The sequence below is a fragment of the uncultured Pseudophaeobacter sp. genome, from assembly GCA_905479575.1.
In the GTDB taxonomy this organism is placed as follows: domain Bacteria; phylum Pseudomonadota; class Alphaproteobacteria; order Rhodobacterales; family Rhodobacteraceae; genus Pseudophaeobacter.
In genome coordinates, this window is sequence record CAJQNB010000014.1 from 1 (window position 1) to 99,324 (window position 99,324).

81 protein-coding genes and 3 pseudogenes are annotated in these 99,324 nt (G+C 58.1%); 51 read left to right on the forward strand and 33 right to left on the reverse strand.

From position 1 onward, the window contains the following. Positions 1-528 precede the first annotated feature (528 nt). Entirely contained in the window at positions 529-702 is a 174-nt protein-coding gene (locus QZ268_RS04730; RefSeq protein WP_295448802.1) for a hypothetical protein, read from the forward strand. A 340-nt stretch (positions 703-1,042) separates the two neighbouring features. On the opposite strand, the gene QZ268_RS04735 is transcribed toward QZ268_RS04730, so the two are convergent. Then, positions 1,043-2,185, reverse strand: coding sequence for a PLP-dependent transferase (locus QZ268_RS04735; protein WP_295448805.1), 1,143 nt, complete (start codon positions 2,183-2,185; stop codon positions 1,043-1,045). 178 nt (positions 2,186-2,363) lie between these two features. Here QZ268_RS04735 and QZ268_RS04740 point away from each other — a divergent pair, with 178 nt between their 5' ends. Beyond that, positions 2,364-2,849, forward strand: a complete 486-nt coding sequence (locus QZ268_RS04740) for a GNAT family N-acetyltransferase (RefSeq protein ID WP_295448808.1) — start codon at positions 2,364-2,366, stop codon at positions 2,847-2,849. Positions 2,850-2,863: 14 nt separating this feature from the next. On the opposite strand, the gene QZ268_RS04745 is transcribed toward QZ268_RS04740, so the two are convergent. The 3 genes from QZ268_RS04745 to QZ268_RS04755 all read right to left on the reverse strand — a co-directional run bounded on the left by QZ268_RS04745 (position 2,864) and on the right by QZ268_RS04755 (position 6,021). Then, positions 2,864-4,072, reverse strand: coding sequence for a pyridoxal phosphate-dependent aminotransferase (locus QZ268_RS04745; RefSeq protein ID WP_295448811.1), 1,209 nt, complete (start codon positions 4,070-4,072; stop codon positions 2,864-2,866). A gap of 154 nt (positions 4,073-4,226) precedes the next feature. Beyond that, entirely contained in the window at positions 4,227-5,123 is an 897-nt protein-coding gene (locus tag QZ268_RS04750; protein WP_295448816.1) for a LysR substrate-binding domain-containing protein, read from the reverse strand. A 1-nt stretch (position 5,124) separates the two neighbouring features. Further along, positions 5,125-6,021, reverse strand: coding sequence for a LysR substrate-binding domain-containing protein (locus tag QZ268_RS04755; protein WP_295448820.1), 897 nt, complete (start codon positions 6,019-6,021; stop codon positions 5,125-5,127). Positions 6,022-6,164: 143 nt separating this feature from the next. Between QZ268_RS04755 and QZ268_RS04760 the strand changes: the two genes are divergently transcribed. Then, positions 6,165-7,667, forward strand: coding sequence for an aldehyde dehydrogenase family protein (locus QZ268_RS04760; RefSeq protein ID WP_295448823.1), 1,503 nt, complete (start codon positions 6,165-6,167; stop codon positions 7,665-7,667). Continuing rightward, entirely contained in the window at positions 7,657-8,931 is a 1,275-nt protein-coding gene (locus QZ268_RS04765) for an FAD-binding oxidoreductase (protein WP_295448826.1), read from the forward strand. The genes QZ268_RS04760 and QZ268_RS04765 overlap by 11 nt, the downstream gene beginning before the upstream one ends. A gap of 77 nt (positions 8,932-9,008) precedes the next feature. Here the strand turns inward: QZ268_RS04765 and QZ268_RS04770 are convergent, their stop codons facing one another. Further along, complete coding sequence (locus tag QZ268_RS04770; protein ID WP_295448829.1) at positions 9,009-10,052, reverse strand: zinc ABC transporter substrate-binding protein; 1,044 nt, start codon at positions 10,050-10,052, stop codon at positions 9,009-9,011. Positions 10,053-10,169: 117 nt separating this feature from the next. Between QZ268_RS04770 and QZ268_RS04775 the strand changes: the two genes are divergently transcribed. From QZ268_RS04775 to QZ268_RS04785, 3 genes are read left to right on the forward strand one after another with little or no spacing between them, the layout of a single operon-like run. Next, positions 10,170-10,658 (forward strand): transcriptional repressor, encoded by a 489-nt coding sequence (locus tag QZ268_RS04775; protein WP_295448833.1) that lies wholly within the window; start codon positions 10,170-10,172, stop codon positions 10,656-10,658. Beyond that, positions 10,649-11,434 (forward strand): metal ABC transporter ATP-binding protein, encoded by a 786-nt coding sequence (locus QZ268_RS04780; RefSeq protein WP_295448836.1) that lies wholly within the window; start codon positions 10,649-10,651, stop codon positions 11,432-11,434. Before QZ268_RS04775 ends, QZ268_RS04780 begins: the two co-directional genes overlap by 10 nt. Further along, complete coding sequence (locus QZ268_RS04785; protein ID WP_295448839.1) at positions 11,431-12,258, forward strand: metal ABC transporter permease; 828 nt, start codon at positions 11,431-11,433, stop codon at positions 12,256-12,258. Before QZ268_RS04780 ends, QZ268_RS04785 begins: the two co-directional genes overlap by 4 nt. A gap of 16 nt (positions 12,259-12,274) precedes the next feature. Here the strand turns inward: QZ268_RS04785 and QZ268_RS04790 are convergent, their stop codons facing one another. Both QZ268_RS04790 and QZ268_RS04795 read right to left on the reverse strand, forming a co-directional pair. Beyond that, the gene (locus QZ268_RS04790) at positions 12,275-14,572 is read right to left on the reverse strand and encodes a response regulator (RefSeq protein WP_295448842.1); all 2,298 of its coding nucleotides are present in this window, start codon (positions 14,570-14,572) and stop codon (positions 12,275-12,277) included. A 17-nt stretch (positions 14,573-14,589) separates the two neighbouring features. Further along, entirely contained in the window at positions 14,590-15,444 is an 855-nt protein-coding gene (locus QZ268_RS04795; RefSeq protein WP_295448845.1) for a PhnD/SsuA/transferrin family substrate-binding protein, read from the reverse strand. A gap of 389 nt (positions 15,445-15,833) precedes the next feature. Here QZ268_RS04795 and QZ268_RS04800 point away from each other — a divergent pair, with 389 nt between their 5' ends. Together QZ268_RS04800 and QZ268_RS04805 are read left to right on the forward strand one after the other, a co-directional pair. Beyond that, complete coding sequence (locus QZ268_RS04800; protein WP_295449037.1) at positions 15,834-19,682, forward strand: PEP/pyruvate-binding domain-containing protein; 3,849 nt, start codon at positions 15,834-15,836, stop codon at positions 19,680-19,682. A gap of 112 nt (positions 19,683-19,794) precedes the next feature. Then, positions 19,795-20,706: a MurR/RpiR family transcriptional regulator gene (locus QZ268_RS04805; RefSeq protein WP_295448848.1), complete on the forward strand. Its 912-nt coding sequence runs from the start codon at positions 19,795-19,797 to the stop codon at positions 20,704-20,706. A gap of 24 nt (positions 20,707-20,730) precedes the next feature. On the opposite strand, the gene QZ268_RS04810 is transcribed toward QZ268_RS04805, so the two are convergent. From QZ268_RS04810 to QZ268_RS04825, 4 genes are all read right to left on the reverse strand, one after another. Next, positions 20,731-21,513 (reverse strand): arginine deiminase family protein, encoded by a 783-nt coding sequence (locus tag QZ268_RS04810; protein WP_295448851.1) that lies wholly within the window; start codon positions 21,511-21,513, stop codon positions 20,731-20,733. A 4-nt stretch (positions 21,514-21,517) separates the two neighbouring features. Beyond that, the gene (locus QZ268_RS04815) at positions 21,518-23,125 is read right to left on the reverse strand and encodes a 5-guanidino-2-oxopentanoate decarboxylase (protein WP_295448854.1); all 1,608 of its coding nucleotides are present in this window, start codon (positions 23,123-23,125) and stop codon (positions 21,518-21,520) included. After that, positions 23,122-24,306, reverse strand: a complete 1,185-nt coding sequence (locus QZ268_RS04820; RefSeq protein ID WP_295448857.1) for a pyridoxal phosphate-dependent aminotransferase — start codon at positions 24,304-24,306, stop codon at positions 23,122-23,124. Before QZ268_RS04820 ends, QZ268_RS04815 begins: the two co-directional genes overlap by 4 nt. 215 nt (positions 24,307-24,521) lie before the next feature. Continuing rightward, complete coding sequence (locus QZ268_RS04825; protein ID WP_295448860.1) at positions 24,522-25,205, reverse strand: DnaA N-terminal domain-containing protein; 684 nt, start codon at positions 25,203-25,205, stop codon at positions 24,522-24,524. Between the two features lie 603 nt (positions 25,206-25,808). On the opposite strand from QZ268_RS04825, the gene QZ268_RS04830 reads away from it, so the two are divergent. Both QZ268_RS04830 and QZ268_RS04835 read left to right on the forward strand, forming a co-directional pair. Then, the gene (locus QZ268_RS04830) at positions 25,809-27,113 is read left to right on the forward strand and encodes an AAA family ATPase (RefSeq protein WP_295448863.1); all 1,305 of its coding nucleotides are present in this window, start codon (positions 25,809-25,811) and stop codon (positions 27,111-27,113) included. After that, entirely contained in the window at positions 27,110-28,243 is a 1,134-nt protein-coding gene (locus QZ268_RS04835) for a ParB N-terminal domain-containing protein (protein WP_295448866.1), read from the forward strand. The genes QZ268_RS04830 and QZ268_RS04835 overlap by 4 nt, the downstream gene beginning before the upstream one ends. 81 nt (positions 28,244-28,324) lie before the next feature. Here QZ268_RS04835 and QZ268_RS04840 read toward each other — a convergent pair whose 3' ends face one another. Continuing rightward, positions 28,325-29,305, reverse strand: coding sequence for an OmpA family protein (locus QZ268_RS04840; RefSeq protein ID WP_349387226.1), 981 nt, complete (start codon positions 29,303-29,305; stop codon positions 28,325-28,327). A gap of 242 nt (positions 29,306-29,547) precedes the next feature. On the opposite strand from QZ268_RS04840, the gene QZ268_RS04845 reads away from it, so the two are divergent. Continuing rightward, positions 29,548-31,056: a caspase family protein gene (locus QZ268_RS04845; protein WP_295448872.1), complete on the forward strand. Its 1,509-nt coding sequence runs from the start codon at positions 29,548-29,550 to the stop codon at positions 31,054-31,056. Between the two features lie 152 nt (positions 31,057-31,208). Here QZ268_RS04845 and QZ268_RS04850 read toward each other — a convergent pair whose 3' ends face one another. The 6 genes from QZ268_RS04850 to QZ268_RS04875 form a co-directional block, all read right to left on the reverse strand. After that, on the reverse strand, positions 31,209-32,537 hold the full coding sequence (locus tag QZ268_RS04850; protein WP_295448875.1) for a DUF4384 domain-containing protein: 1,329 nt from the start codon (positions 32,535-32,537) through the stop codon (positions 31,209-31,211). A gap of 170 nt (positions 32,538-32,707) precedes the next feature. Next, complete coding sequence (locus QZ268_RS04855; RefSeq protein WP_295448879.1) at positions 32,708-33,133, reverse strand: biopolymer transporter ExbD; 426 nt, start codon at positions 33,131-33,133, stop codon at positions 32,708-32,710. Then, on the reverse strand, positions 33,130-33,540 hold the full coding sequence (locus tag QZ268_RS04860) for a biopolymer transporter ExbD (protein ID WP_295448881.1): 411 nt from the start codon (positions 33,538-33,540) through the stop codon (positions 33,130-33,132). Before QZ268_RS04860 ends, QZ268_RS04855 begins: the two co-directional genes overlap by 4 nt. An 18-nt stretch (positions 33,541-33,558) precedes the next feature. Next, positions 33,559-34,176 carry a MotA/TolQ/ExbB proton channel family protein gene (locus tag QZ268_RS04865; protein WP_295448884.1) on the reverse strand — a complete coding sequence of 206 codons (618 nt, stop codon included), beginning with the start codon at positions 34,174-34,176 and terminating at the stop codon, positions 33,559-33,561. Between the two features lie 2 nt (positions 34,177-34,178). Further along, on the reverse strand, positions 34,179-34,622 hold the full coding sequence (locus QZ268_RS04870) for a hypothetical protein (protein WP_295448888.1): 444 nt from the start codon (positions 34,620-34,622) through the stop codon (positions 34,179-34,181). A 126-nt stretch (positions 34,623-34,748) separates the two neighbouring features. Then, positions 34,749-35,597 (reverse strand): hypothetical protein, encoded by an 849-nt coding sequence (locus tag QZ268_RS04875; RefSeq protein WP_295448891.1) that lies wholly within the window; start codon positions 35,595-35,597, stop codon positions 34,749-34,751. Between the two features lie 177 nt (positions 35,598-35,774). Here QZ268_RS04875 and tssA point away from each other — a divergent pair, with 177 nt between their 5' ends. The 22 genes and pseudogenes from tssA to QZ268_RS04985 all read left to right on the forward strand — a co-directional run bounded on the left by tssA (position 35,775) and on the right by QZ268_RS04985 (position 65,273). Continuing rightward, a complete protein-coding gene (gene tssA, locus QZ268_RS04880) occupies positions 35,775-36,821 on the forward strand; it encodes a type VI secretion system protein TssA (protein ID WP_295448894.1) in 1,047 nt (348 codons plus the stop codon). An 86-nt stretch (positions 36,822-36,907) separates the two neighbouring features. Further along, positions 36,908-37,426: a type VI secretion system contractile sheath small subunit gene (gene tssB, locus QZ268_RS04885; protein ID WP_054462145.1), complete on the forward strand. Its 519-nt coding sequence runs from the start codon at positions 36,908-36,910 to the stop codon at positions 37,424-37,426. 11 nt (positions 37,427-37,437) lie between these two features. Then, complete coding sequence (tssC, locus tag QZ268_RS04890; RefSeq protein WP_295448901.1) at positions 37,438-38,934, forward strand: type VI secretion system contractile sheath large subunit; 1,497 nt, start codon at positions 37,438-37,440, stop codon at positions 38,932-38,934. Between the two features lie 55 nt (positions 38,935-38,989). Then, positions 38,990-39,493: a type VI secretion system tube protein Hcp gene (locus tag QZ268_RS04895; protein ID WP_281954509.1), complete on the forward strand. Its 504-nt coding sequence runs from the start codon at positions 38,990-38,992 to the stop codon at positions 39,491-39,493. 84 nt (positions 39,494-39,577) lie between these two features. Further along, positions 39,578-40,381, forward strand: coding sequence for a type VI secretion system accessory protein TagJ (locus QZ268_RS04900; protein ID WP_295448906.1), 804 nt, complete (start codon positions 39,578-39,580; stop codon positions 40,379-40,381). After that, positions 40,374-40,871: a type VI secretion system baseplate subunit TssE gene (tssE, locus tag QZ268_RS04905; RefSeq protein ID WP_295448909.1), complete on the forward strand. Its 498-nt coding sequence runs from the start codon at positions 40,374-40,376 to the stop codon at positions 40,869-40,871. Before QZ268_RS04900 ends, tssE begins: the two co-directional genes overlap by 8 nt. Positions 40,872-40,873: 2 nt before the next feature. Then, a complete protein-coding gene (tssF, locus tag QZ268_RS04910) occupies positions 40,874-42,751 on the forward strand; it encodes a type VI secretion system baseplate subunit TssF (protein WP_295448912.1) in 1,878 nt (625 codons plus the stop codon). Then, positions 42,715-43,752 (forward strand): type VI secretion system baseplate subunit TssG, encoded by a 1,038-nt coding sequence (gene tssG / locus QZ268_RS04915; RefSeq protein ID WP_295448915.1) that lies wholly within the window; start codon positions 42,715-42,717, stop codon positions 43,750-43,752. Before tssF ends, tssG begins: the two co-directional genes overlap by 37 nt. A gap of 25 nt (positions 43,753-43,777) precedes the next feature. Then, positions 43,778-46,501: a type VI secretion system ATPase TssH gene (tssH, locus tag QZ268_RS04920; RefSeq protein ID WP_295448918.1), complete on the forward strand. Its 2,724-nt coding sequence runs from the start codon at positions 43,778-43,780 to the stop codon at positions 46,499-46,501. A gap of 36 nt (positions 46,502-46,537) precedes the next feature. Next, complete coding sequence (locus QZ268_RS04925) at positions 46,538-47,785, forward strand: hypothetical protein (RefSeq protein ID WP_295448921.1); 1,248 nt, start codon at positions 46,538-46,540, stop codon at positions 47,783-47,785. Positions 47,786-47,865: 80 nt separating this feature from the next. Beyond that, the gene (locus QZ268_RS04930; protein ID WP_295448926.1) at positions 47,866-48,723 is read left to right on the forward strand and encodes an ion transporter; all 858 of its coding nucleotides are present in this window, start codon (positions 47,866-47,868) and stop codon (positions 48,721-48,723) included. Further along, positions 48,713-49,186 (forward strand): annotated as a pseudogene (tssB, locus tag QZ268_RS04935) (type VI secretion system contractile sheath small subunit); the annotation flags it as partial. The gene QZ268_RS04930 and the pseudogene tssB (QZ268_RS04935), both read left to right, overlap by 11 nt. Then, entirely contained in the window at positions 49,172-52,714 is a 3,543-nt protein-coding gene (locus QZ268_RS20160) for a type VI secretion system contractile sheath large subunit (RefSeq protein WP_365321437.1), read from the forward strand. The pseudogene tssB (QZ268_RS04935) and the gene QZ268_RS20160, both read left to right, overlap by 15 nt. A gap of 75 nt (positions 52,715-52,789) precedes the next feature. After that, the gene (gene tssI / locus QZ268_RS04945) at positions 52,790-54,901 is read left to right on the forward strand and encodes a type VI secretion system tip protein TssI/VgrG (RefSeq protein ID WP_295448929.1); all 2,112 of its coding nucleotides are present in this window, start codon (positions 52,790-52,792) and stop codon (positions 54,899-54,901) included. 9 nt (positions 54,902-54,910) lie between these two features. Further along, the gene (locus tag QZ268_RS04950) at positions 54,911-55,537 is read left to right on the forward strand and encodes a hypothetical protein (protein ID WP_295448932.1); all 627 of its coding nucleotides are present in this window, start codon (positions 54,911-54,913) and stop codon (positions 55,535-55,537) included. A 1-nt stretch (position 55,538) separates the two neighbouring features. Then, positions 55,539-55,838, forward strand: a complete 300-nt coding sequence (locus QZ268_RS04955) for a PAAR domain-containing protein (RefSeq protein ID WP_295448935.1) — start codon at positions 55,539-55,541, stop codon at positions 55,836-55,838. Between the two features lie 7 nt (positions 55,839-55,845). Beyond that, on the forward strand, positions 55,846-57,408 hold the full coding sequence (gene tagH / locus QZ268_RS04960; RefSeq protein ID WP_295448938.1) for a type VI secretion system-associated FHA domain protein TagH: 1,563 nt from the start codon (positions 55,846-55,848) through the stop codon (positions 57,406-57,408). A gap of 39 nt (positions 57,409-57,447) precedes the next feature. Continuing rightward, entirely contained in the window at positions 57,448-58,788 is a 1,341-nt protein-coding gene (gene tssK / locus QZ268_RS04965; protein ID WP_295448941.1) for a type VI secretion system baseplate subunit TssK, read from the forward strand. Between the two features lie 68 nt (positions 58,789-58,856). Further along, positions 58,857-60,299 carry a type VI secretion system protein TssL, long form gene (gene tssL / locus QZ268_RS04970; RefSeq protein ID WP_295448944.1) on the forward strand — a complete coding sequence of 481 codons (1,443 nt, stop codon included), beginning with the start codon at positions 58,857-58,859 and terminating at the stop codon, positions 60,297-60,299. Beyond that, positions 60,296-63,868, forward strand: coding sequence for a type VI secretion system membrane subunit TssM (gene tssM, locus QZ268_RS04975; protein WP_295448947.1), 3,573 nt, complete (start codon positions 60,296-60,298; stop codon positions 63,866-63,868). Before tssL ends, tssM begins: the two co-directional genes overlap by 4 nt. After that, a complete protein-coding gene (gene tagF, locus QZ268_RS04980; RefSeq protein ID WP_295448950.1) occupies positions 63,868-64,554 on the forward strand; it encodes a type VI secretion system-associated protein TagF in 687 nt (228 codons plus the stop codon). The genes tssM and tagF overlap by 1 nt, the downstream gene beginning before the upstream one ends. Beyond that, complete coding sequence (locus QZ268_RS04985; protein WP_295448953.1) at positions 64,551-65,273, forward strand: protein phosphatase 2C domain-containing protein; 723 nt, start codon at positions 64,551-64,553, stop codon at positions 65,271-65,273. The genes tagF and QZ268_RS04985 overlap by 4 nt, the downstream gene beginning before the upstream one ends. Positions 65,274-65,374: 101 nt before the next feature. Here the strand turns inward: QZ268_RS04985 and QZ268_RS04990 are convergent, their stop codons facing one another. Together QZ268_RS04990 and QZ268_RS04995 are read right to left on the reverse strand one after the other, a co-directional pair. Further along, entirely contained in the window at positions 65,375-67,543 is a 2,169-nt protein-coding gene (locus QZ268_RS04990) for a serine/threonine-protein kinase (protein ID WP_295448956.1), read from the reverse strand. A gap of 125 nt (positions 67,544-67,668) precedes the next feature. Then, positions 67,669-68,250, reverse strand: coding sequence for an OmpA family protein (locus QZ268_RS04995; protein ID WP_295448959.1), 582 nt, complete (start codon positions 68,248-68,250; stop codon positions 67,669-67,671). A gap of 174 nt (positions 68,251-68,424) precedes the next feature. Between QZ268_RS04995 and QZ268_RS05000 the strand changes: the two genes are divergently transcribed. Continuing rightward, positions 68,425-69,264: a M15 family metallopeptidase gene (locus QZ268_RS05000; RefSeq protein WP_295448962.1), complete on the forward strand. Its 840-nt coding sequence runs from the start codon at positions 68,425-68,427 to the stop codon at positions 69,262-69,264. Positions 69,265-69,302: 38 nt separating this feature from the next. On the opposite strand, the gene QZ268_RS05005 is transcribed toward QZ268_RS05000, so the two are convergent. The 9 genes from QZ268_RS05005 to QZ268_RS05045 all read right to left on the reverse strand — a co-directional run bounded on the left by QZ268_RS05005 (position 69,303) and on the right by QZ268_RS05045 (position 76,501). After that, on the reverse strand, positions 69,303-69,701 hold the full coding sequence (locus QZ268_RS05005) for a hypothetical protein (RefSeq protein ID WP_295448965.1): 399 nt from the start codon (positions 69,699-69,701) through the stop codon (positions 69,303-69,305). 249 nt (positions 69,702-69,950) lie between these two features. Then, on the reverse strand, positions 69,951-71,450 hold the full coding sequence (locus QZ268_RS05010) for a caspase family protein (protein ID WP_295448969.1): 1,500 nt from the start codon (positions 71,448-71,450) through the stop codon (positions 69,951-69,953). Positions 71,451-71,589: 139 nt separating this feature from the next. Continuing rightward, positions 71,590-71,916, reverse strand: a complete 327-nt coding sequence (locus QZ268_RS05015; protein WP_295448971.1) for a hypothetical protein — start codon at positions 71,914-71,916, stop codon at positions 71,590-71,592. Positions 71,917-71,918: 2 nt separating this feature from the next. After that, positions 71,919-72,305: a response regulator gene (locus QZ268_RS05020; RefSeq protein ID WP_039965623.1), complete on the reverse strand. Its 387-nt coding sequence runs from the start codon at positions 72,303-72,305 to the stop codon at positions 71,919-71,921. A gap of 32 nt (positions 72,306-72,337) precedes the next feature. After that, positions 72,338-73,204 (reverse strand): protein-glutamate O-methyltransferase, encoded by an 867-nt coding sequence (locus QZ268_RS05025; RefSeq protein WP_295448976.1) that lies wholly within the window; start codon positions 73,202-73,204, stop codon positions 72,338-72,340. Next, entirely contained in the window at positions 73,204-73,683 is a 480-nt protein-coding gene (locus QZ268_RS05030) for a chemotaxis protein CheW (RefSeq protein WP_281954533.1), read from the reverse strand. Before QZ268_RS05030 ends, QZ268_RS05025 begins: the two co-directional genes overlap by 1 nt. Further along, a complete protein-coding gene (locus tag QZ268_RS05035; RefSeq protein ID WP_295448981.1) occupies positions 73,673-75,841 on the reverse strand; it encodes a chemotaxis protein CheA in 2,169 nt (722 codons plus the stop codon). Before QZ268_RS05035 ends, QZ268_RS05030 begins: the two co-directional genes overlap by 11 nt. A 1-nt stretch (position 75,842) precedes the next feature. Then, positions 75,843-76,217: a response regulator gene (locus QZ268_RS05040; protein ID WP_009807715.1), complete on the reverse strand. Its 375-nt coding sequence runs from the start codon at positions 76,215-76,217 to the stop codon at positions 75,843-75,845. After that, complete coding sequence (locus tag QZ268_RS05045) at positions 76,214-76,501, reverse strand: STAS domain-containing protein (protein ID WP_295448988.1); 288 nt, start codon at positions 76,499-76,501, stop codon at positions 76,214-76,216. The genes QZ268_RS05040 and QZ268_RS05045 overlap by 4 nt, the downstream gene beginning before the upstream one ends. An 82-nt stretch (positions 76,502-76,583) precedes the next feature. Here QZ268_RS05045 and QZ268_RS05050 point away from each other — a divergent pair, with 82 nt between their 5' ends. The 7 genes from QZ268_RS05050 (at position 76,584) to modC (ending at position 83,745) form a co-directional block, all read left to right on the forward strand. Then, on the forward strand, positions 76,584-76,841 hold the full coding sequence (locus QZ268_RS05050; protein WP_295448991.1) for a hypothetical protein: 258 nt from the start codon (positions 76,584-76,586) through the stop codon (positions 76,839-76,841). Between the two features lie 107 nt (positions 76,842-76,948). Next, positions 76,949-79,312: a methyl-accepting chemotaxis protein gene (locus QZ268_RS05055; RefSeq protein ID WP_295448994.1), complete on the forward strand. Its 2,364-nt coding sequence runs from the start codon at positions 76,949-76,951 to the stop codon at positions 79,310-79,312. A gap of 147 nt (positions 79,313-79,459) precedes the next feature. Continuing rightward, positions 79,460-80,401, forward strand: a complete 942-nt coding sequence (locus QZ268_RS05060; RefSeq protein WP_295449043.1) for a CheB methylesterase domain-containing protein — start codon at positions 79,460-79,462, stop codon at positions 80,399-80,401. A 22-nt stretch (positions 80,402-80,423) separates the two neighbouring features. Then, positions 80,424-80,981, forward strand: coding sequence for a chemotaxis protein CheD (locus QZ268_RS05065; RefSeq protein ID WP_295448997.1), 558 nt, complete (start codon positions 80,424-80,426; stop codon positions 80,979-80,981). A gap of 164 nt (positions 80,982-81,145) precedes the next feature. Then, positions 81,146-81,949 carry a molybdate ABC transporter substrate-binding protein gene (gene modA / locus QZ268_RS05070; RefSeq protein WP_365321430.1) on the forward strand — a complete coding sequence of 268 codons (804 nt, stop codon included), beginning with the start codon at positions 81,146-81,148 and terminating at the stop codon, positions 81,947-81,949. A 6-nt stretch (positions 81,950-81,955) separates the two neighbouring features. Next, positions 81,956-82,648 carry a molybdate ABC transporter permease subunit gene (gene modB, locus QZ268_RS05075; RefSeq protein ID WP_295449000.1) on the forward strand — a complete coding sequence of 231 codons (693 nt, stop codon included), beginning with the start codon at positions 81,956-81,958 and terminating at the stop codon, positions 82,646-82,648. Beyond that, positions 82,648-83,745 carry a molybdenum ABC transporter ATP-binding protein gene (modC, locus tag QZ268_RS05080; protein WP_295449003.1) on the forward strand — a complete coding sequence of 366 codons (1,098 nt, stop codon included), beginning with the start codon at positions 82,648-82,650 and terminating at the stop codon, positions 83,743-83,745. The genes modB and modC overlap by 1 nt, the downstream gene beginning before the upstream one ends. Positions 83,746-83,814: 69 nt before the next feature. On the opposite strand, the gene QZ268_RS05085 is transcribed toward modC, so the two are convergent. From QZ268_RS05085 to QZ268_RS05095, 3 genes are all read right to left on the reverse strand, one after another. Further along, a complete protein-coding gene (locus tag QZ268_RS05085) occupies positions 83,815-84,834 on the reverse strand; it encodes a transporter substrate-binding domain-containing protein (RefSeq protein ID WP_295449006.1) in 1,020 nt (339 codons plus the stop codon). 10 nt (positions 84,835-84,844) lie between these two features. After that, positions 84,845-85,927 (reverse strand): transporter substrate-binding domain-containing protein, encoded by a 1,083-nt coding sequence (locus QZ268_RS05090; RefSeq protein WP_295449009.1) that lies wholly within the window; start codon positions 85,925-85,927, stop codon positions 84,845-84,847. Positions 85,928-86,085: 158 nt separating this feature from the next. Further along, positions 86,086-86,955 (reverse strand): hypothetical protein, encoded by an 870-nt coding sequence (locus QZ268_RS05095; protein ID WP_295449012.1) that lies wholly within the window; start codon positions 86,953-86,955, stop codon positions 86,086-86,088. A 285-nt stretch (positions 86,956-87,240) separates the two neighbouring features. Here QZ268_RS05095 and QZ268_RS05100 point away from each other — a divergent pair. From QZ268_RS05100 to QZ268_RS20165, 7 genes and pseudogenes are all read left to right on the forward strand, one after another. After that, positions 87,241-87,462, forward strand: a pseudogene (locus QZ268_RS05100) (Tn3 family transposase); the annotation flags it as partial. A gap of 364 nt (positions 87,463-87,826) precedes the next feature. Continuing rightward, positions 87,827-88,639: a hypothetical protein gene (locus tag QZ268_RS05105; RefSeq protein WP_295449015.1), complete on the forward strand. Its 813-nt coding sequence runs from the start codon at positions 87,827-87,829 to the stop codon at positions 88,637-88,639. Between the two features lie 283 nt (positions 88,640-88,922). Further along, positions 88,923-90,551: an AMP-binding protein gene (locus tag QZ268_RS05110; protein ID WP_295449053.1), complete on the forward strand. Its 1,629-nt coding sequence runs from the start codon at positions 88,923-88,925 to the stop codon at positions 90,549-90,551. Then, positions 90,551-92,737 (forward strand): cytochrome P450, encoded by a 2,187-nt coding sequence (locus QZ268_RS05115; RefSeq protein WP_295449018.1) that lies wholly within the window; start codon positions 90,551-90,553, stop codon positions 92,735-92,737. Before QZ268_RS05110 ends, QZ268_RS05115 begins: the two co-directional genes overlap by 1 nt. 8 nt (positions 92,738-92,745) lie before the next feature. Beyond that, on the forward strand, positions 92,746-93,003 hold the full coding sequence (locus QZ268_RS05120) for an acyl carrier protein (protein WP_295449021.1): 258 nt from the start codon (positions 92,746-92,748) through the stop codon (positions 93,001-93,003). Continuing rightward, the gene (locus QZ268_RS05125) at positions 93,000-94,688 is read left to right on the forward strand and encodes a carbamoyltransferase C-terminal domain-containing protein (RefSeq protein WP_295449024.1); all 1,689 of its coding nucleotides are present in this window, start codon (positions 93,000-93,002) and stop codon (positions 94,686-94,688) included. Before QZ268_RS05120 ends, QZ268_RS05125 begins: the two co-directional genes overlap by 4 nt. A 117-nt stretch (positions 94,689-94,805) precedes the next feature. Then, positions 94,806-94,943, forward strand: a pseudogene (locus tag QZ268_RS20165) (hypothetical protein); the annotation flags it as partial. A 40-nt stretch (positions 94,944-94,983) separates the two neighbouring features. Here QZ268_RS20165 and QZ268_RS05130 read toward each other — a convergent pair. Further along, the gene (locus tag QZ268_RS05130) at positions 94,984-96,354 is read right to left on the reverse strand and encodes a formimidoylglutamate deiminase (protein ID WP_295449027.1); all 1,371 of its coding nucleotides are present in this window, start codon (positions 96,352-96,354) and stop codon (positions 94,984-94,986) included. Between the two features lie 82 nt (positions 96,355-96,436). Here QZ268_RS05130 and hutI point away from each other — a divergent pair, with 82 nt between their 5' ends. Both hutI and hutH read left to right on the forward strand, forming a co-directional pair. Continuing rightward, on the forward strand, positions 96,437-97,648 hold the full coding sequence (gene hutI, locus QZ268_RS05135; RefSeq protein ID WP_295449030.1) for an imidazolonepropionase: 1,212 nt from the start codon (positions 96,437-96,439) through the stop codon (positions 97,646-97,648). Continuing rightward, positions 97,645-99,210 (forward strand): histidine ammonia-lyase, encoded by a 1,566-nt coding sequence (hutH, locus tag QZ268_RS05140; protein WP_295449034.1) that lies wholly within the window; start codon positions 97,645-97,647, stop codon positions 99,208-99,210. Before hutI ends, hutH begins: the two co-directional genes overlap by 4 nt. Positions 99,211-99,324: the final 114 nt, after the last annotated feature.

The following is a 99,324-nucleotide window of genomic DNA, read 5'->3' on the forward strand; positions in this document are numbered from 1 at the left end:
ATCGGCATTTTGGCTTCAAGCCACTTTGCAAGCTTGCGACGTTCGTCCAGCTTCAGGTGACAGTAGTGGGTTCCCATTCTTCATCCTCCGTGCAACTCTCTGTTTTAGTAAAGAATTTGCACTTCGTTTGTGAATCCACCCGGCGACACACCTTAATCCAATAATCTGGATTATGTTATTTTAATCCGCCAAGATCAACCTCGGCCACGCAGCTTGCAACGTTGACGGCCGTCAAGACTGGAAAATGCGTAAAACCACTGCGCTTTCAAAGCTAAAATTTTCCTAAAACATCCCGAACCCCGACGCCAAAAACCGGGGAAAGCACACCATTTTTCCTGTTAACCAATAGAAAAACATTAATATTTCTGAGCGGAAGTTTAGCCACCTGCAGGGGTAGTAACACTTCGTCAATAACCCTTATCAATTTGAAAAAAAGCACCCGTTTTTCGCCACATCTAGTGCCTGAGCTGCGCATTCCACCTCTCTAGCTCTGACCTCCAACACAGATTTTACTGCGAGGAGTAAGTTATGAGCGAGCGAGCAAAACGCGTGGTTCCATCCGCAAAAACCGGCACCGCAGGCCGCCTCATTGCCGCAAACTATCCGCAGCAGTTGAACGCCTGGTACCTGCGGACGGGTCGTAAGCGGATCAACAGCATCTACAAAATCAAGGGCAGCCAGATGGGCGTCCGGGCCTGCTAAAAGCAGGCCTATTCCGGCGCCGCAGCGGACAATGTCAACGCTGTCTTTGACCCATGCGCTCCAAAGCTCATGGAATTCGGCCCCCAGCCGCGACAAGGGTCGCCCATGGCGGGGGGAGTGAGCATGGCCTCAAAGCACAGCCTGACACCAACGCATCTGGTCGGGGTTGCCGCCCCCCCTATGCCCAACAGCTAAAGGCAGCGCTACAGCGCCCGGTCTATGATCTGACAACCTCGCGGCGAGAATGGCCAAGGTGGTGCACTGCCAGGCCTTTCCTGGATTTATTTGAAACCAGGCCAGGCTTAACAAGCGCCTCATGCCACCGTGCCTGTAGGAGGCCCTACCCCAGCAAGGCCTGATTGAGGTCCGAAATCAAATCATCCACGTCTTCAATCCCGATGGAGATCCGCAGCAGGTTTTCCGGGATACCGGTATGGGGCTCAATGGTGTGGCGATGTTCCACCAGGCTTTCTACCCCACCAAGCGAAGTCGCGCGATGAAACAGGTTCAACCGCCCTGCCACCGCCAGCGCCACCTCGCGACCACCTTTGACCAGAAAAGACATCAGGAACCCATAGCCTCCGGTCATTTGGCGGCTGGCCAGCGCGTGGCCCGGGTGGCTGGGCAAGCCGGGGTAAAGCACATCTTCGACCTCTGGGTGTTGGCTGAGAAACTCCGCGACCGCCATGGCATTGGCGCACATCTTTTCCACTCGCAACGGCAGCGTGCGCATGCTGCGCACCAATAGCCAGGCCTCAAAAGGACCCATTACAGCGCCGGCCTCATTGCGATCCATGCAGATCGCCTCCCAGAGCGGGGTGCGTGCGCGGGTGCTCAGCACCCCGCCCAGCACATCGGAGTGACCATTGATCACCTTGGTGGCGGAATGCATGACGATATCCGCCCCCATCTCCAGTGGCCGGGTCAGCAGCGGGGTCGCAGCGGTGCTGTCCACAACCAGACTGGCGCCAGCACTCTGCGCGCAGGCTTTAGCCGCTTTGATATCGACGGTTTTCAGCCAGGGGTTTGAGGGCGTCTCAATAAACAAGAGCTGCGCCTGCTGCGCCGCGCAGAGCGCCTGCAAAGCCGCCGTATCGCTGGCCTCGACCTCGTGTAGAGTAATATCACGGCGCGCACAGAAATCGCGGATCCATTTGGTGGTGCCCCAATAGATGCCCGACTGCACAATCACCGCACCTCCATTGGGCACCGTGCGAAACACCGCCGCGATGGCTGCCATACCCGATGGAAACAGCTGAGTATCCGCAGCGCCCTCAAGACGGGACAGAATGTCTTCACCAAGCCGCACCGCCTCATTATGGGAACGCAGGTAGACGTTGCCCTCATTGACCAGCTGATAGTCCCGGTCCCGCACAAAGGTGGTGGAGGGCTGCAAAGGCGGCACCACACCACCACTGGCCATGTCAATCGCGCCTGCGGCTTGGGCCGCTATCGTCGCCGGTTTCATGTCATTGCGGTGCATCTCTCTGGCTCCTTGCTTTGGGTGCCCTATCTTTGAAGCCCGCCCTCGCCAAGTTCAATTGCTTTAAGTGCAAAAGACATCACTGCGCCCAAAATTTCGCCGTAGGCGCCGCTTGTGATTTGTGTCCCGCCATGGTCCGATTACTCTGACTTTTTGATCCCCCAAGGACTGCCCGACAATGCCCGTACAAATTCGCCAGGCCCAGCCGCAGGACGCCGCCAGCATTGCCGCGATTGCCAACACATTGATCCGCGACACCTTATTTACCTTTACCACACAGGAGCGTCGGCCCGAAGAAATCGCCACGCGGCTGCAAGAGGACCCCAAGCCGTTCTTACTGGCAGAGCGTGACGGCCGAGCTCTTGGCTTTGCCACCTACGGGGCCTTTCGCTCTGGCCCCGGGTATCGCCACACCCAGGAACACTCAATCCAACTGCTGCCCGAAGCACAGGGACAAGGGCTGGGACGGGCCTTGATGGCCCAACTGGAAGAGGCCGCCCGTGCCAGGGAGGTACATGTGCTGGTGGCTGGCATCAGCAGCGCCAATCCAAAGGCAGTCGGGTTTCACAGTGCCATCGGGTTCACCCGCACAGGTCTTATGCCTCAGGTCGGGCACAAATGGGGCCAATGGCTGGACCTCATTCTGATGCAAAAGCAGCTATAAACCGCCCCGGATTTTCAGCGCAGCTGATCCACCGCCCGCGCCAGTCGCGCCAGGGCCTCGCGCAGCTCTGCGGTGCTGGTGGCGTAGGAAATGCGGAAATAGGGCGACAGCCCAAAGGCCCGCCCCGGCACCATGGCAACATCATGCTGTTCCAGCACATAGGCGCAGAAATCCGCATCCGTTTCCAGAATTTCACCCCCTGGTGTGCGGCGACCCAGAACACCGGCGCAACTGGCAAAGGTGTAAAAGGCGCCTTCAGGGCGAGGGCAGCTGATCCCGTCCAGGGCGTTGAGCCCATCAACCACCAGATCACGGCGGGCCTGAAAGCTGCTGCGCCGCTCTGACAGAATCTGTTGTGAGCCGTTCAGCGCCGCCACTGCTGCCGCCTGGGACACAGACGAGGCACAAGAGGTCGACTGCCCCTGAATCACCGCCATCGCAGCAATCAGCGCAGCGGGGCCGCCCGCATAGCCAATGCGCCAGCCAGTCATGGCATAGGCCTTGGACACTCCGTTGATGGTCAGGCAGCGCGATTTCAATCGCGGCTCAACCGCTGCCGGGGTGGCAAAGTCAAACCCCTCATAGGTGATATGCTCGTACATATCGTCGGCCATGATCCAGACATCCGGATGCTGCAGCAAGATCTGCAGCAGGGGGGCGTAGTCCTTGGCCCCATAGGCCGCGCCAGAGGGGTTCGAGGGCGAGTTGAACAAAACCCAGCGAGTGCGCGGCGTCAGCGCCTGTTGCAACTGCGCCGGGGTCATCCGAAAGCCGGTCTCAGCCTCGCAGGGCACCAGCACCGGTTTGCCACCGGCAAGGGCAATGATATCCACATAAGAAGTCCAGTAAGGGGCTGGAACAATCACCTCATCGCCTGGTTCAAGACTGGCCATAAAGGCGTTGTAGAGCACCTGTTTCGCCCCGGTTGAGACGATGATTTCATCCAGCCCATAATCCAACCCATGATCGCGGCTGAATTTGGCGTTGATCGCCTGTTTCAACGCTGTAGTGCCACCCAGGGCAGTATATTTGGTCTCTCCAGCCCTGATCGCATCAACAGCCGCCTGTTTGATCGCATCCGGGGTGTCAAAATCCGGCTCCCCCGCCCCCAGGACGATCACCGGCCGCCCCTGCTCTTTCAACTCTGCAGCGCGCGCGCCAATTTGCAAAATCTCTGATACCTCGATGGCATCAATACGGCTGGCCTTGCGAAACTCTGACATGGATAGGGTCCTACAGCTGAGAGCACAGGCGTCGGGATCCAACGCCCGGCGCTCAGACCCAAAGCCTAAGCCTCTTCAACGGGCAAAATACTCCCCTTCTTGGACCCAACTCATTCCAAAACCGCATAGATCTGCCCGTTCGGATCCAGAGAAGTTAGGCAAGGTCACCGGTTTTCTGCCGCAGCTGCCGGGTAATCCAGGTCTCGAATTTTTGCACCGCATCCGCCGCGACCCCGTGTGGGCGCACCAGATAGTACCGCTTGTTTGAGCGTAGCCCCGGCCCCGGCAACCGCCGCAGCGCCCCCGAGGCAAGCTCATCAGAGACCATGTCAAAGGGCACGATAGCAGCACCCAGCCCAGCAACGGCAGCGCCGATCACCATAGAATACTGATCAAAATAGCGCCCATCCTGGCGCGGCTTGCCCTGCACCCCGGCCTCAAGAAACCAATCTCCCCAGGCGTCGCTGCGGCTGTCCAGATGAACCAGCGGCACCTCTGGCAGGCTCTCCATGCTGTCCAGCCGATGGCTGGCAAACAACTCTGGCGCCGCAATTGGCACCATCTGCTCGCCAAACAGTTCAACCATACGGGCACCGGGCCAGTTGTCGCCGCCATAGTGGATCGCCAGGTCAAAGGGATCGCGGGCAAAGTCAAAGGGTTCCAGCCGGGTCGACAGGCTCAGCTCGATCTCTGGATGGCGGGCAAAGAAATCCGGCAGGCGCGGAATCAGCCAACGGTTGGCAAAGGTCGGCAACACCGCGATCCGCAGGGCACTGCGCCCTGCCCCCGCGGCCACCGCCTTTTGCACCGAACTGCGCAGCGCCCCAAGATCCTGCGCCAAATCCGCCGCCAGCCCCGCGCCCGCGGCTGTCAGCACCACTCCGCGCCCCACCCGTTGAAACAGGGCAAAGCCAAGGTCGGTTTCCAGCTCTTTCACCTTCTTGCTGACAGCACTTTGGGTCAGACCGATTTCTTCCCCCGCCGCCGTAAAGCTCTGATGGCGGGCAGCGCTGTCAAAGCAGCGCAGATGGGTAAGACTGGGCAGACGCATCTCAGAACTCCTCTGTCGCGATCTGCGCAACCAGCCAATTGCGAAACTGAATAAGCGGGTAATCGTCAGCATGGTCGGGCGGCCAAACCAGAAAATACTCTCCCAGCGAGACCGGCGCACCAGAGATTGCCAGCTGCAACCGGCCCGCCGTGATCTCGCTTTCAGCCAGAAAGGTCGGCAGCAGGGCAATGCCCAGTCCATGCACCGCCGCCTGGGTCATGGCAGAGGACTGGTCAAACAACATGCCCTGCAACCGCTCGGCACTAACCTCATGTAGGGCAAACCACTGCTCCCAGCAATCCGGATGGGTTTCCAGATGCAACAGCGGGTAGCCCAGCAAATCTGCGGGCTCGGAAAGGGGTGCAGACAAAAAATCAGGGGCGCAGACTGGCAGTACATGTTTTGGCATCAGGGGCAGATACTGCACCCCCGGCCAATCGCGGGTGCCATAGTGAATGGCCGCCTGCGCCGTTCCTGCCTCAAAGCTGAAAGGCAGGTTGTGGGTCTGCAAATTGACCGTGATGCCGGGATGCTGAGCCACAAAATCCTTCAGGCGAGGCGCCAGCCAATGCAGCCCAAAGGAGGCCAGAATCGACAGGTTCAAACTGCCGCCATCCGGGTTCGCCCGCAGCTTGATCGAGGCCTGCGCCAACCGGGACAGGATGACACGGGCTTCTTTGGCATAGTTTGCCCCGCCCGGGGTCAACTGCATGCGCATCTGATCCCGCGCAATCAAATCCACCTCCATCTGCTGCTCCAACTGTTTCAGCTGGCGGCTAATTGCACTTTGGGTAAGGTTTAGATCCTCGGCCGCCGCCGAGGCGCTGCCCAGACGGTCCACCGCCTCCAACGCCAGCAGGGACGAGATCGACGGCAAAAAACGGCGCGGCGCTATCATATGATCTTTCCTCATAGCTTTAGGATTTAGTATCATGTGCATTTTCAAGTTTGCCATGTGATTTATAGGAAAATGCCCTGAGCGGCCAGCGCCAAACCCCGCAATTTGCTCATGGCCAGATAGTTTCCTTGAAAGGATGGACCATGCCTCATTCCCAGATCCTCACCGCAGCCGGTTTTAGCAAAGACGCGCTGACCGGCGGTAGTCTCAGTGTCAAAACCCCTGTCGATGGCAGCGAAATCGCCTGTATTGCCACGCACAGCCTGGCCGATGCAGAGGCGCAGATCGCAAAGGCCAAAGCCGCTTTCAAATCCTGGCGGCTTGTCCCCGCTCCCCGTCGCGGCGAGTTGGTGCGTCTGCTTGGTGAAGAGCTGCGCCGGGAGAAGGAAACTCTTGGGCGGCTGGTGACGCTGGAATGCGGCAAGATCTATCAGGAAGGCCTCGGCGAAGTGCAGGAGATGATCGACATTTGCGATTTTGCCGTCGGCCTGTCGCGCCAGCTTTATGGCCTGACCATTGCGTCAGAACGCCCCGGCCATGCCATGCGCGAAAGTTGGCACCCCATGGGCACCTGCGGCGTGATCACCGCTTTCAATTTCCCGGTCGCCCCCTGGTGCTGGAACGCGGCACTGGCGTTGGTCTGCGGCGATCCGGTAATCTGGAAGCCCTCGGAAAAAACGCCCCTGACCGCCCTGGCAGTGCAAAAAATCTGTGATCGGGTCACTGCCGCCTTTGGCGAGGAAGCCCCAGAAGGCCTAATCCAGACCCTGATTGGTGAACGGGATCTGGGCCAGGCCCTGACAGCCTCCAAGGATGTTGCGATCATTTCCGCCACCGGATCGGTGCCCATGGGTAAGGCCGTAGCACAGGACATGTCCCAGCGACTGGGCCGCACCATTCTGGAACTGGGCGGCAATAACGCTATGATCGTTGCCCCCTCGGCGGACCTGGAAATGGCCCTGCGCGCCATTGTGTTTTCTGCGGTTGGAACTGCCGGACAGCGCTGCACCTCGCTGCGCCGCCTGATCGTCCATGCCGATATCTATGACGCGCTGATCCCACGGCTGATCAAGGCCTATGCGGGCCTGCCTATTGGCGACCCGCTGGCAGAGGGCTCTTTGGTGGGTCCGCTGATTGATGACCTGGCCTTGGCGGCGATGGACAAGGCCTTGACCCAGGCCAAGACCGAAGGCGGTGTTGTTCATGGTGGCGGACAGGCCCTGGTTGAGAGCCATGGCGCTGCGGCCTATGCCCATCCGGCCATTGTGGAGATGCCAAGCCAGAGCCAGATCATGCACACCGAAACCTTTGCTCCGATTCTTTATGCGGTGAAGTATGAGGATCTGGATCACGCCATTGAGATGCAAAACGAGGTGCCCCAAGGGCTAAGCTCCTGCATCTTCTCGACGGATCTGCGCGAGAGTGAATATTTCCTCTCGGCAGCCGGGTCTGATTGCGGTATCGCCAATGTTAACATCGGTCCCTCTGGCGCCGAAATCGGTGGCGCTTTTGGCGGTGAAAAGGAAACCGGCGGTGGACGGGAAAGCGGCTCTGATGCCTGGAAGGGCTATATGCGCCGCCAGACCAATACCGTGAACTACTCGCGGGAACTGCCGCTTGCACAGGGAATTAAATTTGACATCTGACCTGACCTCTAGCCTCTGGCACCAGACCTGCCAGGAACACCCCGCCTCCTCGGTTTTGACCGGGGAGGTGACGGCAGATCTGGTGGTGATCGGTGGCGGCTATACTGGCTGTTCCGCTGCCCTGAAGGCCGCAGAAATGGGCGCCTCCGTGCATCTGATCGAGGCAGAGGTCTTTGGCCATGGTGGGTCGGGGCGCAATGTCGGCCTGTGTAACGCCGGGCTCTGGTTGCCGCCGGAAGATATCAATGCCCGCCTTGGCGCAGAGGTTGGCAACCGGCTGTCACAGGCACTGGGGAAGGCGCCGGATCTGGTTTACGGATTGATCGAGCGTCACGGCATCGCCTGCGAACCAGTGCGCAATGGCACCCTGCACTGCGCCCACGCCCCCAGCGGCATGCAGGATCTGCAACGCCGTGCCGACCAGCTGCAGTCCATTGGCGCGCCGGTTCAGCTGCTGGAGGCAAGCCAGGCTCAGGCCCGTGTCGGCAGCAAGGCCGTCCATGGCGCCTTGTTTGACCCCCGTGCCGGCACCATCCAGCCGCTAGGCTTTGTCCGCGGCCTGGCCCGCGCCGCCATCGAAGCTGGCGCGCAACTCCACGACCAAACCCCCGCCACCGCAATCAGCCGTGACAAGGACAGCTGGCAGGTTACCACCCCCACAGGAAGCATCCGCGCCAAACATCTGATCATGGCCACAAATGGCTATGCCCGTGCGATGACCGGTTATGACGCCCCGGCGATTGTGCCTGTGCATTATTTCCAAGGTGCAACAGCGCCGCTCACCGCAGCCCAACAAGAACAAATCCTGCCGGGCCTCGAAGGCTGCTGGGACTCTGCCCTGGTGATGTCCTCGTGGCGGATGGACCAACAGGGGCGTCTGATCATTGGCGCCATGGGCGCACTGGACCATTTTGGCAGCGGTATTCACCAAAGCTGGCTGGCGCGGAAACTGGCCGCTGCATTTCCGACCCTCGCCGGAGCCAAACTGGAAAGCCAGTGGTTTGGCCGCATCGCCATGACCCGCGAATACCTGCCAAAGATTAAAAAGCTGCAGGGGGGCTATGTCAGCTTCGGATATTCGGGGCGCGGAATTGGACCGGGAACGCTGTTTGGTCAGAAAATCGCCGAAGCGCTGATTTCAGGCGATGAAAGCCGCCTGCCATTGCCCGCCACAGCAGACCACAGCCTGCCTTTTGCCGGCCTGCGTGGTGCCTATTACGAAACCGGGGCCACGCTCACGCATCTGGTCAAAGATCGGATCTGAAGCACGCCTGAAACACAAAAGGGCCAGAGTTGCCTCCAGCCCTTTTGAAACGCACCTGTTTGCAGGTCGGTTTGATCTCAGTAACAGTCGGCCATTGCAGCACCCAGCTCTTTCAACAGCGCAGGGTAGAAACCCGCACCATGTTCCAAACCCGTTCCCATCGGATCAATGACCACTGTTTTTGCACCGCTGCCTTCCAGGACAGTTGCCACAAGGTCCGGGTTGAACTGCGGCTCTGAAAAGACACAAGAGACCTGTTTCTGCGCCACAACCTGCTGAATCTCTGCGATCCGGGCCGGACTTGGATCAGAGGCATCACTCAAGGCGATTGCACCAGCGGCCTGGATGTCAAAGCTGTGCTCGAAATACTGATAGGCATCGTGGAACACCACAAAGCCGCCATCGCGGACAGCGCCCAAACTGGCTTTGATCTCTGCCTGGACCTGTTGAATTTCCACCTTTCCCGCCGCAGCATTGGCGGCATAGGTGGCCGCATTTTCCCCATCCAGCGCCGAAAGCTCTGCCGCGATCACATCCAACCACAGTGTCGCGTTTTCGGGGGCGAGCCAGACGTGGGGGTCCAGACCGTCATTATCATGCCCGTGGTGATCTTCTTCATGCGCATGCCCCTCCTCATGCCCCTCATCATGGTCGTGTTCATGATCATGGGCGTGATCGCTCTCGGCGTGTTCCTCATGGGCCTCTGCAGTGTGGCCATGGTCGTCATGGTCGTCATGGGAAACGCCATGATCATGGGCCTCAAAACCCACCCCCTGACGGAATGGCAACGCAAGACCGCCTTTCAGGGTCATAAGCTCCACAACCTGCGCATCCTTGGCCAGCTCTTCAACGGCGCCCTCCAGCCAGGGCGTCAACGCCTCCCCCACCCAAAAGACCAAATCTGCCTGCGACAGGGCCAGGGCTTCGGAGGGACGCATGGAGTGATCATGTGGCGAAGCCCCAACCGGCACCACCAGACTGGGCTCTCCCACCCCCTGCATGACCCGCGCGACCAAACCATGCACAGGAGCAATATCGGTTGCCACCTTAGGCACATCTGCCATGGAAAGACCGGCAAACCCCAAAAGGGCGGCAACAGAAGTCAGGGAGGTTTTTAGCATGGGATCTCTCATGTAATTTTATAACATCTCACGGCTTGTTAAACGTCATATCATAACATATCAAGGGCCAAGTTCATTCACCCTAGACATCAGCCCTGTCAGCGGAGGCCACAGACTATGGAATCCATCGGCTTTGAAGCCCATGATCACACCAGCTGCATTGTCAGCTGCATCGACGCGGTTGATAGCCAGTGCAAAGCACAGGGGCTACAATTTACACCGGTCCGCAAACGAGTCCTGGAAATTCTGCTGCAAGAGCACCGCGCCCTGGGCGCCTATGAAATCCTCGACCGGCTGCGCGAAGAAGGGCTCGGCTCGCAACCTCCCGTCGCCTACCGGGCGTTGGATTTTCTTGTGACCAATGGGTTTGCCCATAAGATTGAACGCCTGAATGCCTTTATTGCCTGCACCCACCCCGGCGAAGACCACGCCCCGGTTTTTATGATTTGTCGGCTGTGTAAATCCGTGGCTGAGGCCCAGACCATTCCAACAAAGGGCCAATTGGGTCAAGCCGCGCGCGATGCTGGGTTTCAGATCGAGCGCACGGTGGTCGAAGCCGAAGGCCTATGCCCCAAATGCCAAAAAGCCGCAGATAAATGCATTTGATTGCACTACAGAATCTCTCCGTCACCTATGGTGGCAACACAGTGCTGTCAAACGTGACCTTTGGCATCGCCGCGGGGGAGATCGTCACTATCGTCGGTCCCAATGGTTCAGGCAAATCGACCCTGTTGCGCAGCGTCATTGGCGCCCAGATGCCCAGCCAAGGTAGCGTGACCCGCAGCCCGGACCTGCGCATTGGCTATGTGCCACAAAAGTTGCATATCGATCCAACCCTGCCAATGACAGTGCGTCGTTTCCTCAGCCTACCCGACAGGGTGTCAGATCAACAGGCTGTCGAGGCCTTGCAACAGGCCGGGGCCGGGCAATTGTCCAGCCGCCAAATGGCCGATCTGTCGGGCGGACAGTTCCAGCGTGTTTTGCTGGCGCGGGCACTGCTGTGCAAACCACAGCTGTTGATTCTGGACGAGGCAACGCAGGGCCTGGACCAACCTGGATCGGCGGCCTTTTACCAACAAATCGAAACCCTGCGCGAAACTCTGGGCTGCGCCATTTTGATGGTCAGCCACGAGCTGCATGTGGTCATGGCGGCCTCGGACCGGGTGATTTGCCTTAATGGTCACATCTGCTGTGAGGGAGAGCCGGAACATGTGGCCTCTGCCCCAGAGTATCGCGCCCTGTTTGGCAGCGGCACCCAGGGCGCGCTGGCGCTGTATCGCCATGAACACAATCACAGCCACGACCACAGTTGCGGCCATGATCACGGCAAAGATGTGGTTCTTTCCCAAACCCCAGATGTTACCGAAGAGGCCCGAGGATGATTCCCCTGTTGGACAGCTTTCTGCTGCGCGCCGCCTTGGCCGGAACCGGCGTTGCCGTTGCCGCTGCCCCTTTGGGCTGCTTTGTGGTCTGGCGCCGCATGGCCTATTTTGGCGATGCCACCGCCCATGCCTCAATTCTGGGCGTGGCACTGGCATTGGGGTTTCAGGTGCCAATCTTTGCCGGAGTGCTGATAATTGCCCTGTTGATGGCCACCGCGGTCTCCAGCCTGAGCGGACGCGGCTTTGCCATGGATACCCTGCTGGGGGTTCTGGCGCATTCCTCGCTGGCCTTTGGGCTGGTGGCGGTCTCCTTTTTGCAGGGGATCCGCATTGATCTGATGGCCTATCTGTTTGGTGATATACTTGCAGTAAGCCGGATGGACCTTGCGGTGATCTGGGGCGGCGCGGCGCTGGTTCTGCTGCTGCTCTGGGCCAGATGGTCTGCCCTGCTGACCGCCACGCTCAGCCCGGATCTGGCCTATGCGGCAGGGATCAACCCCAAGCGCGAACAGCTGGTCCTGACCATTGCTCTGGCCCTGGTTGTCGCCACCGCCATCAAGGTGGTGGGTGTGTTGTTGATTTCAGCCCTGTTGCTGATCCCCGCTGCCGCAGCCCGCCCCTTTGCTGCAACGCCAGAGCGCATGGCCACCATTGCCGTGGGGATCGGTGCTCTCTCGGCCCTTGCCGGTCTGCAGCTGTCCTTTATGCTCGACACCCCCACCGGGCCAACAATTGTCTGCTTTGCCGCAGTGCTTTTTGCCCTGACCAATCTCTTCAGCCTTGTCTACCGCCAACTGCAGGCCACATCAGCCCAGAGCCGCTAGTGCCACCATCAAAGCATCAGTTTTGCCGCAGCCAGAGCTCAGTCGTGGCACCACTGTGCGGTTGGCTCCATTTGTAAATCGCCGCAAGCAGGGCCTGTTTGTTGATTGGCTTGCTGAGGAAATCATCCATGCCTGCGGCCAGGCATTTGTCACGATGAGAATCCAGCGCATTGGCGGTCAGGGCGATGATAGGGCAGCCTGTCCCGCTGGCCTGAGCGGCGCTTTCAATTGCGCGGATTTTTAGCGTCGCCTCGACCCCATCCATCACCGGCATCATCATATCCATAAGAATAATGTCCGGCTGGACCTCCGTGAACAGCTCGACCGCCTCGGCACCGTTTGCAGCAATGGTGATGTCAAACCCCGCGTCCTTGAGCATCCGTGTCACAACCAGCTGATTGGTGCGGTTGTCCTCTGCGATCAGCAGCTTCATACAATCGGTGTTTTGCGGAGCCACCCGACTGGGAGTGCTGAGGCTGGGCGACTGTTTCTCAGGACTAAGCGCCCGCCCAAGCACCTGTTTCAACTGCGCTGCGCGCAGCGGCTTGAGCACGATTTCACAATCCTTCAACCCATCCTCACCGAACCGGCTCATGGCAAGGTCAACCGAAGACAGCATGACAATTGGCAGTGTTGCATAATCAGGAATGGCTCGAATGCGCCGTGCCAAGGCGCGACCGTTCATTCCCGGCATCTGGTAATCCAGGATGGCAAAGTCCAAAGACCCAAAGTCCTGACGCGCATTCGCCAACACCTCCAGGGCCTGCGCTCCGCTACTGGCCTCAAGGCTGTGCACGTCCCAGGTGTTCAGCCGTTCCGTCAGGATCAGCCGGTTCAGCTCCAGATCATCAACAACAAGACCGGTTAGCCCCTTCAGGGTCGGCACAGTCACCGGAACCGCCTCCACCTGATCGGCGAGCGGCAAATCCAGCTGAACCGTAAAGACCGAGCCCTTCCCTTCTGTGGAATCCACCGAGACACCGCCGCCCATCAAATTCACCAGACGCGCTGAAATAGCCAGCCCAAGACCGGTGCCTTCGAAGCTGCGCGTTGCGCCAGTATCCACCTGCTCAAAGGCACTAAAGACCGATTCAAGCCGGTTTTCGGGGATACCAATACCCGTGTCCGTGACGCTGATTGTCAGACCGTAGCCTTTCGGGTTTTTCTCACCGCTCACATCAATATAAACATAGCCCATATCCGTAAACTTCACCGCATTACCAATGATATTGGTAATCACTTGGCGGATGCGACCAACATCGCCCTCGAAAAATTCTGGCAGGTCTGGATCATAGCGCAAAATGATCTCGACCCCCTTGCCTGTGGCCTTGGGCGACAGCAGCGTGACCACATCTTCGATGGCTGTCAGTAGATTAAACGGCACTCGGATCAGTTCGAACTTCCCTGCTTCGATCTTGGAGAAGTTGAGAATGTCATTGATAATTGTCAGCAGCGCAGAGCCGGATTTTGAAATGGTTTCAGCATAGATCTGCTGATCCTCATCCAGGTCAGTTTCCATGATCAGTTCTGCCATGCCAATCACGCCATTCATTGGCGTGCGGATTTCATGGCTCATATTGGCTAAGAACTCCGACTTCGCCTGATTGGCAATATCTGCTTCCTCGCAGGCGCGCTCCAAAGCGAGTTCACGTTCATCGCGCTCAGCGAAGGTGTCTTCCAGAACACCCACCGAAAAGTTGAGCGCCCAGAATTCCCGAGAGGCATACCAAGGTAAGGTTCCGGCCCGCCCACGCGCACCGGCTAAAACATCCGACATCCGCAGGTGAATCGTTTTCAGGGGATTCAGAGCCAGAATACTGATCAACCCCAAAACCAGTGCTGACAGCCCAGCAACCGCAAGGACGGTCCACATGATTGTATATCGGACTCTTTCCTGCACCAAGGCCTGCCCTTCCAGCATCGACCACCGCACGACCATCGTGCCGAACTTGAACCCTTCCATTTCGACCGATTGCTCGTAGGTCACAAATTCTTCCTGTGCGGCGATGCCGCGCCTATTGGCAGTCGCAATCGTAGCACCATCACTGTTCAGGATCTGGATAGACAAAATTTTGGGCGTTCGAACCAGGGCCTCTTGAAGACCGGTCTCCAGGACCGGCACGTCTTCCACAATGATGGACTCGAGCATCAACCCGCTCAGCAGCGAAACCGTTAGCCCGGCCTGTTCATTCAATTGATCACGCAACCGGTTGCCTTCGGTCCGTCTGGCAACAGCTCCCACAACCAGCGCAACCAAAAGAGCGGCCAGCGACAGTGAAATCACAATCTGAAACAGGATACCCGTGCGTTTCATGTCTCTGCTTTTCTAGGCTAAAAGCTACGGCTTTGTTCGATTGCGTCGCGGATAATGTCGTAATCAGAATCCTGGCTGGCCAAAAATCCATTCTTGGCAACACGTCGAAGAATTTCTTCGTTCTGGGCCGCCAACATGACCTGCCGCATCGCTTGCACAATCTTTGGATCTAGCTCCGCAGAGGCCAGCCAGGGCTTTGTCACATTTTCAAAGGACACCAGAACCCGGATCGAAACCCCTTTGGCCACAAGTTTTATATAGGTGCTTTCTTTCAACGCCCCTGCTGCAAATTTCCCGGCCCCCACCGCCTCTCCGACCAGATCATGTCGGCCCAAATAGGCAAAGCTGTGTAAATCGCTGCCTGTGATACCAGCATCCAGTAATTGCGCCTGCGCCAAATACCGACCGATTGTTGACAGCTCATCACCAAAGGCAAAGGTCAGCCCAACCAGTTCATCCAGGGATTCGACCGAACTGTCGCGATGGACCACAATCACCCCCTTGAACCGCTTTTCACCCTTTTTGGATTCCATCGCCACGATACGGATCTGCGGATTGAGTTCCTTGACCCTGACGTAAGACGCCGGACCAAACCGGGCAAAGTCCACTTCACCCTCCGCCAACTGGCGCACACCTTCTTCGTATTCCTTGGCAATCGCCATCTTGATCGTGACCCTTTCCCCCAGTCGTACAGACATCCGGTCCGCCAGAAAGGTCAGGAAAGGGCGGTATTTGCGCACTGTTTCGGTAGGTTTGTCAGCGGCATAGGTTCCAAAAGTAAGCGTTATATCCGCACGCGCATCACAGGCCGCCAAGACCAGCATCCCCAGGGCCAGGATAACGGCATAAATACTGCTATTGGACTGCTGCATGGATGAGCCTCCTGGCCAATTTTGAATCTGTTAACCGCATGGGTCTCTTACCTATCAACCATCAATTGAGTTCATCACGTTAATATCCTCGCATCCTTTTCTAAAAAATTTAGTTGAAACTCTTGGTTGCCGCCAACGGTTAACCGTTCAGCAACACTTTAGGTATCTTTTAATTAAAATCACACAACCCTGAATGCTTCCCTAATAGTCAAATAGGACTCTCAGTGCAAACACCGTCCGTCCCCGCCAATACTCGCAAAACTTGTATTGCACTTCTGTTCACTACACTGCTTTTGAGTGTCCCCATTGCTGCCCAGGCTATTCCCTCGCCGGAGTTGGTCATTGGCTCTGTCACCTCACTGACACAGGTTTTTGCAGTCGGGCTGGCGATGATTTCCGGGACTGGCGTGCTTGTGGCCACCAAGCTGGGGTTCAAGCCACAGACCACACAGCAGCGCTATCCGCTCAGGCTTATTTCCGCACTGCTGTTCTTTGTGGCGATGCTGGCAGCCGCAAACTACTGGCAATTCAAGTCTCACCAGAACGCCGAGCAGGCCCGATTACAAGAAACCCTGCTCCGCCCGGCGCAGTTTGCCGGTACCCAGATCAAAGACGACTCGCTGAAAGAGACCAGCTTCACCAAGCAAGAAGAGAACCCTCTGGCCATCTCCACCGAGCAAGCCGCCGCGCTGCTGGCCGCCGGAGACACCGCATTCTTTGACATTCGCGAAACTGGCGAAAACGCTATGGGCAGCCTGCCCGGTGCGCTTCATATCCGCTTTCCCGATTTCCTGCAGTCCCGGCCGCTTCAGCCCGGTCAACGCGCAGTGGTGTTTTGTCATAACGGCAACCGCAGCTCTGAAACTTGCGCCGAACTGGCAAAACTTGGCATTGACTGCAGCTTTATCGCCGGCGGCATTGAGAAATGGATCGTCGAAGGGCGGCCTTTTAGCGATGCCGAGGTTCAAACCCTCGCCGATCTGCGCGCCATCCCAGAATATAGCAACAAAGACACGCTGCTCAGCACCGCTGACTTCACCACATTGGTAGACACCACAGACCTGCAAATCCTTGATACCCGATATCCCGGTGATTTTGCGGCCGGCCATCTGCCCGGGGCGATCAATATCCCAATCCGCGCCCTCCCAACGGATGAGTTGATGCGCCGCATCACCGCCCTGGAAGACAAACCAACAGTGACTGCGTGCTACGATCGTCGCAGCTGTTTTATGGGGCAGGTTCTGGGGCTTGAACTGACCCAAAACGGCATCGACTACCAAGGTCGCTACACCCTGCCGTGGGAGTATTTTATTGCACCACCGCCAAAACCGCATGTGCAGACCTGGCTGGCGGAGCAAAACCAAACCTATTGGCAACAGGCGGTTTCTGCAGTGGCAGCGGCACTGATCTGGAGCCATGAGCGCAGCCATCTGTTGCTTGGGCTGTTTGCCTTTTCCCTGTTGACCCGTATTCTGATCTTGCCTGTGGCGTTGAAGGCAGAACGTGATCAGATCATCACCCACAACAGCGCCGATGCGCTCGCAAAGCTCAAATCCAAACTGGCCCAGGACCCCGTGCGCAAAGCCCGCGCCCTTCAGGCCTTTTATGCCTCCAAGGGGCTGACCCCCCTGCGCAACTTGACTGCGCTGCTGTTTTTACCCGTGATGATGCTTGGCGTGTCCGCCGCAGGCGAGGCCAGTGGCCTGCACCCTATCCAGGTGCTCTGGATCGCAGATCTCGGCCAGCCGGACCCGCTGTTTGCCTTGCCGCTGCTGTTTTGCGGATTGGCCGCGATTTATCTGGTCTGGGCCGTTGCCAAGACCGCACGGCAAGTCAAGCTTTGGCTGTTCTTGGGCGTTCCCGTCTTGTTTGCCATGGTCTATGGCCTCAGCGCTGCCGCCAATATCTACCTCTGTTTCAGCCTCAGCCTGTTGCTGCTGCAACGCGCCTATGTGACCGGGGTACACAGCACTCTGCAACACCGCATCGCCCTGTGGCACCACCAGCGACAACTTGCGCAATTGCCCGCCGGGGTTATCCCCATGGGCTATACCGAAGAGCTGGCAACAGCAGGCAACAAGGCTCTGCGTCTATCCGTGCTGAAAAACGCTGGCCTGCCAGTCCCCGGCGGTGTTGTGCTGCGCCGCGAAGCCGTTGACGACTTCCAAAAGATGACGCGGCCACAGCAAGACAGCTTTGCCGCGCAGATCTGGCAGCTGGTGGGGGAAAAGCCCTGCGCAGTGCGCAGCAGCGCCAGCAATGAAGACGGCGCCGATCAAAGCTTTGCCGGGGTGTTTGATTCCGAACTGAACGTCACCGGCGCCACCATGCGCGCAGCGCTCAACAGCGTGGTGGCAAGCTTCACATCTGACCGGGCCGCCAGCTATGAAACACAGGGGCCAGAGGACTCCTCAGCCAATATCCTGGTGCAGCACATGGTGCAGGCTGACTACGCCGGCGTCTTGTTCACCCAAGACCCCAGTGCCCCCGGCATGACCATGGTGGAATGGGTGCGGGGCTGCGGTGACGATCTGGTCTCAGGTCGGGTCACACCTGTCTCGCTGCGCTTTGGTCGCTGCAGTGGACTGCCCGCCGCCCCAGATCAGGATCAAACCCTGGATCTGGCCCCCCTCTTGGCCCTCGCACGCCGGGTTGAGGCCGCCTTTGGCTGCCCACAAGATATCGAATGGGCCTATGCGGATGGTCAGTTCCAGATCCTGCAAAGCCGCGATATCACCACTCTGGCCCGTGGCCCCGAGGCGGAACAGACCCGCCTGGCGGAATGGCGCACCATTCTTGACCGCTTTGGCGACGCAGATCCGGATATGGTGATCCTGGAGCAGGATGAAATGTCCGAAGTCCTGCCCCGCCCGACGCCGCTGTCATTCTCCCTTATGGCCAGTCTTTGGGCGCCTGGTGGCAGTGTGGATCACGCCTGCCGCGCCCTGGGCGTGCCCTATGGGCTGCCCGAAGGGCGCGACGGCCATCTCGTCAATCTTTTTGGCAAGACCTATGTGGATGCCAGGTTAAAGCAGGCGATGACGCTGAAACTGACCAAGACCAAAGCGAAACAGCTGCGCCGCCAGGCCCCCCCTCTGGTCGCAGATTTCCGTACCAAGACCATGCCGCGGATCGCGGATCGGCTGGCGATCTGGCAGGCGGTGGACTACGCCGCCCTCCCGCAACACAAGCTGATTGAGACCATTCAAGACCTGCATCACCTCTTTGCCCAGGAAATCTACGTCGAGGCTGAAAAGATCAATATCCTTGCTAGCTTCACCATGGGAGAGGCCAGCGCCGCCACCGCAGGTGACGCCAGTCTGCGCAGATATCTGATGCAGACGGATCTGCCCAACACCCCCTCTGCACTGCTGGCGTCCTGTCACGGCAACCACGAAACCGCCATGGCTCTGATGGGACATCGATCCATCTTTGATTATGAACTCAGCACCCCACGCTACAGCGAGGCCCCTGCCCTGCTCTGGCCGCTGCTGGAAAACCCGATTGAGCAGATCTCCGGCCATACAGCGCTGCCAGCCAACCTGCCACATGACCTGAAAAAGACAATTACGCTGGCGCTGACCTTTCAGGATCTCAAGGAGCAGTCCAAACATGAGGCGCTGCGCATTCTCGCCGAGCTGCGCCGTGCGCTGCTTACCCTGGGCGCGACTTCAGGCCTGGATGATCTGATTTTCCAGTTCACCCTGGACGAGCTGCAGCACAACGATTGGTCGGCCCCAAAAGAGTTGCTGCAATTGGCACAAGCACGCAAGTCCCAGGAAGACACACGCAAAGTCGCGGCTCCAACCCAGGTGCAACTGACACTACGGGATTGCGAAATGCTGTCGCTTGGCGCTCAGGCGCCGCTTACAGAGGGCGCTCTGGCAGGTACCTGCGTTGCCGGACATGGCAGGGTGACAGCTCGCGCCTTCTGGGTCACCGATGAAACAGCCACAGGGCCGGAGGTGTTTGAGGGCTTTAACGACGGCGATATCTTGGTCTGCCGCATGATCAACCCCGCCTGGCTGCCCTATGTGCAGCGCTCTGGCGCGGTGCTCAGCGAGGTTGGCGGCTGGTTGAGCCACATGGCCATTGTCGCCCGCGAAAAGGATATCCTGATGCAGGTTGCCTGCAAGGGGCTGGGTCAGATTGAAACAGGCGTCCAGGTCACCGTCAGCGAAGATGGCAGTATCACCCTGGTAGAGGACGGGCAGAGGAGGCAGGCCGTCTCTGCCTGAGCGGCCAAACAAAGGCCACCACCTGATCTATCACCCAGGGCTGCCCATCACAAAACCGCCAGAACGGTTGTTATGAATTCCACCCAGGGCAATCATATGATCTTAATGCCTTATGGATCCACATCTCGACCCGAAACAGACCGCCCGGCTGATTGTCGCCCTTAAAGATCACATCGGGCAAATGCCTGCCAAACTGGCGCAGGCCGCAAAATACATCATCGACAATCCGGGCAGCTTTGCGCTGGATCCCGTACGTGACACTGCACGCAAGGCCCAGATCAGTGCCAACAGCTTTGTGCGCCTTGCGGACCGGCTGGGGTATGACAGTTTTGATGCCCTGCGTCGCCCCTTCCGAGATGCGCTGATCACCTCTAACGAAGGCCCGGGTGCTGCGGATTGGATTGGCCAGATGGCCGGGCATGGGCCAGCGGCAGCGCTTCAGGCCAGCGCGGTGCAAAGCGAGCTGAACATGGTATCGCGCTCACTACGCCAGATGGGTGCAGACCGCACCCAGGCGATTGTCGAAACCCTACGGAGTGCCAAACAGTGCTACGTGACCGCCAGCCGCGCCAGCTATGCGCTGGCCTATTATTTTCACTACGTGGCGCGCATGGCCCTGCCGGCGATTGATCTGGTGCCACGCCATGTCGGCACCACCCTGGATGATCTGATTGGTCTGGGGCCAGAGGACTGCCTGATTGCCATCACCTTTGCCCCCTATTCAACCAGCACCATCCAGGCCCTGCGTCAGGCCCGCAAGCTCGGCGCCCGCATCGTGCTGATTTCGGACAGCGAGGTCATCGCCCCGGGGGTTGAGGCAGATCACGTTCTGACGGTCACAACCGCCTCCCTGCATCCCTTTGGCGCCTACGGCGGGGCGATGGCGGTGCTTGATTGCCTGCTGACCCATCTGATTGAGGCCGGCGGCGCAGAAGCACGCCACCGGATTGAGGCCTATGAAGCGTTGAGACAGGACAGTGGCGCCTATTGGACAGGGGCCAAGCTGCCTCAGATCCGCAGCTGAACTGCTGCGCAGAACGGGGCTAGATCAGAACCGCAGCGACAGACAGGACATGCCGCCATCCAGTTTCGCACAATCGCTATTGTCGATCTGCACCACTTCAAATCCCGCCTTGTCCAGCATCTCGGCGGTGCGGGGAAATCCTGCCGGGCAGAGCACTAGATTGTTGAACCGAATGGCATTGGCCGCCGCCTCTTCGCCATCGGCCACATCCAAGATCCGATACCCTTCAAAGCAGCCAGAGGCCGACAGCCGTTTGGTTGCCAGAATGGTTTCACCATCCATCAGGGAACAGTCAGTCTTGAAATGCAAAACACCCGGCGGTGTGAAGACTTCGCGCAGAGAATGGCCCCAGTCCGCCACGATCTCAGCCAGCTCGGCGACCCCGGCCGCATCAGTCCGATCCGAGCGCCCAACCAGCACTTCGCGTCCCGTCACCAGGATGTCGCCACCCTCGATGTGGCCCGGCCCGCTGATTTCGCGGACATCCGCGTAGCAGTCCCGCAAAGTTGGCGCCATTTCAGCCACTTCGCCCATACGTGACGGCGCACCCGGGCGCATCAGAACCGCCCCCTGCGGCAAGCAAAGAGCAGTATCCTCAACAAAAACCGCATCTGGAAACGCCTCCAGAGGCTCCAGTTCAATCACCTCAGCGCCAGTGCTTTTGAGCGCCGCCACATACTGCGTGTGCGCTGCCAGCATGCCTGTCAGGCTGGGCGTCCCCATTTCGGTGGCCCGCAGCCCATCAACAATGCTGGCGGCAGGGCGGCGGGTAATCGCACGGGAGAATTCAAAACTCGGGTTCGTCATCAGCTTAATCCTCAGCTGGCGCAAAGACAGGCGCGGTTATTTCAACAATGCAGGGCCCCTGGCCCTGGTTTTTGGTAATGGCAGCAGCGATCTCTGCCGGGTCATCGGCAGCACTGACATGGGGAATTCCAAACGACAGCGCAGTGGCCGCAAAATTTGGCGGCGTCGGATCGCAGCCAATCACCGCAACGCCAACATCCTGCATCGAGGTGGCAATCTCGCGGTAGCCTTGGTTGTTCCAGATCACAAAGGTGATTGGCAGGTTTTCGTCCACCGCCGTCATCACCTCAGGCAGAGAAAACTGCGCCCCGCCATCGCCGACAATACAGATCACCGGCCGCTCCGGTGCCGCAATGGCCGCACCAATGGCCGCAGGGATCCCATAGCCAAGCGCGCCATATCCCGTAGCCGCATTGAACCACCCGCCGGGGTGGTCGTGATCATAAAAGAGGTTTCCGGCATAGATCGGCTGGGTGGAATCCCCCACCATCACACTGCCGGGCAGGGCGTCCCGCATCGCGTTCAAAACCGCAACCTGGGCGCGGTAGTTCGCGCCGATTTCCTGCAGGGCCGCCTGACGTGCCTCGGCTGCTCGCTCTGCTCCGTCTGAACCGGCACATTCAGCAGGCAGGGCCGCCTGTAGTGCCGTGGCAAAGCTGCCAGCCTCTGCCAGGATTGGCAAAACAGCCGGGTGGCGATCCAATTGTTGGTCGCAGATATCCACCCGGATCAACTGCTGCATCTGTGGCCACTGGTCGGTGGCATACATATCGTAATCCGTAGGACCAAATTCCGTCCCCAAGGCCAGTACAACATCCGCGCTCTCGATCAGCGAACGAACCGCGATAAGGCTGGGGCTGGCCGGGACCCCAAGGGCATGGCCAAACATCAGGCCTCGGCCATTTGCGGTTTGCACAACCGGAGCATCCAGACGTTCCGCCAAGGCACATAGGGCCTTCCCTGCCCGTTTGGCGCCACCGCCGACCAGAATGACCGGGTGCTTTGCCTGTGCCAATAGCTGCGCCGCCTGCTGCACCAGGGTATCCGGCACAGGGGCAGGTTCGACGCTGACAGGCGCAGAAAGCTCCGCCACGGCACTGCCCGCGATATCCAACGGGATCTGAATATGGGTCGGGCCGGGTCGACCAGAGGAAAACGGCTCAAAAGCCATGTTTAGGGCCGGATCCAGCGCCTCAGCCTCTGCCACATGGTGCGAGCTCAACGCAACCGTCTGCGCCAGCGCCTGTTGATCTGGCAATTCATGCAGACAGCCCAGGCCCTTGCCCAGGCTTGGCTGCGCATTAACCCCAGAAACCACCAGCATCGGCACCGAATCCGCCCGCGCCTGTGCCATGGGGGTCAGCGTATTGGTCAAGCCCGGCCCGGTGATCACAAAGGCCACGCCGGGCTTGCCGGACACCCGGGCATAGCCATCGGCCATGAACCCTGCGCCTTGTTCGTGGCGCGGCGTCACATGGCGCAGCCCCGAAGCGGCAAGCCCACGATAAAGCTCAACCGTATGCACGCCGGGAATGCCAAAAACGCAAGAGACATCGCGCGCTTTCAAACCATCAACAAGGGCTTCGCCGATGGTTTTTACAGAATCTGTCATGCGACCCCCCTTGTCAGGCTTTGTGTGTGGGATATGAGACGATTCAACGCCGTTTCAAATTCTGCATCCTCGATGGTCAGCGCCACCCGAACCCAGGAGGTCAGGCTGTCACTAAAGGCTGATCCGGGCATCACCGCGACGCCGTTTTCCAGCAGATCCCAGGCATAGGCATCGCCGGTCAGCCCGGTTGCCGCCACATTGATCATGGCAAACATGCCGGCCTCGGGGCGGTGAACCTGCAGCGCAGTTTCGGCCTCTACCCGGTCTGCAAGCAATTGCGCCCGTCGGCTGAATCGTTGACGCATCCCCGAGGAAACAGAAGATCCCTCACGGATCGCCAGTTCCGTCATATCTGCGATAAACGGCTGGTTGCCGAACAGCATGGTCTCGGAATAGGGCAAGAGCGCATCGCAAAATGCCTTGGAGCCAACAGCCCAACCACTGCGGAACCCAGGTGAGGCATGGGATTTTGAGATGGATGAGACCGCGATAACCCGATCGGCGTAGTCAGGCAGCGACAGGGGCGAGACAAACTCGGCGCCGTCAAAAACCAATTGCTCATAGACTTCATCCGAGAGGATCCAAAAATCATGGATGCGCGCCAACTCGCATAGCGCCAACAGATCAGACTGGCGCAAAATGGCACCGGTTGGATTATGCGGACTGGTCAGCAGCAGGGCGCGGGTGCGCGGCGTGATCCGGCTGGCAACATCTGCAGCCTGCATCCGAAATCCGTTTTCCGGCTTTAGCGGCACAGGCACCATTTTTGCACCACTGGCCGCAACCACGCCTTCGTAGGTGGCATACATCGGATCGCCCACCAGAACTTCGTCCCCATGCTGCGCCACGCCCATCATCGCGGCAAACAAGGCGGTCTGGGTGCCCGGGAAACATAAGAAGTTGTCCGGCTCGAACTCCCGCCCACGGCTGTTGCTGTAGCTTTCCGCCAGGGCGCGGCGCAGATTGAGCTCGCCACGGCCATCGGAATACCCGGTCCGGCCAGCCCGCATCGAGGCAATAGAGTGATCCATCAGCTCTGCAGGAACCGGGACATCCGGCTCACCGATGGTCATCTCAATAATATCTGCGCCCGCTGCGATACGATCGCGGGCGGCAAGATGGAGATCCCATTTGGCCCCACCAAGAGAAGCCAATCGTGCAGTAACATCTGTGGTTTTCATGTCTTTCCCGCCCATTCGCGCAGATACATTCGAGTGAAGTCTACCTGACCTGCCCAGTGGCTTAGGTCAGGCAGAGCCCAAGAATCCCCTGCATCCAGTAATTATTCAGTTGTATAATTACTGGATCGCATAATTTCGGCAAGCCCAAAATCATCCTCACGATTTGCGGGAAACAGCCGTCGCCAAAGGTTTGAAAGACTGCGGCCTAGCCAGGATCAGCTCAGCACCACGATATCGGAAATCTGGTCGTCCACATCGCGACAGGCCGCCAGCAGTCTTGGCTTTAGATGGGACAAGACATAGTTGGCGTGAAAGCGACTGGGCGCGATCAAGGTCAGCCGCCCCCCTGCCCTTTCGCTACGGCTAAGCGCATCAATCCAGGCGGTGTAGATGGCCGGGTCCTCTTGGTGCAATACAGCCTTTGCCAAGCTCCATTCATTGCCATCACTTAGATCAGGTGCGGCCGCAATTTGGCCTGTCCGCAAGGGCACAACATTTGTCGGCGGCGCCTCCTGCCCTTTCATGCGGTGCTCAAAGTCAGGGCCAACGTTGGACCAGCTGGTACGGGTATCTTCATAGATGCGGTCCATGTCGAGCCCATGCTCGCTGACCCGACCGCGAACGCCCTGCTTCTTCACAATCAGCCAGCCCATCGCGCGTAGCTTTGCCATCTCCCGTTTTACTGTCCGTTCGTCGACAGTCCAGAGTCTGGCAATTTCGCGTTGGCCAACCGTCAGCTCATTTCTAGACCAATTGTAGCGTGCCGTGATCAAAGTCATAAACCGCAACACAAGCCGTTGCGGTGATTTTGGCTGCGACAAAGCAAACGCACCCAGGGCTGTCAGGATATCATATTTCACTACCGAGGCATGTCGCCCGGCGGGCCGCTTTACCTGCATGGGTCCTTCTGTCCTTCTCGCGTTCCCTAAACCATTTTGAAAATGGCCAGATCAGATTAGCCTTCCCATGAGAAAGTTAAGTTTGATCCGGGGCTGTCTGCCTCATATTATCGGGTTGTCCCGATTTACGTTGCGCCCTTCTGACAGGAACTCAACGCTATTTATTCAATGTAGACGATTTGCGTCCTTGATGTCGATTCTGTCAAGAGCCCAGTTGGCTTGGCCCTGTCCCCAATTCCTTTTTTGAAAGAAAAAATTGGTATCAATGGTATTGGGGGACGCCATGTATGTCCCCTAATGGAGCGAAAATGTCCCCCATTAGGTAGCGGATGCTCTTTTACTGTCACCCTATATTTGGTGCCTCACCCTGCCATTCGCCGGGATGGGGCCAGGAATTTGGCAGGGCGAATCGCGAATCGGTTTCTGGTCTCGTCCCGTTGTTTTCTATGGTCTTTTCCACCCTGTGTCCCCGCGGGGACAGGACGCTCTTTTTCAGAGTAATAGGTTTTGCGTTTTTAGCAAATCCGGCGTAAATGAGTACTGAGGAAAAATTAGCGTCCTGCCTAAAAGGACGAGAGACATAGCAAAAAGCGAGAGGCAGTCATGTTCACTCACGAAGACCTGGCGAAATTACAGGCCCAGTCCTTGAAGATGCAGAGCTGGATCCGGCAGCAGACCTTTTCCCCGGAGATGGAAAAGACCCTGCGGCGGTTCTCCAGTTGGGAGGTGGCTGAGCTGATCTTTAAGGTCAATCAGTCTACCCTGCGCGGGCGTCTGGCCGCAGATCCTTCGCTGCCCCAGGGCCATGTGGAAGAAGACGGGCGTCAGCGTTGGTATTCATTGGAAGAGATCAATGAGCTGCGGCGTCGCATCAAGATCAATCGCAAATCATTGATGCCACCGCGTCCCGAAGGCAAGCGCGCCCTGCGGGTGGCGATTTCCAACTTCAAAGGCGGGGCCGGCAAATCCACTGTGGCTTTGCATTTCGCCCATGCTGCGGCCCTGGATGGCTACCGGGTGCTCTGCGTTGACTTTGATCCACAGGCGACGCTGTCCCATTCCATGGGGCTGAGCGATGTGACCGAGGACTACACAGTCTGGGGCATCATGGCGCGGGATCTTGTGCGCGAGACCGAGCGGATGAATGCCTCGGCGCGCGGGGCCGAATCTGGTGCCGCCCTGCCTGAACGGACCCTGCCGGAAGCGATCACCGGCATGGGGCTGCAGGATCTGCGCATCAATGACTTTATCAAGCCGACCAGCTGGCCGACCATTGATCTGGTACCTAGCTGTGCCAATGCGGCCTTTGTTGAATTTGCCAGCGCTCAGTACCGGCATCTCAATCCTGAGTGGTCCTTCTTTGCTGCGGTGTCACGCTATCTCGATCAGGTCTCGGCGGATGACTACGATATGATCATTTTTGATTGCCCTCCGGCGATTGGTTATCAGTCGATGAATGCGGTCTTTGCTGCCGACATGCTTTATATCCCCTCCGGCCCCGGCTATTGGGAATACGACTCGACCACTTCCTTTATCGGCCAGCTGTCCGAGGCACTGGAGGATCTGTCGGCCTTTAACGGGGTTGTCCCCGCGGGGACATTCACCCTGCCCAAGGCCTTTCTCGACGTGCGCTTTTTGCTGACGCGCTATGAAAGTGGCAACGATTTGCACCGCGCCATGCGCGATGCCTTTATCAAGGTCTTTGACGGGCGCATGGCCGATCACCCGATCGAAATGACCCGGGCGGTTGAACAATCGGGCCGGTTCCTGAGTTCGATCTACGAGATTGATTACCGGGACATGACCCGCGAAACTTGGCGGCGCGCCCGGGCGTCCTTTGATCAGGCCTATGAAGAATTCAAAGGCTATGCCGCCGAAGCCTGGGAGAAGATGGAGGATAGACCATGAGCAAACGCCGCGTTTTTGACATCAACTTTCCTGCGGACCCTGCACCCAAACCCGCTGCGCCCCCCCCTGCCCCAAAGGCGGATGGCGCTCCGGTTTCCGAAAGCCGTCGTGGCCCCATGGCCACCGCGATCTCGGAAAACGCAGAGGCGCTCAAGGCGCGAGCAGTGGCGGAGCAGAATATCCGGGCCGAAAACGACCGCCTGGCGCATGAGTTTGTTCGGCTCAAGGCACTTGGGCTGGTGGTTGATCGCATTCCGCTGGACCAAATCTCCACCAGCAAGCTGGTGCGGGACCGAGCAACCTCGCGTGATCCAGAACTGGAAGAGCTGCAGGCCTCGATCCGCAGTATTGGTCTGTCCAATCCTATCCGGGTCGAAGAAGAGGCCGATGGCAGCTACCAGCTGATCCAGGGCTTTCGTCGTCTCTCCGCCTATCGGGCGCTTTATGCGGAAACCGGCGCGGAGGAATTTGCCGCGATCCCCGCTGGGCTGATTGCCAAGGGCCAGGATCTACAGGGGCTATATCGGCGCATGGTGGATGAAAACCTGGTGCGCCGCGACATCTCTTTTGCGGAAATGGCGCAGCTGGCGCTGTCTTATGCGCAGGATCCTGACACCGGCTGTGACCAGGTAGAAGATGCTGTGAGTCATCTCTATGCCTCGGCCGGGCGGCAGAAACGCAACTACATCCGTCATTTTGCGGAGCTGTTGGACATGATCGGAACGTGTCTGCAGTTTGCCGAAGCGATCCCAAGAGCGTTGGGGCTGGAGCTTAAGAAACGGCTTTTGGAGGAGGAGCCTCTGGCGGAAGAACTGAGGCAGGTTTTGCAAAACACCCCGCGGCCCGACGCGGAGGCAGAGTTGGCGGTGCTGCGCGGGTTCCTATCCGGATCTTTGGGCAGCGCTGAGGCTGGCCGGTCTGCCGGAATGACAGGGGGCCAAGCAAAGACTGGCGTTGCCAAAACCACTTTGCGCTGCGCTGTCCCCTCGGGGACGGTACGCTGTCAGGCGCGGGACGGTCGTATCGAGCTGGCGATGGAACGGGATTTTTCAGTCATTGACCGCTACCGGCTGGAAACCGCTATCGCTGCCTTTTTCGCTGCGTTGGAAGAGGGTGAGATTTCCGACTGATCTGCCGGGTATTGTGTTTAAAGAAAAAGGCTGTCCCCGCGGGGACAGCCTTTTGGTTTTGGGGGCAGCTATTTGAGAAGGTTAGTTGAGAACCTTAAAAGCGATGCGTCGGTTCTTTGCCCGGTTCTGCGCTGTGTCATTGGGGACCAAGGGGCTTGCTTCACCGTAGCCGACGGATTGCAGACGTGCCCGCGCGATGCCCTTATTTGACAGGTATCTGACAACGGAATTTGCGCGCTTTTGGCTGAGCCGGGTATTTGCCGCGGCGCTGCCTTTGTTATCTGTGTGGCCGCCGATCTCAATCAGCAGGTCGGGGCACCGGCTGACAATATCAAACAGGCTGTCCAAAAAGCTGGTGGATTTTTGATCCAGTCGCGACGTTCCCGGCGCGAAATTCACGCTGCGGCTGCGGGACAGAATGTCAAACCGCCCAATACAGGCCTCGCGACTGAAATCGCCAGCGGTCTCCAAAGCTGCGCTGGCCCCGGATGTGGCAGGCACGGCCAGGACTGGTGTGCCAGGTGCCCGACGGTCAAAGGCGAGGTTTAGATTGACAATGCCCAACGGGGTAATGGTGACATTGGCGGCCTCCTGCAGCTTGTCCCGTCCTGCCATCAGGTTAAAATCTTCGAGCTGTAGAATGACGGGATTGAGGGTGGAGATAGTGATCCGATCATTGCTGACCAAAGTTACGGCGACCTCTGATTCGAGCTCTACCTCGGCACCATGTAGCGACAGGGTCACTGGCAAATTGATCACCTTGCGCCGCAGGCTGGGGAGATCCTGCAGTGACAAAGGGTCCAGAACTGCGGTTACTGTGGCTTCGGGGAAACTGAATGTTTCAAAGAACAGGAACCGCATACGAACGTTTCGCAGGTCAATTTGTGTATCGACCGAATCCAGAGCGATAACCAACTGGGCCACCCCCCGTTCGGTGATCTGGCCACTCATGGCGGCAAACTGACTGGTTTCTGCAACCGTGTCCTTTTTGATCGACAGGAAGGTGATGGCCGATGCCTCCTGGTCAAGTTGCCAGCCATGTTCAAATGGATCCGCTGCCAAGGCTGGGTGGGCGAAAAGAGCCAAGAGGACGAAGACTGGGCGAAGAAGCTGGCGTATCATGATAAAATACTCATACTAGAAAGATCAAATGGGACCGCCCGGATGACGGCCAAAGTTTGGGCGGCTTCTCTAGAGTAACAAAAATCCTAGGACAAAAAGCAAGTATTGCGTAGCCTCGGCCAGTAAATACCTCAATTTTGCAAGGTGTCCCCGCGGGGACAGAGTATTGGAGTTTAAGACTAGTGACTGGTTTTTGGGCCAAGTGCCTGTTTCGCATAGTAGTGCTTGTTGCACTTCTGTCAGGGTCTGCGCGCGCCACCACCCCCGGGGGAGGCGCGCGGCTGGCGTTGGTTATTGGCAATGCCTCCTATGGCAGTGTTTCCGCCCTGGATAATCCGGTGAATGATGCCCGCATGATTTCCCAGACACTGGAGGGGCTTGGTTTTACGGTCTCCATGGCGGTGAACATGAGTCAGGTTGAGATGAAGCTGGCGATTGCCCAGTTCGGTCGTGATCTGCGGGCCGCAGGCGCCGATGCCACCGGATTGTTTTATTATGCAGGACATGGGGTACAAAGCTTTGGCAACAATTACCTGTTGCCGGTGGATGTGGCGTTGTCAGATGCAGCGGATCTGGACCTAATGGCGGTTGAAGCGCAAACCGTGCTGCGGCAGATGGCGTCGGCGCGCAATCGAACCAATTTGGTGATCCTCGATGCCTGTCGCAATAATCCTTTTGAAAACGTGCCGGAGCTGAATGAAAGTGGTTTGGCTGAAATGAAGGCGCCAACAGGTACTTTTCTGGCCTATGCGACGGCGCCCGGAGGGGTGGCGCTGGATGGGCAGGGGGCGAACAGTCCCTTTACCCAGGCCTTGGTGGAACAGATTGTGGTGCCGGGCCAGCCGGTGGAACAGGCTTTCAAAGAGGTGCGCCGCGCTGTGCTTGCCCAGAGCGACGGACAGCAGACCCCTTGGGATACCTCCTCTTTGGTGAGTGACTTTGTGTTTGCCGAAGCACCACCAAGCCCGGTCCTGTCAGCGGCAGAAACAGAAGAATTGCAGCTTTGGCGTTCGGTACAAAGTGCCCGCGATCCGGTGCAACTGATGCTGTTCTTACGGGGCTATCCGGAAGGAACCTATACACCGGAGGCGCGCGCGCTGTTGGCAGAGGTCATGGCTGAAGAGCTGTCCGTCGACACCTCTGCGCCAGCGACATCACCAGTGGCGCCGGATGAACAGGAAACAGCCCTGTTCAAAGCGGCGCAGGAAGATGGGTCCCTAGCGGCCTATGAAGCCTATATGCAAAGCTACCCCACGGGGACATACGCTGAAATCGTGACGACCGAAATTGCTGCCTTACAGATGGGACAAGGCAGCGATCCGATCGGCGAGGGCACCGTGGCTGACGCCGGCCCAGCAAGCGCGCAAGCCAGCGCAGAGCCGCGCCACTCGGAGGCAGGGCCCGTGACCTTTGCCAGCCCATTGGTGTCTGAACTGGAACAGATCAGTGGGCGTAGTCTCGCTGAGCTTATTGACCAGACGCCGATGTTTCCGCCAATCGAGGGCCTGCCGGAAAGCTACTGGAAATCACAAAATTGCAGTTCCTGCCATCAATGGACTCGCGAGCGCCTGTGCACCCAGGCCAATACCTATCTAAGCCTGAATATGCAGCGGTCGCTGAGCAAACAACATCCCTTTGGCGGGGTCATGAAGCGGAGCTTGAAGTCCTGGGCGGCGGGTGGTTGTCAATAGCGCGGACCTGCTGGGTAAAGCCGTTTGGGGATCGCTTGCCCGTTCTTGTCTAAGTCGCAAAAAAAGGGGGGGGCTCCCGCCCAAGATCGACAATCACAGATTGCCCAATCTTCGTTGGGCCTGGCAGCATGCCCCAGGCATGCTGCAGAGTCTCACTTGGCTTGAGTTTCGATTAGAAAGTAGACCCATTCTCCTTTAAAATCAATATCTTGATCTCTTTTCTCGGCGACCTTGCGGCGTAGGAAATCAAGATAGGCAGCGGCAGGTTCGCTGAGCGGTCGCAGACCTTCGTAAAGAGGAGAAGAGGCTGCAAATGCAACTGCAATTTCCTGACCATAGGGCGGTCCAACGGTGATTTGCAGGCCGGAGTCTTTGGGGGTTTTGGCACCAACACGCTGGGCACTTTTGGGCTCGGCCAGTTTTAGCGGAATTTGCGCATTGGGGCTGAGATGGATCACATCACCGGCCGCGTCAAAGTAATCGACATAAAGATAGGCCGGGTAGTCTGGCGCGGTCAGGTCAAAGTACAGCTGCTCGCCGCCGGAATAGCTGAGAACACGGGCCTGGGCATCGGCGCCCAGAAGCAGAGGATTGGTGATCTGGTCGGTGCTTTGCGGCAGGCCAACCGTGGAAATACCACTAAGCGCGCCGCACTGTGGACGTGGCAACAGCCGCATCTTGTCGGAGAGCGCAATATCGCGGCCCATCTGTGCCTGCAGAGCTGCCAGCACCGGCTGTCGCAGCCCATCTTCGGGCAAGTGTCCCCGCAGCTCCAGCGTGGCGGTGTCGGGGTCAAAGACCACTTGCAGCCGGGAACAGGGCACCGCACCGAGCAATCCGGCAAGACCATCGCGCAAGTCTGCTGCCTGACTGCCGGGGTCGCCAGGTCTGGTGAAGCTTTGAAAGGCGGCGATAGAGGCCGGGTCTAGATCTTTGGTCCCATCGCCCTGAAAGGCCAGGGCTGCGGTGATTGCTTCTGATTGGGACGGGCTTTCGGCTGCCTGTTGGGGGATGGTGGCGGTCTCGGCCAGAGATTGGCCCTGCGCGTGAGCAGGACTGGCCGGGATGAGGTCTGGCGCTGCCGCTGCGACGGTGTTCGCAGGGGGGGCTTGCGCCTGAGTGGCGGCGAGAGCGGGCTGTTGCGCTGGCACGGGTTGGAGGTCAGCGTCCTGAGCGGCTACGAGAAGCCCCGCTGCAAGGCGCGCCAGTGCTGGCTGGCTGGCAAGTGGACGGGCAGGGGCCGACGGAGCATCGGGGGCTTGTACCGCTGCTGTGACACCGGGGGGGGCGAGGCTGGGCAGCTGATCTCCCTGTGCTGCGGCGGCTGTAACCGGGAGCAGGGCAGGGGCGCTGGCCTGGGCCGTGGTTTCCTGCACTGCACCAGGGGCGAGGCTGTCGCCCTGCGCAGGGACTTGCTTGCCGGGGTCGGGAGTGACGGTTTGTTCCTGTGCCTGACTGCGCGCAACAGTCTGGGATTCCATCGTTAGCGCGCTTTTTGGGCTGGGTTGCTGGACCACGGGATCGGGATCTATGAACGGCATCAGGGCAGCCAGTGCAACAAGATGGACGGCGACAGAGAGCCCAAGCCCCAGGCTCCACAGCCCGGCCCGGGGCTTGAGAGCCGTGAGGGCAGGGGAGGTCGCTGGCGGCTTCACGGGTGTGACCCTGTTTGCGGCGCGCGCTCTGGTGTGACCACCAGTATAACATCCCGGATGCCCAGGGTTTCGGCCTGGCTGACATAGGGCAGAACATGCCGAAGATCCGCGTCGCGGTGGGCATTGATGCGCAGACGCAGGCTGGCATCCCGTGCCAGTTGCTCGGTCAGTGCCGCGGCCAGAGCCGCCGGGGCGATTGTGCTGCCATCCAGGGCCAGATTGCCCTGTTTTGAGATCGCCAGGGTAACGCCGCCTGCGGGCATGTCTCGCCCGGTTTGGGCCTGTGGCGGTGCGACGTCAAAGGGCGCGGTGGCGTCCATGCGTCCAATCAGCATAAAAAACACCAGCAGGAAGAAGACGACGTCGATTAGCGCGATAATTGTCTCTGACTGTGGGGCACGACTGGCGCGTTTCAGCTTCATTGCCGGGCCTCCAGTCGCAACACGCGCATGTTCTGCACCCCGGCCGTGGCGGATTGATCCATTATTGAAATCAGATCCTGGGTGGACGCGGAGTTTGACGGTAGAATGACCAGCTGCGCCTGGGGATCTTTGGCCAGGGCCTGCGCCAAAATTTGGTTCAGCTCCTGCGGCGTCAGGGTGTCGCCGCGCAGACTGGGCCTGCCATCTGCCTGAATGCGGATCATCAAGCGCGTATCAGATGGCTCATTTGGCTGCGCGCGACCTTCAGCAGGGTGCAGGGCCGGGATCATATCCAGATTGAGATAGGTCGAGGTCACCATAAAGAACACCAACAGGATCAACATCACGTCGATCATAGGCACCAGCGAGATCAGGGCCTGAGGCGGGGCGCGGCGTTTGAGAATCATCAGGGGCGTCTCCAGCTGCTAGCGGCCATGATCCGCCAGCATCAACTGCCCCACCGCGCTTTCGATCATCAGCGCGGCCCTGTCGATGCGGGCAGAAAACAACCCGGCTGCGATGGCCGCTGGAATAGCCACGACCAGACCCGCTGCAGTGGTCAGCAGAGCCTGCCAGATCCCCCCGGCCAGTACCGAGGCATTGGCGGCGCCCTGCGCCAGTTCCAATTCCTGAAATGACTGGATCATGCCCAGAACCGTGCCAAGCAGACCCAGCAGCGGGGACACCATGGCAATGAGCTCTAGCAGCCGGATGAGACCGTTCATGCGTTGGACTTCCTCATTGCCGCGGCGCTCTAGCTCAGCGGTCAACAGCGGGCCTTTGAGACCGTTTTGCAGCGCGCCCATCGCATACTGCAGGATCCTGTCGGCAGGGGATTTTCCCTGCTCGATCAGGGCCTGGGCCCCATGTTTATCCCCTGTTTGCCACAGCTCGATCGCGTTCTGACGCTGGTCCTTGCCAGAGGTCACCGGCCAGAGCCGCAGCAGTTTCACCGCGATCAGGGTAATGGAGAGCACCGAAATCACAGCCAGCAAGGCGATCACCGGCCCCCCCGTCGTGAGGTTTTCCAGAATTGCTCCCATGATTATTTCACCAGTTTGGTTGTGGCGCGTGAACCCAGCGTGAGGATCGGGAAGCAATCCATTTGGGCTTCGTTCTGTGGCTGGCAGGAGGTGACGTCATGCAGCAGAATTTCAGAGATATTGCTGCAGGAAGTCTCTGGAATTTCAAATAGTTTCAAGGTTGTGCGCTGGACGGGTAGGGGGGAGGCATCCACCGATAGCAGCCTGTCGATTATGCCGTCGCCATCCAGAATGGCCAGCGACATTTCAAAGCCGGCAAAGCTCTTGCCGGTTTGATTGCGAAAGAGGAAAAAGGCGCGACAGCCACCGCCGTCAATTTCTTCCATCTTGTTCAGCTCGACCAAGAGCGGACCGGTTTCAGCCCGGCTGAGCTGCGGAACCATGACCAGCAGGATAATGGCAAAGCTGCGGCTCATCAGGGAAAGAACAGAAGAGGTGAAGGGCATCGCGGTCTCCGGAGTTGGTAGGAATCACTATTCAAATTGTAGGGTCTTATCTGTGGGTCGGGGCGCAAGCTCCGGGTCACATAACGGTTGGGTTTGCCCATATGACCTGGCCCTGCAAGGGGCGGTTCAGACCAGCGAGGTCAGGGCCTTTTCGATTTTGTCCATGGCATCTCGTGCGCCATTCAGATCACGCTGTTTCAGCAGTCGGGCAGCTTTGTGAATGGCCTGGGTCAGCCGGTCGCGGGCGGGGCCGGGGGCGCGGGCCACATGGGCCTGCAAGCCCTGCGCCCGTTTGACCTGGGCCCCAAGAGAGCGCTGATCAGACTCGCGCTGGCCGCGTTTCAGGGTGGTGTCTTCGTCTTCGCGATCCTTGCCAAGGGCGGCGAGGGCCCGTTCGATCACCAGGATCAGTGTTTCGGCCTCTTGCAGGCGCCCGGCGTTGATGAGGCCAACAGATTTACCCAGAGCACGGTTTAGTTTCAGTTCAAGCGGGCCGGGGGCCAACGCGATTCGCGGCTGAATGCGTTTTAACCTGCGCTTGAGCGGGTCAATTGCTTTTGAATCAATTCCAGGGGCAGAAATATCAATACTATCAGCATTTTGCGCGGCGTCTGCCGTGGCTGATTCTGGCTTGAGACTGTCAAGAATATTGCCGCCATCGTCGTAAAACAAAACATTCACTTTGGGGCGGTTGGATTTGAGAAAACGCTTCAGCTGCATGAGCATTTGCGCAGGCGCCTGCTCGCAGGTCATTTCCATCTGATCGCCCTGTACGACATAGGTTCCCCAGAGCATCGGAGGCTTGCCGCCAGCCTGTTTCAGAGGCGCACGCAGGGACTCTGGTTTGTTGCCTGGCTGGATCATCATCAGGGGGTCTTTGAGCGGATCCAGACAGAAAGCAAAGCTCGTCCGCCGCTTGGCGCCTTCACGCACCATGGCCCTGACTTCATCGCCGGTAACACGGTCTGCACACATGACAACCACTCACAAAAAGGTGCAAAAACAATTGACTTTAAGATGGCGATAAGGCTCACTCTACGTCAAGTTATTGTTTTGATAATGGCTCAGCTGAGGTCGCCGCATACCTGTATCTTCAATATAGGGTGTGGTTTTTCAGACTGCGCTTGACCTGATTATTGGGGGGTCAGCCGTATGGATCTGGCTGTTTTTCTACAGTCCATTGGGGAAGAGTCTCCAAGTGGGGATAACCTCGTCTATGACCCGGCCTTTGCCGAAATGGAACGTGCTGCGCAGCCCCTCACCGACGACAGCGGCGCAGGGACGCCTGCGGACTTTGCCACCGTAGAAGAAAAAGCGCTTGAGGTGCTTGAGCGCAGCCATGAGTTGCGCGCGGCGGTTTTTCTTGCGGAGGCTCTGCTGGCGCGTGGTGAGCTTGTGGGGTTTGCGGATGTCACCAGCTACATGCGCGGCTGTCTTGAGCAGTTCTGGGACACATGCCACCCTGAGCTGGACGAGGACGATGGTGATGCGATCATGCGGATGAACGCAGTGCAGGATTTGTGCGGTAAGCCGGGGGAGATGGCGGGACCTTCGCCAGTCTATAGTGCCTTGCGGCGCGTCTACCTGAGCGACAGCCGCAATTTTGGCCGGTTCTCGCTGCGCGACATTGAAATCGCCGAAGGGCAGATGAGTGCGCCTGAGGATATGGAGACCATTCCGGATCAGGCCAGCATCGGCGCCGCGTTTCAGGACAGCGATGATGACTTTATCGCAGCGCGTTTGGCGGCGGTTGAGCTGGCAGAGGCGAATATCAAGGCGATCTCGGATGTGTTCTCTGAACAGACGCCAGGACAGGGGCCGGAGCTGGATCCGCTGATAAAACAATTGCGCCAGATGGCAAAGCGGCTGCGTGACTATGGTAACTTGGCCGAACCTGCTGAGGATGAGGACAACGACGCAGGCGAAGAGGCTGGCGCGGCAGAGGCGGCCCCTGCGGCCGCAGGGGGGGCACGTGTTGTAGCAGCGCCCGGCGCGATCAATTCGCCAACCGATGTTGCCAATACGCTGGACCGGATCATTGCCTATTACCAGCGGGAAGAACCCTCTAGCCCGCTGCCGCTTTTGTTGGAACGGGCCAAGCGATTGGTGGGGGCGGACTTCCTCACGATTGTGAATGATATGGCGCCGCGTGGGCTGGAGAATGTGCAGCTGATCGGTGGCCTAGAGGACGACGACTAAAGGGGAAACAAGAGGTTTCGGCGACCCGGCTTGATCCGGGAGCGGGGCTTCTTGGGACGTTAGATTACGAGTTGAAGGAGAGCTAGATGGCTGGAAGTTCACAAAAATTTGTTGGCCGCAATCGGGCGCCACGGGTCCAGATCGAATATGATGTGGAACTCTATGGGGCTGAAAAGAAAGTACAGCTGCCCTTTGTCATGGGTGTTCTGGCGGATCTCACCGGGAAATCCGAGGTCGAGCAACCTTCTGTTGCCGACCGCAAGTTTCTCGAAATTGATGTCGACAACTTTGACAAGCGGATGAAATCCATGGCGCCGCGCGCGGCCTTTACCGTGCCCAACACGCTGACCGGCGAGGGCAATATGGCGGTGGATATCACCTTTGAAAGCATGGACGATTTCAAACCGGCAGCAATCGCCGCCAAGGTCGCACCGCTGAAAGAGCTTCTGGATGCACGCACCCAGCTCAGCAACCTGATGACCTATATGGATGGTAAGACCGGAGCCGAGGATCTTATCACCAAGATCATGCAGGATCCGAGCCTGCTGAAAACCCTGGCTGCCCAGCCCAAACCCGGCGGTGACGCTGGTGGTGAGACGGAATAAGGAGGGATAAAATGGCAGACGAAGCACTCCAAACCGAAGCGGCCCCGGCAGAATCAGCTTTTGGCTCCAGCGAATTTGCAAACCTGTTGCACAAGGAATTCCGCCCTAAGTCGGACCAGGCCAAAACCGCTGTTGAAAGCGCGGTCAAAACCCTGGCGGAACAGGCGCTGGCCAATACTGGCCTGATCTCAGATGACGCGCTGCGTTCGATCGAAAGCATCGTGGCGGAGATCGACAAAAAGCTGACCGAACAGGTCAACCTGATCCTGCACAATAAAGAGTTCCAGCAGCTCGAGAGCGCCTGGCGCGGGTTGCACTATCTGGTGAACAACACCGAAACCGATGAGATGCTGAAGATCCGGGTGATTCCGATCACCAAAAAGGAACTGGGCAAGAGCCTGGCCAAATTCAAAGGCACGGCGATGGATCAGTCGCCGATCTTCAAAAAGCTCTATACCGAAGAGTTCAGCCAGTTGGGCGGCGAGCCCTATGGCTCGCTGGTGGCGGATTTCCATTTTGACCACTCGCCGCCGGATATCGAACTGTTGGGCGAAATGTCAAAGATTGCCGCCGCAGCCCATGCGCCCCTGATCACCGGGGCAGAACCCTCGCTGTTTCAGATGGACAGCTGGGCGGAACTGTCGAACCCGCGCGATTTGACCAAGATCTTCCAAACCCCGGAGTATGCCGCTTGGCGATCCCTGCGGGAGAGCGAAGATTCCAAATACGTTGGTCTGGCAATGCCGCGGTTCCTGGGGCGGATGCCCTATGGATCCAAGACAGATCCGGTGGATGAATTTGCCTTTGAGGAAGACACCACAGGTGCAGAGAGCGACAAGTATTCCTGGGTCAATGCCGCCTATGGCATGGCCACGAATATTACCCGCTCGTTCAAATCCTACGGCTGGTGTTCCCGTATTCGCGGGGTCGAAAGTGGCGGCACGCTGGAAGAGCTGCCTTCGCATACCTTCCCCACCACCGATGGCGGAGTGGATCAGAAATGCCCCACGGAGATTGCCATTGACGATCGCCGCGAGGCAGAGCTTGCCAAAAATGGCATGATGCCGCTGTTGCATCGTAAGAACACCGATGTGGCGACATTCATGGGCGCGCAATCGCTGCACAAGCCCACCGAATACGACGACCCGGACGCAACGGCCAACGCTAATCTCGGCGCGCGTTTGCCCTATCTTTTTGCCACCTGCCGGTTTGCCCACTACCTGAAATGTATGGTGCGCGATAAGGTCGGGTCGTTCAAAAGCCGTCAGGACATGGAATCCTGGCTGCAAAACTGGATCAACAATTACGTTGATTTTAATGCCGATATCTCTTCGGAGAATGAAAAGGCGCGCAAACCTCTCGCCGCTGCAGAAGTGGTGGTTGAAGAGGTCGAGGGCAACCCGGGTTATTACAGCTCAAAATTCTTCCTGCGCCCGCACTATCAGCTAGAGGGCCTATCGGTGTCTCTGCGTCTGGTGTCGAAATTGCCCTCGGAAAAAGGAGGCTAAGAACCACTCATGCCTCAAAATTTGTCAATGAGTTAAGTTTTGAAAGGATAGCAAAATGGCTGCTAGCATGTTCGTGGAAATCTCCGATATCGAAGGGGATGCCACAGAAGACAAGCACAAGAAATGGATCGTCATTCAATCGGCGAACTGGAATGTTGAACGCGCTGTTGAGATGACTGATCTTGGGTCGTCTCAGCGGATGCATGCCAACTCGAACTTTGGTAAGGTCGAGCTGACATCGCAAATGGGCAAGGCCTCGAATGAGTTGGCCAAGTCTGTTGCAAACGGGACGGTACGTCCTGAAATCATCATGCATTGGTGTCGCTCAGGTGACGCCCAGGCCGAAGGTCTGCTGGATTATTCCGTTTGGAAAATGAAGGATGTGGTGATCGATAGCTACTCGATCTCGGCAAGCGAAGACGGCATTCCAGAAGAGACCTGGTCGCTGGCCTATGCCGCCATCGAACACACCTACAAATCGACGAACCAAAAGACCGGTAAGTTGGAAAACCCGATTGTTTTCCAATGGAACGTCCAAAGCGGCAAATTCGAATATTGATTTGCACCACCCCGGGCGTGTGGTCACGCCCGGGGTTTCTATTGTTTTTACCTATCACATGTTTGACATGGCGGAGTTTTGACCATGACCCCTGAAGAGCATTTGCGTGCTGGTGATCCGGACCTGGCTCTCGCGGCGCTGCAAGAGCAGGTGCGCGCGGATCCGTCTAATGCAAAACTGCGGATTTTCCTGTTTCAACTGCTCTGCATCCTGGGGGATTGGAAGCGGGCGGTTGCTCAGTTGCGGCTCAGCGCTGAGCTGGACGCAAATGCCACCGTCATGGCGCAGGCCTACCGCGAGGCAATCCTGTGCGAGGTCTACCGCGAAAAGGTTTTTAAGGGTGAAAAAGACCCGCTGATCCTGGGTGAGCCAGAGGCCTGGCTGGCGCAGTTGATCGAGGCACAAAAACAGCTGGCACAGGGCAATGTGGAGCAGGCAACGGCCCTGCGAGAGGCGGCCTATGAGGCGGCACCCACAACCGCCGGGACTGTGAACGGGACCGCGTTTGACTGGATTGCCGATGCGGATATGCGTCTTGGTCCAGTGCTTGAGGTGATCCTCAACGGGCGCTATTTCTGGATCCCCTTTGCGCAGATCCAAAGTCTTGAAATTGATGAACCCTCTGATCTGCGCGATACAGTTTGGATGGCCGGTACATTAACCCTGGCCAATGAGGGCGCGCTGGCGGTGCTGATCCCGACGCGCTATCCGGGCAGCGAAACAGCAGAATCCGGGGTCAAACTGGCCCGGCTGACCAATTGGCAAGACCTGGGCGGCGGCGCCTACATCGGTCTTGGCCAACGGCTTTTGACCATCGGTGAGCAAGACTTTGCGCTGATGGATATTCGGCAGCTCAAGATTGGCGCGCAGGACGGCCCTGATGGCTGACAAGATGCTTGCCGAACGGCTGCAACCCTCGCTTTTGGACCGGCTGACAGACAATGACCCTACCAACCGCAAAGAAACGCGTGACAGCCGGGTCATCGACCTCAACAGGCTGCGGGAGATCATCCAGCGGGATCTGTCGTGGTTGCTCAATACCCAGAACGCGGGCAATCAGATTGATGTAGATCGCTACCCCTTGGCCTCGGCTTCGGTGGTGAATTTTGGGTTGAGCGAAGTCACTGGCGAATTCAGTACGACTGAGAAAGCCGAAAAGATCCGCCGCGCAATTGAACAGGCGGTGACCAATTTTGAACCCCGTATCATCGAAGGCACGGTGGATGTGCAATTGATCGGCGATGTTGATGTGGCGGGCATGACCATCGGGCTGGATATTCGCGCCGACATGTGGGCCCAGCCCCTGCCGTTGGAGCTGTATCTGCGCAGCAAGGTCGATGTGACCACGGGTGAGGTGACGATGGAAAGGGGGCTCTAGCCATGGATACCCGCCTTTTAGGCCACTATGAAAACGAGCTGAACTACCTGCGCGACATGGGGGCTGAATTTGCCGCTGCCTACCCCAAGATCGCGTCGCGTCTGGGGATGGAGGGGGTCGAGGTTCTTGACCCCTATGTGGAACGGCTGCTTGAAGGCGTCGCCTTTTTGTCAGCTCGTGTTCAGCTGGAGCTGGAACTGCAGTATCCGAATTTCACCTCCAACCTGCTGGAGATCATCTATCCGCATTATCTGGCTCCGACGCCATCGATGATGATTGCGCATTTTGAACCGGACCCGACCAACTCTGCCGTCAAAAGTGGTTATTTGATGCCGCGCGGTTCGGTGCTGCGCTCGCGTCTGGATGAGGGCGCGCAGACCCCTTGCGAGTTTCGCACCGCAGCCGATCTGACACTTTGGCCGGTGGAGATTTCCGAGGCGCAGTATATTGACGGGCGCGGTGATCTAGTCGCGGCAGGTGTTGCCACCGGATTTGAGGCGCGCGCCGGTATCCGCCTGCGACTAAAGCGTTCTGATGGGGAACCGCTGCGTGATCTCGACATGGACCGGTTGCAGATCTACTTGGGCAGCGCCGCAGGCAACAGCTGGCCGCTGCTAGAACTGCTGTGCACCCAGGTGCAGGGTATTGTTGCCCGCTCGACTGACCGCCGGGCCGATTGGCATTTGCCGCTGCCTGAGGGCCGTGTTGTACAAAAGGGATTTTCACGCGAGGAGGCGCTTTTGCCGGTGCCGGCGCGGGTGTTTGATGGCTACCGGCTGTTGCAGGAATTCTTTGCAATGCCCGAGCGGTTCCGCTTTGTCGAACTGCAGGGGCTGCGCCCGGCGCTGGAAAAGGCCGAGGGCGACGAGGTGGACCTGTATATCCCGCTGCGCGAAGGCCTGCGCGAGGCGTCTCAGGTGGTGTTGCCCGAGGTTTTTCAGCTCAATTGTATTCCTGCGGTGAACCTGTTTGAAAAACGCTGTGACCGGGTCCGTCTGACGGTGCGCGATACCGAACACCAGGTTGTTCCTAACCGGACTGCGGGTCTGGATTTTGAAATTTATGCGTTGAAAAAGGTGACGGGCATCAGTGGCGAGGGCGCCGATGATGTGGAGTTCCGGCCCTTTTATTCAGCAAATGATTTCACTGCAGCAGGGGAAACCCACCCGGCCTATTACACCTTAAAGCGCCGCATGCGGGAACGATCGGAAAAAGAACGTCTGCGCGGGGTGCGCTCCTCCTATCTGGGGTCCGAAGTCTACCTGACGCTGGTTGATCGCTCGCAAGCGCCCTATGGCGCCGATCTGGAGCAATTGGCAGTTCAGGCGCTGTGCACCAATCGGGATCTGCCGCTGTTGCTGGCAACGGGCAACGAGAACGTCTTTCATCTGCCCGAAGGCGGCCCGGTGAAACAGATCAACCTACCGATTTCGCCTACACGGCCACATCCGTCTTTGGGGCAGGGCGATACCGCCTGGCGGCTGATTTCTCATCTGTGCCTGAACTATGTCTCCATTGCCGACAGCGGTCGGGGCAATGCGGCAGAGGCCCTGCGGGAGCTGGTGGGGCTTTATGCGCCGCTGGGCAATCGGGTGACGGAGAAGCAGCTGGAGGGCATCGTCTCTGTGTCCAGCCGCCCCATCGTGCGACGGATGAGCGACGAAATCCTGTCGACGGCGGTGCGCGGCATGGAAATTTCCATCGGCTTTGACGAGAGCTTTTTTGAGGGCAGCAATATCTATGCGCTGGGGGCCGTGTTGGAGCGGTTTTTCCATGGCTACGCCAGCATCAATACATTTACCGAAACGGTTCTGACGACCGAAAAACGAGGGGAAATCGCCAGATGGCGACCGCAAAAGGGCCTGGGCCGAATGATCTGAGCCTCTTTGACCGGTTGGTCGAAGCCCCTGAGGAACACCATGTTTTTCAGGCTCTCAGGGTATTGGAGGCACATTTTCGAGATCACCCCCGTCTGGGGGAGAGCCGCCGCCCTCGGCAGGATGCATTGCGTTTGGGGCAAGAGGCCGAGCTGGCCTTTCCCCCATCGACGATTGCGAATTTCTCTGCGGCGACCAAAGAGGGGCCGGCGCGGTTGACCAATCGGTTCTTTGGTCTTTTTGGACCCCAGGGCCCTTTGCCGTTGCATCTGACCGAATATGCGCGCGACCGCAAACGCAACCATCGCGACCCAACCATGGTTGCCTTTGCCGATATGCTGACGCACCGGATGATGTCGCTGCTCTATCGGGCCTGGGCTGAGGGCGCGCCGGCGGTGAGTTTTGATCGCGATGAAGACCCTTTGGCGGATCGCGTCGCGGCATTGGCTGGCTATCATGGCAAGGGGCTGCAGCACCGCGATGAGATGCCGGATCTGGCCAAGCTGCATTTCACTGGTATCCTGGGGCAGGGGACCAAGACCCCCGCGGGGTTGGTGGCGATGCTGTCAGATTTCTTTTGTGTACCGGTACATCTGGAAGAGTTCGTCGGCAGTTGGCTGCAGCTGGAACCCGATGATCGCTGGCAGATGGGCCGGGGGCAGGGGGGCTTGGGCCAAAGCACCAGCCTGGGCGAAAAGGTCTGGAGCCGCTCTGCCAAGTTCCGCCTGCGCATCGGCCCGCTAGGGTTGGAAGACTATGAGAGGCTGCTGCCGGGAGGCGCGGCGCTGGACCGTCTGCGCGCGATTGTGCGCAGCTATGTTGGTGATTTTCTGGATTGGGATGTGAACCTGGTTCTGTCCGGCGATGCGGTGCCCCGGTCGAGCCTCGGCGGCGAGACCCGGCTTGGCCATACCAGTTGGATCCGCAGCCGACCGGACCCGGACGCAGACCAGCCGGATGTCGATGATTTGTTTTTATATCCCGGCGTCAGCTCGGGGATTTAAGAGTGCCTATAGGGAGTGAAATACCATGACCGAGATCAGCCGAGTGGCGCTATTCGGGAAGCTCAACAAATTGGGCTATCAAGCTGTAGAAGGGGCAACTGTGTTCTGCAAGATGCGGGGCAACCCCTATGTGGAACTGGTGCATTGGATGCATCAGCTTCTGGCGCAGCAAGACAGCGATCTACATCGTATCATTGAACATTATGATCTCGATTCCGGCAAAATCGCCACCGAAATGACCCGGGCGCTGGACATGTTGCCACGCGGGGCTTCAGCGATATCTGACCTGAGCGACCATTTGATGGACGCGATGGAACGCGGCTGGGTCTGGGGCTCTTTGCTGTATTCGGCAAGCCAGGTGCGCAGCGGTTATCTGCTTTTGGGCATGTTGAAGACACCAGCCCTGCGCAATCTCCTCGCCTCCATGTCGCCGGAACTGGCCCGCATTGGCGCGGATGATCTGGCGGATAATTTTGCCGAAGCCACGGATGGCTCGCCTGAGGCCACGATGTCGGCGCAGGATGGCAGTTCTGTGACCGGTGGCGGTGCCGAACCGGGAGAGTCCTCTGGCGCCATGGCTCCTGGTGCCATGGGCAAGGGCGAGGCGTTGGAACAGTTTTGCACCGATCTGACCGAACAGGCCCGCAATGGTGAGATTGATCCCATCGTCGGGCGCGACGAAGAGATCCGCCAGATTGTCGATATCCTGATGCGCCGCCGCCAGAACAATCCGATTCTGACCGGTGAAGCCGGGGTTGGCAAAACCGCGGTGGTCGAAGGCTTTGCCCTGCGCATTGCCCGCGGGGATGTGCCGCCCGCCCTGCGTAATGTGCGGCTCTTGGTGCTGGACATCGGCCTGCTGCAGGCTGGCGCCTCGATGAAGGGGGAGTTTGAAAACCGCCTGCGTCAGGTGATTGATGAGGTCCAGGCCAGTGCCGAACCTATCGTGATGTTTGTCGATGAAACCCACACACTTGTTGGTGCTGGCGGCGCGGCTGGCACCGGCGATGCGGCCAACCTGCTCAAACCGGCGCTGGCGCGGGGCACCCTGCGTACCATCGGCGCCACCACCTGGGCGGAATACAAGAAATACATCGAAAAAGATCCGGCGCTCACCCGGCGCTTCCAGGTGGTCAAGATCGACGAGCCCTCGGTGCCCAAGGCGATCCTGATGATGCGGGGCATTGCCTCGATGTTGGAGAAACACCACCGGGTACAGGTTCTGGACGAAGGGATCGAGGCGGCTGTCAGCCTGTCGGCGCGCTACATTCCAGCGCGGCAATTGCCAGATAAATCCGTGAGCCTGCTGGACACCGCCTGCGCCCGCGTAGCAGTCAGCCAGCACGCGGTGCCGGCAGAGGTGGACGACAGTCAGCGCCGCATCGAGGCCCTGACCACCGAGCTTGAAATTATCGGTCGCGATGAAACCGCCGGCTATGATGTTGCCGACCGGCGCGAGGCGGTGACGGTGGCAAAAGCCAGCGAGGAGGAGCGGCTGGCCGGGCTCACCATCCGTTGGGACAAGGAAAAAGCAGTGGTCCAGGAGATCCTCGACCTGCGCGCCAAACTCCGGGAGGGAGCCGCGCCCGTAGATGCTGCGGTGGATGCTGGGGAAGAGCTGGCCGAGGGCGCAGTGAACAGCCCGCTGACGGATGATGAGCGTGCGGCGCTGATGCAGCAGCTCAAGGACAAAAACGCTGAGCTGAACGCGCTGCAGGGAGATAGCGCCTTGATCCTGCCGATTGTCGACCACCAGGCCATCGCCAGCGTTGTGGGCGATTGGACCGGTATTCCGGTGGGCCGCATGGTCAAGGATGAAATCGACACAATTCTGCATCTCGAAGAACATCTGGCCAAACGTGTCATCGGCCAGGACCACGCGATGAAGATGATCGCCAAACGCATCCAGACCAGCCGTGCCGGGTTGGATAATCCCAACAAACCCATCGGTGTCTTTATGCTGGCAGGCACCTCGGGTGTTGGTAAAACCGAAACCGCCCTTGCCCTGGCTGAGGTGCTCTATGGCGGGGAACAGAACGTCATCACCATCAATATGTCGGAATACCAGGAGGCCCATACGGTCAGCTCTCTGAAAGGCGCGCCTCCCGGTTATGTCGGCTACGGCGAAGGTGGCGTGCTGACCGAGGCGGTGCGGCGCAAACCCTATTCGGTGGTGCTGCTGGACGAGGTTGAAAAGGCGCACCCGGATGTGCACGAGATCTTTTTTCAGGTCTTTGACAAGGGCGTGATGGAGGATGGCGGGGGCCGGGTGATTGATTTCAAAAACACCCTGATCCTGCTCACCTCCAATGCGGGATCTGACATGATTATGGACATGTGCGCCGACCCGGATTTGATGCCGGCGCCCGAAGGCATCGCCAAGGCGCTGCGGGATCCCCTGCTAAAGATCTTCCCGGCGGCCCTGTTGGGGCGGCTGGTGACAATCCCCTATTTTCCGCTCAGCCCTGATATGATCGGCAAAATCACCAGGCTGCAGCTGGGCCGGATCAAAAAACGGGTGGAAGAGGCACATGGCGTACCGTTCTCCTACACGGATGCTGTTGTCGACAAGATCGTCGACCAATGCCAGGAGCTGGAAAGCGGTGGCCGGATGATTGATGCAATTGTCACCAACTCCATGCTGCCGGATATCTCAAACGAGTTTTTGCGCCGCCTCATGGCGGGAGAGGAGGTGGCCTCGGTCGCCATTGATGTCAAAGATGGGGAGTTCTCATACAGCTTCGATTAAGTGCGGTTTTGAAACGGGGAAGAGGAAGGAGATGAGATGGTCAAACATGTGGTGATGGACATCAAGAACCTGGACATAAAAGTGTCTGGGCTGGAAATGGTAGATCCGCCAAAACTGTCGTTCAAAGTTGTGATCGAGCTGGATAAGAAAATGGAGAAGGGGGCCGACAAAGACCCTCTTTTGCAGCAGGAATTCCAGGCTGCTGCCAGCGACGTGCTGGATCAGACCAAAGAGACAATTGAGAAGAAGTGTAAGATTTTTGACAAGCTCTTTGTCCAGATGGTGAACAAAGGTGCCTCTGAAAAGGAGATGCAGAAACAGCTGAAGGGCCTGAACGACGCCATCAAAAATGACGTCAAAGTTGCCGAAAAAGGCGCTGAACTGGCGGCCGCCAAAGCCTGGAGCGATCTGCAAAAGAAACGCAAGGAATGGTCCAAGTTCAAGATCAAAATTGGCGTCTCGATTGTTGGCACGCTGGCTGGGCTGGCAGTCAGTATCGCGGCCATGGCGACCTCGCCCTTTTCCGGCGGTGCGGGGGCAGCCTTTGCGATTATTGGCTTTATCAAGTCTGGCGTCAGCTTGGCACAGGATGTGGGCAAGCTGGCCATTAACATAGACCAGTCCAAAGCCATTCTGGTCAAGAACCTGGCGGTGGTTGAAAAAGCGGCCTCAAACCCGGCCCTGAACGCCACAAACGAGGCCTCTGCCGCAGTTTTCCAGGAATTTCTGGGCGTGTCGCAACCTTCGGTCAAGACGGTTGAGGACGCGGCGGATACGCTGAAAGCGAAATATGCCCAGATGATCGTCAAGATGCATGACCTCTCCAAGACCCTGGCAAAGATCCTCAAGGAGCAGGATAAACTGAAGAAGGAGTTTTTGACCGAGGTCGGCAACAAGCTGAAAAAGCACCCGGTGAAGGATAAGAAAGCGCAGCTGGTGATGATCAGCAAGGCGCTGGATACTGCTCTGGCCAAAAACTATGCTGCGGTGCAAAGTGCCATTGACAAGATTCAGGCCATGTATGGCGCGGCGCGGAAATGGGCCGACAATATCAAGGATCTGATGAAGCGGGTCAAAGCGCTGACGATCAAGGATCCAAAGGCACTCAAGGTGTTCCGCGAAGCGCTGAAATTTGCAGCCCTCGGGTTGTCGCCAATAGATGGCAATTCCATCGCAACCGGGGTCAAGGATTTGGCGTTGGGGGTTGGCGGCGCAGCAGGCGGTTATGTTTATGACAAACTGACCAGCAAAGCCCTGGATGGCACCGTTTTTGACGCGGCCTAACGGCTGAATATCAACCGCCGGGCGCTTTGATGCCCGGCAAAATACCGATGCAGTATCGCCATGACCAGTGGAGAAAACCCGTGAATGAGAGCGCCCAAACTCAGCTGACCCTACAAGACCGCGCCCGCGATTTTGTTGAGCGCCCGGTGGTGACCAATTCCATTCTTGGAATTATCATTTTCAACGCGGTGACCCTGGGATTGAGCACGTCGGATACCGTTACCCAACATGTCGGCGGCTTACTGAGCGCGGTGGACAAACTGGTCCTCACGGTCTTTGTCGCCGAATTGGCGCTCAAATTGTTTGCCTATCGGATCAAGTTCTTTTCTTCCGCCTGGAACATTTTTGACCTGCTGGTGGTCAGTGTTGGCCTGCTTCCGGACCGGCAGGGGCTGTCGGCGCTGCGGGGGCTGCGGGTTATTCGTGCATTGCGATTGCTGTCGGTGATCCCTCAGATGCGAAAGGTGGTGCAGGCACTGCTGGATGCGCTGCCGGGCATGGGCGCCGTGATCGTCATGATCTCGATCGTGTTTTACGTCTTTGGGGTGATGGCGACGCTGATGTATGGCGCGGCCTTTGACGAGTGGTTCGGCACACTGGGACGCTCGCTTTATTCGCTGTTCCAGATCATGACCCTGGAAAGCTGGTCCATGGGCATCGTGCGGCCGGTGATGGAAGTCTATCCCATGGCCTGGTCCTTCTTTGTGCCCTTCATCGTCATTACCGCCTTTTCGGTGCTGAACCTTTTTATCGGTTTGCTGGTCAATACCATGCAGTCAGCGGTGGAGGCCGAGGCCGAAGCCGAGTTTGAACAACTGCGGGACCTGGTGCGCAAGGAAACGGATCTTGTGGATGCACATGTGCTGGAGCTGCACGCGGAGCTGAAGGCGCTGCGGCAAGAACTGAGCGCGTTTAAGGGAGGTGAAAATGGCCGATAGTTCGCAAAAATTCGTGGGCCGTAATCGGGCACCTCGGGTGCAGATCGAATATGATGTCGAACTTTACGGTGCTGAAAAGAAGGTGCAGCTGCCCTTTGTCATGGGTGTGATGAGCGACCTTTTGGGCAAAAGTTCCACCCCACAGCCTGCCATTGCGGATCGCAAATTCCTTGAAATTGATGTGGATAATTTTGACGACCGCATGAAAGCCATGGCCCCACGAGCTGCCTTTACGGTGCCAAATACTCTGACCGGTGAGGGCAATCTGTCGATAGATCTCACCTTTGAGCGCATGAAGGACTTCAGCCCTGGTGCCATTGCGTCCAAAGTGGACAGCCTGCGGCCTTTGTTGGAGGCGCGCAATCAGCTGCAAACACTGATGGCCTATATGGATGGCAAAACCGGCGCCGAAGAGCTGATTGAGAAGATCCTGCAAAATCCCGCCTTGATGTCGACGCTGGCCGAAGGCGGGGCGACTTCTGCCGCGGATCAGGACAGTGCCCTGGGCAGCCTGCGAGCGCTTGAAGTGCCTGAAGCCGAGCCTGACACCAGCGATGACGTGCTTGCATCCCTGGCAACACAGACTCCATCCGAGACGGAGCAGGGGGATGGCGTGTCTGACGCCCTTGCCAGCCTTGCAGTCAACGCGCCAGAGGATCTGCCCCAGCCGGAGACAGGCGCTGAGACTGACGCCGCACTTGCGGCTTTAGCGGCCTCGGCCCCTCGCGAGCCCGCGCAGGCCGACACAGGTGAGACCGCGCTGGCAGCCCTGCGGAATCTGGACCCAGTTGCCGAAGATCCGCCAGAGGACACGACGGATGTCTTGGGGGATCTGGCCCGCGCTGGCGAAGAGCTCCAGCAGCCTGAAACCCCGTCCAATGACGGGATCCTTCAGGACCTGGCCGCCACAGAGATACCGGAAGCCGCCGCGCCAGACCCGCTGGCGGATATCCTGTCTGATCTCGAGGCCGCGCAGCCCGAGCCTGAGGAAGGCGCGGACGATCTGGCAGATGTGTTGGGATCTTTGCAGGACGCGGCCCTACCGGAAGAGGGCTCAGACGATGGGGATCTGTCTGGTGCAATTTTGGACGAACTGGCGGCGCAAGAGCTGGAACCCGCAACCGATGTAGAAGCGGATGATCTTGCGGCGCTTCTGGATGATCTTTCTGCTGTCGCGCCGGATGAGGCAGGACGCGAAGGTGCCGACCTGACCGAGGTTCTGGGATCTCTGGCGGACAGTGAGGCAGAGCCCGACAGCGTACCACAGGTGGGCGACATCCTGGCGGATGTTGTTACCAGCACGCCCGTCACCGCTGCAGAGGATGCACCGGACGATGATCTCGCGGATATTCTGGGCGCACTGGATCTGGGGGAAGAAACCGAGGGCTCTGAGGGTGATGTGGATTTGCAGGATATGTTGGCAGAGCTGGCACCTGCAGAACAGGACGTTTTGGATGAAACTTCGGAGCTGGATGATGTGCTCGCCGGGCTGGAGCAAGCCGACGCCCCACGCGCACCAGAGGCCGTAAATGATCTGAATGATCTGCTGTCAGATTTGGCCAGTACAGCCCCCGCCGAAGATGGCGGGGACAGCGCCGAGGAAGCGAGCCTGGAGGGGCTGCTTGCCGATCTGGACCTGGAAGAAGACAGCCCGGACGCAGCGGTGGATGTGGACAGTATTTTGTCCGACCTGGAGGCCGCGCCGGGCCCCAATCCCGCGCCCGGTGACGCTACCGAGGGCAGCGAGGCTGCTGAGACGAGCCTGTCGGAACTGCTGGGGGCAACAGACGGGGTGGAGACAGATCTGGATGATCTGCTGGGATCCTCCGACGCAGAGGGAGGCACTTCTGAGGAGGAGCTTGACCTTGATGATCTTCTGGGGGACCTGACCAGCGACTTTGCCGAGGACCTGGATGATCCAGAAGCGGCGACCGACAGCGCAGCCATCGACACCGCAGAGAGCGCGGGGCTCGACGATTTGTTGGCCGATTTGGACGATGCTGCCGACACTGGCTCGGTGGCGGAGAGCCAGGAGGACGTCGCGCTGGATCTGAGCGATGATCTGATGGATTTGGATGCGCTTCTTGGCGATCTCGAAAGCGATACAGCCGCTGCGGATATTGCGCAGAGCGCGGAACTCGGGGGGGAGCAGGTCGAAGCTGAGCAACAGGCGGTTTTTGCCGAGCCTGAATTTGCCTATGGAACCATCAGTGCAGAGCGCCCTGTCGCGCAGCAGTTGACCCGAAAGCGGTTTCGCATTGCCCTGTTTGGTGATTTTTCGGGCCGGGCAGCCCGTGGTCAGGTGGAAACCGGCGATGCGCTGGCGCAGCGGCCCGGCATCCTGTTGGACCCTGATACCGTCGAAGAGGTGATTGAAGGTTTTGCCAGCCCGTTGATCCTGCCCATCGGTCAGAATGAGGGTGGCATTTCGGTCAACCTAAAAGAATTTGACGACCTGCATCCAGATGGGCTGTTTGAAAATGTTGCGCTGTTTTCCGAACTTGTGAGCCTGCGCGATCAGCTGCAGTCTGGGGTCACGGTTGAGCACGCCAGCCGCAGCCTGGCGGCCTGGGCGGCGCAATATGGCACGCCCGTACGGGCGCCAAAACGGACCTCAGCCAGCAATTCGGTGCCAGCAGATCGGCGGTTGAGCGCCTTTCAACAGCTGATTGGCGATGCTGATAATTCCCTGCGGGAGGCCTCACCGATAGATGAGCTGCTGGCCCGGGTGGTTGGTCCCTATATTCGCGCCTTGCCCAATCCAGAGGTGCCCGCGATGCAGGCGGCGGTGGATGCTGCCCTGTCGGACGCGATGCGCCTGGTGCTGCATCACCCGGAGTTTCAGGCGCTGGAGGCGCAGTGGCGCTCTTTGGATCTCATTGCCCGCTCGGTGGAGGTCGACGACAGTCTTGAGGTGGTGCTGTATGATGTCTCTGCTGAAGAACTGGCTGCAGATCTGGCATCTCAAGACGACCTGGCCAGTTGCGGCCTGACCCGATTGTTGAGCGAAGAGCCTATGGACCCGGAGCTGGGGCGGGGCGGCTATTCAGCCCTGATCGGCATGTACGGGTTTGAGGAAACCCCTCCCCATGCGGAACTGTTGGGACGGATCGCGCGGGTGGCGGCGCATGTGGATGCGCCGTTCTTTACCAGCCTGTCACCGGAATTCCTGAAAACGGAAAAAAAGGATCGCCCAGCTGTGGTGGCCAATGCCTGGGATACCCTGCAACAGATGCCCGAGGCAGGCCATTTGGCCCTGGCCAGCCCCCGGTTCTTGCTGCGCCGTCCCTATGGCGCCAAAAGCAACCCGGTGGATGCCTTTGACTTTGAGGAGTTCTCAGAGACTGAGGGGTTGAAGGGGATGCTGTGGGGCAATCCGGTGGTGCTGGTGACCATCCTGCTGGCGCGCTCCTTCAAGCAAAATGGCGCCTCGATGCAATTGGGCTCTATCATGTCGCTGGGCGGGATGCCCTATCACACGGTGAATGATCGTTTTGGCGATCAGGTGGCGCTGCCTTGCACCGAACGCAACATAGATCTGGACAAAATTGCCCTGGCCAATGAGCGTGGGGTGATGGCTATCAGCGCCGTCAAAGGCCGGGATGAGCTGCGTCTGACGTCGTTTTCCTCTGTTGCCGGGAGTGAGGTTCTGGGTCCTTGGAGCGGTGTTCCGGCCCCGGCCCCTTCGCCAGCGGATCCGCGCGAGAAAGCAGGCATTGCAGCTGCAAAACCCGCCGATGCTACGCCGCAGAGCGTGGAAGACAACGGCGGTTCGCAGGCGGATGATCTGGATTTGAGCGACTTGGGCCTGGATGATCTGGGCCTTGACGATCTGGATCTGGGGGACGCCGCAAGCGGCGATACTGCAGATGAAGCTGGGGATCTGGACGATCTAGACGCGCTGTTGGCGGGATTTGGCGACGATACGGATACGGAAGAGAATGATGACGAGATGGACGCCGAATTAGCGGCCCTATTGGCGGATTTGTAATGACGAAATTTGATTTGGCAGCGGTGTATTTTCACCCAGTTTTTAACCCGATCGTGATCGGGGAAAGGAGGAGCCATGGTTGAGAGCAAAGCACATGACAGTGACATGGTCTGGATGTCCGGCAGTTATTCTGTACGGGATCTTTTGCTGAAACGTGCCATTGTGCGCGAAGGCCTGAGCAAGCTGACTGAGACCACAGTCGAGTTTCAGTCCAAAAACAAAGCAATCAAACTGGAAGATATCGTTGGTCAGACGATGAACCTGCATGTCCAGACCGAGGGCGGCACAGATCAGAAGTTTTCGGGTCTCTGTATCTCGGTGGAAAACATGGGGTTTCGCGATGGCTATGGGCTCTATGTGGCAGAGGTGCGCCCCTGGTTCTGGCTGTTGACACGTACGACAGATAGCCGGGTTTTTCAGGAGCTTTCTGCGGTGGATGTCATCAAGCAGATTTTCAGTGAAAACGGTTTCACCGACTTTCGTGATCGTTTGAGCGAAAGCTACGAGGCGCGCGACTATTGCCTGCAATACCGCGAGACCGACTATGATTTTATCTGTCGCCTGATGGAAGAGGAGGGGATCTACTTCTACTTTGACAGCAGCAGCGATAAAAACGCGGCAGAAACACTGGTGCTGTGTGACGGGATGAGCGGTCATTCACCAGTGAACGGCAAATCACAGGTCGAGTTCCACGCCCGCGATGATCGGGACCGTCGCCGCGAAGATCATATTTCTGAGTGGGCACATGAAGAAGTGCTGACCACCGGCAAGGTGACTCTGAATGATTTTGATTTCCTGTCACCGGCTGCGGATCTGAAAGTTAAAAATGCCATTCCCAAAGGCAGTCATAGCCACAAGGATTTTGAGCATTACGATTACCAGGGCCATTATCGCAAAGACACCGGTCTGGGGAACAAACGCGCCCGAGTTCAGATGGAGGCGGAGGCAGTCCGGCACAAGCGCTGGCGCGGGGCTGGCAGTCTGCGGACCTTGGGCACCGGCTATACCTTTCAATTGAAAAACCACCCGGATAAGCCGGCCAATGGTGAATACCTGGTGGTGGATGCCGTGCACTATTTACAGGTCGCAGGGGACTACAACGAACGGGAAAAACGCACGACTGCAGCGGCTGAAGCAGGTGAAATGCGCCATGACATCAAGCCGCGCAACATGGACTTCCCAGAAGAAATCAAAGGCGATGCCTATGCCAGCACTTTTGGTGCCATCGAAAAGCACGAGCAATTTCGCGCCCCTCTCGCCACCAAATGGCCGCAGGTTCCGGGGCTGCAAACAGCAACTGTGGTTGGCCCCAGCGGCGAAGAGATCCTGACTGATAAACACGGCCGCATCAAGATTGAGTTCCACTGGGACCGTGAAGGCGATGCAGATGAGAAATCCTCTTGTTTTGTGCGGGTTGTGACGCCCTGGTCGGGGAAAAACTGGGGCATGGTTGCGGTGCCGCGCATCGGCCAGGAAGTGGTGGTGCAGTTTGAGGATGGCAATCCGGATCGCCCGATCTGTACCGGTATGTTGTATAATGCCGATACCATGCCACCCTATACCTACCCGGATGATCAGACACAGCTGGGCATCAAAACCAACTCCTCCAAGGGCGGCGGCGGTTACAATGAGCTGATGTTCGACGACAAAAAGGGCGAAGAACTGATGCGGGTGCAGGCGGAAAAAGATCATCAGATGTTGATCAAAGACCGCTCAGCCGTCACCATCGGTCTGGACGCGCCGGAACCGGATGCGCCTGGCACCGATGAAAAAAGCTATGCCATGACCGTCAAACAGCACATGGATGAGGTGGTCAAAAGCGGCAACCGTACAGAGGTGGTTGAAACTGGCGACAAGGCGGAAACCATTCAGACAGGCAACATGACCCTGGATGTGGACACCGGAAACTTGACCGAGACCATCGCCAAGGGCAATCATGATGAAACCGTCAGTCTTGGCAATATCTCGGTGGATGCCACGGCCGGCAAAATTAAAATGACAGCTGGTCTGGAGATCTTGCTACAGGTCGGGCCTTCGTCGGTGAAGATCGACAATTCAGGTGTGACGATCAAAGGACCTATGATCAAAGTCGAAGGCAGTGCCATGGTTGAGGCCAAGGCCCCAATGACAACCGTCAAAGGGGACGCGATGCTGACCCTTAAAGGCGGCCTGACGATGATCAACTAGGTGGGAAATATGTCAGAGAACTTCGAAAACCTGGTCAAGCTTCCCGCTGACCCCGTGGCCAAACTGCTGTCGCATGCCAATGTGTTGTTGAAAACGCCGCTCCAATCGCCGCCATCGGCGGCGGCTGGTGTTGTCCTGAAAGAGCTTTACGACAAAGAGGCCCTGGTGGATCTGTTGCGGCTTTTGGGGGTCTTGCTCCCCCCGCGTGAGCGGGTTTGGTGGGCCTGTATGGCAGCCCGGGATTATATCGGTCCGCGTTCCGACAAGGATCCCGCCTCGCTGAGCTGTTCCGAGGCCTGGGTCAGGGATCCTTCAGAGGAAAACCGGGACGCGGCCCGGTTGACGCTGGATCACGCCTACATTGATGATGATACGGTGAATTGCGCCCTTTCGGTGCTTTATGCACCGGGAACACTGGGGCCGGGAGACCTCAACCAATATCCGGCCCCCGCTGGGGCGTCAGAAGCAGCGGCCTTTGCGATGAATATGGTAGCATTGAGCCAATTGTCTGATAAGTTTGAAGAACACGGCCGGATTTTGGTCGCGCGTGCTTTGGATATTGCGCGTGGGGGTAATGGACAGGGCAGGGCCAAAGCGGCCAATCCTGATCCAGGTAACGAGAAAGAGGAGGCCTGATATGGGAATGCCCCAGGCACGGGTGTTGGATTTGCATGCCTGCATGCTGCCGTCGATTCCACCACCACCGGCCTTGCCGGTGCCAACACCGATCATGCCGCCCTGTGCGGTGACCGTTCTGGTCGGGAAACTGCCGGCTGCCCGGCTGAGCGATATGTGCACGGCGGCGCCGCCACACCCCATTGTCAAAGGTTCGGCGACGGTGCTGATCAATAAACTGCCAGCGGCGCGGATCACGGATACCGCCGCCTGTGGCGGTTTGATCATCAAGGGTGAGTTCACCGTGTTGGTGGGAGGCTAAGCGACCCATGGGGGTGACACTCAAGTTTCAGAACTCTGGTGCGATGCCTGGCAATGCCGCGCCAGTCGCAATGCTGGGGCCCAGCCTGACCATTGGGCGGGGCGACAGCAACGATATGGTTCTGCCTGACCCGGATCAGCTGTTGTCGCGCAACCATTGCGCCATCGAGGACCACAATGGCAATGTTGTGGTAGTTGACCTCAGCGCAAACGGAACCTTTCTGAACTACTCCAAAATCCCGCTTGGACGTACGCCGACGCCGTTGAACAATGGCGATGTGCTCTGTGTGGGTAACTACGAGCTGCTGGTCGAAATTCACAGCAGCTCAACCGCCCAGATGATCCCCGATCCGTTGTCCGATGCACCGGTGTCGCATGGGGTGGCCAATAATGCGCCGGATCCGATGGCGCTGTTGGATGATGCAGGTCCTGCCGGAGATTTTTTGGATGATCTTCTTGGCGCTTCGAACCCCACCGGACCATCGCAGCTCAACCCGGTTGATCCGATTGATGATCTGTTGCCGCCCCTGGGCGAAGAGGAAGATCCATTTTTTCAAAAGCCCAGTGACGGGCGCGAAGGGGTCGGCGCCAGCCTGCCCAGCCATTCCGCGTCGGCGGCGGATAGTTTTGCAAGCCCGGCTGCACATAGCGCGACAATCCCTGATGACTGGGATGATGACTTTTTGTCAGGGATCGGCGAACCGGCTACGCCCAGCCCCGCTGCGCCTCCGATTACGGCCCCACCTGCTGCCGTGCCCCCTGTTCCGACACCTACGCCTGCTCCCGCAGCGGCAATTGTAGAACCTGCCCCGGCTGTACCAACAGGGGCAGCCACGTCATCAGACCCCTTTGCCGAACCCTCGGATACTGTGGCCACAACCCTAGAGGCTCCTGTTGTCGCGCCAGCGGCTCCCCCTGTGGAAACTGCGGTGGCCAAAGAGACCCCAAAACAAGCTGAGGCAGAGGCGGCGGGCAAATCGGAACTGCCCTCAAACGCGGTCGCTGCGTTTTTGCGGGGTCTTGGTGTTGAAGAGAATGCTTTGGGAGATGAAGACCCGGCTAAATCCATGGGGCGTATGGGGCGGGTCTTGCAGACATTGGTGACGGGCCTGCGTGAAATCCTGATGACGCGGACCTCGATCAAATCGGAATTCCGCATCGAACAAACGATGATCTCGGCTGGGGGCAACAACCCGCTAAAGTTCTCGATCACACCAGAGCAAGCGGTCGAGGCCATGCTGAAACCCGCCACCAAGGGCTATCTCAGCCCCGAGACTGCCGTCGAAGAGGCGCTGAAGGATATCAAGGCGCATGAAGTTGCCATGGTGACCGGCATGGAGGCGGCGCTAAAAGGCGTTTTGACCCGGCTCGACCCCAAGGCGCTGGAAGCGCAGATCGAAGATAAAGGCGGATTAAGCGGTCTCTTGCGTGGTAAAAAAGCCCGCTATTGGGACGTCTATGAACGGCTGTTTTCCGAGATTTCGGATCAGGCCGAAAACGATTTTCATGACTTGTTCAGCCGCGAATTTGCGCGGGCCTACAAGGCGCAATTGGACAAATTAAAAGACTGAACCGCGCAGATCTGCGCGGACAATTAAGGGGAGAACCAGGTGTCCTGGGACAGCAAGGTGCTTTGGACTGAGGGGCTATTTCTGCAGCCGCATCACTTCCAGCAATCAGATCGCTATACCGAAGGCCTGGTGACAGGCCTGGCCCGTCGTCTTGCCCCTTATGCCTGGGGGGTCAATGCGTTGGAAATTGACCACGAGGCGCTGAAGATCGGCCAGTTCGCTCTCAAATCCTGCGAGGGCTTGACCCAGGATGGCAGCATCTTTCGGGTGCCAATGGCAGACCCACATCCCCCGGCGCTAGAAGTGCCGACCACCATAAAGGACTGCGTGGTCTATCTTACGGTGCCGCAGCGTCGCCAAGGCGCGGTCGAGGTCGACCTGAGCGGAGCCGAGCGGTCCGCTAGCCGGTTGCGCCCGGCGAGCCAGGAAGTCACCGATGTCACCAGCACAGAGCGCAAACCGGTGCCTTTGAGTGTGGGCAAGATGCGGCTGCAATTTGCGCTGGGTGTGGATGACATGGCGGACCTGCTGGCGATCCCGGTGGCGCGTATCATCGAGGTGCGCTCAGATAAAGAGATCATCCTGGATCAGGCCTTTATACCCTCTTGCCTGGATGCGCGCGCGGCCTCGGTCCTGCGGGACTTCCTGCGTGAACTCGAAGGGTTGTTGGCGCACCGGATGGAGGCCCTGTCGGGCCGTCTGGCCGAGGCAGGATCTGCCCGCGGTGTGGCAGATGTTTCTGACTTTATGCTGTTGGCGGTGGTGAACCGGATGTTGCCGATGATCCGGCATTTGCGTCAGATCGAAAACCTGCACCCCGAACGTTTGTATATGCTCTGTGCCGGTTTGGCCGGGGAGCTGTCAGGCTACATGGCGGCGGACAAACAGGCGCCGGAGTTGCCCTCTTATACCCATGACGATCTGATGGGCTGTTTTGCGCCGCTCATCCGGGTGCTGCGGCAATATCTCAGCTCGGTACTGGAACAGACGGCCATCGCGATCAAACTGGAAGAGCGCAAATATGGCATCTCGGTTGGGGTGATTGCGGATCGCAAACTGTTGGGCAATGCCGGGTTTGTGCTGGCGGTAAGTGCAGACCTGCCTGCCGAAGACGTGAGGCGCCATTTTGCCGGCCAGGCCAAGATCGGCCCGGTTGAGGAAATTCGACAACTGGTCAATTCGGCACTGCCGGGGATCACGCTGCGGCCCCTGCCGGTGGCCCCACGCCAGATCCCCTATCATTCTGGTGTGGTCTATTTTGAAATGGATGCGGACAGCCCCTATTGGCGCAAGATGACCACCTCTGGCGGCGTTGCGGTGCATGTGTCCGGGCAATATCCGGGGCTGAAGATGGAACTTTGGGCCATTCGCAACAGCTAAGGCAGGCAGATACATCAGCCCTCCGCTGCGGGGGTGATTTTGGTAATTTGGTGAGTGGGTAAGAGATCATGGGTGAATATGACGATCCCTTTGCGGAACCGGGCGATACCGACAAAACGGTGATCCGCCCCAACCCTGGTGGACGCCGTACTGCGACACCGCAGCCGACGCCCGTTGCCGCCCCACCCGGCGACGGTGGCCAGGACCCTGCTTCCGGTGCCGGGCTGGATGCCTTTGGTGTGCCCCAGGCGGCCACGGCGCAAAGCAACCAATCCGGCAGTCAACCCGGCGGGGCAACAGGCAAAGCAGCCCCTATGGCGTTGACAGGGATGAACCCGCTGACCGCCTGCGCTTCGACCCTGTTTGCCTTGATCAGCCGCATTCGCAACCGGGCGCAGCATATGGACCCAGATGGGCTGCGCAAGAACGTGGTGGCCGAAGTGCGGGCGTTTGAAAATCGCGCTTTGCAGGCGGGTATCGCCGCGCAGACGGTAAAAGTCGCCCGTTATGCGCTCTGTGCGACGTTGGATGATGTGGTGCTGAACACGCCCTGGGGTGGACAATCCAGCTGGGGTCTGCAGTCCATGGTTGGGACCTTTCACCGAGAAACCGTTGGTGGTGACAGGTTTTATGACCTTTTGGCCCGTCTGGAAAAAGAACCCGGCGCCAATATCGACATGTTGGAGTTTCTCTACATGTGTATGTCGCTGGGCTTTGAGGGCCGTTTGCGTATTGAGCAGGGTGGCGCTGAAAAGCACCTGCAAATCCGCGCCGCTCTGGCCCGCATTCTGCGCAACCAGCGTGGCCCGATTGAACGGGATCTGTCGCCCCATTGGGAAGGGGTGATCAAACCTTTCAAGGTGCTGTCGGCCTGGCGCCTGGTCTGGATCGCCCTGGTAGTGACCAGCGTGTTGCTGGTGGCGCAGTTCCTGGGGCTGAGCTGGGCCTTGTCCAATCAGACAGGCAATGTGATCGGCCAGCTGAGCATCGTTGACTCTGGCCCACCCGTCGAGTTGGAACGCAGGGCTCCACCACCGCCGCCACCACCGCCGATCCAAACGCTGGAAGAACAAGTGGCCAAGGTTGCAGGCTTTCTGGGCCCGGAAATTGACGAAGGTATTGTCGAGGTTTTCCAAAAGGGCAACACGCTGATCATTCGATTGGCGGGATCGGGAATGTTTGGCTCTGGTTCTGACCAGCTCAGCAAGGGGTTTAAAACACCCGTGGCCCGTGTTGCTGAGGCGCTGAACGAAGAAAAGGGTCAAGTCATTGTGGCCGGCCACTCGGATAATATCCCAATTCGCTCGTCGCGCTTCCCCTCCAACATGGCGCTGTCTTTGGCGCGGGCCAAATCGGTAATGACGGGCATGGCTCAGGTCTTTAACGACCCGACGCGTCTGTCTGCCGAAGGCCGTGCAGAAAAAGAGCCCATTGCCGACAACGGCACCAAGGCCGGGCGGGCCAAGAACCGCCGTATCGAGATCTTGCTAGTGCAGGAGGTTGACCAATGATCCGCCGTTATCTTTTGCCGATGTTTCGATCGCTCTATTCGGCGCTCATCCTGCTGGCGATCGCGCTTTCAGCCTGTACCTGGTTTTTTGCGCCCTACATTGGCAGCGCTGACTGGCGTCCCTTTGACGGCATTCAGGCGCGGGTGATCACCATTGCGGTGATCTGGGTTCTGACCCTGCTGATCATCGGATTGGTGTTCTGGCTGCGACGCCGCCGTGACCGAGCGATGGCTGACGACATGGTCGAAGCTGCAGATGTTGTCGATGATGACGATGTGATGCTGGAAGAAATCGGTGAGCTGCGTGGCAAATTCAAGCAGGCGATGACAGAGCTACGCAAGTCCAAAAACGGGCGGCGGCATCTGAATGTGCTGCCTTGGTATGTGATCATTGGCCCGCCGGGATCAGGGAAAACCACGGCCATTGTGAACTCGGGCCTGCAGTTTCCCCTGGCGGACAAGCTGGGCAAAGCCGCCATTGGTGGTGTTGGCGGCACGCGCAACTGTGATTGGTGGTTCACCAATGACGCGGTGCTGATCGACACCGCCGGGCGCTATACCACACAGGAAAGCGACACAGAGGCAGACAATGCCGCCTGGCTTGGCTTTTTGGGCCTGTTGAAAAAGTACCGCAAGCGCCAGCCAATCAATGGGGCTTTGGTGGCGATCTCGCTGTCGGATCTTTCGCTGCAGGACGAGATGACACAAAAATCCCATGCCCAGGCTGTGCGGCGGCGCTTGTCTGAGCTGCGCGAACGGCTTGGGGTGCGCTTTCCGGTCTATGTTCTGTTCACCAAGGCCGACCTCATCGCGGGTTTTCAGGAGTATTTTGACACTCTTGGCAAAGAAGAGCGCGAACAGGTCTGGGGCTTTACCCTGCCGCTGATCAAAAGCAAAAAAGACGCCGCAGCAATTGAGCATTTTGACGAGGAGTTTGCAGGGCTTCTGGGGCAGATGAATGCGCAGCTGTTGGAGAAAATGCAGGCAGAAACCGATCATCAGCGCCGCGCGCTGGTGGCGGGGTTCCCCTCGCAGGTGGCCTCGATGCGGGCCGTGGCCAAAGAGTTTCTGACCGAGGTCTTTCAGGACAACCGTTATGAGCAACGCCAGATGCTACGGGGGGTCTATTTCACCTCCGGGACTCAGGAAGGGACGCCGATTGACCGGCTGATGCTGGGCATGGCGCAGACTTTTGGCATTGGACGGCAAGCCATCGGCACCGGTCAGGGGACGGGGCGGTCTTTCTTCCTGACCCGTCTGTTTGAAGGCGTGTTGTTCCCCGAGGCCGGCCTGGTTTCCGCAGATGACAAGGTTGAGCGCCGCTATCGTTGGACCCGGCGTGCGGCGATTACCGCAACTGTGCTGGTGGCGGCGGCCATGGGCGGGCTTTGGGTGAATTCCTTCTTCCAGAACGCCGAGTTCATTCGTAAGGCCGAGGCGCAGGTTGTCGAGTATCAGGCGAGGGCCGCAACCCTGCCAGCCAGTCCAGTGGGCGATACCGATCTTGTGCCGGTGGCAGAGGCGCTTAACTTGCTGCGTGACATGCCGGGCAATCCGGTGTTGTCAGACCCTCAGCCTGAACGCGCAATGACATATGGCCTGTATCAGGGCGAGGTCATTGGCACCCAGACGGCACAGACCTATCGCGCCGCGCTGAACCAACGCCTGTTGCCGCGGCTTCTGGTGCGTCTGGAAGAACAAATTGCAGGTAATGTGAACAATCCTGATGTGCTGTATGAAGCGCTGAAGATCTATTTGATGCTGGGCCTGCAGGGGCCGATGAATCCGGATCTGGTCAAGGAATGGATGCGGCTGGATTGGGAATTGGTGGCCTATCCTGGTGCCGCACGTGGGCAGATGCGCAATGACTTGATGGATCATTTGTCGGCGCTGCTGTCGCAACCGATGGAAGAGATCGCCCTGAACGGTCCACTGGTGGAGCAGGCGCAGAATATCCTGTCGGAAATGCCGCTGGCGCAGCGGGTTTACAACGGGATCATCAATTCCAACCAGGCGACTAGCCTGCCAAAATGGCGTTTGACCGAAATTGGCGGTCCTTCGGTAAAGCGGGTTCTTGTGCGCAGCTCTGGTAAGCCGCTGAATGAAGGTGTCGAGGGTATTTTTACCTACGACGGCTTTAACAATGTGTTCTTGCCCGAGGCTGTCAGCGTGTCCGAACGGGTGCAGAATGAGGCCTGGGTATTGGGCGAACGGGCGGGGGATGGCCAAAGTGAAGCGGCGCTTTTGGCGCTGAGCCGCGATGTGCTGGATCTCTATTACAACGATTATATCAGCCGCTATGACCAGATCCTGGGGGATGTTGATATCGTGCCGCTGGAGTCGCTGAGCCATGCGGTTGAAGTGACAAATGTCCTGTCCGGGCCGACCTCGCCGATTATGAATATCCTGACGGAAATCAGCCGCGAAACCCGGCTGGCTGAGGATCGATCGGCGCTGGATTCCGCTTCGCTGAACGAGGGTGTTTCCCAGGTTGTCGGCATCGAAACCCGGTCGGGTATGTCCATTCAGGGGCAAATTCTGCTGGAAGCTCTGATCAATTCTGCCGCCAACGCGCCAGGAGAGGCGCCCAAACCACCAGGGTCCTATGTGCAGGAACGCTTTCAGTGGTTGCACGATCTGGTGGTCCGGCTACAGGGGCAGCCTTCGCGGTTGGATGACCTGATGGGGTCTTTGCAACTGGTCTATCAAGAGCTGAACAAGATGTCGTTCAGCGGTGTGGCCTCGGGAGAAAGTGGTCAGGCGCTGCTGCAATTCCAGCAGACGGCGTCGCGGATTGACGGGCCTATTCAACGCTGGGCAACTCAGATTTCGGCGGGCTCGTCTGGCATTACATCCGAGGGCACGCGGGCGTCGATCAACGCGCGCTGGCAATCTGCGGTATTGCCGTTTTGTCAAAAAGCCCTAGACAACCGCTATCCGTTCAACCGGCGCGCGCGGGCGGATGTGGCGATGGTGGACTTTGCCAAGCTTTTTGCCCCGGGTGGGCTTATCGACGGGTTCTTTGATGAGAACCTGCTGAAATATGTCGATACCCGCAGTCGCCCCTGGACCTGGAAACGGGTGAATGATGTTGATCTGGGGATTAGCCAGGCAGTGTTGCAGCAGATGCAATATGCCGCTGAAATCCGTGATGCCTTCTTTAATGGGGCGGCTAATCCTTCGGTTCAGTTTCAGATCACCCCAAAGGCGCTGGACCCCAAGGCGAAAGAAGTTCTGCTGGAAATTGATGGGTCAAAGGTCAGTTACAATCACCGCATGGGGCAACCGACACCGGTGGCGGTGAACTGGCCCGGATCCGTTGGCCTGGCCCGGATTACCCTGCTGCCGCAGCGGCGTGGCAATGAAAACACCCTGTCGCGCGATGGGCCCTGGGCCTGGTTCCGGCTGCTGGATGCGGCAGAGGTGCGGCGCACCAATGTCAGCGACCGACGCCGGGTGAACTTCCGTGTTGGCGGCCGCCTGGCCCTGTTTGAGTTGCAATCGGGATCGGTGGTGAACCCCTTTGCCCTGCCTGCCATGGCAAAATTCCGCTGCCCGAAGTCGATGTGATGGCGGCGGGGTTTGGAGCCTTTGGCAAGATGCCCGACGTCGGAGATTTCTTCCGGATCAATGTGGCGGGTGGATTTGTGCGGGTTTGGGACAACTGGGTGCAGCAGCTGATGATGGAGGGGCAGGCCCAGTACGGTGCGGGGTTCGACAGCCACTATATGTCGGCGCCGCTATGGCGGTTCACCCTGGCGGCTGGCCTGGCTGGCCCCAGCAAGATCATGGGGGTTTTGATGCCCTCGGTGGATCGTGTTGGTCGTCGTTTTCCGCTGACGCTGGTATTGCCGTTGGAGACCCCGGGGCCGCCGGCGCTGGATCATCTGCGCGAGGGGGCCTTGTTTGAAAAGCTGGAAGACATCGCGCTTTCGACGCTTGAAAATGGCATGACAAAAACCCGGCTAGAACAAGAGCTCCAATCTCTGGAGGTGCCGGGATTGCGCGCATCCGTTCCTCTGCGGCAGCAGGGGGAGACGCTGGTTCTGACGGGAAGCGGCGGTGACGATTCTCTGGTTGCGATCCATCTTGCTGGCGCCCTGCTGGCAAAACAGGTGCCGGGCGGCGGTGTCTGGAGCACCTACCTGGAGAGCGGGCCGCGGATGATGATCAGACCGGATTTGCCCCTAGGACATGCGGGGTCTGGGTTGTTTGATCTTGCGGCACCAATATGGCGGGAGGCCCAACCGATATGACAAATGATAAGACATACCGTTTTGCGGCGCAGACCCATGTGGGGCTGAAACGAAAGGTCAATGAGGATGCAATCCTTGCCTTGCCAGACCATGATATCTGGTTGGTCTCTGACGGGATGGGCGGGCACCAGGCCGGAGATTTCGCCAGCGCCTTGATTGTCGACACCGTTGCGTCTCTGCCGCTTGGGCTGGACCCGGCTGCAAAGATGCACGGGCTGCGCGACAGAATACAAAACGCCCACCACGCCATCCAGGCCGAGGCCGCAGCGCGTGGCGGTGGCACGATTGGCGCGACGGTTGTCGCGCTGATCCTGGCGAACGGTCATTTTGTTTGCCTCTGGGCCGGGGACAGCCGGATCTATCGGCTGCGAAATGGTACGATTGAGATGCTGACCAGCGATCATTCCGCCGTGGCTGATTTTGTTCTGGCGGGCAAGATGACCTGGGACGAAGCCGATCAACACCCCCACGCCAATGCGATCACCCGCGCCGTTGGGGTGGGTGACGCGCTGGAACTGGATAAGGTTCGGGGTATGGTCGAAAGCGGGGACCGGTTCCTGATCTGCTCTGACGGTCTGACCAAATACGCGACCTTTCCCATTCTGCAGGAGGTGCTTTCGACAGCACCGCTGGAAACCGTTGGTGATCGCCTGTTGCAAATCGCCCTGGAGGGCGGTGGAGCCGACAATATCTCCCACATTATTGTCGATGTGATTTGACGTACTAAAAACCCGCGATGCTTTGATAGCGGATTTTCCTGAGGTTTCCCTTGGGGAGGTCGTGAGTGCGCCAGCAGTATCGAGAGCCTGACGCCAGGTTTTTATGGCAGGGCTGTTTCCAATATCTTGCTGTCCATAGAGAGGATCAACCCGGCATCCCGTGCGCTGTTTTCTTTGAGAGCTTCGGCAAAGCCAACGGCACTTTCGGAGGTTGGGCGCAGCCCAGCGAACAAGGGTTCCGATGAATGCAGAACCAAAACCCGGCTTTTGCCAAGCGTGCTGTCATCGACCCGGAAGGCAAGGCCACCATTCAGGGCAGATTCCGCCAGGGTATAGGCCACGCGCACAGACAGCGGGCCCGTTGTGTCACCGCGCAGTTCCGCAATCGAATTCTGTTGACGCGAGAGGTTGGGCAGCAAGTGGAAGACATTGCCAGAGACATCAAGGATGGAAACCGTCAGAAATCCTGAAGTGATTGAGGCCGGCAATTTTACATCAATAACCGGGTTTTCGCCGACAAAGAAACGACCCGAAGGATTGGGCGTACTTTCATTGCCGGTGCTGAATACCACATCTATTTTTCCTGTGGGTGCCTTGGGCAACGCCGCTTCGACAATGCAGAGCGAGGGGTTCAGGATCTCAACCTTCAGGGCGATCTTGCGGTTTCCGACGAGACCGCGCAGGGCGTCGAACATCCGAACACGGGTCTCCGATCCGGCGAGCCGCCCGGTTACGGTGATTGTATCCTCGGGACCAAACCCGCCCCCCACAGAGCCAGGACTGACATTTAGCGGTCCGCAGTCTTCAAAGCCGCCAACCAGGCCGCGGACCTGTGAAATGGCCACAACGGGTAGCCGATAGGTGATTTGCACGGGTCCGTCCAAACCACCCGGCAGCCCGTCTGCGAACTTGGCGTTCAGCGCGGCGGCCAGATCCGGGTCACTGGTGATTCCGCTCAGCTTTGCCTGATTGTCGCTGACCGTCAGCCGCCACTGCTGAAGATCCGACAGCGGGCGAACTGTTGCTAGAACATCCTGGGCCCAGCTATCAGAAATCGCCCCGCTTGAGAGGGAGATATCGGCTTGCTCCACCAGATCGGCCAGCGCTGTTCGACTGTCTTCAGAGGGCATATTGCCGACCGCGCGGGTTGGGCCGGTTTTTGGCTTTTCAACAATCAATGTAAAAGGCTGCGCCACGGGGTAGCTCGGCCCCAACAAGGGATCAAGCAGGCCGGAGAAAAAGGCCCCCGCCCCAGCGCCAACAAAGGCAAGTATCGCGACCAGAACCAGGATAGGCGCCTTGCTCCGGCCGCCTTCGGCTTTGGATGGTTTCTTTGGGGGGGATAGGGGCGTTTTCTTTGCGGCGGCGGCTGCATTTGGGACGATGATTGTGGCCTCATCCGCAGGCGGTGCAGGCTCTGGCTCAATTGCTGCATTGGGGTCGTTTTCGACGCGATCAAGAAAGGTCAGCACATCAGCTGCACTGCCGAGACGCCTGTCCGGATCCGGGTCGCACATCCGTTCGATAAGCTGTTTGAACGGCGTTGGCAGCCCCTCGGTGTTCAGTGGCTTTTGTTTGTTTTCAACAACTTCCATTGGGTTGGCACCCAAGGACGGCGCGGCGCCGCGGAAATTGGCCAATAACAGCGCTCCCAGCGAATAGATATCGGCACGGGCATCCGTATTGCCCGACAGCTGTTCAGGCGCTGCATAGGAGTATTTGCCTGCAAATTCATTGCCAACAATGGTTTGGGCGCCTGGATTGGTATCCTTGGCAATGCCAAAGTCAATAATCACAGCCTGTGCCGGATTGCCATCGCGCAGGATAATATTGTCTGGGCTCAGATCCCGGTGGACGATATTGCGGGCATGTGCCGCTTTCAGGCCTTCTGCGACGCGCCGACAGATGATCAAAAGATCGGCAGCATCCATAGGCCCCTGTTTGAGTTTCTTATCCAGGCCAGGCCCGTCGATGTAGTCCATCAGCAGGTATATATGGCCATCTGGTGTGCGATGATTTTCCGAATACCGCACCACGGCATCATGGCGTATTTCGCGGATGTTTTCTTCGCGGGCCATAAGGACGGTAAAATCCTCATTGCCGGAAAATTCTTGTTTGAGAACCTTGATGGCGACAAGGTTCCCGGAAATCTCCGAGCGGGCCTTGTAGACGTTGGATGTCCCGCCTCGACCCAAAAGCATTTCAATTCGATAGGTGTTGTTGAGCAGGTCGCCCGGTTGAAAAAGATCACCGGGCTGAGAGGTAATCATCGCAGCCTATCCTTGTGCAAGCTCAGCGCTTTTGCAGCCCTTCCAGACACAGCAGGAAACGCTGTGCAAAACCGGAAAGGATGCACATCTTCTGGCCACAACGGGGCCGGGTTGAATTGCATCTGTTAGCCCAGGGCCTGGAATTCTACCCGGCGATTTTCATCTGCCCGGGGGTTGGCTGCATTAAAGGGCGCAGCCTCTCCCATACCGATCGCCTTGAGCATGTTTTCGGCAATGCCGCAGCTGCTGATCAGATGGCGACGGACCTCCTGTGCGCGCAGCAGGGAGAGCCGTTCATTGTAGCTGGCTGACCCAGAGCTATCCGTATGGCCAATGATCTGGAAAACCGTTCCCTGCAGAAGCTGCATAGACGCGCACATATTCTCCAGCTTGGGTTGCTGATCAGCCCGCAGCGTGGCGCTATCGAAATCGAAGGAGATCTGCAGATTAATCTGTGATTGCTGATCAACCGGGGAATAATCTGCGTTGGAGGAAGCCACGGTGGCGGTTTCCTGAGCATCCGATGCCTGCGGCGCTGTTGCAGCGGCGCTTGGCGCAATCACCAATCCCCGGGTTTTTTGCTGTTGCAGGATCTTGGTAATTTCTTCCACAGACTGGCCGCCACTGTTCGCCTGGGCATGGGCAAGAGAGGCAGGCAAGAGCAGAGCAGAACACATGAATGCGGCGATAATATTGTCGCGGACCATAACTTGTCCCTTATACTGAAAAACATTACTTAAAAGACTATACCACATAATTGGTTCTGCCAATGGGCAGGGTGTGAATAAGAGCCTTGTCGTATGCGGTGATATTTTTGGTCAAAGGGCTTTACTCGGCTGCGTCCTGCGCCTTGAATGGTTGGGTATTGATTTGAGGGTGTTATGCGGGTTTTACCGGCGATTATTATCTGTATCGGGGTGCTGTTGGCACCTGCGGTCTGGATTGGCTTGAAATGGATGCTTTCCGAAGAGGACTTCCAGGGGGCATCGGTTGATTCCACGGCGCGAATCGAAATTGAAATGCTGCGCCAGCAGATCGAGGATCTGCAATTGCGGTTGACCGATCTTCAGACCGAGGTCGCGCGCCTGCCGCTGGCAAATGGCGGCCAGATTGCGCCGTCTGGTTCGTCTGCCGAAGCCGAGCGCGAGATCTGGGATCAGACCGAAGGGGCGGATCTTGACTATGCTCAGGTTGTGCTGATTGCCGATCGGGTGAACGTCAATCGCGGCTTGCAGGTAACTGGTGGGAAGTATCTCACGGAACGTCTGGGGCGGCCACGGGAAACTCTGAACGACACATGCCAGCCGATGACCAACCCCGAGCTGAAGGAAAAATTGGTGACAGAACAAGTTGGCCCAATCCGGGTCAGCATGCTGCGGCCGGCCATCGAGAGCCTGAAGGTGGTGTTTGAAAACATCCGACAGGCTGATCCGGATCTCTACAATCGCATCAATACCGCCGGGGCGCTGTGTGTGCGTCGTATCCGGGGCACCACCAATTCACTGTCCACCCATAGCTATGGTTTGGCTGTTGATCTGAATATTGATGGTCAGTTGGATAATTTTACCGATGGGAAGACCCAATTGGGGCTGACCATCATGGCGGATTTTTTCTTTGACGAAGGCTGGGTCTGGGGCGCCGGTTTCCGTCGCGAAGACAGCATGCATTTTGAAATCAGCCGTCGCCAACTGGATGCCTGGATCGCAGAAGGTCGCCTATAGGTGACTCTTCTGCGTATCTGGCTTGCACGCTCCAGGATTCAGGAGCGCAGCAGAACCTTGTTTGATCCCAAGGCATTGGCCACCTGCTGATACTGGCTGGCCCGGGCGGCAGACTGCGCAGAGGAGCGTAGCAGTTTGGTCTCAGCCTCTTCAAGGATTGCGATGGCCTGTCTGTGGGCGCTAGAGCGTCGGCTTGGGGTGACAGCCACCAAGGGGCGCGTAGAGCGCTGCCCGTCAGGGCTAGTGATGCGGGCGCGCGGCGCTGTGCGGTCACTATTTGCCCGGGCCAGTTGCCGCAGCTTTTCTGCGGTATCGCGCAAAATCTGTTTCATCTCTTGGTGACCGTGCAGATCTGAAGCATCCAATACGAGCGTCTCGATGCGCTCAGCCAGACAATCCACAACAAAGCCGCCAGAGTCAGTGCACAGGCTCTTCATCTGCGATATCCGTGTGGACAATTGGGGGACAGACGAGACTTGGGTTGCCGCAGTTCTGCCGGTTGAAGATGTTCCGCCGCCAGCTTCGCTGCTGCCGCCAGTGCCGCTGCTGGAACCTTCACCTGTACTTTGCGCTAATACCGGCCCCGCCATGAACAGCAGGACAACTCCAACACAAGCAAACATCGTCTTTGATAGTCTAAACATAGTTCTAATCCCTTAAAATTGTTCGATTTTCAAATGATCGAACTAACCTTCAAGCCCATATGCCCGGCGAATACCCCGCTGAGTACCCGGACCAAAATCACCATCAATAGAGCCTTGGTAAAACTTATTTTCTTTCAGCCTGTCTTGCAGTGCCCTGCGGGTGTCCAAGGTGAACATATTCGGGCGTTTGCTCAACAAATCCAGAACATCAGCGCTGCCGGATCGCAGGGCGGCGTAAAGGAAATGTGCCGCATCCTCGGGGCCTTTGCCGGGGACCAGGCCATCATCTATGAGGGCGGCAAAATTAAACTGGGCTTGCGGGTGCCGCAGTTCGGCAGCATGCTGGAAAAATTCATAGGCTTTTTGCGGGTTGGCCGGCAGACCCAGACCACCCTGATGATGCAAAAATCCCAGATCGTTGATTGCATCGGCAAAGTTCTGTGCAGCGGCGGCTTGGTATAGCGCCAGCGCCTTTTGCGGGTCAGCGTCGACACCAGTGCCCCGCTCATAAAGCTTGGCCAGTTCAAACTGGGCTTCTGGGGCGCCGGCATCCGCCGCGCGTTGCAAAAAATCAACCGCAGCGACGGGATCAAACCGACCCGCATTGGGGTTCAGCCGCATATAGGCAAGCCCCAGCATTGACCGGGTATCGCCCAGCTCAGCCAGAGCCAAAAGCTGCTCTTCCTGGTCCGGTTTTACCGCAGACCAAGCTTCAGATGTGCCCGCAGGCAGGGCCTCGGCGCCGTTCGGGTTTGCGGCGGCGAGATAGAAGGGCACTCCGGTCAACGAGCCATAGGTATGTGGTTCTTGCAGGTTGCCGGTTTTTTCTAGTACCAGATCCCGCACTTGCCGGAACATCAGGCTGATTTCCAGTCCGGGCTGTACCATTTTCTGCATCAAGGCTTGGGCATAGGGGCTATTTGTTCCGTTGCCATCCAGAGCGACCTGACCATCGCGGGCGGCAAAGGCCACCAGTGTTCCGCGATCAGGATCCACCGCGGCCATGCCGCCACCGCCGCCACGGGTCTCCTCTGAGGTGGTTTGTGTGGCTTCGGTTTGGCTTAGGGCGATCGAGTCACCCAAGGGATTATCCCGACAACTGTCAAGAATCACGACGCGCATCTTGCGGGCGCGATCCACTGCGGCCAGCAACTGCTTCAACGAGGCGGATTGGCGCTGAACATCGCGGTTGCTGGTGACATTGGCATCCACGGGGATGAGGAAATTTTCACCCTGTACTTCGATGCCATGTCCGGCAAAATAGATCAGCGCGAGGTCAGCCACCTCTGAGCGAAAGGCAAAATCATCCAACAGCCCAACCATATCCTGCGCCGTCGCATCGAGTGATAGAGTGACGTCAAAACCTATGTTTTCAAGGCTTTGTGCCATACCGTTGGCATCGTTATGGGTGTTCTCCAAGGGTGGCAAATATTGGTAATCGGCCATGCCAATGACCAAGGCAATTCTGTCCCGTCCCGCCGCGACGCTCTGGGGAAGCGTGAAACAGACTATTGCGATCAGGAGTTTGAAAAAGCGTGTCATACAATTACCAAGGAAACCAAACGGAACTATCGGTAATCTAACGCGCTGAGGCTGCAAGGAAAGGAAAAAAGCCGTTCAAGCAAAATGCTCAAACGGCTTTTAGAGTCTGTATAGGGCCTTGATTGGGGTAGGTGACGCCTTAGTTGGCGACAAAGCTCCCGATTTCCCGCAGTCGGTCCCGCAGTTTTTGCAGCGTTACCGTTTCCGTGGCGGCCTGGATGTCAGCCTTGCCAGTATCCAGGATCTGTGTTTCCACCTTCTCAAAGAAACTGGCCATCCCCGCGAGGGTCTGCATTACCAAGTCAAAGTCCTGCAGAGATTGTGTCTCTTGCCGGGTTGGCTTGGTGCCACGGTCAAAGATATCATGGACCACATCTTCCAGGGTTTGCACCTTGGAATACAGTTGCCGCATTTCGCGTGCTGAAATAGCGCTAAGGCCGGAAATAGTTTCGTGCTGCCCTTCCATGATTACAGCCGCCCGACGACCTGTTCGATCGCCTGCTTCATGGTGGCCACTGTAAACGGTTTGCGGATGATGTTGTTCAGCCCCAGTTTTTTACCGACTTCAATGATTTCCGGCGTTGGTTTGCCGGTGACAAGAATAAAGCCGAGCCGCTGCGTCACCTGATGGCCGCGGACCGCCTGGAGCAAGCCCAGACCATCCATGCCAGGCATGTTGTAGTCGGACAAAACCAGGTGAACCGGAGTTGTCGTCAGCTTTTGAAAAGCGGACTGCCCGTTGTTTTCCACCATATAATTCTTAATGCCGAGCTCGTCCAAACACTGGGTGATGATACCGCGGCTTGTGGACATGTCATCGACGACCATAACGCGTAGAGAGTCTTTTAGGCTCATGTGTTTTTCCTCGTGTTGCTCTTGCTGCTCATTTACTGAGCACTGCCTCCGGGGGGAGTGTTGATATAAGTTGTGATCCCAGATGTCGTCAGTTTTTCCTCGGCTGGCCCGGACATGCGTTCGGAGTGGCCGATGAACAGGTAACCGCCAGGGGTCAAACTACGTTGAAAGGCTTGCCAGACCTTCTGCTGGGTAGGTGTGTCAAAGTAGATGGCCACGTTGCGGCAGAAAATCGCATCGAACTTACCCTTGAAGGGGAAGGGTTCGATCAAATTCAACACCCCAAAGGTGATCATCGACCTGAGGTGTGCGGGCATGCGCCCGTCCGCCTCCATTTTTGGGACCAAGCTGCGATACTCGGCCGGGATCTGCCCAAGCTCCTCTTGTGGGTATTTTGCCGTTTTGGCAAATTGCACCACCTGAGGGTCGATATCCGTGCCCAGGATCTTGAAATCATAACGCCCAATATCGGGGCACATATTATGAATGATCATCGCCATGGTGAAGGGCTCAGGCCCTTTGGAACAGCCCGCCGACCAGATCCGAACGCGTCCGCCGTTGCGTGCTCTTTCGATCAGGCTAGGCAGCACATCCTTGCGCAGAGTTTCAAAATGATGCGGCTCCCGGAAAAAATGCGTGACATTGGTGGTCAGGAGTGACAGCAGCTTGCTGCGTTCCTCAGTGCTATTTTTTCCATTCAGCCGTGCCAGGTAATCTTTGAAGTTCCCAGCATTCTGCTGCCGCAACTGTCGGGCAAGTCGGGCAGAAACCAAAGGTTTCTTGCTGCTCGACATTGCCAGCCCAAAATGCTTGTAGGCAAAATCAGCGATTGCCTCAAAGTCCTGATCCGTCAGGGTAAACCCATCTTGATTGGCTTCTATGGAGCCGGCCGCGATCATCAGAGCACCTGCTCGGGAACGGAGATCACTGCATCGAGATTGATGATCCGAACCATGGTGTCATCATGCGAGATGATACCTTGGATATATTCCATGGTGTTACGGCTATCCACAGGCGGTGTTTCCTGGATCTCTTCCGGGTTGATCGAAATGATCTCGGACACGGATTCTGCCAGAAGACCAACGGGCTTGCCCGCAGAGGAGACCACGATCACAACATTGCGTTCGCTGGCTTCGGTTGTTTCCAGACCAAAGCGTGCCGACAGATCGTAGATCGGGATCACGGCACCACGCAGGTTCATCACGCCCAACACGTCCGAAGGCGCATGCGGCAGGATGGTGACTGGGGACCAGCGCCGGATTTCTCGGATCTGGGTGATTTTCAGGCAGAAGGCCTGCCCGGCGACGGTGAAGCTGACAAACTCGCTAAACTGAGCGTGCTTAACTTCTTGGTCGTTACTTTTTACTTCAGCTTGCATTGCTCATTCTCCGCTCGGTATCAAAGGCTCCCACCGCAGGCGAGGCTGCCAGGATGCTTTCTGGGTCAAGGATCATCGCGATCTTGCCGTCCCCCAGGATGGTTGCGGCTGCGACGCCCGCGATTTCTCCGCAGACACCATCCAGACTTTTGATGACGACCTGGCGTTGGTCGTGGATGTCATCCACAGCCAGGGCGCTGCGTTGTCCGGTTTCGGTTTCTACCAGAAGATAAACGCCGGGGGGTTGGTCATTGTCTTCTTTGCGTAGGCCAAGGGCACCAGCGACATCACAGATCGGAACAAAGCTGCCGCGGATTGATAGCAAGGTACCATCCGAGCCCAGGTTGTTGATCATGTCGTCATTGCCACGCATGGTTTCGACAATCGAGGTGATTGGAACCACCATTGTCTGATCCGCGACAGACACAACCATACCATCCATAACCGCAAGGGTCAGGGGCAGTATGATGGTAAAGGTTGATCCCTTACCTGGATTGGACGTGATATTGATCCGCCCACCAAGCCCGGTGACTGCATTTTTGACCACATCCATGCCGACCCCACGACCAGACAGGTTGGACACCTCCTTGGCAGTGGAAAAGCCAGGGGCGAACAGCAGGTTGTCGATCTCAGCATCCGACAGTTCGGCATTTTCGGGGATCAGGCCCTTTTCGATGGCGATCTGCTTCACACGGGGGCGATTGACCCCTGCGCCGTCATCTTTGACTTCGATACAGACCGATCCAGACCGGTGCGATGCCGTGAGGCGGATTTCACCAATCCGGTTCTTGTTGGCGCCTTCGCGGTCTTCTGGCTTTTCGATGCCGTGATCAACCGCATTTCGCAGAATATGCGTCAAAGGATCGGCCAAGCGTTCGATCACTGTCTTGTCGACTTCGGTGTTTTCACCCTCTGTCACCAGCTTACAGGTTTTGCCTGTGGCGCTGGAGGCTTCGCGAACAATCCGGGCCATCCGTTGGAACAGCGGTTTGACAGGCTGTGCACGAATGGACATCACGCCTTCCTGGATATCACGGGCCAGGTTCTTAAAGCCCTCCAGTTCGGTTTCGACGTCCCGTACATCGGCCACATCGAGATTGGCAATTTGCTGTGCCAGCATCGAGTGGTTGATGATCAGTTCCCCAACAGCGTTGATAAGCCGGTCCACCCGCTCGAGATCCACGCGCAGTGTCGGATTAGGCCCACGCTGCTCAGACTTCGAATTCTCGGCTTTGGGGGCCGCAGGCTTGGCTCCGGACACGTCCGGTGTAGCCTCCGGTTTGGTCGCGGGGACCGGCTGTTCAAAAGGGGCTGCGGGGGTCTCTTCAACCATAGCTGTTTGCTCCACTACAGGCGTTGGGTCTGCTGGGGCACCGCCAAAAGCGGCCTCCAGTGCAGCAAGAGCTGCTGCATCAGCTTCAGCGTCCCCGGCACCCTCGATTGACAGTTCACAGAGGCCTTCGACAAATTCAAAGACAGCTTCCACTGTGGATCGTGCTTCGGTGGTGACAAGTGTCAGATTCCAGCTCAGATAGCTTTCTTCTGGGTCAATGCTGTCAAATCCGGGCAGCTCCATAACATCCAACTCGATGTTTAGCTCACCCATCTCTTTGAGAGCTTGGAACAGGAAAATCGGCTCATTGCCGGTGCTGTACATATCCTTGAGAGGACGGAAGTGGATCTGATAAGTCTCTTCGGTCGCAACCTGCGGAATGTCGATGGCGCCAATGTCCATCGGACCACCTAGCCCCATGGGCTCAAACGTCAGGTCTTCTTCCTCTTCAGGAATGTATTTATCCAGCGCTTCGATCAGCATGTTGTGATGCGCTTCGTCGGTCTCGCCGCCATCGCGGGCAACGGCAACCAGATTATACAGGTGATCGCAGGATCGCAGCAACAGCTGGATCAGCGGCTCATCAAGCTCCATCCGGTTGGCCCGGACTTCATCAAAAACAGTCTCAAATCTGTGGGCAAAAGCCACCAACTCGTCCAAGCCAAATGCGCCCGCGCCACCCTTAATCGAGTGAACTGCGCGGAATACGGCATTGACTACCTCTGGATCATGATTGCCTCCTTCGATGGCACTCAGACCCTCATCCGTTGCTTCAAGGAGTTCTTCGCACTCCTCAAAGAAGGTATCTTGAATGGATCCTGACATTTTATGCCGCAGCCCCGGTAACACGCTTCAGCGCGAAAATCAGGGAGGCGTCATCAAATGGTTTGGTGATCCAGCCAGTTGCACCTGCATTGCGGGCACGTGCCTTCATTTCCGGAGCACTTTCCGTGGTGAGTACCAGGATCGGAACTTTGGAATTAATATCGGTGCCGCGCAGTTCTTCGATCACACCAAAACCGTCAAGGTTGGGCATGTTGATATCGGTGATGACGACGTCAGGAGCGACATCATCATACATGTCGACGCCTTCCCGGCCGTCCACTGCACTTACGTACTCAAAACCAGCCTCTTCCAGGGTGGCTGCAAGCAGATTCCGGATGGTGCGGGAATCATCGATTGCCAATACTTTGGTTTTCATGCTGTTACCTCGTCTTCAAATCGGTTGGGCTCAAGACCCAAGAGCGTCAGGGACTTGCGGCAGGAATCGTTAATATGGGTTACCGCGAACCCCAGTTCTTCGGAGCGCCATTGTTGTTCGGCACTAAGCAACAGTTGCAGACAGCGCGACGGCATTGCCGCAACATTGCTACAGTCAATTTCCACTGCTGCGGAGCGCGCCCCGCCCAGAAATGCCGTGAGCGGACTCAATTCAGCAAATGCATTTGGCAATTCCAAAAGGTGTTTCTGCGTTTCTGTGGTCATCTTCCGCGATTCTCACCCCCATTGTCGGTGACATGTTTGTATTCGATAGCTTCATAGTTAGGCCTTTGAGCTTAACAATTGATTGCTGCAGACCGATAGAAAAGCGGTTTTATACCGCTGGAAACCTGGGAAAATTGCGCATTTTCCTAAAGTTTTTAGATTCCCTGGCGCGGTGGGTGTTAAAATAAAGATCAGCCCTGAAAGCACTATGACCGCAGCACTGCGGGGGGACTCCGTATATATAGGCGCTCTCTTCGGGGACCCGCTGGAACAGCCGTTTTTTATTGAAGAGCCGCTCTCTGCAAAAAGAATTAATAGGAAAAGGGTATTTGATTTCTAAAATTAGAGCGACTGAGCGGATCCGTAAGCGGCAAATTAAGAACTTTTCTGCAATCTAGGGCACGTCACCACGCGGTTTGCCGCGAACAATGCCGCAGGAGAAAGAAAATGCAGAGTTTAAAGTCTCTGAAAATTGCCCACAAACTTCCGCTGTTTGTCGTAGGATTTGGGGTGCTGCTGACCGCACTTTTTGTAACAGTAAGTACGATCAACTTTCAGAAAAGCGCGTTCCATCAAGCGGAACGTCAGTTCGAATCTCTGATTGCCGGTCGTAGAACCGCTTTTCAGTCGCTCCTGAGGGGCGTCAATGCAGATTTGATGACACTGGCAAGCATGCCCTCGACAGCCACTGCGATCCAGCGGCTGTCTGCAGCCTGGAGCAACCTCGGCGCTGATGCGGCCGATATCGCGCGCAAGACCTATATCACCGAGAATCCTTTTCCTGCAGGTGAGCGGCATAATCTGGATCGGGGTAAGCAAACGATTCCCTACAACATCCATCACTCCAAGTTTCACCCGTCATTTCGGACGCTGCTGACGGCAAAAGGTTATTATGATGCCTTCCTGGTCAGCATGCCTGGCGATGTGATCTATTCGGTTTTCAAAGAAGACGACTATGGCACCAACCTGATGAACGGCGCCTATAAGGATAGTGATCTGGGCGTTTTGTTCCGCACGGCGCTGGAGGCTGAGGCTGGCGAGGTCATTTTTTCCGATATCGCCCCCTACGCCCCAAGTGCAAATGCGCCTGCTGCTTTTGCTGCCACCAAGATTGTCGTGCCTTCGGGCCAAACAGTGGGCGTCCTTATTCTGCAGATTCCTATGGGCATGATCAACGCGATCATGAACGATGATCAGGGCATCCAAGAGTCCGTGGACATCTTTTTGGCAGGTCCTGACCTTACCGCGCGATCGCATTCACGGTTTGAAGACGGTCATTCGCCCCTGGACCAGCTGCCCGCCAGTGACTACCTGACACAGGCCCTCGCAGGTCACAGCCGCTTTACCACCGAGGCAACCGGATTGCGGGGACAGCCCGTCGCCGCCTACGCCGAAGCGATCCCATTGAAAAGTGGGACCTGGGTTATTGCCATCGAACAGGACCGCGCAGAGCTGATGGCGCCAGTGATCCGGGATCGAAACATCCTTCTCATGGTTTCGCTTGCCGGAGCTGCTGTGATGTCCTTCCTTGGCTGGCTGTTTGCCGGGACGATTACCCGTCCTCTGGACAGGATCTGTCAAAGTATGGATGCAGTCTCTTCCGGCAACCTGGATACCGATGTGCCCGAGGCCGAGCGGGGCGACGAGATCGGCAAGATCGGCAAAACTCTGGTGTCGATGCAGGAAGACTTGCAACAGGCCAGGATCGCCGAAGAGCAACGGGCTGCGCTGCAGCAGGAACAACAGCTTGTTGTTGAGAACCTGAGCGCCGGGCTTGTGCGACTATCAGAAGGCGATTTCTCCGTATCGATTGATCAAGCCTTCTCGGGCGAGCATGAAAAATTGCGCCTGAACTACAATCAGACAATCGAAACCCTCAGCGGAACCGTGTCGCAGGTGATTAACGCCTCCAGTTCCATTCGAAATGGAGCGACCGAAATCAGCCGTGCCTCGGATGATCTGTCCAACCGGACCGAAAGCCAGGCCGCAACTCTGGAAGAAACAGCCGCTGCCTTGGATGAGCTGACCGCAAGCGTAAAATCCGCCGCAGATGGCGCCCGCAGCGTTGAGGCAACCATGGGTGACGCCAAGCTAGAGGCCGAAAACACTGGTGAGGTTGTGCAAAGCGCGGTTTCGGCGATGACCGAAATCGAAGAAAGCTCAAACCAAATTGGCCAGATCATTTCGGTGATTGACGATATCGCGTTCCAGACCAACCTGCTTGCCCTTAACGCCGGGGTAGAAGCAGCCCGTGCCGGCGAAGCTGGCAAAGGCTTTGCGGTTGTGGCTTCGGAGGTCCGGGCGCTGGCGCAGCGGTCTTCTGATGCGGCGATGGAGATCAAGACCTTGATCAGTGACAGTTCCAAACAGGTTGAGCGCGGCGTTGATCTGGTGGGCAAAGCAGGCGAGGCGCTGAATAATATCGTCGAGCGTGTCAGCCATATCTCGCAGCTGGTTTCTGGTATTGCCGAGGGTGCAGTGGAACAGTCCACTGGCCTCAACGAAATCAACACCGGCGTGACGCAACTGGATCAGGTGACACAACAGAATGCAGCCATGGTCGAACAAGCGACTGCGGCGGGCCATCTGCTGAGCTCAGATTCAACACAACTGGCGCAGCTGGTGTCCGGGTTTAGCATCAAGGGCGGCGCAACCGTCGCCCCAATGCAGGCAGCCCCGTCAGCAGAGGCTCCACTCCCCTCAGCCCATGGAGACGAGGACTGGGATCTGGATGAGGTGATGCCTGCATCATCCAGCCTGACAGCACAGGCTGATGGAAACGCCGCAAAGGATCTGTGGCAAGATTTTTAAGTAACCATTCTCGGGGCTTCAATTGCCCCGAGACGACCGTAACTTCGGTTTTTTTACCGATCAGCCTGACTGGGTGACACATTGCCGTCTCAGAACTTATTGATCATTACAACTGACCGGGCCTTTGCCCGCTCGATCCAAAGCCACATGGAAGCCACCTATCCAGGGATGAAGGTGCTCTTGGCCAACAACCTGATGATGGCCTACAATCAGGCCGAGGCAGCACAGCCGGTTTTTGCCTTCGTTGAAGATGGCTTTACCAAACTGCCTGAATTCGAAATGATGCTGGCGCTCTTTTCGGCGCTGGACACCCGTTGGGTTGCGGTTATGGACAGTGCCGGGGCAACACCAGCGCGCACATCCTCTCCCTTGCTGAACGTGGGTGCCGGGATTTTTGAACTGACAAAAACGGATACTCCGCAACAGTTCTCCCAGTATTTTGACATGATGGTCAAGGCGCCAAGGCGAGACCAAAGCGGCGTCGGCAAGCGCAGCGGTGGGGCAAATGCCGCCGCGACAGACTTTAAAAAGATCATTCTGATCGGCTCTTCCACAGGCGGGGTCGAGGCGCTGCGGAGCGTTCTGGTTGGCTTTCCCGCCCTATGCCCCCCAACCTTGATTGTGCAGCATACGGGCAAGAACTTTGGCCAGGGATTGGTTTCCCTTCTGGACCGCATTTGCGCCGCCAAGGTGGTTCCTGCAGAGGACAACATGAAGCTGGAGCCTGGCCACGTCTATATCGCCGCAGGCCAACGCCGCCATATGGGTATGACTCAGCGTAAACCAATGCGGGCTCGCCTCAAAGAAGGTCCACCAATTTCGGGTCATATCCCTTCTGTTGACGCCTTGTTCACCTCTGCCGTGCCATATGGGAAGGAGGTGGTTGCAACCATCTTGACCGGCATGGGCCAGGACGGGGCCAAGGGACTTTTGGCCCTGCGCAACGCAGGGGCAACCACATTTGCTCAGGATGAGAAATCCTCAGTCGTCTATGGAATGCCGCGTGTCGCCTGGGAAACCGGTGCCGCAGAGAAACAAGTTTCCCTAGCCCGGATGGCTGGGACCCTTTTACAGGCTGCGAAAGCCTGAGTTAGTTGATAAGGAGTGTACTGTGACAACAGTTTTTGCGAATACTACCTCGGTCACGGTGCTTCAGGGCGAGTACCGGGTCTCTACAGATCCCAAAGTAATGTTCTCTACGGTTCTTGGTTCCTGTATTGCGGCCTGCATCTATGATGCAGAAAACGGTGTCGGGGGAATGAACCACTTCCTGCTGGCCAATGCCAATGGTGGCGACGTCAGCGCCCGCTACGGCATCCACGCAATGGAGCTGCTGATCAACGGCATCATGAAGAAAGGGGCCCAACGCAGAAACCTGAAAGCCAAGGTTTTTGGCGGGGCAAAAATGTCGGCGAACCTGTCTGATATTGGCGCCTCGAATGCGAGTTTTGTACAGAAGTTTCTCTATGACGAAGGCATCCCGGTCATCTCCTCCAGTGTTGGCGGCACCTCTGCCCGGCGTGTGCGCTTTCATGCGGTTTCCGGCAGTGCTCAGCAAACCCGCGTCGAGAATGACAGACGTTTGGGCGAACAGGAACTGGCCGCTGCCCGTCCGGCACCAAAGCCGGCTCCGGCCGCAGCCGATCCAGGTGGTCTCACCCTGTTTTGATGACGCAGCAAGAATTTGACAAAGCCAACCCCGTGACTGATCGGGGTTGGCTTTTGCCTGCGTGACGCCATGTTTCGCCGCCCCGAGCGCTGGGTAGCCCGCCTCAGCCGGTGCATATTTGACTTGCCCAGTTGCGGTCCCAGAGCTACCCAAAAGGAACGTAGTTGTCACAGGCCGGGGGAGGCTCTGATATCACATCCCGCATCCGATGTTTTCTGTCAGCGCTGATCTGTGCAGGCACTGTGGGGTTTGCCACCGCTGCAGCTGCGGCGGACGTCACCGTTTTTGCAGCAGCGAGCCTGAAAAACGCATTGGATGAAATCTCCACCACATTCGAAGCAGAAACCGGCCACAGCGTGTCGCTGTCCCTGGCCGGATCATCACTGTTGGCGCGTCAGATCGCGTTTGGAGCGCCGGCCGATATCTATCTGCCTGCCAGCCCCGAATGGATGGACTATCTCGAGAGCGAGAACCGCCTGGTTTCCGGCAGTCGCCGGGATCTTCTCAGCAATAGGCTTGTCCTGGTTGCGGCCACAGAAAGCACAGCTGCCCTTGCCGGCTTTGACGATCCCGCGCTATTTGACCACCTGGGCCAAGGCAAACTGGCCATGGCCATGGTCGAGTCAGTGCCCGCAGGGATCTACGGGAAATCTGCCTTGCAATCGCTGGGGCTGTGGCAGGATCTGGCACCGCATATTGCCCAGACCGACAATGTCCGCGCGGCGCTGGCACTGGTTGCCGCTGGCGCAGCCCCGCTGGGCGTGGTTTATGCCAGCGACGCCCAGGCAGAACCGCGGGTCCGGGTGCTGGCTGAGTTCCCCGCCCGGTCCCATGCGCCAATCCGCTATCCGCTGGCTAGGATCCAGGGGGCAGGTGGCCCCGCTGTGGAGACTCTTTTTCACTACCTTCAAGACGCCAGGGCACGAGATGCCTTTTTGTCTGCCGGCTTTGAAGTGATTGCGGAGTAGCGGCGCATGAGCTGGCTTGGACCCGAAGAATGGCAGGCCGTGGCGCTGTCTCTGAAAGTGTCGATCTGGGCCAGCCTGCTGACCCTGCCCTTTGGCATCTTTACCGCCTATGCGCTGGCCCGTTGGCAGTTTCCCGGAAAGCAATTGGTCAACGGGCTGGTGCATTTGCCGCTGATCCTGCCGCCGGTCGTCACCGGCTATCTATTGCTGCTCACCTTTGGGCCTCAGGCCGGAATGGGCAGCTTTCTGCAACAGTTTGGCATTTCTTTTGCCTTTCGCTGGACCGGAGCCGCCCTGGCGGCAGCGATCATGGGGTTTCCCCTGATGGTGCGGGCCATTCGCCTGTCCATTGAAGCGGTGGATCCGAAACTGGAACAGGCCGCCGCGACGCTTGGGGCCAATCCATTGTGGGTCTTTGTCACTGTCACCCTGCCGCTGATCCTGCCAGGGGTCATCGCTGGCGCGATACTCGCCTTTGCCAAGGCAATGGGGGAGTTTGGCGCAACGATTACCTTTGTCTCCAATATTCCGGGGCAGACCCAGACACTTCCCTCGGCGATCTACGCCTTTTTGCAGGTCCCCGGCGGCGAAAGCGCCGCGCTGCGGCTGGTGGTGATCTCAGTGGGTGTTGCCATGGCAGCCTTGATCCTCTCGGAGGTTTTGGCCCGCCGCGCCGCCCGCCGGTTGGGAGGCCTGTGATGCTGAAGGTCTCGCTGTGTCAGCCTCTTGGTCAGTTTACCCTTGATCTGTCTTTTGAGGCCCCGGCTGGCGTGACCGTCTTGTTTGGCGGCTCAGGCGCGGGAAAAACCACGGTGATCAACGCGGTGGCTGGGTTGATACGCCCCAAAACCGGGCGGGTGGCGCTAAATGACAGGCTGCTGTTTGATCTTGAGCAGGGGGTCTGGCTGCCGCCACACCGCCGCCGTTTGGGGTATATCTTCCAAGAGGCGCGCCTGTTCCCACATCTGACTGTGCGCCAAAATCTGCTGTTTGGTCGCTGGTTTGCCCCGCGTGGCGCCGCTCGGGAAGATTTTGACCGGATCGTCGCCATGCTGGGTATTAGCCCCTTGTTGCAGCGCCATCCGGTCGCGCTGTCAGGTGGTGAAAAGCAAAGGGTCGCCATTGGTCGCGCCCTGTTGTCCAGCCCCGACCTAATCCTGGCAGATGAGCCACTTGCCGCACTGGACGAGGCCCGCAAAGAAGAGATCCTGCCCTATTTTGAGCGCCTGCGGGACGAGGTGAAAATTCCCATGCTCTATGTCAGCCACTCTGCCGCAGAGGTGGCACGGCTGGCCACATCCGTGGTGGTTCTAAAAGACGGACAGGTGCAGCGTCAGGGCAGCGCGGCTGAGGTTCTGGGCGATGACCAGGTCATGCCCACCGGGGTGCGTGCCGCTGGCGCCCTGCTGGAGGCGAGAGTGCTGCGCCACCACCCGGATGGGCTCAGCGAGCTGGATGCCGGCGGGTTGTCCTTGTTCTTGCCGCAGGTGCAACAGGCGCCCGGAAGCCTGTTGCGGGTGCGTATCCTGGCGCAGGACGTGATCCTGTCCCGGCAGCGGCCCGAAGGGCTGTCAGCGTTGAATATCCTGCCCGCCGAGGTGGAACAGATCCGCAGCGGCAGCGGTCCTGGCGCCATGGTCTCGCTCAACACCGATGCCGGACGGCTGCTGGCCCGGATCACCCGGCGCTCGGCACAGGCACTTGAACTCTCCCCCGGTGCGGCCTGTTACGCCGTAATCAAATCGGTTGCCATTGCCCGCAGCGATGTGGGGGGCGCCGCGGCGGCGCAGCGCTAAGCGGCAAAAAGACCGGACCTACAGCCCGGCCTTTTGTCAATGTCCTCGCAGATCAACGCCTCAGGCGCGTTACTGCAGCTGCGCCCAGAACAGCTCCAGATGGCGGGCAACGATTTCTTCAAACCGACCTTCCTTCTTGAGCGCCTTGAGGCCCGCATTGATCCGATAAAGATGTGAGGTGCCGCGCCAGTGGCGTTTTGAAATCACCACATGCAGCCCCTCTTCCGACAGCGGCCGCTCCACCGGCAAGATATTGTCGCGCAGCCCTTCCTGGATCAGGGTATTGGCGCCGAGGAACAGGTTGACCGTGGCCGCATCAACCCGGCCCTCGTTGACCAGATGAAAGCAGGCTGCAGGGGTGTCAGCCTGAACCAAAATGATCTTTTCCTCCGTCAGCCACCGGCGGCCGGGACGATCCAGATCATGGGTAAAATAGCCTTTGGGGCGACACAGGGTCTTGCCTTCAAGATCGCTGTCCTCTTCATAGGTGAACTCGGCATCGGCACGGGCAAAGAGCATGATCGGAATGGTGATCAGCGGATCCGAGAAGTGAAAATTCACACAGCGTTCGTCCTGCGGCGTGGTTTCGCAATCCGGTTTGAACCAGGGAAACCCCATATCAAACTCTTTGTCGTTGAGCTTTGGGAACAGATGGGTGGACCAGTCGTTCTCCCAGGTGATCGAATAGGAGACCGGTGAGGGCGTCAGCTCCATGGCGGCGTTGACAAGTTCCGTGATCAAGCCCTGTCCCGGCAGGTTCTGGTCGGTGAAGGGGGCAAACCCGCCCCCGGTCAGCAGCTTCATTTCGGCATCATCGCGGCGCAACGGCGTAGCATCCGGGGCCGAGACGCCTTTGGCGCAAGGAATGTGCAGGGTCTTGCCCGGTTCCGCGACCGGGCCTGTCAGGCGGCTTTGGTTGCCATAGTAGATCAGGGTCCAGCGACCTCGGTCGCCATAATGGTGCTCCGCGATGGAGAACAGGGTATCACCGGGTTGCACCCGGTAATCCACATCACAAATGGCCCAGGCCGTCGCCGGACTGACTATGCCAAGTAAAATTACGAGATAGCGTGATAGCTTTTTCAGCATGATACCCCTCCTAGAACTCAGCCCAGATGCGGGAAAGGTGATCTTCGATGATCCGCTGATAGGTGCCGTCCTCGCGCACTGTCTGCAGACCCTTGCTGACCAAAGCCATCAGGTCTTTGGCGCGGGGGTGGCTTTTGTGCACAACCGCATGAATACCCAAAACTGACAGCGGTTGTGGCAGAACGTTAAACTGATCGGCCAAGTCGTGCTCTTTCATCACGCTGCGGCCGGTGAATTCATTGATCGCCACCGCGTCGGCCTCGCCTTTGGCCACCATGTCGAAGCAGTCCTTGACGGTATGGGGCGATTTCAAGGTGATCTTGTTGTCCGCAAGCCAGCGGCGACCCGACCCATCGAGATCGAAGGTCAAATACCCATTGGGACGACACAGGGTTTTGCCCAGAATGTCAGCGTCGTCCTCAAAGGTGAAGGGACGGGTCTTGTCGACAAACAGCAACATCAGGGTTTCAAACATCGAGTCCGAGAACAGGAAGTTCACACAGCGATAGCTGTCGGGCATGGTATCACAATCCGGCCGATACCAGGGAAAGCCCACATCCAGCAGGGCATTGGAGAGCAGCGGATCAAAATGCGAACCCCAGTCGTTTACCCAGTGGATGGCAAAACCTTCCTGCGGCGCCGCCGAGGTCATCACCGCAGTCATCACATCGGTGATCAGACCACCATTATGCGAGGCCTTGGAGGTGAAAGGGGCATAGTCATCGCCGGTGAGCAGGTTTATTTTCTGCCGGACCGAGGCATTTCCGGGCGTTACCTTGACAGGCCTCGCAGCGACCGGCGCAGCGCTGGCGGCCTTGGTTCCGCCTTCCAGCCCCGTTGGCAAGCCGTTGATACAGGGCATCCGCAGCTTCATCCCTACGCGAATTGCATTTGGTTTCGGGCCAATGGCGTCAATATTCTGCGAATGGATGGTGCTCCAGGTGCCAACATCCTTGTAGAGGCGGTCTGCAATCAGGGACAGGCTGTCACCGGATTTGACCCTATAATAGCCACCACAGGTTTCGGCAGCGACGGCTTGTGCGGAAAAAAGGCCAACAACGGCAAGCGTTGCTGCCAGGAGCTTGTTCTTCATCTGGTTCCCCCCCGGGATGCTATGAATCCGATCACCACAGTCTGCGCTGTGTTTTGTCTGCGATCGTTCGAAACGTGAGAAATCTTGTTTGGGTAGCGAGCAGGCGACCCCCAGAGCCTATCGCTCTTGCAGCGCAGCCCCCATGAGTGGTGTAGCGGCTACTGGCCGCCGAACAGCGTCAGCAAGGCAGTGGTATTTACTTCACCCGCGCTTGTCAGCAGCAGCGCAGGCACCTGCACCCGTTGCGTGCGATGGGCCTCGTTGACCATCTGATCAATATACTGTCGCGATTGCCCTTGCTGCAGCGCGGTCAGGACCATGGCATATAAACCATTGGTCTGCTCCAGCCCCAAAGGCGCCTGCGCTTTCGCTGGCGCGGCGGGCGCTGCTGGCGCCTTCACCTGGCCACTGCGCAGGGCGGCGAGTGTTCCAGCGGTGATCTGCGCGACAATATCGGCGCTGTCGCCACCGGCTAAAGTGCCACCCAGTGCCCCGCTTGCAGCGGGCAAAGTGCTGGCACCGGCTGTTGCAACACCCCGGCTGCCCCCCTGGGATCCAGCCAGGGACTGATCTTGAACCGCGTCTTCAGACCCTGCAAACTGCAAGAAGGTGAGCACAATGGCCGCAACGCCCAATACAGCTGCTGCAGCAATGAGCTTGATCATTTGCATAGAAAGCCCCGGTGGCAACAAAAGAGTGGAATTTATGGGGGAAGAGGCAGCGGAAGCTTCTGCAAGCTCTGCGCTCCAGGAGGCCGACTGGGATGCCGCCGCTGAGTGTCCCTCTTGAACAGAACTGTCTTGATCTGCGGTCACGGGTTCAAACGGACCTGTGTCAGGGGCGACAAAGTCAGAGCTGCTAGCCCCAAGGTTGGCGGCATCTGAGGGATGCGGATCAACAACCTGCAAGGCCGGTGTTGGAACAACCCGAATATGCCCCTTGGTGACAACCGCGTTTAGCTTAACCGGTTTTGGCGCAGGCACAGCCGGGGCGGTGTCATCTACGGAAATTTCTAACGACTGTAGCACTGATCCTGTCACCCTTTAACACGGCAGACCTGCAAGTCTTGGGTTGGGAATGCCAAGAGGTTCACCAGAAGTTAACTATTTATTAACCAATTGCAGAATCTGCGTCAACATAGCGTGTACCGAGGATATCCCGGCATTCTCCATGCCTAGCAAAACCAGCGTAAGAAACACGCCTTACCCTAACATTTAAAAGGAAAATACAGGGGCCGGGTTGCGCGCCGCGGCGCTGCGCATGCTCAAATGCCACAGGTCAATAGTATATTGAAAACTTCACAACTCTTGCTCACACACATCTCCGATCAGTTTGGGCGCTTCGCCACTCAGAACATTCCCGCCACCGTGAGTGAGGCACCTTAACATCCTCGACAGGCTGTTGATGAAGCAAACCAGCCGCAAGATCAAAGAGCTGCATGCCGATACCGGCGGCTTTACCGACCATGTCTTTGCCATCACATCCCTGCTGGCCTTCCGGTCATTCCACGCATACGGGACTTGCCCTCAAAACGGCATACCAAACAGGACCTTCAGAGGCAGGCATGGACTACGGCCTCAGGCCGATTTATTCAACAAAGCGGATATCGCATGCTCACCTGATACAGGAGCACAATGGACAAGTTGACCTGCACAGGCCACAGCTACAGCGGATACCGGGTAAAACTTGGGGCAAGGGTCACCATTCTAACTCAAGGGCTTCGAGATGATCTCACTCGATAGAAAAATCAAACTACTGCAGAATTTCCTGCTCAAATGGGATGGCGAAATTGTCGATACCGATGAGCGGCTGATCCGCCTCCTCAACAAAGACGGGACACGGCCGCCCCTGATCTGGTGCTTTAACGCCGAACAGGAGCCCGCCGCACTGGCGAAGGCCTTGGGGCCGGATCAGCCGCTGATCGCCTTGCGTTCCCTCAATATCGTTTCGGACTTCAAAAAGAAGGCGATCGCGGAAGATACGGAAATAGCACAGCACTATGTAAAGGGGCTGCTGAAACACTTTGACCTGTCCAGGTGCTGGGTTGGTGGAAACTGCCAAGGCGCTACAGTCGCAGCGGAAATTGCCGCTTTGCTGTTGACCGAGGGAAAGGATGTCGCGGCCTATTTCTGCCTGGAATGGACGCCCTTCATGCCCCTGCCAACCCGCTGTGTGCTTTTGTTTGGCGAAACAAGCGAAGAATACAACCCGTTCCTGCGCGGCGAAGACCCCTGGCCGCAATGGCGCAGCATGTTTGCAAGCGCACGCTGCGAAATCATTCCCGGCGGTCACGGGACGTATTTCAGCGAAAATTCAGTCGACAACCTCGCTTCAATTCTAACCGAAGAAATGTCGACAGCCCCAAAACCGCCTGCTTCCAGCCAAGAAACGGGTCTGATTTGGTCAAAGGACCCGAGCGATGTGGTCCATGTAAACCAGAGGATAGATATCGAGTTCACTTCCCCTGAAAAATTGAGTGCCGAGACCACAATCTATGCAGTCTGGATTCCGCTTATGCCAGGCGGTGTGCAAAAAACCGGCGTGTATGAGCTGCAGATAGAGCAAGGGGGATGTTCGGTTTCGCTACCCGCTCCGGAAGAGCCTGGGAACTGGACGTTGCAGCTGTTTCTGTGCCGAACAGACCAAGGGCCGCAAAGCTGGCAAAGCGATCTATTGCAGGTCTGGCCGACGGAGCTTGTCTCTGACCTCTGAACTCTGGGCGGTGTCGTTGGCCCAACGGTCGCGCTCAGCAGGCTTCCGCACAGGCAGGTGCAAATTTTGGGCCGGGACCTGGCGCCTCTGGGCCTGCCTGCTGTGCAACCTAACCAATTAACTTTACACCGTTAATACCCGAAATCAGGGCAGCCTTCCGGTTGGAAAAGCGCCTAATCCTGTTGTGACGATTCAAAACTTTTGCTACATGTGCCCCATTATCACAGGCACTTTGGGGAAAGCAGATTTGAGCCATAATTCTCTCGTGGGGCCCATTTCGGACATGTTGGAAACGAAATGGACCGACACTGTTTTTAGCGTCGTATCCAGATCAAAACCTGCAATCTCATTATCCGGGCAAACTCTATATGAACGCGCGCACCTCCTCGGTGCCCGTTGGCGCGATGTTTTGGGGCCGGGTCAGCATTCTCTTGTGATGATATTGCCTGCCGGAGAATCCTATCTTGTGGCGCTTTTGGCTGGGCTGCTGACAGAGGGATTTTCACAAGCATCCATCGCGCCGCCCAGGTCCGGCAGTCGCACGGGCCATCTGATGCATGTGCTGGAGGACAGCGACGCTTCTGCAGTGATCTGCGATCTGGCCAGCTGCGACAGAATTCTGGCTATACTCGCGGCCGAAGGGCGTCACGACATTCCTGTATTGTGCGTTGATGACCCGCACGACCCTGTTCCCCCTTCACATTTACCCCGGCGCGATCCCATGCGCACCCGCCCTTTGATTGTTCAGTATACATCAGGCTCGACTCGGGCCCCCAAAGGGGTCGCGATCAGCGCTGACAATATCTTGTCTAATTGCAGCGATGTGATGCGGTCTTGGGGCATGAATGCAGAAGCCCGATTTGTGAACTGGCTGCCCCACTACCACGACATGGGGTTGATGGGTGGCATCCTGTATCCGTTGCTCAGCGGTGCGTATTCAGTTCAGATGAGCCCCTTTGAAATGGTCCGCAATCCGGCCTTTTGGCTACGCACGATCAGCGAGCAGCGGGCCACCTTCAGCGGCGGGCCTGCCTTTGCCTTTTCCGACTGCCTGAAGCGGGTCAAGGACGAAGATATCGACGGCATCGATCTGTCCAGCTGGGATCGGGCGTATTGCGGCGCGGAACCTGTGCCGACCGGGTTGTTCGATGCGTTTTATGATCGTTTTGCGTCTTATGGCTTTCGCCGTTCGTCGATATTTGCCTGTTACGGCATGGCGGAATACACGCTGTTTGCCGCGGGCGCCCCAGAAGCCGCACCGCTGCCCGGGAGCGAAACTGATTGCACCCACCCCTGTGTGCTGCCGGATGAGATTGCAGACAGGCTGAGGGTCGTCGATCCAGACCAGATGCTTCCCATGCCCGAAGGCGAGCGGGGCGAAATCTGGCTCGCCGGTCCTTCCGTGAGTGCAGGCTATCTCGGGCTGGAGGCCGAAACGCAGGGCAACTTTGTGACCAGGGACCTAGGTACGGGGCCGCGACGTTGGCTGCGCACCGGGGATTTAGGGGTTGTGCAAGACAAGCACCTGTTCATCAACGGGCGCATCAAGGATCTGATCATTGCCAACGGCCGTAAGATCGCCGCTGCGGAATTGGAATGGTTGGCAGCACAGTCCCATGCGGCGCTGAACCCCTATGCGGCAGCGGCATTTCAACGCGATATCGAAGACACCGGAAAAGCCGTTCTTTTGATCGAATGCAAGACCAGCAAGGACATGCCCTCCGCCACCGAGATCGGCGAGATCAGTCGCGCCATAAAACGCGCTGTTCGCGGAGAGTGGGGGATTGACCTGGAAGCGGTTGAAATCCTTCACCGCGGAACCCTGGAACGGACCACAAGCGGAAAAATCCGGCGGCGCGTCATTGCCACCGGGTATCGCTCTGGCTCCCTCCAAATGGAAGCGGAATTCTGATGGCACTCGCTGATTTTCAGGCCTTGGCTAACCCGGAAAAGTTTTTGACCGACCCAACGGTCGCTACCAATCTGCTGCGCAATTCCGATGACTTTGCAATCGCGGCAATGGGCGATTATCTGGATATTCTGGAAACCCGGACAGGTGAGGATTTTGGCGCGCTGCGGCGGATGCTCGAAAATTCGCTGATGTTTCAAGAGCAGCAGCCCCACCTGGTGATGCGCCGCCTGTTCGCGCCCTTCTTTTCCAACAAAGCCATCGACCAATGGCAGGGCTGCGCTGATGATGCCGTTGCCGCTGCGCTCGACACCCTGGCGCAGGCCAGCGATCCCGATCTGATCCGCGACTTCGTTCGACCGGCTTTGATGTCTTTCATGACCAGTTTCATCGGCTGCGCGCAGGATACGACGGGGCAATTGTATGACAGCATACGCAGTGCAAACAGTGTTGTTTCACATCCGCTGTTGTCGCTGTCAGAACTGCGCAAGATCAATGCGTCCTGCATTCATATCCTGGACAGCATTGAAGAGGACGATCCGGCCGGCGACCAGCACCCGCAGTCGTTCAAAAACTATCTGAGGGAAAATTCTGGCCCCGGTAGCTGCATCGAAACCCAACACGCGCAGGCGGCCTTTGTTCTGGTCAGTGGGATCACGATGGCTCAATCCCTCGGGCTCACGCTTTATGGCTTGCTGCGCCGCCCCAAGGAGACCTGGAAACAGGTGGCTTTGCCGGGCTGGATTGATGACAATCTATCTGAGCTGTTTTTGACCTACCCCTCTGCTTTGACCATGGTGCGCGTGCCCACCCGCGACACAGAGATAGCCGGATGCCCGTTTCACAAAGGCGTTCCCGCGGTGGTCGACGTTGCCAGATGCAATAGCGCGCTGCGCGACACTCGCGCGCCCAATGCGCGACTGGGGGGGCTGTCGTTTGGAGCAGGGGCCCATAAATGCCCCGGCGAAGCTCTGTCTCGGATGTTTTTCAAATCGGCCCTGCCTGCGCTTGCACAGCGGTTCCCGAATCTGTGCCTGCATGTGGATCGCGCACAGTTTCAGGTATCGCCGATGGTACAAGCGCTGCTGGCCTTGCCCTGCGAACGGGACGGCCAATCGACCTCAGTATCTGCGCGCATGGTGGACATCAAATCATTGGAGGCCGCCCGCAGTGTGATCAATTGCGATGCCGATTTTATGCCCCCGGCTATGGAAACACACCTAAAGGCGCTCAGCGAACGCGCCGATCTTGACCTCGATCCCGCGATCACCATTGCGCGCAATGCAATGTTTTTCATGTCTGGTGAACGCCATGCAGTTTTGCGCCGCGTCGTGGCCGGGCATCTGGGGAACAACCGGTTGGACAGATGGCAACCCCGGATCGATGCTGCGATCGACGTCGGGATGGCGCAACTGGCGCAGGCGCAATCGCCTGATCTGATCCGCGACTTTGCAGACCCTGTTTTTCACGGATCGACGCAGGACATGCTGGGCATTGTGACCCAGGACGGCGCCCGCTTCAACAAACTCGCCCCCGTGTTGCAGGATGTGCTGGAGCCCTGGCTGCATCTGCGTGAATTGCGCCGACTTCAGGGCGTGTTTACCGAGCTGCTGGATACGATGGATCTCCCCGAGAGCGCGCAACAGGCCTCTCTGCTGCAGGTCATGGCCGATCAGGACATGCCGGATTTTACGCTACGCGACAAAAAGGCACTGGTTCTGGTGCTGTACGGCGCCAGTTTCAACCTTGCCCATACGCTGGGCAATATGGCGCATTGGCTGCTGACTCAGCCCAAAGATGAACGCACCAACATCGCCGATCCGGTCTGGATTGACAGGAATTTCGAACAGCTTTTATCGACCTGCGCCTCGCCCAAATACATTTACAGGATGGCCCGCGAGGCGGCCACGGTGGACGGCGTGCCCCTGGCCAAGAATGACACCCTGCGCCTGCAACTGCTTTCGATCAACCGCGGTACTGCCGTCGGGAACCTAGCCTTCGGGCATGGGTTGCATCGCTGCGTGGGGGCCGCATTGTCGCGGCGCGTGCTGAAATCCGCACTGCCGCGCCTGTTCCAGCGGTTCCCCGACATCAGCCTTCTGCCTCAACAACAGCGCTACTATTCCATGTCACAGACCGTGGCCATGTCCGCGCTGCCCTGCCGCTTATCGCGCGCGTCAGCAATCTAGGAAAACACATGACAACAACGACAACCCTGTCCGACATTCAGGATTTTCTTCTCGAGCGGATCGCCAAGTTCACCAACACCGAGGTCTCGCAACTCGGCCCCGAATCTGTACTGGTGGATCTTGGTCTGCAATCCACTGATGCAGTCATTCTATCGGGGCAGGTTGAGGATGAATTTCAAACCGATATCAGCCCGTCGATGATTTTTGAACATGAAACCCTTGGCAGCTTTGCGCAGGCCATCCTGAACAATAATTCGCCTCAATGAGCACGTGGTATCTGGGACTTTCGACCTCTGGGCATGATCCGGCGCTGGCGCTAGTCGATGCCGAGGGACAGGTTGTCTTTGCCGAAGCCACAGAGCGGTTTTTGCAGGACAAGCGCGCCTGGGGCCTGGCACCTGACCATGTGTCACATCTGTCGGCAGCCCTGCACCAGTGCGGCTTTGACCGGGCCACAGATAGGCTTATGGTTGCCACCAGCTGGACTCTGATCAAGGGGGATCTGCCGGTTCAGGTGTCCAATACGCTGCTGCCGGCCTCGGATGGGCTGTGGTTGCGCAGCCTGCAGGCTGCGGCGCAATCCAACGCCGGTGCCACGCTGTTGCGTCTGGGCCTGAGCCCCGAAATGCCCGAAGTGATGCGTTTTGACCACCACCTTTGCCATGCGGCGGCGGCTGCCTATCAATCGCCTTTTTCCGATGCGACCTGCGTGGTGATGGACGGCGAGGGCGAGGCCGGATCGATTTCCGTTTTCGACATGAGCGCGCGCGCACTGAAGCGCAGGTGGCGGTCCTGGGGGCCCGGCAGCCTGGGCACCTTCTATGCCTGGATCACCGGCGCCTGCGGATTTGACTGGCGGTTGGGTGAAGAATGGAAAGTGATGGGGCTAGCGGCCTTTGGTCGGCCCATCCCTGAACTGGTCGCCAGCCTCTCTAGGCTTTTGATCGTAGATCGTGGGCGGTTGCAGTTTTGCGACGAACCTTGCCTTGCTGAGGTGCAGGCCATCGTGGCCCGCCATGCGCGCACGCCCTTTGATCCGATCATGCAGGCCGCCGATCTTGCCGCGTCGGGGCAGGCCGCTTTTGCCCATGTGGCGGATCAGGTTCTGGCAGCCTGCGCCCCCCAAACAAACGGTACTGCGAACCTGATCCTGACAGGTGGCTGTGCGCTCAATTCATCCTACAACGGCTCCATCGCACAGCGGCACGGATTTGACAGCGTGTTCGTCCCCTCGGCCCCCGCAGATGATGGCAATGCGATTGGCGCCGCCCTTCTGGCCTGGGCCAAGGATCAGGGTCACGAAACCCTGCCCATCGGGACCGGATCGGCTTACTTGGGCACACAAGTGCCTGCCAAGGCCATTCGCAAGGTACAACAGGGTGCCGGGCCGCTGCTCAGCACGGACCTGACCGGGCAATCCGCGCAGATCATCGCTGGACGTCTGGCCCAGGGCAAGATTTTGGGCGTAGTCCGGGGGCAGGCGGAATTCGGGCCAAGAGCGCTCGGCAACCGGTCGATCCTGGCCGACCCGCGCCCCGCCAATATGAAGGACCGTCTCAATCGCGACATCAAGGGACGCGAAGCTTACCGTCCCTTTGCTCCAATTGTTCAGGACACAGATGCGGATCAATGGTTCGAAGCCGCCCAGCCGTCGCCTTATATGTCCTTTACCAAACGCTGGCGCTCTACGGCGAGGGATCAGGTTCCAGCGGTTGTGCATGAGGATGGCACCGGTCGGCTGCAAACGGTCAACGAAGACAGCAACCCATGGCTCAACGAATTGGTCGGCGCCTTTGGCCGCCTTACATCCGTTCCAGTGGTTCTGAACACCAGTTTCAATATAATGGGCAAGCCCATCGTGCATTCCGTCGAAGACGCGGTTGCGGTGCTGATGACCTCGGGGATGGATGGTATCGTGCTCGAAGATACTCTGTTCGAAAAAGACACCTAGGATCTGGACCCGCTTTGCTGGACCACTTCAGTCGGGGCACTCCACGGCGTTTCAGGCACCTCATAAGCGGACTTCTGGCGCTAGTTTACAGAGCCGGCCCCCTGTTTCCTCACGGCTTTGTCGTATTTCAGGCCGGATATCCTATGCGCCGCTGCCACCATGGCGGCGGGCCTCAAGCCGCCCAGCCAGTTGCTGAAGACGTTTGCGGCCTATCCGCGTCAGCACGAGCTGGCACTTGCCCTGCGTGAAACCGGCCGCATCAAGCGCGCAAGGAGATATCGCGTGCAGCTCAGGCCTAGCCTATCTGAGCCAACAAGTCGGAAATGGCGCTGCGGTACTGCGCCAGAATCTGATCCCGCGCGACATGGCGTCCAGCCTGGACACAATGACGGCCGGCTGACCACAGATCGGTCACCACCTCATCCTTGGCGGCAAAAACAATCCCATCCAACAACTGCGTATCCGTCAGGGCGCACAGCGATGGGTGGGTGCTGTCAACGGCAACCAAATCCGCCCATTTTCCCACCGCAATCTCACCCGCAACCCGACCCAAGGCCTGTGCGCCGCCTTTGGCAGCCCCAGTATACAGCGCCCGCCCCACCGAGCCCTCTCCCTGCACCAGAACATTGCGCGACAGATCCCGCAAGCGTTGCGAATACTCCAGCGTGCGCAGCTCTTCGGTAAGCGAGATCAATACATTTGAATCCGAGCCAACTCCAAATGCGCCACCAGCTTCCAGATAAGTGGCTCCGTTAAAGGGACCATCACCAAGATTGGCCTCGGTAATCGGGCAAAGGCCCGCCACCGCACCAGACGCCGCCATTGCGCGGGTCTCTGCCTGGGTCATATGGGTCGCATGGATGAGGCACCAGTTCTGATCCACCGGGGCATTGGCCAGCAGCCATTCAACCGGGCGCGCACCAAGCCCGGCCTGCACCTCCTGCACTTCTTTTGGCTGCTCAGCGATGTGAATATGCACCGGGCAACCCGCAGGCTGGGCCTGCAAGACCCGCGCCAGGTCATCCGGCGCCGTGGCCCGCAAAGAATGCGGCGCGATGCCAACCTGATAATCGGCGGGCAGGGCAGATGCAGCGCGGCGCGCCTGCTCCACCAGTTTACAGAACTGGTCGGCATCATTACCAAACCGCTTCTGGCCAGCTTCCAACGGCACCTTGCCCACCCCGGCATAGCTGTAGAGCACCGGCAGATGTGTCAGTCCAATGCCCGTTTGAGCCGCCGCCGCCATGATCCGGTCCGAATGCTCCGCCAAATTGTCATAGGCGCTGCCGTCTATTTGGTGATGCAGATAATGGAACTCTCCAACCGAAGCATAGCCTGCCTCCTGCATTTCCAGAAACACCAGTGCGGCAATGGCCTCGATCTGTTCCGGACTCAGATGGGCGGTAAACCGGTACATCAGCTCGCGCCAGGTCCAGAAACTGTCCCGCCCCGCCATTCGGTACTCGGTCATCCCTGCCATCGCCCGCTGAAAGCTGTGGCTGTGCAGATTGGCCAGGGCCGGCAAAAGGCTGTCGACCTGGCAGTCATCCTGCTCTGGTCGCGCGTTTTCTGTGATCGCGGATATCTTGCCTTCGCGTAGCGTCAAGCGCACCTGCTCGGCCCAGCCAGTCGTCAAAAGCGCGCGTTTAGCAAAGAGTCCCGTCATTTTTCACCTCATTTTATGTCTAGACATATGGCATATTGATTTGTACTAGAAAAGAGGAAATCGAACTATTGCAGAGGTCGCCATGCAGACTGAGGATCACGTCTACACCGAGCTTCGCGCCGCCACCCTGGCCGATGGCCTTGCGCCCTATGGCTTGATTGAGGCGGCGGCCATTGCGGTGGTTGCAGGGAAAATCGCCTGGATTGGCCGCCAGGCAGAGCTCCCCGCCCGCTATGCCGGGGTCAAGGCGACTTCACTGGGTAATCGGCTGGTCACCCCCGGGCTGATCGACTGTCACACCCATGTGGTGCATGGCGGCAATCGCGCGGCGGAATTCGAACTGCGCCTCAACGGGGCCTCATACGAAGAGGTCGCGCGGGCAGGCGGTGGTATCATTTCCACCGTCACCGCTACCCGCGCCGCCACTGTAGAAGAGCTGATTACCCAGGCACTGCCCCGCGTTGACGCGATGCTGGCAGAGGGCGTCACTACAATTGAAGTCAAATCCGGCTATGGACTGGATCTCGAAACCGAGCTGAACATGCTCCGCGCCGCCCGCGCACTGCCAGATCACCGGCCCATCCGGGTGGTGACCAGCTTCCTAGGCGCCCATGCAGTGCCCGCTGAGTACGCTGAGGATGCCGACGGCTATATAACCAAGGTCTGCCTCCCGGCGCTGCGCGCAGCCCATAGCGAAGGCCTGGTTGATGCAGTTGACGGCTTTTGCGAGGGCATCGCCTTTTCGCCAGCACAAATCGCGCGGGTCTTTGATCTGGCCAAAACCCTGGGCCTGCCAGTGAAGCTCCACGCCGAGCAGCTGTCCAATCTGGGCGGTGCCAAACTGGCTGCCAGCTACGGCGCGCTCTCAGCAGATCATATCGAATACCTCGACGGCGACGGGGTTGCCGCCATGGCAGCGGCGGGCACAGTGGCCGTGATCCTGCCCGGTGCATTCTATACCCTGCGCGAAACACAAATGCCGCCAATTGATCTGCTGCGCACAGCAGGCGTACCAATGGCGCTGGCAACGGATTGCAATCCCGGCTCGGCGCCAATGACCTCGCTGCTGCTGGCGATGAACATGGGCTGTACCCTGTTTCGCATGACCCCCGAAGAAGCCCTGCGCGGTGTCACCAGCCACGCCGCCCGGGCGCTCGGCCTGTCAGATTGCGGTACACTTGCGGTCGGCAATCGCGCTGATCTCGCCATCTGGGATGTCGCCCACCCGGCAGAGCTGGCCTATCGCATCGGCTTTAACCCGCTTCATTCCCGTATTTTTGGAGGCCAGTTGTGACCCCCCAGACCCCGATCCTAACCCTGACCCCCGGCGATGTTTCCCTCGCCGATCTTGAACGGGTTTTCCGCGAAGAATGTGCGATACGTTTGGACGCGTCCTGCCGTCCGGCCATTGAACTGGCCCATAGCCGCATTGCTGCCGCTGCCGCCGGAAACACCGCTGTTTACGGGGTGAACACCGGCTTTGGCAAATTGGCCAGCGTCAAGATTGCTGCAGAGGACACCGCCACCCTGCAACGCAACCTGATCCTCAGCCATTGCTGTGGCGTCGGGCCTGCGATCCCGCGCGCCCATGCCCGGTTGATGATGGCGCTGAAACTGCTCAGCCTGGGGCGCGGCGCATCTGGCGTGCGGCTGGAGGTCGTCGACCTGCTGGAGGCAATGCTGGCGACAGGCGTTACCCCGGTTATTCCGGCGCAGGGCTCGGTTGGCGCTTCAGGCGACCTTGCACCGCTGTCGCATATGGCCGCCGTGATGATGGGCGCAGCTGAGGCCGAGTTTGGCGGCACTGTCATGTCTGGTGCGGAGGCGCTGGCTGCGGCAGGTCTCACCCCGATTGAGCTGGGTCCCAAGGAAGGCCTGGCGCTGATCAATGGCACCCAATTTTCAACCGCCTTTGGTCTGGCTGGCCTGTTTGGTGCCTGGGCTGCGGCGCAAAGCGCGCTGGTCACCTCAGCGCTGACCACGGATGCCATCATGGGATCCACCGCGCCACTGCAGCCTGAAATCCACAGCCTGCGCGGCCATCGCGGCCAGATCGAGGCCGGCGCCACCCTGCGCGCTCTGTTGGAGGGGTCGGTGATCCGCGAAAGCCACCGCGAAGACGACGCCCGCGTGCAGGATCCCTATTGCATTCGCTGCCAGCCTCAGGTGGTTGGCGCCGCCATGGATGTGCTGCGACAGGCGGCGCAGACGCTGGAGATCGAGGCCAACGCTGCCACTGACAACCCGCTGGTTCTGGTGGGGGCTGATCTGATTGTTTCGGGCGGGAATTTCCACGCCGAACCCGTTGGCTTTGCTGCCGATATGATCGCGCTGGCCATTGCCGAGATTGGCGCCATCGCCCAACGACGCATTGCGCTGATTGTCGATCCGGTGCTGAGCCACGATCTGCCGCCCTTCCTGACGCCCAATCCCGGCCTCAACTCGGGCTATATGATCGCCGAGGTCACCACGGCGGCGCTGATGAGCGAGAACAAACATCTGGCCAATCCGTGCTCCACCGACTCAACGCCCACATCGGCCAATCAAGAAGACCATGTCTCTATGGCGGCCCACGGCGCGCGGCGTCTCATGCGTATGATCGATAATCTTTATACCATTATTGGTATCGAAATATTCTGCGGGGCCGAAGGCGTTCGCTTTCGCGCGCCTATTGAAACCAGTCCAGCACTAAGGCGTGTCACCAAAGCCTTCTATAAACGTGTCCCGCCTCTAACCCAGGATCGTTTCATGGCAGGTGATCAGAAATTAGCCGCGGATATGGTGCGATCAGGTGTCTTGCTTGGCGCGTCAGAAACCCAGTTTCCGCGCCTCGAAAACCTTACTCTGGAGACCTAAATGTTTGCCCCTGAAAATAGTAGAAAAAATGCTCGCGATATATTTCCCCCGACTGGCTCAGAGCTAACCTGTAAATCATGGCAGACCGAAGCGCCCATGCGAATGCTCATGAAT

What these genes read in the sequence shown, in the direction of transcription:
- QZ268_RS04730 (WP_295448802.1), top strand. Translation starts at nt 529, where the DNA reads ATGAGCGAGCGAGCAAAACGCGTGGTTCCATCCGCAAAAACCGGCACC.
- QZ268_RS04735 (WP_295448805.1), bottom strand. Translation starts at nt 2,185, where the DNA reads ATGCACCGCAATGACATGAAACCGGCGACGATAGCGGCCCAAGCCGCA.
- QZ268_RS04740 (WP_295448808.1), top strand. Translation starts at nt 2,364, where the DNA reads ATGCCCGTACAAATTCGCCAGGCCCAGCCGCAGGACGCCGCCAGCATT.
- QZ268_RS04745 (WP_295448811.1), bottom strand. Translation starts at nt 4,072, where the DNA reads ATGTCAGAGTTTCGCAAGGCCAGCCGTATTGATGCCATCGAGGTATCA.
- QZ268_RS04750 (WP_295448816.1), bottom strand. Translation starts at nt 5,123, where the DNA reads ATGCGTCTGCCCAGTCTTACCCATCTGCGCTGCTTTGACAGCGCTGCC.
- QZ268_RS04755 (WP_295448820.1), bottom strand. Translation starts at nt 6,021, where the DNA reads ATGATAGCGCCGCGCCGTTTTTTGCCGTCGATCTCGTCCCTGCTGGCG.
- QZ268_RS04760 (WP_295448823.1), top strand. Translation starts at nt 6,165, where the DNA reads ATGCCTCATTCCCAGATCCTCACCGCAGCCGGTTTTAGCAAAGACGCG.
- QZ268_RS04770 (WP_295448829.1), bottom strand. Translation starts at nt 10,052, where the DNA reads ATGCTAAAAACCTCCCTGACTTCTGTTGCCGCCCTTTTGGGGTTTGCC.
- QZ268_RS04775 (WP_295448833.1), top strand. Translation starts at nt 10,170, where the DNA reads ATGGAATCCATCGGCTTTGAAGCCCATGATCACACCAGCTGCATTGTC.
- QZ268_RS04780 (WP_295448836.1), top strand. Translation starts at nt 10,649, where the DNA reads ATGCATTTGATTGCACTACAGAATCTCTCCGTCACCTATGGTGGCAAC.
- QZ268_RS04785 (WP_295448839.1), top strand. Translation starts at nt 11,431, where the DNA reads ATGATTCCCCTGTTGGACAGCTTTCTGCTGCGCGCCGCCTTGGCCGGA.
- QZ268_RS04790 (WP_295448842.1), bottom strand. Translation starts at nt 14,572, where the DNA reads ATGAAACGCACGGGTATCCTGTTTCAGATTGTGATTTCACTGTCGCTG.
- QZ268_RS04795 (WP_295448845.1), bottom strand. Translation starts at nt 15,444, where the DNA reads ATGCAGCAGTCCAATAGCAGTATTTATGCCGTTATCCTGGCCCTGGGG.
- QZ268_RS04800 (WP_295449037.1), top strand. Translation starts at nt 15,834, where the DNA reads ATGATTTCCGGGACTGGCGTGCTTGTGGCCACCAAGCTGGGGTTCAAG.
- QZ268_RS04805 (WP_295448848.1), top strand. Translation starts at nt 19,795, where the DNA reads ATGGATCCACATCTCGACCCGAAACAGACCGCCCGGCTGATTGTCGCC.
- QZ268_RS04810 (WP_295448851.1), bottom strand. Translation starts at nt 21,513, where the DNA reads ATGACGAACCCGAGTTTTGAATTCTCCCGTGCGATTACCCGCCGCCCT.
- QZ268_RS04815 (WP_295448854.1), bottom strand. Translation starts at nt 23,125, where the DNA reads ATGACAGATTCTGTAAAAACCATCGGCGAAGCCCTTGTTGATGGTTTG.
- QZ268_RS04820 (WP_295448857.1), bottom strand. Translation starts at nt 24,306, where the DNA reads ATGAAAACCACAGATGTTACTGCACGATTGGCTTCTCTTGGTGGGGCC.
- QZ268_RS04825 (WP_295448860.1), bottom strand. Translation starts at nt 25,205, where the DNA reads ATGCAGGTAAAGCGGCCCGCCGGGCGACATGCCTCGGTAGTGAAATAT.
- QZ268_RS04830 (WP_295448863.1), top strand. Translation starts at nt 25,809, where the DNA reads ATGTTCACTCACGAAGACCTGGCGAAATTACAGGCCCAGTCCTTGAAG.
- QZ268_RS04835 (WP_295448866.1), top strand. Translation starts at nt 27,110, where the DNA reads ATGAGCAAACGCCGCGTTTTTGACATCAACTTTCCTGCGGACCCTGCA.
- QZ268_RS04850 (WP_295448875.1), bottom strand. Translation starts at nt 32,537, where the DNA reads ATGGAATCCCAGACTGTTGCGCGCAGTCAGGCACAGGAACAAACCGTC.
- QZ268_RS04855 (WP_295448879.1), bottom strand. Translation starts at nt 33,133, where the DNA reads ATGAAGCTGAAACGCGCCAGTCGTGCCCCACAGTCAGAGACAATTATC.
- QZ268_RS04860 (WP_295448881.1), bottom strand. Translation starts at nt 33,540, where the DNA reads ATGATTCTCAAACGCCGCGCCCCGCCTCAGGCCCTGATCTCGCTGGTG.
- QZ268_RS04865 (WP_295448884.1), bottom strand. Translation starts at nt 34,176, where the DNA reads ATGGGAGCAATTCTGGAAAACCTCACGACGGGGGGGCCGGTGATCGCC.
- QZ268_RS04870 (WP_295448888.1), bottom strand. Translation starts at nt 34,622, where the DNA reads ATGCCCTTCACCTCTTCTGTTCTTTCCCTGATGAGCCGCAGCTTTGCC.
- QZ268_RS04875 (WP_295448891.1), bottom strand. Translation starts at nt 35,597, where the DNA reads ATGTGTGCAGACCGTGTTACCGGCGATGAAGTCAGGGCCATGGTGCGT.
- tssA (WP_295448894.1), top strand. Translation starts at nt 35,775, where the DNA reads ATGGATCTGGCTGTTTTTCTACAGTCCATTGGGGAAGAGTCTCCAAGT.
- tssB (WP_054462145.1), top strand. Translation starts at nt 36,908, where the DNA reads ATGGCTGGAAGTTCACAAAAATTTGTTGGCCGCAATCGGGCGCCACGG.
- tssC (WP_295448901.1), top strand. Translation starts at nt 37,438, where the DNA reads ATGGCAGACGAAGCACTCCAAACCGAAGCGGCCCCGGCAGAATCAGCT.
- QZ268_RS04895 (WP_281954509.1), top strand. Translation starts at nt 38,990, where the DNA reads ATGGCTGCTAGCATGTTCGTGGAAATCTCCGATATCGAAGGGGATGCC.
- QZ268_RS04900 (WP_295448906.1), top strand. Translation starts at nt 39,578, where the DNA reads ATGACCCCTGAAGAGCATTTGCGTGCTGGTGATCCGGACCTGGCTCTC.
- tssE (WP_295448909.1), top strand. Translation starts at nt 40,374, where the DNA reads ATGGCTGACAAGATGCTTGCCGAACGGCTGCAACCCTCGCTTTTGGAC.
- tssF (WP_295448912.1), top strand. Translation starts at nt 40,874, where the DNA reads ATGGATACCCGCCTTTTAGGCCACTATGAAAACGAGCTGAACTACCTG.
- tssG (WP_295448915.1), top strand. Translation starts at nt 42,715, where the DNA reads ATGGCGACCGCAAAAGGGCCTGGGCCGAATGATCTGAGCCTCTTTGAC.
- tssH (WP_295448918.1), top strand. Translation starts at nt 43,778, where the DNA reads ATGACCGAGATCAGCCGAGTGGCGCTATTCGGGAAGCTCAACAAATTG.
- QZ268_RS04925 (WP_295448921.1), top strand. Translation starts at nt 46,538, where the DNA reads ATGGTCAAACATGTGGTGATGGACATCAAGAACCTGGACATAAAAGTG.
- QZ268_RS20160 (WP_365321437.1), top strand. Translation starts at nt 49,172, where the DNA reads ATGTCGACGCTGGCCGAAGGCGGGGCGACTTCTGCCGCGGATCAGGAC.
- tssI (WP_295448929.1), top strand. Translation starts at nt 52,790, where the DNA reads ATGGTTGAGAGCAAAGCACATGACAGTGACATGGTCTGGATGTCCGGC.
- QZ268_RS04950 (WP_295448932.1), top strand. Translation starts at nt 54,911, where the DNA reads ATGTCAGAGAACTTCGAAAACCTGGTCAAGCTTCCCGCTGACCCCGTG.
- QZ268_RS04955 (WP_295448935.1), top strand. Translation starts at nt 55,539, where the DNA reads ATGGGAATGCCCCAGGCACGGGTGTTGGATTTGCATGCCTGCATGCTG.
- tagH (WP_295448938.1), top strand. Translation starts at nt 55,846, where the DNA reads ATGGGGGTGACACTCAAGTTTCAGAACTCTGGTGCGATGCCTGGCAAT.
- tssL (WP_295448944.1), top strand. Translation starts at nt 58,857, where the DNA reads ATGGGTGAATATGACGATCCCTTTGCGGAACCGGGCGATACCGACAAA.
- tssM (WP_295448947.1), top strand. Translation starts at nt 60,296, where the DNA reads ATGATCCGCCGTTATCTTTTGCCGATGTTTCGATCGCTCTATTCGGCG.
- tagF (WP_295448950.1), top strand. Translation starts at nt 63,868, where the DNA reads ATGGCGGCGGGGTTTGGAGCCTTTGGCAAGATGCCCGACGTCGGAGAT.
- QZ268_RS04985 (WP_295448953.1), top strand. Translation starts at nt 64,551, where the DNA reads ATGACAAATGATAAGACATACCGTTTTGCGGCGCAGACCCATGTGGGG.
- QZ268_RS04990 (WP_295448956.1), bottom strand. Translation starts at nt 67,543, where the DNA reads ATGATTACCTCTCAGCCCGGTGATCTTTTTCAACCGGGCGACCTGCTC.
- QZ268_RS04995 (WP_295448959.1), bottom strand. Translation starts at nt 68,250, where the DNA reads ATGGTCCGCGACAATATTATCGCCGCATTCATGTGTTCTGCTCTGCTC.
- QZ268_RS05000 (WP_295448962.1), top strand. Translation starts at nt 68,425, where the DNA reads ATGCGGGTTTTACCGGCGATTATTATCTGTATCGGGGTGCTGTTGGCA.
- QZ268_RS05005 (WP_295448965.1), bottom strand. Translation starts at nt 69,701, where the DNA reads ATGAAGAGCCTGTGCACTGACTCTGGCGGCTTTGTTGTGGATTGTCTG.
- QZ268_RS05010 (WP_295448969.1), bottom strand. Translation starts at nt 71,450, where the DNA reads ATGACACGCTTTTTCAAACTCCTGATCGCAATAGTCTGTTTCACGCTT.
- QZ268_RS05015 (WP_295448971.1), bottom strand. Translation starts at nt 71,916, where the DNA reads ATGGAAGGGCAGCACGAAACTATTTCCGGCCTTAGCGCTATTTCAGCA.
- QZ268_RS05020 (WP_039965623.1), bottom strand. Translation starts at nt 72,305, where the DNA reads ATGAGCCTAAAAGACTCTCTACGCGTTATGGTCGTCGATGACATGTCC.
- QZ268_RS05025 (WP_295448976.1), bottom strand. Translation starts at nt 73,204, where the DNA reads ATGATCGCGGCCGGCTCCATAGAAGCCAATCAAGATGGGTTTACCCTG.
- QZ268_RS05030 (WP_281954533.1), bottom strand. Translation starts at nt 73,683, where the DNA reads ATGCAAGCTGAAGTAAAAAGTAACGACCAAGAAGTTAAGCACGCTCAG.
- QZ268_RS05035 (WP_295448981.1), bottom strand. Translation starts at nt 75,841, where the DNA reads ATGTCAGGATCCATTCAAGATACCTTCTTTGAGGAGTGCGAAGAACTC.
- QZ268_RS05040 (WP_009807715.1), bottom strand. Translation starts at nt 76,217, where the DNA reads ATGAAAACCAAAGTATTGGCAATCGATGATTCCCGCACCATCCGGAAT.
- QZ268_RS05045 (WP_295448988.1), bottom strand. Translation starts at nt 76,501, where the DNA reads ATGACCACAGAAACGCAGAAACACCTTTTGGAATTGCCAAATGCATTT.
- QZ268_RS05055 (WP_295448994.1), top strand. Translation starts at nt 76,949, where the DNA reads ATGCAGAGTTTAAAGTCTCTGAAAATTGCCCACAAACTTCCGCTGTTT.
- QZ268_RS05060 (WP_295449043.1), top strand. Translation starts at nt 79,460, where the DNA reads ATGGAAGCCACCTATCCAGGGATGAAGGTGCTCTTGGCCAACAACCTG.
- modB (WP_295449000.1), top strand. Translation starts at nt 81,956, where the DNA reads ATGAGCTGGCTTGGACCCGAAGAATGGCAGGCCGTGGCGCTGTCTCTG.
- modC (WP_295449003.1), top strand. Translation starts at nt 82,648, where the DNA reads ATGCTGAAGGTCTCGCTGTGTCAGCCTCTTGGTCAGTTTACCCTTGAT.
- QZ268_RS05085 (WP_295449006.1), bottom strand. Translation starts at nt 84,834, where the DNA reads ATGCTGAAAAAGCTATCACGCTATCTCGTAATTTTACTTGGCATAGTC.
- QZ268_RS05090 (WP_295449009.1), bottom strand. Translation starts at nt 85,927, where the DNA reads ATGAAGAACAAGCTCCTGGCAGCAACGCTTGCCGTTGTTGGCCTTTTT.
- QZ268_RS05110 (WP_295449053.1), top strand. Translation starts at nt 88,923, where the DNA reads ATGTTGGAAACGAAATGGACCGACACTGTTTTTAGCGTCGTATCCAGA.
- QZ268_RS05115 (WP_295449018.1), top strand. Translation starts at nt 90,551, where the DNA reads ATGGCACTCGCTGATTTTCAGGCCTTGGCTAACCCGGAAAAGTTTTTG.
- QZ268_RS05120 (WP_295449021.1), top strand. Translation starts at nt 92,746, where the DNA reads ATGACAACAACGACAACCCTGTCCGACATTCAGGATTTTCTTCTCGAG.
- QZ268_RS05125 (WP_295449024.1), top strand. Translation starts at nt 93,000, where the DNA reads ATGAGCACGTGGTATCTGGGACTTTCGACCTCTGGGCATGATCCGGCG.
- QZ268_RS05130 (WP_295449027.1), bottom strand. Translation starts at nt 96,354, where the DNA reads ATGACGGGACTCTTTGCTAAACGCGCGCTTTTGACGACTGGCTGGGCC.
- hutI (WP_295449030.1), top strand. Translation starts at nt 96,437, where the DNA reads ATGCAGACTGAGGATCACGTCTACACCGAGCTTCGCGCCGCCACCCTG.